We start from the raw sequence: 115,343 nt of genomic DNA on the forward strand, positions 1-115,343 counted from the left end.
TTATGCAGCAATACCATTACACCCGTGAGGTGAATATTCATGTCTACTACATTTATCCTCGAAACTTCCAGTGATTATTTAACTTCTCGTGCTGGACTTATCTTAGTTGGTCAACTGCTAGCCGAAACGCATTTGAATAAACGACTCAACCTAAGTTCGGGTTGGTGGCACCAACGTTCCAACGATTTCTCACGCTGATAACGTCCGTGCCTACCTAGGGCTTCTTTACCAAGGTAAAAGCGATTTTGATCATATCGAGCCTTTCCGTAAAGACGTCTTCTTCTCCAAGGCACTTGGTATTCGGAAGCTAACTTCCAGCCATTGCAGGGCTTTCGCCCCTTGATCAGCCTGAAGTTAATTCGGAGAAGTGGTTCAGGAAGACAACTCTGCGAGCTTAAGCCCTGTCGGACCCAGTTGCTTCACTCCTTTATGGCTCTCGGGTTCGCAGATACAAGAACGTTATAAGAAATCGGTGAAGTACGTAAAGAACCAATATGTAATTTCTTATTAGACGGGGGGAGAAAATCCAAAGTGAGTAGAAGTTTATTTAAGTTTGGTAGTATTATATTTGTTTTGACATTCATCATAATAGCTATTGATTATTCAGGAAAAGTTGCGAAAGAAAAACGATACAAGCAATATGAGAGCGAATCAGTAAGAGTCGAAACTATTCTCGCTTGGCAGTCTTGGAATAAAAGCTTGTTGAGTAAAACTGAATCTATTAATATCTTGTTTCGAAAAGACTGGATTCCAGTAGATATGAATCATGATGTTAACATAAACCAAGTAATTAAAAAGGTTGGAAATACAAATGTAATAATAGAAAAAGCATATCGACAATTAATACAGGGTGATGATGAAGTTGTAATGATGGTAAACCTAGAGCAAGCAACTAAAAAATTACAAGGATCGTTTCTGATAGACAGTATATTTGATAACGGATGGAGTGACCTTCCTGTAAATTTAACGTTCTATCATCTCAATAAACTGATTGAAGTTGAATCTTATTCATATGGAACTGGGGACAGAATTACAGTATCTTTGCCAATTGAAATACTTGAACGCTATGATTATGAGATTGAAGTAGTTTTACAGGGATTAGCACTCTACGAATACAATTATATTGGTACATAGATAGAGATGGATATATTTAAGCAAATCAAGAGATCGCCGTAGTTAGTTCGAGAAGTTAATGACTTCAGCTAACACCATATTCACGATGCGTCTCTCCAACGCTCCTTGGTCAGGACCGAAGCAGAAATGCCGAGGGTAGATTCAGCCGGACAACCACTGCGAGCCAAAGTCTAACGATCCGTTCCCTGTCGGTCACTTAAGGCTCTCGGGTTCATGAATACAAGATCGTTATATGAAATATGACTAAAGCTAATCTAAAGGAGATTTTATATGAGTGAATTTACTTCGGGTAACATTACCTTAAATGATTATAGGAGCGTGGTGGAACAAAGCAACCCCACTTTTATTAAAGAGCTTAATGAAAAGTGGCTTGTTTTCTTCACGAATGAAACCTATGTAAACAATGATTATCCTACAGATATTATTGATCTAACTAATCAGATACCTATTTTGTATTTTTATAATTTTGAAGATCATGGTTGGGGCTATTCAGTCATATTCAAGTCTCACGTTCAAGCAAGCTTTTATTTTTCTTATGAACTAGAACATAATGCTTTATGTGATCTGACTCAAGAAAGATATCCAGATGAAGATCCTATAGAATTTTTATATATGAATTCAGAATCGGACAACTTAAAAGCTGAACTTTTATCAAGCGAAGAATACAAAGAATTATTAAAAAAACAATTTGATAACTGTAATTTTGAATGCCTAAATTTATTTAATATTAACGAAGAACAAATCAGAAAATTAGAATCAAAGATTAATTATGAATCTCTAATGGAGAATCAAAATCCCCATGAACTTGTTGAACTATATAAAGATATTTTAAATCTGAATGAAATGAGCTGGATTCGTTCAGATAGAATTGATAATTTAGAAGACTAATAACTGTTTAGTTCAAGGAGAGGCATACTTCACATAACACCGTATTCATGCTTCGGGCCATGCGGCCCTCGGCCCGGCAGGAGAGATGTGGATTCGGAGATGCAATTGGTAGTAGCAGGGAAGCATATTCAGCCGGACACATCCCACTACCCAACCGCATCGCGGCCAGTCGCTACTCTCCTTTAGGATGGTGGGGCGTCGTGAATACAAGAACGTTAGATGAAATAATTTGCTAGGAGTATAAACCATGAGAATAATTAAAAGATTACTTACTTTAGCGATAGTTCTCTTACCACTAATCTTTGGTAGTTATATTTATTCAATATTTTATGGCAATCCAATAGATAAGTACTTAATTAAGAAAGAAGTAAAGTCTTATTTACAAGATAGGTATCAAGACCAATCCGCAATTAGTGAGGTCTATTATAGCTTTAAGCTGTCTACTTTTGGGGATATGGATTACACTACTTATGCTTATTTCATGACTTATGCAGTTCATTCCAATCGTTGGAAAACGATCAATAGTCATAGAAATGTAAACTAAAACCCGGAAAATCCCTTGACTTTTTGGAATCACCCCGATAATCACGAAGAATACCTTTTCTACTGGGTATACCTTCGAGATAATAGGTGATTTTCGTGAAACAAACCCTTGAAAATCCACGATTTCGTAAGCTTTCACAAGGCGAATGCGCGGGAGCGCCGGTCTTGCGATCACTTTGGGAAAAGTTCGACTTTTCTTTGCTCTTGATGCAAGCTGGGATATTCAAACGAAGCGGAGCTCCTTCATGGATGCTTTGCTTTATGTACATCATCGGATTGATCTCTGGATGCTCATCGGTTGTACAAATGAGCGAACTGGCTGGGAAAGATGCTCTACTTGAACTCATGTTTAAACCCTACAAACTCGCACAATACACGCTCAGCCGGTTCTTCACAGTTCCCCATGCATGGCTGACGTTTGGGAAAAAACGGGTTGCCAGGCTTCAGGAAGAACGGGAAACCGCGCTTCAAGAAGGCGATATTATTAATCTCGACGATACACATAGCGCCCATCCCTATGCAAAGAAACTGCCATTCCTGTGCTGGCTCAGGGACTCTTCATCCAAATCCTATAGCTGGTGCATGAACCTCGTTGTCCTTCAGGCCGTGCTCCGAAACGGACTCGAATATCCGTTGTTCTACCGCGTTTGGCGCAAAATGTCTGACGAGGAAACCGGCTTGACCAAGTTTGATTTAGCCAGACAAATGCTGCTCATGCTTCGCGAGTCGGTCACTTGCCGCCTCTGGGTAGCGATGGACCGATGGTATTTATGCAAAGACTTTTTCGTTTTCTTGCAAGAGCATTCCTTTGACTGGGTAACTAAAGCTAAGCGCAATACTGCACTGCATCGAAAGATTACAGTCCCCGGACGTCGTGATCGGTATGTACCTGTTACGGCGCGACAGCTTATTCAGGATACATACAAGCGCTTATCTACATCCAGCAAGAAGGGAATCTTCGCCATTTCAGTATCTGATATTTATATGAAAATACCTTATCTTGCTGAAGGGCGGAAAGGGCAACTTGTAACGAAACAACGCTTCGTTCCCCTTGCTGCCGTTGTCGCTATGCGGCTTAAAGAAGACGAGGAAAGCGTTGATGTGAAGGAAGATTCACCAGATGAACCGGCAACCTACAAAGGAGCCTACTTGATCATTAGCAACCGACATGATGCGCCAGATAAGGCGCTTGAAGTGTACGGAAAGCGTTGGCGTATAGAGGTGTTTTTCCGCGCGGCCAAACAAGAACTTGGCTTTGAAAAGTGCCACTCTACATCCGAAGCACATCAGCACGCGCACATGGAGTTACTTTTTGCTGCGGAGACGCTACTTGCCTATGCGTTATGGCAAGTAAACAAAGAAAAAACGAGTGATGAGAGCCACACCCACGGCGAAATGGTTCGCGGTCTCTTCCACACTCGTTGCCAGGTTCGCACAAGAAACCACAAGGGTTTAAAGCGAATCTACATCGATTTTGACATAGAGGCACGCCGTTTTGCAAGCCTTATTTCCGCATATTGGCCCAAAAATCTCTCCATGACCATGTGGCCGGTGCATTCAAGCATAGATTCTCACAATTACCGATTAATCTCATGAACTGCATAAGTCATGTTATTTAATTGATTCCCCCAATATTGCCTTCAATGTAAAGAAATCAAAAGTTGATAATAAATATCATGATAATCTAATTAATTCAATTTGGAGTAATGAACTTAAAGAATTGGTAGGCTTAAAAGCACAAAACGTGTTTAATACATTAAATACAATTCGTATTCAAATTAACAAAAACACCTTAAATGATGAATATATACCTCATTCTGAAATCCCTAGTGTATTAAAGCACTTAGATTTATTAAATGGTGAAATAGATATCAACCTAACTATTAACAAGATTTTCAATAATAATGACTATGAAGGAATACTGCAACTCATAAATATATTTAGAAATGAGTTTGAAATTATACCGAATCGACTGACTTTTTGGTTTAAAGAAAAGGCGGATCAACAAAAAACTGGTGAATACATCAAAGACTTTACCTACTTTGACATTTATAAAAAAGATTTTAACCGGATTTCTACTATAATAGACATCGAAGAGTATAAGAGATAATAGACTGATGTAGTTAATGCTTGGAGGCAAACTAAATTACTTCGTCTAACACTGTATTCACGCTGCGTCGCTAACGCTCCTTGATCCGGACCGAAGTGGAGAAGCCTGGAAGTAGATCAGCCAGACAACCCTGCACTGGCTAAGTCCGTCGGACCCGATCGCTATCCCCTCGCTCACTTAAGCCAGTGAGGGTTCGTGAATACAAGAACGTTATCTGAAATAACACAATTACAATTCATAAATTTTATTCCTGAAGGTGAGACCTTGAAGAAGCTGATTGAAGAGATAGTACAAATATATAAACATGAAACAATAGGTCAGTTTCCTTATAAAGACTTTAGACAATTGGAACATGATTTTACAGAAGAATTTAGAAAAAATGCTCCGCATGAACTTATTACTGCAGACTTTAATACATACATGATGTTTATTTATGGATTATCATCCGGTGGGATAGTAATGAAGCTTGAAGATCCATTAGAACGATATAAAACAAAAGAATGGCTATATAAATCGTTTTTTGAATGGTTTCCGAAGTATAGCTTTCTTGAAGCTTACGATTTTTCAAAGTATAAACATCTACAAATGGAATGGAAAGTAATAGAGAAACTAAGGCAAAAGCTTATCGAATTGATTAAATTGAAAGAGATTGATATGAATATTTGAAGATATATCAAAAAGAGATAACACCGTATTCACGCTGCGTCGCGGACGCTCCTTGGTCCGGAAAGAAGTAGAAAGCCTGGAAGTGGAATCAGCCGGACAACCACTGCGAGCTTAAGTCTGGCGACCCGTTCCCTTGCGATCACTTAAGGCTCTCGGGTTCGTGAATACAACACACGTTATGTAAAATCGCACAAGAGGAAGGAAATTAATCATGAGCACATTTCCAATCGTTCATCTTACTCTACAAAAGCTGAAGGAAAGACAAAGTGAAAAGAATTATTTAAGAGTTCAAGTTGATCATGGTGAAGAATTAAATACGGTTTGTACATTTAATGAACCGGCTCGTGATTCAGATTTTAAGCGCTTAATCAAGGAAACCAATTTGATAATACCTCCAGACTATATGGACTTCTTAAAGATACACAATGGTGGTGTTCTCTATTCCTTAGGCGAATATGGTGGGGGAATAGAATTATTTTCTGTTGAAGAGATTATAGAGAACTATGAGTTCTATAAAGATGATCTATTAGAATCGTTTTATCCCATTGGTATCGATAACGGGGAAGAATTACTTTTAATCAAATCAAATAACTGTGATCCTTTACGAAGAGACAAAAACTATTTATTTTGGTCAGACGTCTTGGATTTAGAGGATCCGATAGACCTAAACTGCAATTTTGAAATTTGGTTAGATCGTTTGGTGATGGCTCAAGGAAATAAGTATTGGTACTGGAATATCTATACCGCTGAAACCTATTATAAGACACATAAATGAAACAGAAAGTTGTTCATTGAAGGTGCGACTTTACATAACAACATAATAGTCGAACTGATCATATTCTCTCGTATGAAATACGACCATGAACGAGGAGGGTAATTATGCTGGTTTATAACAAAGATACGATGGAAACCCATACGGAGAAGGTAAGAAAGCCTGAGGAGAATGAGGTGGTATGGATTCGTCTACGCAACCCTGAGCCTGCTGAAACTACTTTTGTGCTGCACGACTTACTGGAAAGCCACCATCTGTTGGTTGAAGATGCCATCAAATTAAATCAACGTCCCAAAATGGACCGCTACAAAAATAATATTTTTATCTCTTTCTTTACAATCGATGAACAATGCAAACCACTTGAAATTGCGATCGTTGTCGGCAGCAATTATGTGGTGACTATTTTTAAAGATGATATTCCTGTTCTGGACAGCTTGTATGATGAACTGCAGCGAGCAGAAGGGAAGATGAAATATCCAGCCCAAATCCTCTATTACATCATGGACCGTTGTGTAGATGACTACGTCCAAATTATCGACCATATTGAAGATACAGTCGAACAGTGGGAAGAAGCGATACACAACGATCCTTATGCCAACATTTCCAGTGAAGTATTTAAATTAAAAAGACTTACGCATGGGCTTCGCCGGACATTTATAGAAGAACGATCCATATTAGGATCAATCAGTCATCAGAACTTCCCTTATTCTTCACCTGAAGCCGATGTTTACTTTGTAGATATCTTTGATCATATCTCACGGGTAGTAGATTCCATCGATAGCTTTCGGGATTCCTTGACTGGATTGCTTGAGATGCAGATTTCCATGAAGGCTGACCGAATGAACGAAACGATGAAGACGCTAACGATATTTAGTACGATCTTTCTACCGCTTTCTTTTGTTGTCGGCCTCTACGGTATGAACTTTAAGATCATACCGGAATTAAGGTGGGATTTTGGCTATGTTTATGTATGGGGTGTTATCCTTTCGCTCGTCATCGGTATGATCCTATTTTTCAAAAAGAAAAAATGGATCTAAACCAATTCGATATGGAGCGGGCCAAAGGTTTGTCTCGTGCCTTCAACAGGTGTATCCCAAATAAGCTCGATAACATCGCCGTGTTTGACCGCACCGACACCTGCTGGTGTTCCGGTATAGATAATATCGCCTGCTCCAAGACCAAATTGCGTACCGATATAGTCAACTAACTGCTCCAGGGAGAAGATCATGTCCTTCGGAGAGCCATTTTGCACGACCTGTCCATTGCGGCGGAGACTGAATTGAAGCTGTTCGAACTGCTCCTTACCTTGGAAGGCAGCGAAGTCCGACAGCACGGCTGCTCCTTTGAAACCTTTGGCGAGCAGCCAAGGATGACGCTTTTCTTTTAACACATTTTGCACGTCTCTAGCCGTCCAATCAATACCAAGCGCGATCCCATCAACAAGCTCTGTTAGTGGCTTACCTTGCTCATATGTGGCTGCGATCCGAACCACCAACTCCAGCTCGTGATGAATTTCTCCGATATCGCCTGGCATCCGCAGCGTTCCTTCAGAAGCATGCAGGGCATGAGTGGGTTTGGAGAAAATCATCGGCTGCTCCGGAACATCATTTCCCATTTCCTTAGCATGTTGGGCATAATTTCTTCCGACACAATAAATGTTGCGTATTTGATCCATATTCGTCATTTCATCATCACCTTTCCCTATTAATATAAACCTTTTTGCACGGTTAATAAATAAAGGGGGGTACATCAAAGTTATATCGATTTTCGTCCATACAAAACAACGAAATTGAAATACTTATATACAACATCTACATCCGAGAAACCGATTTGCTGTAACCAATCCAGTTGTGTATGCAAGGGTGCCATTCGATCGAGTTGTGTGCGTTCATAAGCGGAATCAAGCTCATCTCTGGATAAACCGCTGACTTCCACTTTGTTCCTCCAGTCCTCCTTATAGAGCGATTCAATGAATGGTGTATGACCAAGAACTTGATCAGCATTAATGAATACACCAGTATCCTTCAAATTCGAATACGTATTATTGTATAATTTCAACTTATCGGCATCAGAAAGATGATGAATCGAAAGGGCTGAGATGATAATATCGAATTTCTCAGATGACGTATAATTCGTATAATCATCCACCACATAGGTAATCGTATTAAACCCTTGAAGTCGTAATCTCGTAACCTCCATCATTTTCTCGGAAATATCAATAAGCGTAACCTTCGCACCCGGATATCTCTGTAAGAGAAGGGACGAGAATAAGCCTGTTCCAGCACCTAAGTCTAGGATGGTTGGGGATATCGTGTTTGACTCTGCCATAGAAACACCTGCCTGATAAAAATCATCAAAGCAGGGTATCAGCTTTCTTCGTTGACCATCATACTCCTGCGCAACCTTATCGAAATTTCTGCGAACCTCATCTCGGATTTCCATCCATTCCACCTCCAAAGGGTTGAAGTCTCTGTCTACATACTATTGCACATCTACTTATTCGTAAAATATATAGAAACTATTAACAAAATAGTTTATACCTATATATAAAAGTGACGTCCAAACGATGATAAGTAGTGGAGGTCATTCCTTATGTTCCTCATCTTGTTTAGGCTTTGGAAGGGTCAAAGGGTCAAAGGGTCTAAGAGTCTAAATGGTCTAAGAGTCTAAATGGTCTAAGGGTCTAAATGGTCTAAGGGTCTAAATGGTTTAAGGGTTTAAAGGGTTTAAAGGGTTTAAAGGGTTTAAAGGGTTTAAATGGTTTTTAGTATTGTAGTGTGACAAAGTGCAGCAGCAATCGAGCCGGAAAGTTTACGTGCCGCCTTTAAACTTGTTCAGCAACCGCAATCGTGTAATCAAGCTGAACGAGTTTAACAGTGGCTGGAGGCCGATTGCTGCGGAGTGTGTCACATGCTTTTGTCTTTGCCTTTGCCTTTGCCTTTGCCTTTGCCTTTGCCTTTGCCTTTGCCCTTGCCTTTGCCCTTGCCTTTGCCATTGTATTTGCCCTTGCCCTTGCCCTTGCCCTTGCCTTTGCCTTTGCCTTTGCCTTTGCCTTTGCCTTTATCCCTTGACCGTGAGTGTAGACGTTGACTTCACCTTACCCTCGAAGGAAAAGCGCCCCAATAACCAAAGAACCAACAATCCCATAAACCGCATTCACATTCAGATAATTAACAAGAATGAAATAGCCGGCTGCCAGCAGAAACGGAATAAAGTTAATCACACCAGGCGATGTTTTCAAAGCAAACTTGGCAAAATCATAAGCGAGCATCGCCATCATCACGAAGATGACAGGCTGTATACCCCGAATCATCCCTTTAATAATCGTATTATTCTGCAGTTTAGACATCAAGCCTACGAGTAGGATCATCAATAATGCCGTCGGCAGCACGACAGCAGCTAGCGCAATCGTGGCACCGGGCCATCCAGCAACTTTAAACCCGATATAAGCGGCCAGTTTCGTTGCAATGGGTCCGGGCAGGGAGTTGCCAAACGCAAGTGCATGACCAAAGTCTTCCGTTGTCATCCATTTCATACGGCTGACCACTTCGTTCTCATAGAGAGGGATAATAGAAGGGCCTCCGCCATATCCGAGCATAGTTGCTCTACCGAAAGAAACGAACAGCTTTAGAAGCTCACTCCACATTATTCATCACATTCCTTTTCCTGATTTCTTTTATTGTGCACGCGATGATCCAATCCACTGACGGTTGGCGTCAACGACGGGTAAATCAAAAGGAGTTATGGAGTGGCCATTCGCGTCATCTTGTTTACATATGGTAATCATATTATTCAAATTAACTTCGTTACGAAAGTTATATTAAGAATAATACATCGAAAAGAACAAAAATTCAATAATTATGTAGGAAACCGCCATCTCTGGACAGCTATGACTTCAGACTGGAAAGGGATTAGAAGCTATCCGAAGCCCTACTCGCGATTCTGCGGAAGGGGAGTGAACCAACATTTTTATCCATAAAATTGTTGTTAACTCCATGTTAAATATGTAATCCGATTATGTAAGCTATTTAGCTTCTGAAGATTTCGTCGTATGATAGAAGTAGGGTGTTATTAGTAATGATCCTGGATTGGGTATGCTATCCAGAGGGGACTACATAATCAAAAGGGGAAAAGGCCTTATTATGACTGAACAACCGATTATCCGTTTTGAGCAGGTAACTAAACAATTTAATGGCGATTCAGCCATCTTGAAGGATGTCAGCTTTGAGATCGAGCGCGGGAAGTTCTATACGCTGCTTGGCCCTTCAGGCTGTGGCAAAACGACGATTCTTCGATTAATCGCCGGATTCACAGAGCCCACAAGCGGTAAGATCCATTTCAATGGTAAAGTAATCAATCATATTCCAGCTAATAAGCGGCAGGTTAATACCGTATTTCAGGACTACGCCTTGTTCCCGCATTTGAATGTATTCGAGAATGTGGCTTTTGGCTTGCGCATCAAGAAGCTGAAGAAAGCCGATATTACAGCCAAAGTAATGGAGGCCCTTCGTTTCGTCAATCTAGTGGGCTACGAAGGCCGGGAAATTACGGAGATGTCCGGCGGTCAGCGCCAACGTGTTGCGATCGCGCGGGCAATCGTGAATGAGCCGGAAATTATTTTACTGGACGAGCCGTTATCTGCCCTCGATTTGAAGCTGAGAACCGAAATGCAATATGAGCTGCGTGAGCTTCAGAGACGACTAGGTATTACGTTTATATTCGTCACCCATGATCAGGAAGAAGCGCTAGCGATGTCTGATGAGATCTTCGTGCTTAGCCAAGGGATCATCCAGCAGAGCGGGACACCTACTGATATTTACGATGAGCCGATTAACCGGTTTGTGGCCGACTTCATTGGAGAATCCAACATCGTTCCTGGTAAAATGACGCAGGACTTTCTCGTGGAATTTGCCGGCCGTACGTTCGAATGTGTCGATAGAGGACTCAATCCAAATGAGCTGATCGAGATTGTTATTCGTCCTGAGGATCTAGAGATTACCACGCATGAGCTGGGCCAGCTTCAGGTTCGTGTCGATTCGCAGCTATTCAGGGGCGTACATTACGAGATTATTAGCAGTGACGAGACCGGCAATAAATGGCTTGTCCACTCAACGAAGAAGGTCGTTGTTGGTGAATCGATTGGTCTGACCTTCGAGCCGGAAGCGATTCACGTGATGCGCTTTGGAGAGTCGGAGGAAGACTTCGACAGACGATTGGAAGCTTACGCATGAGGGCGGCTATACAGAGGAATACGGGTACTCGTAATCTTTATCTGATTCCTTATCTCTTATGGATTATTCTATTTGTCATTGCACCGATTGTATTGATCGTTTATTATTCCTTCTTCGATGTCGAGGGGAATTTCACGTTCGGCAATTATAAGGACTTCTTTACACCTGTCTATATGAAAATGACGTTCAGCTCGTTTTGGTATGCGTTCCTGATTACGGCTTTTTCCTTACTTGTCGCGTATCCGACCGCTTATTTGCTAACCAAGACCAAGCATAAGCAGCTGTGGATGCTGCTCATTATCTTGCCTAGTTGGATCAATTTGCTGCTCAAAACCTATGCGTTCATTGGTCTATTCGGCACTTACGGTGCTGCGAATAAAATGCTGGAGCTGTTCGGAATTGGTACGCAGCAAATTTTGTTCACTGATTTTAGCTTTATCTTCGTATCCGTATATATTTTCATTCCGTTCATGGTGCTGCCGATTTTCAATGCGCTTGAGGAGCTTAATCCGTCACTCGTCTACGCCGCGCGTGATCTAGGTGCATCGCCGTGGACGACGTTTCGCCGTGTTATCTTTCCGCTTACGATTAGCGGTGTGAAGTCAGGCTGCCAAGCCGTGTTCATACCGGCGCTTTCGCTGTTTATGATTACGCGCCTCATTGCCGGCAACCGTGTTATTACGCTTGGTACGGCGATTGAGCAGCATTTTCTCGTCACGCAGGATTGGGGGATGGGGGCAACGATTGCCGTCTTCCTCATTATCGCGATGGCGATCATTATGATTCTAACGGGTAACCGTAACCGAAAGTGAGGGCTGCAGGATGAACAAAGGGAAGCTATCGAACATTTATCTAATCATTGTCTTTATCATCTTGTATGCACCAATCTTTTACCTGATGTACTTCTCCTTCAACAGCGGCGGCACGATGCACAAGTTCGAGGGCTTTACATTGGTTTGGTACAAAGAGGTGTTCGCGGATACGCGGTTATTAATCATTGTCTTAAATACCTTCGTCATTGCGCTGCTATCTTCAGCGATCTCGACAATTCTGGGCGTTTTTGGGGCGCTTGCCATCCATCAGGTGAAGAAGTATCAAACGCAGAGTGCGCTGCTCTCACTCAATAACGTGCTGATCGTAAGTCCGGATGTTATTATTGGTGCGTCCTTCTTAATCCTGTTTACCATTATTGGCATTAAACTTGGCTTCACCTCTGTACTGCTGTCACATATCGCCTTCAGCGTGCCGATCGTGGTCATTATGGTGCTGCCCAAGCTGGAGGAAATGAGTCCAACACTAATCGATGCTGCGCGCGATCTTGGAGCTACGAGCATGGATGTTCTCTCCAAGGTTATCCTGCCATTCATCAAGCCAGGGATATTCGCGGGGTTCTTCATGGCGTTAACGTACTCACTGGATGATTTTGCCGTTACATTCTTCGTCACAGGCAATGGCTTCTCTACGTTATCCGTTGAGATTTACTCACGGGCAAGACAGGGCGTTGCACTGTCGATCAATGCGTTATCAACCCTTATCTTTTTACTTACGCTCATTTTGGTTGTTGGGTATTATTTCATCAATCGACGTAATAATCGCTCCCGCACAGATTGGGGGATGCCGAGCAAATGAGACAGCTGATTCAGATGTTTACGGTTGTGGTCGTTATTGCTTTGGCGTTGATGTATGGGGCATCTAGGCTTAACTCCTCTCAGGGCTTTACTGGCGGCAGCACCCTGACCATCTATAACTGGGGAGATTATATTGATCCCGAGCTTATTGCAGAATTTGAAAAGGAAAGCGGCTTGAAGGTCATCTATCAAACCTTTGATTCCAACGAAGCGATGATGACGAAGATCGAACAAGGCGGAACAACCTTCGATATCAGCATTCCTTCCGAATATGCGATTAGCAAAATGAGAGAAGAGAACCTGCTCCTGCCAATCGATCAAAGTAAGCTGCCTAATTTGAAATATATTAATCCGCGCTTCCTGCACTTGTCGTTTGATCCGGATAATGCTTATTCCATCCCATATTTCTGGGGGACGGTAGGTATTATCTATAATTCGGACATGTTGGGCGGGAAGAAGTTCACGAGCTGGAATGATCTATGGGACCCCAGCCTGCATAATCAAATTCTGCTTGTAGACGGTGCGCGTGAAGTGATTGGAATGGGCTTGAATAGCCTTCATTATTCACTCAATGATACGAATGAAGCGCATCTGCAGGAAGCGAAGAACAAGCTCAACAAGCTAACTGGCAATGTAAAAGCAATCGTCGGCGATGAAATCAAGATGCTGCTTGCCAATGAGGAAGCGGCTGTCGGCGTAGTCTGGTCCGGCGATGCTTCAGAGATAATGGGCGAGAATGATAAGCTCGATTATGTCGTGCCGAAGGAAGGCTCTAACCTTTGGTTTGATAATATGGTTATTCCGAAGACGGCACGCAACATTGAAGGGGCGCATGCTTTCATCAACTTCATGCTCGACCCCAAGCATGCTGCACAGAATGCCGAATACGTCGGCTATTCAACACCGAACGAGAAGGCGCTTGAATATTTACCTGCGGAAATCGCACAGGATAAGCGTTTCTATCCAGACCCGGAGCTGACAGAGAAGCTCGAGGTGTATAAGAATCTAGGCAAGCGAATGCTTTCTCACTATAATGAGCTGTTTCTGGAGTTTAAAATGCACCGGAAGTAGCCATAGCCTCGATTTTCCATTTTGTCCCGAACATGATTTAATAGAAGAAGACTTGATAGTCATAAGAAAATACTATTCATAAAGTGAGGCAACCATATATGGGAGCATGGGGAACAAAGACTTTTGATAGCGATGATACGTTGGATTGGATGGGCGAGTTTCTTGAAGCGCCAACCCTTGGTTTTCTCAATGAAACGTTAAGCAGTGCGGTAGAGGATGATTATATAGTGGAGCCATACGGCTCATCCGCCCTTGCTGCGGCAGAGTTTATTGCAGCATTACTAGGGAAGACGAATGGTCCATTGCCGGAGGAATTGACAGAGGCGGTGACTCGGTTTAAACCGAAAAAGGTGAATGAGAATGTAGTTGCATTAGCGAGCAAAGCGGTGAATAAAATTCTCGAAAACTCCGAGTTGAAGGAATTATGGGAAGAGAGCGATGATTACACCGAATGGTCGAGCAATCTTCAGGAGCTCGTAACAAAGCTGGTATAAACGAGTAAGCAACAGCTTCAGGGCAAGTATTCTTATCATCGGAGGTACAGGCAATGCTGAGTTTAAGTGTTCTTGATCAATCACCCATTCCAGAAGGGAGCACGGCTCAGCAGACGCTAATCGAGACCGTGAAGCTGGCTCAATTGTCAGAACGACTCGGCTACAAAAGGTTCTGGGTATCCGAGCACCATAATACAGCTAGCCTTGCTCATTCGAGTCCAGAAGTATTCATTTCACATATTGCCGCTCATACCTCGACCATCCGTGTCGGTACGGGAGGGGTTATGCTGCCCCATTATAGCGCCTACAAGGTTGCGGAGAATTTCCGTCTGCTCGAAGCCCTTTATCCTGGACGTATTGATGTCGGTCTTGGGCGTGCACCAGGCGGTATGCCGATTGTGACGCGGGCCCTGCAGGAAGGGAAAACGGACTACGGCTATGTTGATCAGTACCCGCAGCAAATTGCTGATTTGCTCCATTATTTTAATGATTCGAATACGCCTACACACCGCTTCCCTGGCTTACTGGCATCGCCATCCGTGGCAACCAAACCGGAGGTGTGGCTGCTGGGTTCAAGTGGTGATAGTGCGGCTTTGGCAGCAGAACTCGGCGTATCCTTTGCCTTTGCCCAGTTTATCAATGGGAGTGGAGGGGCTCCGGTCGTTAAGACCTATAAGGATGATTTTGTCCCATCTGGCTATGGAATAGAGCCGCAGTCGATGGTTGCTATTTTCGTCATATGTGCAGATACGGATGAGGAAGCGGAGCATCTCGCAGCTAGCTTTCATTATCAATTTCTGCTGCTTGAGCAAGGACGTTTCAGTGATGGAATTGCAACGCCCGAGAAGGCCCTGGCTTATCCCTATTCACCTATGGACAAGCTGCGCATACAGGAGAATCGTAAACGAATCGTGATTGGCTCCCAGAAGTCCGTGAAGGAGCAGCTGCTTCGTCTTAGTGAACAGTATGAGACGAATGAGATCATGATTGCCACAATGGTTCATGATTTTGAGGCCAAGCGCAAATCATTCAAACTGGTCGCTGAGGCCTTCGGCATTCAGCCTGAAGAATAACAAAAGCCCTGGACAACGCCGATGATGGCGTTGTTCAGGGCTTTTGCATGCGAATGGTTAGCGGCTGGACAGCTCCGAATAAACCCGCTTTCCTTGTACTTCTGTCGATCGTCTGACAGAGGGTTCAAAATAATTCTGTTTCCATAAAATTAGTAGATAGAAGAAGCAATAGCGTTCGCTTTTGTCTTCTTATTTCTACCCCTAAGGGATAGAATCAAGAAATAGGGAGACAGCAGCGACCCTTAAGAATGATCCGGCAGCATAGCGGAATAACAATTGCAGCATCCCCTCTAAGCATGATACGATATCCCCAATTTACCAACCTATATATCGTGGAGGGATGAGCATGTCGGAAACAGTTGAAGCTCGATTAGCGGAGCTTGGCATTGTGCTGCCGGAGGCAAGCGAGCCAGCGGCTAAGTATGCGAACTATGTGATCTCCAATGGCTTACTGTTCATATCTGGGAAGGGCCCTGCTGGGAAACCAAAGGGCAAGCTCGGACAGGAGTATACTACCGAAGAGGGATATCAATTCGCAAGACTGGCCGGAATTGAGGTTCTCGCAGTATTGAAGGAAGCTCTTGGTAGTCTGGACCTCGTGAAGCGTGTCGTCAAAATTCAAGGCTTCGTCAATGCGGTACCAGAATTCGAGGAGCCGCATAAGGTGTTGAATGGATGCTCGGATCTTATACTTGAAGTCTTCGGCGAGCGAGGTCTTCATGCTAGGTCGGTGCTTGGCGCGAGCACATTAAGAGATAATCTCCCCATTGTGATCGATTCCATTTTTGAAATATAGGAGACTAAGCAGCGGAACAATCAGGAGAACCATGCTTCCAAAAAAATATATTGTAATTCCAATCACTTGTCGATATAATAACCAACAACAAACACAATAGCTTTACATTCGTTGACGAGAAAGAGTACGTTATAGCCCTGATCGAACAGAGAGTTGGGATTGCTGAAAACCAACGTTCGGGTCTAAACGGAAAGCCATCTCCGAGAAGCAGGCTGAACCTTGAGTAAGCTCTGCCGCATTTCCAGCGTTACTGGGAACACGTATTGATGGATACGTGAGCGGAGTGTCACGACTTTGTCGTGGAACTAGGGTGGTAACACGGGTATAAACTCGTCCCTTTATAGGGGCGGGTTTTTTTTGTTGTTCACAATAAGGAGGGAAGAGCATGAAACCATTCGATATGCAAGCATTACTCTCACCGAACGTCGTGAAGATTCCGCCTTCTGGCATCCGTAAATTTTTCAGCTTGGCTGAAGGAAACAAGGATATGATCTCACTTGGCGTGGGTGAACCGGATTTTGTAACACCAGAGCATGTAAGGGAAGCCTGTGTGCGTGCCCTAGAGAAGGGAAGAACGACCTATACGCCCAATGCGGGTCTATTAGAGCTAAGAGAAGAGATTGCCCACTATTTAGATACAGGCTTTCAATTGAAATACGAGCCCGAGAACGAAATCATGGTTACGGTTGGAGGGAGTGAAGCAATCGATTTGGCTTTTCGTGCATTGCTTACTCCAGGTGACGAGATCATTGTTCCCACACCAAGCTATATCGCTTACTCTCCACTGACCGCTCTGAATGGCGGGAAGGTTGTTGAGGTCGAAACTTCAGCCGACAATCAGTTCAAGCTAACGGCAGAATCGCTGCTTGAGAAGATAACGCCTCATACCAAGGCATTGATTATTAACTATCCAAGCAATCCAACTGGCGCTACGATGACCTACGAGGATTGGATTCCCATTGCGAAGGTAGTAGAGGAACATAACCTTATCGTCATCTCCGATGAGCTCTATGCTGAGCTTACCTATGATCAGAAGCACGTAAGCTTCGCTTCCCTTCCGGGGATGCTGGATAGGGTGCTGGTCATTGGCGGTTTCTCCAAAGCCTTCGCCATGACGGGGTGGAGAATTGGATATGCCTGCGGTAATCCGGCTTTGATAGCTGCCATGCTGAAGATTCATCAATACACCGTACTTTGTGCACCTATCCTTGGACAGATTGCGGCGATTGAGTCATTGCGTAATGGGCTTGCAGATAAAGATTTCATGAGAGATTCGTTCAATCAACGCAGAAGGATGTTTGTTCGTGGATTACAGGATATCGGTCTATCCTGCCATGAACCGCAGGGCGCGTTCTACGCTTTTCCATCCATCGTTAGCACTGGAATGAGCTCGGAGCAATTTGCAGAGTTTTTGATTAACAAGGCGAAGGTAGCGACCGTTCCGGGCAATGTGTTTGGCTCAGGCGGGGAGGGTTTCATACGCTGCTCTTACGCCGCCTCCATTTCCCAATTGGAAGAGGCGCTGAGCAGAATCGAACGCTGCTTGAAGGAAGCACGCGTGAATTAATTCTCGTTGTTGATTAGATGGCTATCTATTCCTTGCAGATCATGAGGAGATTATTATCCGGATCTTTAATAACGAACCAATGGTCAAACTGGATATCGGTCACTAAAGTAACCTGATTATCCTTTGCAAAACTATAAGAGGCTTGCAGATCAGTTGTGAGAAACATGAATGTGGGGGTCTGGATGCTAGGAGCGCCGCCAGGTTCCTTGCCGCCCCACATTGGCATGGTGTCGAGAATAACACCGGCACCTTCCATAGGAAGCGGACATAGGTGTCCATTCATAATCTCGCAATCTGGCGTTAGTCCAAGAAGCTTGCAGTACCATTCGCGTGCACGCTCAATATCTTTTACGGGGATAAAGACGCTGCCGATCTTGTTCTTGATGGGGCTTTTGACAGTGGTTGATGCTTGATGATCTTGCTCATTCATTGTTAATCCTCCCTTAATCATTTTCAGTGTATTGGGAATTAGTTGCGGCTTATAATTCTCGGATTCTTGTGCGGGTGTTGGGTTATGCTTGCTTGCATGCTGGTCCATAATAGAGCTCCTTTCATGATTTCGTAAGACGTACTGGAATACAGCAGGAAACGCAGGTTGTTCGCTCCAGATCCTCATTTGAACCAGGAATATACTTAGCATGCGCCGCTCTGAGATCGTCATGCTCATAGTCAGCATTCTGATAAAGCCAGCTATATAGTCTATCCATAACCCCAGTCATGGAGCCATATGCTGGAGTTGTCAGGCAGGCGTAGAGACCGCCTTCAATGATCTTATTTGCCTCTAGCAGGAGAGTAGAGCCCGGAAGTGAAATACTAAGTTCATACCAATAATCGTCACTAGTGGGTAGTACCCCGTAATTGGAGCTCATGTACAGCTGGATTTCCTCACTAACATCCATGGATAGCCTTCGATCTTGCAGCCATGCGGTGAGCTGTTCATCGGCCATCGTTTGACTGCGAGGTCCATCACAACGGAAGCTGCGTATGGGAACAGAGGGTATATCTATAATCTCAATCGAAGGCTGCTCCTTGGCCCGCTGAACAGGTAGAAAGAGCTTTAGTCGTGACACTTTTCCTTTGTAATGCATCCATTCTTCTAAAAAAGAGTGCTCACCCAGCGTGAAGGTGCTTTTGGGAAGCCACTCCGCAAGCAAGCGATTCCAAGAAGAAATAATCGTATGTGCGTTATCAGCAGCTGTTAAGCTGACGGCATATAGACCACCTGCGATAATAGCTGTTCGGTAATCGGGATTAAATGGTAGTAACGGTTGATTCAGCTCCGTATAAGTAGCCATAATCTCATATTCATGCTCATCATAAGAGTCAGAGGGCTCCACATTGCGTCCTATAATACGTGCATCAGCTAAAGGGAATCCCGACTCAGTCAGCTGACAATAGAAAGTGTGAAAAGCTTGTTCCTCTAGTCCTTCTCTTAAGGAAGAGCGATACCGATAAGTAAGCACAGGCATCGGCGCCATCCTTATGACCTTCACATCAGCGAATTGCTCGCTTACTTCCTTGAGCTCCGTATAGCTTACTTTCTCTAGCAGATTAACCCGTTCAAAGCTGTAATAAAGGGAGGCATCACGATAGGTGCCAGGCGTTAGCCCGACAAGCTTCTTGAATGATTTGGTAAAAGCTTGGTAGGATTCAAACCCGCATGTAATCGCAATATCTACGATTGGAAGCTTCGTTTGTCTGAGCAAAATAGCAGCCTGACTCGTTCGGCGTTTGCGGATATACTCCTTCAGCGGATGTCCGGTCATCGTATAGAACACACGGTACAACGATGGGACCGACATATAAGCGATGGCTGCAATCTGCTCTAGCTCTACATGCTCGTCAAGATGCTCTTCCATGTAATCAATCGCATTTTGTACCGCTTTAACGGCTTCCATATCCACCCTCTCTTCGGCAAGACTGTTTGAATTGCTTTCATCATACCAAATCGAATGTGGGGATAAGTGTATTATTTTATCAAGATCGACTCCTCTTCAGTTAAATGAATTCGCTGAGGCGAGATCCCGCTCTAGCTTTCTATTTATTACGGAGAGAAAAATGGTAATATATGTTTAGATAAATGAGTTGGGGACTTACTGCAATTCGAGGAGGATGATTACATGCTGGAGACTCCGTACGTTCTCATTAATGAGCAAAAGATGAAACGGAATATTGTCCGTATGGCGGAAGCTGTAAATCACCAGGGTGTTCAATTACGACCGCATGTAAAAACACATAAGATTCCAGACTTCGCGATGCTCCAGTTGGAAGCTGGAGCGGTTGGCATTACGGTAGCCAAGGTCGCAGAAGCGGAAATTATGGCAAGCCATGGCATAACGGATATATTCGTGGCTTATCCGATTGTTGTTCCTAGCAAAATTAAGCGAGTCATCCAATTAGCGAGAACGATAAGAATCATCGTTGGCGTGGATAGCCTTGAAGGCGCTAAGCGTCTTTCTGAAGCAGCAATTGAAAGTGATATTTCGCTAGAAGTACGTTTGGAGATCGATACGGGTCTATATCGTACAGGTATTGCACAGGAGAAAGCGCTGGAGCTTGCCCTACAAATCCAACAATTATCGAATCTTCGATTAACAGGCATTTTCACCTACCGTGGCGCAATGCTGAAGGGACTTCCGACTCTGGATATTCGCCAAGCGGGATTGGAGGAAGGGCTGTTGATGGCGACTTTAGCTAATGAATTAAGGGTAAACGGGATCGAAGTCACAGATGTGAGCGTGGGATCGACCCCAACTGGGCTATCCGCAGCTGAAGTACAGGGTGTAACAGAAGTAAGGCCTGGCACGTATGTATTTCATGACCGCATGCAGACACAGCTGGGCGTTTGCTCATTAGAGGAAGTTGCTGCTGCTGTTATTGCGACCATTGTTAGCATGCCTTCGGAGGATCGATTAATTATCGACGGCGGAAGTAAAACATTTGCGACGGATGTTCAGCCGGGTAACAAACCACTTGATTTAGTTGGCTTCGGGTATATTGTTAATGCTCCGGGCGCGGTGCTAGAGCGAATGAATGAAGAGCATGGCATTATCACAATCGACAAAGGGCATTCCTTTCAAATAGGCGACACGCTAGAAATTATCCCTAATCATATTTGCAGTACAATAAACCTTCATAATCAAGTGTATTTACAAAAGAACGATCACACCATAGAAAAGATAATCGTACTCGGCAGAGGTATGCTGCATTAAGGGAGGTCCCAAAATGTTGGATCTAATTATCAAGAATGGTAGGATTATTGATGGCACTGGAAATCCATGGTATCTAGGTGAGATAGGGGTCAAAGACGGCGTGATCACCCATGTAGGGAGGGCAGATCTCGAGAGTAGGAACATCATTGACGCCAAGCAGCAGGTCATTTCTCCTGGATTTATTGATGGGCATACGCATTCCGATCTATTGATTCTCGAACAACCGTTAAGTGAGATCAAGATGCAGCAAGGCGTTACAACAGAGGTCGTAGGAAACTGTGGACTTGCACCAGCTCCATGGTCCCATCAACATAAACATCTGCTCGAAAGCTATGTGGAGCCAGTCATAGGAAGTGCTTCATTCGCGTGGCCTTGGAAAACGGTTGAGCAGTATATGGAGGTTTTAGCTGGGTCAAAGCCTTCAGAGAATGTCGCAACTTATGTCGCTCATGGCGCTTTGCGCATTGCAGTCATGGGATTTGCCAATAGACCCGCAACCTCTGATGAAATGACACAAATGAAAAGGCTGCTGGAAGAAGGGATGAAGGCTGGGGCAATCGGACTTTCAATTGGTCTGCTCTACGCACCTGGGAGTTATACCTCAAAGGAGGAACTCGCGGGTCTTTGTCGTGTGCTGCAAAAGTATAATGGATTACTAGCCACTCATATTCGCGGGGAAGGCAACAATTTGATTCCTTCTATTCAAGAAGTGATATGGATAGCGGAGAAAAGTGGCATCTCGCTTCATATCTGTCATCTGAAGGCTGCAGGGAAGATCAATTGGGGGAAAATCCAAATTGCGCTTGACCTGATCGAAAGCGCAAGAGCAAGGGGGATGGATGTTACCTGCGATGCCTATCCTTATTCCGCAGGTTCTACCAGCTTAACCACCGTGCTTCCTCCATGGGTGCTTGAAGGCGGTATTACATGCACGTTGGAAAGGCTTAAGGATCCTGCCTTACGCAGCCAAGTGAAACAACAATTGATGGAAGAGCAAGTAGAATGGGATAACCTTGTAGTCTCCACGGGCTGGAACAGTATATTCATTTCAAGTATGAACTTCGTTACTAACCGTGGGCTGGAAGGGAAGCATATTCTGGAGATTAGTGAGATACGCGGCGTTGCTCCGATCGATTGCGCTCTGGATCTGCTTCTGGAGGAGGAAGGCAAAATCTCCATCGTTTACTTCCATATGTCAGAAGAGGATGTCAGCCAAGTGGTAACCTGGGATAAGTCGATCATCATCTCGGATAGCCTCGGTTGTGTGACCGGGAAGCCGCATCCGCGAACCTACGGGTCATTCCCGCGATTATTTGCTAAATATGTGCGGCAGGAAAAGCGGCTTTCGCTAGAACAAGCCGTTCGGAAAATTACATCCTTTCCGGCACAGCGCTTCAAATTAGGCAAAAGAGGGCTGCTCGTTCCTGGCTATCAAGCAGATCTGATCGTGTTTGATCCAGATACGATTACAGATCAAGCGACCTTTGAGGAACCCACTCAGATTCCAACGGGTATTTCCCATGTATGGGTTAACGGGATAAATACATTATCGCATCAGACCCACACGACAGCTAGACCAGGCTGCTTTATTCATGCGCATTTATAATTAAAGTTATAGAGATTGAATGATCATAAGGGAACAATCAAAAAGGAGAGATCAGATATGGCAAGAGTGGAGCAGATTTTAGCGGAAAAAGGAATTATACTAGGTGAGGTGCCAGAAGCAGTAGCGACATACGTTCCAGCCAAACAAGTTGGCAACGTGGTTTATACATCCGGCTGTGATTGCCGCATTAATGGTGTGCTAATGTTCGAAGGCAAGGTCGGATCCGACTTAACTGTGGAGCAGGGTTATGCGGCTGCAAGGCAGGTTGCCATCAATTTACTAGCCGTATTGAAAGCTCATCTTGGTGATCTAGATCGTATCAAACAGGTGGTCAAAATGCTGGCTTTTGTTAATTCGGCCAATGGATTTGTAGAACAACCGTATGTCATTAATGGTGCTTCTGATCTTCTAGAAGAAGTGCTGGGGGAAAAAGGCAGACATGCACGCTCTGCAATTTCTGCAAATGAGCTTCCTTTTAACACGCCGGTAGAAATTGAATTGATTGTTGAAGTGGAGTAATTTAATTCTATAATTTTAATGAAACTTCTTCCTCCTACGTTTAGTAGGGGGATTTTTTTGTTGTACGCTGATTCATATCGTAAGCAACGAAAAACCTCTACGCTCATCAAGCTCGATGCCACTTTTTATAAATATTACAAATAGAAATTTTAAATTAATATAAGGAATTTTTTATTGACTTTCTGGATTATGAAGTTTATATTGTTCATACAAACATTAGTTTTGTATTACAAATATTTTGGAGGTTGGGAAAATGAACAAAGTTTCTTTGGTAACCACGTTAATGCGAGTGGTGCTGGGTATATTATTTATCGCGCATGGTTACAGTAAGTTCCAAATGGGTCTTGGAAACGTGTCGGCGTGGTTTGAAAGTGCAGGAACGCCTGGATTCTTAGCCTATATTGCAGGTCCGCTTGAATTGTTTGGAGGCATCCTACTCGTTATCGGACTATTCACAAGATATGTATCCGCGCTTTTCATCATCATGCTGATCGGAGCTATCGTGACAATGAAGTGGTCATTAGGCTTACTTGGTAGTGGGGGAACGACCGGCTATGAGCTGGACTTGGCTTATTTAATGCTTACCGTATATTTAATGGCAGCAGGTTCGACCCAATTATCGGTTGATCACATTCTGTTTGGCAGAGGGAAACAGTCATGACACCTTTCTACGAGTACGACATTCATTTACCCGCTCAACTTGATCCAAACCGCAAGTATCCGGTGATTTTCACACTGCACGGTAAAGGGTCCAATGAACGTAATATGTATGATCTCGTAGAACCGCTATCGGACGAATTTATTATTATCGGAATTCGAGGAGATCTTACATTGGGAGCAGGATACCAATATTATGAGCTGAAGAGCCTTGGCAATCCGATTCGCGAGACATTCGATAAAGCGATTCACGAGCTTCAATCATTCATTAAGTATGCAACTGACCAATATCCAATTGATAGCTCCAGAAGGTATTTGCTCGGCTTTAGCCAAGGTGCAATCTTATCCCTTACACTTGCTTTGACGATGGGTGTACAATTAAAGGGGATTGCTGCGTTGAATGGATATATTCCTGATTTTGTGAAAACGGAGTACCCGCTGATGATTCTTGAGCAGGTGTCCGTCTTTATCTCCCATGGGGAGTATGATTCTGTGTTTCCGATTCGAATCGGAAACGAGACTGCAGCTTATATGAAACAACGGACGCCATTGTTCTCCTATGTTACCTATTTATCAGATCACGGTGTCTCGGCAGACAATCAACGTGATTTGCTGCAATGGCTTGCCCAGGATGCTGGAATATAGCATTTATTTAACAAATTCGATCATGACAAGAGGGATCAAACATGGATCTTGGACTTGCAAATAAATCGGTTTTTGTAGCTGCAGCAAGTAAAGGCTTAGGCAAGGCCAGCGCCCTTGAATTTGCTAAAGAAGGGGCAATGGTTACAATTGCCAGTCGAAGTATGGATCAGCTTGAACAAGCCCGAGAAGAGATATTTGCTTTGACGGGACGGGAAGTTACGATCGTCCAAATGGATGTGATGAATAAAGATGATATCCGCCACGCCATTCAAATTGCAGCTTCGGCAGGTGGTGGTCTGGATATCTTAGTCACGAATGCAGGAGGCCCTAGGAGCGGGAATTTCGCCGATATGACCGATTCAGATTGGCAGCAGGGGTTTGAGCTTAGTCTATTAAGCACGATTCGGATGATCAACGAAAGCTTACCTTATTTACGCTTAGCAGATGGAGGGCGAATTGTGAATTTGGCATCTACCTCCATCAAGCTGCCAATACCGGGGCTTATTTTGTCCAATGTATTTCGGGCAGGGGTTCAGTCGTTAACCAAGAGTTTAGCTGCGGAGCTGGCGCCAGATGGGATTCTGATTAACACCGTCGCACCAGGCAGAATTGCTACTGATCGCATTACTGAACTCGATAGGAAGCGAGCAAACGACCGCGGCTTCTCAATAGAAGAGATACAGGCCGAGGCAGCTATGCAAATCCCCTTAGGACGTATGGGCACGCCGGAGGAATTCGCTAAAATCGTTGTTTTTTACGGGTCATTTGCAAATTCCTATGTAACGGGGCAGACCTTGATTGTAGACGGTGGGATGATAAAAGCATTGTAATTTCCGCTTCTTGATGCACGCATGGAGTTATTCGGATAACGCTATTTCAATTTTTGAACCGCTCTTATTAAAGGGCGGTTTTTCTTTTGCACGAAAATGGTAGAATAGGTACAAATGACGGTTTGGGTGGTGAGCAAAGCGATGATTAAGCATGAAGGCATACATCATATTAGCCTGATCGTAACCGATCTTGAACGGGCAAAGACGTTCTATGAACAGATACTCGGCTTGTGCGAGATTCTGCGGCCGCCGTTTGATTTTCCCGGTGCTTGGTATGGCATTGGTGAAGATGGTCAGCAGCTGCATCTCATTGTCCACCAGGGAGAAACGAACCGCGTAGGCGGGATTGATACGCGGGACGGTCATTTTGCCCTGCGTGTGAAGGATTACGAAGAAACGATTGGGTGGCTTCAGCAGCATCATATAGCGCACAAGGCCAATCCTAACAGCATTACCGGGTTCGCTCAGATATTCCTGCTTGATCCGGACCATAACGTGATTGAGCTTAATACCGTTAGAGGATGACTTGATCAATCGATATGCAAAGACGCTTGTTCCCCGCTGCTAATTCGGGAAACAAGCGTCTTTTGTTCGATCATATTCTCTTCTCGCCTGCTTAACAGACGCATAATGATCAGTGGCCCATTGCTTGAATAAGCGCAGATGCGGTGTCATGGTTTGGCCAAGTGGTGTTAATGTATAGGTAACGAAGGGAGAGGCCGCCTCATGAACGTCACGGTTCACTAGCCCGTCTCTTTCCAGTTGACGGAGTGTCTGTGTGAGCATCTTCTGAGTGATTCCCGCGATTCGTCTTCTTATCTCTGCATATCGTTTAGTTCCGTCTTCAAGTGCATAGATGACAAGCGCTGTCCATTTGTTTGAAATGATATCGAGGACTTGACGATATGCGCAGGCCTCTATCGAGATGTCCGGATTCAAGATTTTCGCTTTTGCCATCCTAGTGTCCCTCCATTCATATGAAAATTTTGAGGTACTTTAAAGTGCCTACTTACATAATTTTAGTACATATAATATTGTATGTACATAGCCAATTGGAGGAGAGATGTAACATGAGAGCATTCGAAATTCAAAACGGTTTTGGTCTTAGCCATGTCGTAGCGGTAGAGCGACCGAAACCTACTCCCGGACCTGGAGAAGTACTGATAAAGATACACGCAGTGGCATTAAACGCGAGGGATTTGGGTGTCATTAATGGAGTTTATAATCCCAATCTGCAGCATCCGCTAATTCCAACATCGGATGGTGTCGGTGTAGTTGTGGCCTTAGGAGAACAAACATCTCGCTTCAAAATTGGAGATCGTGTAAGCGGGATATTCGTACAAGGCTGGATTACAGGAGACCCTTCGGAGAAAGTGCTGAACCAGTCTTTGGGAAGTCCGTTAGATGGCATGCTCGCGGAATATACGGTTTTGCATGAGGATGGGTTGGTTCATGTGCCCGAGCATTTGACGGATGAAGAGGTAGCTTCGCTCCCTTGCGCAGGGGTTACGGCATGGCATGCCATTGTTACGGAGGGCAAGGTCAAAGCTGGTGATACCGTTGTCGTACAAGGTACAGGCGGTGTTTCCCTGTTCGCTCTTCAGTTCGCAAAGCTCCATGGTGCAGCAGTCATTGTGACCTCCAGCAGTGATGAGAAGCTGAAGCAATCGAAGAAGCTCGGTGCAGATTACGGTATCAATTATCGCGACAACCCTGACTGGGACAAAGAGATATGGGAATGGACGAGTGGCCGCGGGGTAGACCATGTTATAGAGCTCGGAGGTGCCTCTACATTGAATCGTTCCGTTGCCTCCGTTCGGTTCGGTGGACAGGTAAGCTTGATAGGCCTCTTATCCGGGCATACCGTAGATGGCTTTAATATCATGCATGCCTTTCGGAAGAAAGTGAGGCTTCAAGGAATCAATGTCGGCAATCGTGATATGTTTGAAGCTATGAACCGCGCGATCAGTCAGAACAAGCTTCGTCCCGTCATTGACCGTGTATTCCCCTTCGAAGAGTCAGTTGAAGCGCTGCGTTATCTAGCGGAAGGCAGTTATTTCGGGAAGATATGCATTAAATTATAAGAGAATACTCCAAGATAAATGACACCCAAGATAAATGACTATTGACCAGCTTCCAATAAGAGGATATAATTCGTAGCAATAATCATACATGATCGAGCCTATGAAGAGCATCCAACTCGGAGGCGTTCTCGCCAAGAGGGATCAGGATTTGATTCCTTCTAAGTTAACCGGTACCGCCCGTTATCGCGGAACCAAGATGGAGAATGGCTTGTTGCCCAAGCGTTCTCAAATTGGGTGGCATCGCGAGCAACGCTCCTCGTCCCAATCGGATGAGGGCGTTTTTTGTGTTTTTACTCGTATATATGGGAGGAACAGGCGATGTCAAACAGACTTTTTAATTTCAATCCGGGTCCGGCTGCATTACCGCTTGAGGTTCTAATTCAGGCACAAGAGGAATTTGTAGAGTATCAGAACTTGGGCTTATCTCTAATGGAAATGTCCCATCGGAGTGCTGCGGTAGAGCAGCTGAACGAAGACACGCAGAAGCTTTTCCTTCAATTGCTCGGTTTGAAGAAGGGGTATCATGTTCTCTTCATGGGAGGTGGAGCGAGTACGCAGTTCGCCTTGGTGCCCCTGAATTTTCTTCCACCATATGCAGCAGCAGAGTATATTCTGACAGGCAGTTTCTCGGAAAAAGCATATTCGGAGGCTAAATTTATTGGTGCAGCCCGCCTTACAGCAAGTTCGAAGAATGACAAGTGGAGTAAAATTCCAAGCATGAATGAGGTAGAGATTGATCGAGCCTCCGCTTACCTTCACATCACGACGAACAATACAATCGAAGGATCGCGATATAACGAACTGCCGACAACAGGAGATGTCCCTTTGATTGCGGATATGACGAGTGATCTTCTAAGCCGCAAACTTCCGTTCCAGCGCTTTGCTATGATTTATGCCGGTGCTCAAAAGAATCTGGGCCCTGCTGGAGTCACCGCAGTTATCATAAAGGAAGAGATGCTGCAGCGCGCATCCTCCAGCATCCCTCAGATATTACGATATGAGACCTTTGTGAAGCATCAATCTCTCTATAACACACCGCCAGTCCATTCCATTTATATGATGAAATTAGTATTGAATTGGACACAGAAACAAGGTGGTATTGATCAATTGGAGCAGAGAAATACGGAGAAAGCCCGCTTACTGTACGATGTAATTGATGCTAGCGGCGGTTTCTATCAAGGAATCATCAATAAAGAGGATCGGTCGCATATGAACATGACTTGGAGAATGGCGAGTGAGGAAATGGAACAACGCTTTATTGCGGAGTCGGAACAAAATGGTTTTGAAGGATTGGCAGGGCATCGAAGTGTCGGGGGATTACGCGCTTCTTCCTATAATGCAGTCTCCCTTCAGGCTTGTAAAGCTCTGGCAGAATTCATGATTGAGTTCCAGCGGATGAATGGATGAGTAGATTGGAAATTACGGCTGCTATTTAGTAAACTTAAGGGAAGGAGTGGATTAGGACGTGGAAAATAAATTATTTACCGTACATGAGGCTAATGAGCTTCTCCCGCAATTGAAAGAAGATTTGCAAGCCCTAAGAACATTAGCTGATGAAATGGAAGATCAGTATATAGAGCTTCAGAAGCTGAAGGTGAAGCATGAACAGTCAACTGTACCCAAGAATGCTGTCAAAGACCCTTTCTTTGAGGCGGAAGGCAGGCTTGAATTCATGCGAGTTGAAGCCGATCTCTTGATTGAGAACTTCACGCGAAAAGGCGTGCTGCTGAAGATGATTAATCCCGGTCTCATCGACTTTCCAACCATTATAGACGGTAAGGACGTTCTGATCTGCTGGAAGGAAGGGGAGGAACGTATTACCCACTATCACGGCTGGCATGATGGCTTTAACGGTCGCAGGCCGCTGCCCGATGCTGAATAAACTTACTGCTTCGAGCGTTTTCAAAGGTGTTCTTGCACCTTCGAGGGCGCTTTTTTTGTTTGTTCAACAATTCAAAGATGTCAGTGAAGCCTATTGGGCAAAAGATGTGATTGATAGTTTAGCCCAATTAGGAGTCGTTAAAGGCTTTGAGGATCAAACTTATAAGGACGTTTCAACAACAAGATGGTCTTAACCAGCTGTCGAGATGTCACGACAGGAAATGCCAACCCGCATCCCGAGATCGATCCGGAGGAAGCGCTGCCTCATGTACGGGTATATGCCACCGGTCGCAGCGACTATCTCAATCAAATCAACAACGTTCTTGTTTACCTTGGGGTTTTCTGCTCTTCGATGCCTTCCTCACTTGTCCTCTCGCCTTAATTCGCGATGATGACTTCCACGCCTTTGATCTGTTCCAAGAACTCCAGATTCGCGGCTGAGTCCGTAATGATCGTATCGATCTGCGACAAGTTCGCGAACGTAGCCGTCGAACGTTTGCCCAGTTTCGTGTGGTCGACCATTGCGACGACTTTGTTCGCGTTGCTGGCCATTAATTTTTTCAGTTCAGCCTCGTAGACGTCGAAAACGGTCAATCCTTCCGTAATTGTGAAGCCGTGAGCGGAGGTGAAGAAGATGTCCGCATGAATCTGCGACAATAAATCTTTACCCAGCAGCCCCTCCAGATTGCTCGAGCCGGATCGCAATACACCGCCGATCACGATGACGTTAATATGCGGATTGCGGTTAAGCTCTTGCGCCGTGATCAATCCGTTCGTCACGACCGTCAGAGATTCCATGTGCATTAAATTGGACACCAGTTCAAGCCCCGTCGTACTTGCGTCGAGAATAATGCATTGGCCGTTCTGGATTAAATCCGCTGCGGCTTTGCCGATCGCCATCTTCTCCGCGACGTTGATCTCTTGCCGGTTAGGCCGGAATGAGGTGTCGGTGAGCTGCTGCTTCGGAAGGACAGCCCCTCCATGTGTCCTCTCAAGCAAGCCTTCCTCCTCCAACGCCTTCAAGTCGTTCCGCAGCGTACCCTCGGAAACCTTCAAATCCGCCGATAGCTGTTTAATAGAGAGTTGTTTTTGCTTGTTGATGATTTGCACAATCTTATTTCTGCGCTCTAGAGCTAACATAGGACCTCCCGTTGTAAACGTTATATGATCTGATTACTTAAATTGAGTCTACAAAAGTATAAAAAAATAATCAATAAACGTCAATGAAAATAAAATGAAACTCAATCGTTTGCAATATTTCCCGTAAATCCTCTGGAAATTCATTTGTTTTCATTGCTTTACTTTAAGAGTTATTCATAATGATTTTGATTATATAGTATGGTTTTTTCTTTTTTGAGAGCGAAAAATTTTACCAAAAAACAAAGTGAGGCGCTTCTTTTTAATCTTTTTAAAGAAAAACGTCAATAAAACGTAAAATTAATCAATAAAACGATAATTTGTAAGTTAAAAATCACATGTAAATCAACAATACTTTGCAAAACTATTATACAAAACAACAATTTTCCGTTGACAACAAATAAAAACTATAATATGATGATGAAAATCGTGTTGTAAGCGCTTTATATTCTGGGTCTTGATTGTTTCGTTGGGAGGTGATCGCGAGCAGGCTGTCCACAAGAAAAGAATGTACGAAAATTTTTCCGAAATCATCTAAAGGGGAATAGTGAACATGAAACGTAAAGGTTGGATGATATTACTTAGTACGATTGTTGCTGCAACGACGGTATTGTCAGGTTGTTCTTCCAAATCTAACGAGGCAGAAGGCTCCGATTCTTCCGCGGGAGGCAACAAAGAAAAGAAGTATAAAATTGTCATGGTCGCAAAACACGAAGGAATCTCATGGTTTGACGATATGCGCACGGGTGTTGACGAATTCGACAAGGAATACGCAGACGTAGACGCTTCACAGATCGCGCCGGAAGGCGGGGATCCCGCGAAGCAAGTACAAATGGTCGAGGATTTGATCGCCCAAGGAGTAGACGCAATACTGGTTGTGCCTAATGATCCGACCGCGATGGCGCCCGTTCTCAAGAAAGCCAAGGAGAAAGGGATCGTGGTTGTCAGCCATGAGGCGGAAGGATTGGCCGATATCGTAGACTACGACTTGGAAGCGTTTAACAATGACGATTTCGGCGTGGCGATGTTCGAAGCGATGGCTAAGTCGATGAACTATGAAGGGAAGTTTACCGGTTTTGTCGGTGCTCTAACGATGCAAACACATATGCAATGGTATAACGCCGGGTTGAAGTATGTAACCGAGAAGTACCCGAAGATGGAATTTGTATCTAAACAGCCTTACGAAGATCGCAACGACGAGAAAATCGCTTATGAGAAGGCTCAGGAAGTTCTGAAGGCGTATCCCGATATTAAAGGTATTTTCAATACTTCCGTTTCTTCCGGGGCATCGTCCTCGCTCGTGCTGCAAGAGAAGAACAACAAGAACGTTCACGTTACAGGAATCGGGCTGCCGTCCGTGTCCGGCAATTACCTGAAGGAAGGTTTTATGTACCAAGCTCTGTGCTGGAGACCGGCGGATGCGGGTTATGCCGCGGCTTTGGTTGCGTATAAAATCCTCAAGGGCGAGGAAATCAAAAGCGGTATCGATTTGAAGCGTCCTGGGTATGAGAGCGTTACATTGGAAGGAAAAGTTCTTAAAGCAAAAGCGACGTTAATCCTGAACAAAGACAACGTCGACGACTATCCGTTCTGATAATTGAGCTTGAAGGATTAGAGGAACGTCTCAAGGGTGTTCTTCTAATTCTTCTAGCCTTGCAGGATGGAAAGGGTTCGATCGGCACAGGTAGAGAAGGAGGTTAACCTACTATTATGCTTCCTCCCATTATTAGCGCTAAGAATATTACGAAATCCTATATGGGCGTTAAGGCTTTGGATGACGTATCCGTTACGATCAATCTGGGGGAAATTCTCTGTCTGGCGGGCGAGAACGGATCGGGAAAATCGACCTTCGTCAAGACGATCGCGGGCGTCGTTACGCCGGATTCAGGGGAGATTCTGTTTGACGATACGTCATATCGGAAGCTGACTCCCATTCAGGCTATAGACATGGGCGTTCAGGTGATCTATCAAGACTTGTCTCTATTTCCCCATATGTCCGTAGCGGAGAACATCGTCATGAACCGAATGGTCGCCACGCGCAAGCGCCTGGTGAATTGGAAAGAGATAAACCGAATCGCCGAGGAGCAGCTTCAGAGAATCCAGCTGTCCCTGGATCTGAGGGCGAGTGTCGAGTCGTTATCCGTTGCGAACCGTCAATTGGTGGCGATCTGCCGAGCGTTAAGCCAGAACGCTAAGGTGCTGTTCATGGACGAGCCGACGACGGCGTTAACTAAGAAAGAAGTGGATAGGCTCTTATCCATAGTAATGGACTTGAAGGCTAAAGGGTTGTCCGTGGTATTCATCAGCCACAAGTTCGATGAAATCTTCGAGATATCCGACCAGATCACGATATTCAGGGAAGGCAAGAAGACGGGCGACTACGCAGTACAGGATTTGGATCATAAAAGTCTATCTTTTCATATGACGGGGAGGCAGGTTGAATTTCCGCGTTACAAACGGATAGCCAAGGATGATACGCCACTTCTGGAGGTTCGGAACCTGAAGAAGAGCGGCCATTATGAAAATATTAATTTTACCGTACGACGGGGAGATATATTGGGGATTATCGGGCTGCTTGGCTCGGGACGAACCGAACTTGCTCTATCCCTCTTCGGACTTAATCCGATCGATTCGGGCGAAATTCGGATCAAGGGAAAGCCCAGTAAGATTGCTTCGCCGGCAGATGCCGTTGGGCACGGAATCGCGCTGCTTCCGGAGGATCGACATTCCCAAGGGCTCTTCATGAAACAAAGCGTGAAGGAAAATATTTCCTCAACCATCCATGATCAGCTAAAGATGACCGCGGGGTTTATAGATAGAGCGAAGCAAACCGAGGTTGCTGCAAATTATGTGAGCAAGCTAAGAATCCGCACGCACGACGTGGACACGCCGATTCGAAACCTCTCCGGCGGTAATCAACAGAAAGCCGTCATCGCCAAATGGGTCGTTACGAATCCCGAGTTGTTTATCTTGGATACGCCTACGGTAGGCATCGATATCGGCTCCAAAAGTGAAATTTACGAACAAATCCATAGCTTTACGGCAGAAAACATGGGCGTCATTCTGATCTCGGACGAGCTGGACGAGATTATGGCCAATTGTAACAAGCTCCTCATCATGTATGATGGCCGGATTGTAGAAGCCTTATCGGAAGAGGAGCTTGAGAAGTCGGATGCGCGAGAGTATATTCTGCGCGTCATGAGCAGTCCCGGTCAGACAAGCGACCAAGCGAATTCACAGGAAAAGGTGGGGGTCTCTTGAAACGGCTCGCTCTAAACAAGATGGAAATTTATTTGCTAATTATCATATTGGCATATTCCACGGTCGTTACCCTCGTCAATCCCGCATTCCTAAGCTTAGAAACGCTGATGGATATGCTGCGCGCATCTTCCGGGATGATGATCCTTGCCCTTGGAGTGCTTGTCGTTCTCATATCCAGGGGAATCGACGTTTCCTTCACGGCCGTTGCCATCATTGGAGGCTACACGGCGGCGAGGGCAATGCTGGCTACGGGGATCGATAATCTTTTGTTCGCGTTCGCGGTTTCCGGCATCATTGGTCTTCTGCTTGGTACGATTAACGCCTTGATTATCCATTGCTTCAAGCTGCCTGCGCTCATCGTGACCCTGGGTACGTCAAGCGTGTTCTATGGATTAATGACGACGTTCTTGGGAACGAAAAGCATTACTCCTAGCCAAATGCCGGTCTCGCTGATGAAATTCGGCTCGTCACGGCTGCTCGAGTTTACGACTTCCACCAATACCGTATACGGCTTATCGGTATTTATCATTCCTGTTATCGTAGTCATTGTGGCAACGTGGTTTCTTCTCTATAAGACGATGATCGGCAGAGGGATTTTTGCCATGGGCAACTCGGAGGAAGCTGCGGTCCGCGCGGGATTTAACTTGTTCGTCTTGCGACTCGTCATCTATTCGTTCGTGGGCGTGCTCGCGGGCATTATGGGTGTCATTTACGTATCTGAGGTCAAGATGGTGAATCCTGTATCGCTGGTCGGAACCGAGTTATCCATCATTGCTGCGGCCGTAATCGGCGGAGCCAAGCTGACGGGAGGGCAGGGGAAAATCTTCGGGACACTGCTCGGGGTAACCATCATCCAATTGCTCAATTCCACTCTTGTTTTCCTGAAGCTTTCGACCTCATGGAACAGCCTGTTTATCGGTATCGTCTTGGTCACGAGTGTCGCGATTACTTCCTATCAGGAAAGAATCAAAAACGAAAAGAATCTTATTTTTAGTAGCTAGGGGGTCAAGAAGAGTGAATGAGATGGCCAAGCTATTACGCAGGGATCCCCATATGTCCGTCTTATCCGTCATTTCAGTCGTTGTGGCTGCGTTTTTGGTCTTGATGCAGGGTGATCAATTTCTGTCGGTGAACAATCTTCAATCGATGGCATATCAGATTCCCGAGTTCGGGCTGCTGGCCATTGCCATGGCGCTCACGATGCTGACCGGGGGAATCGATCTCTCCTTGATCGCTATCGCGGGTGTGTCGGGAATTGTGGCGGCATACATTTTGTCCGGGTCGTTAATTCCGATGGACAGCGGGATATCCACTCCTTTGCTAGTGGCGATCGCGGTAGTCGCGGCGCTTGTGGTTTCGATGATATGCGGAGCGATTAATGGCTTACTGATCGCCAAACTGTCCGTGCCGCCGATCTTGGCGACGCTCGGTACGATGATTCTCTTTACCGGAATAGGCATGGCCATCACATCGGGCCAAGGGATTGTAGGCTTCCCGGAATCGTTCCTGGATTTCGGGGCGGGAAGCGTGCTGAACGTGCCTTATGTTTTCATTATCTTCGTCATCGTTGCGGTCGTGGCCGCCGTCGTGCTTTCCAGAACGAAGCTCGGCACAAGGGTTTATTTGTACGGGGAAAACCACGTCGCCTTGAAATTCAGTGGCATTCGATCGGAGCGCTTGATCGTGCAGGTGTATATGTTTGCCGGGTTGCTCGCAGGACTGGCAGCCATCATTATCATCTCGAGGGTTAACTCCGCGAAAGTCGGCTATGGAGATACCTATTTGCTGCAAGCGATTCTTGTAGCCGTTCTTGGCGGGGTTAATCCAGATGGCGGGAGGGGCAAGATTACGGGTGTTATTCTCGCTTTGTTTCTTCTGCAATTTCTGCAAAGCGCCTTTACTTTGTTCAGCTTTACACCCTATGCGAAAAAGCTGATCTGGGGCTGTATGCTCCTTCTCGTCATGATCATTAACTATTATATGGAAAAATGGAAGACGGGAGAGGGCAAATTCGGTCTTAAAACGTTGCTCATCCGGAGGTAGGCGATGGATCTCAAACGGCTATCAGGCATTATTTTAACAGAGTTGGCGGAAGTATTCGATAGAGTGGATTCCGATCAGTGGGGTCAAGTCGTTGAACGCGTCAGGAGAAGCCCTCGGATATTTCTGATCGGAGTGGGGCGCGAAGGCCTCGCGACACGAGGATTGGCAATGCGATTGATGCACTTGGGCAAAGAGACTCATTGGGTGTGGGACGACACGACGCCAGCCATCCGCGAAGGCGACCTGCTTATCGCCACGTCCGGATCGGGTGAGATCGGCCATATCCATTACGTGGCTGAGCAAGCGAAAAAGGCGGGTGCTGAGCTTGTCGTCATTACCGGTACTCCAGACAGGATGACGTCCCACATCGCGGATGCGGTGCTTTGGGTGCCAGCCGCGGTATATCGCGGTAAAGGTGATCTCGTCCCTTCCATACAGCCGATGGGAAATTTGTTCGAGCAGTCTATTGCGTTGCTCTTCGATATACTCGTCATGATGCTGCAAAACGGCTTGTCTGTAACCCGACAAGAAATGGAAGCACGACACAGAAACTTTGAATGAGAAGGAGTGCGCAAGCATGGCTAAAGGTTACCTCGTTGGCTGCGATATCGGAACAGGCGGGACCAAGTCCGTCGTCATGGACCTGGACGGCAAGGTATTGGGCACGCATTATGTCGAATATCCGCTGATAGCGTCCCGCCCCGGCTGGGCTGAGCACCATCCCGATACGTATTGGAATGCCGTTGCTCAAACGATCAAGAAGTCGTTGGAAGCATCGAAGATTTCGCCCTCGGACGTTCTCGGAGTTGGGCTGAGTGCCATGTCTCCGGCATGCATCCTCGTTGATCGCGAGCTTAATCCGCTGCAGCTGTCCCACTTCTGGATGGATCGCCGAGGAACCGCGGAATGCGGGCAGATCGCTCGGATTTTGGGCGAGGATGCGGTATTCGAGCGGTCGGGCAATCCGATCGATTCCTATTACGCCACGGTGAAGCTGCTGTGGGAGAAGAACAATCGTCCCGAGCTTTATGACAAGGCGTACAAAATGCTTACCGCCAAAGACTATCCGCTCATGAAGCTGACCGGCAAATGCGTGACGGATTACAGCAATGCAAGCTTGATCGGAATCGCGTTTGATATCGTCAACAAGCGCTGGGACGAACAAATGCTGAAGGAAATTGGGCTGAGCGCCGATAAGCTGCCGGATGCGTATCCTTGCGATGAAGTGGTCGGACATGTGACCCGAGATGCCGCTGCGTTAACTGGTCTTATGGAAGGGACTCCGGTCGTGGCCGGCACCGTCGATTGCAATGCGGCTTGGGTGTCCACGGGAGTGCTGAACAACGGGGACAACAGCATTACCCTTGGTACGGCGGGGGTATGGGGTGCTATTCACGATAAACCGACGTTCGCCAAGAATATGATCACGATCGTACACGCGGCCGATTCCAAAACGAAATATTCAACCGTCGGAGCGTTGGTATGCGCGGGCGCGCTCATCCGTTATTTCCGGGATACGTTCGGACAGGTCGAAGTGGACGCGGCAAACCGTCTGAACATTAGCCCATACGATATTATGAACCTGGAAGCGGAGAAGGTTCCTCCGGGTTCGGACGGAATGCTCGTGCTGCCGTACTTCATGGGCGAACGCACCCCGATGTGGGATCCATTGGCGCGCGGGGTTATATTCGGAGCTTCCTTGTACCACACCCGCGGACATTACATCCGTTCGTTCATGGAAGGCGTTGCTTATGGCATCAAACAGAACGTGGACATCGCGAAGCGGTCGGGAACGCAGGTGAATCCACTCGTGACGATGGTCGAAGGTGGAGCGAACAGCCGTCTATGGCGGCAAATCATGGCGGATGTGCTCGGGGTGCCAACGCAGCATGTGAAAAATTCGCTGGGAGCCCCGGTCGGTGACGCGATCGTCGCGGGTGTCGGAGTAGGCGCTTTCGGCAGCTACGACATCGTGAACGATTGGATATCCGTTTCTGAGCAGCACAAGCCGGATCTCAATAATAGTCAATTGTACGATCGGATGTATGGCTTATTCGCCGGGTTGTATCCGAAACTGAAGGACGATTTTGCCCAATTGGCGGAAATTACGGGTTTCAAATAAATCATATATAGATAAACATCTGGAGGGTAAACTATGAAAAGCCTATGGTCAAATGAAGTAGCGAAATCGATGAATGATATGGAACAGCTAGTTTACGTATCCAACCTGCTAGGTTCTGATACTTCTCTCGTGCAAGGCGGGGGAGGGAACACTTCCGTCAAAAGACTAGAGCAGGATTTCATGGAGAAAGAAGTAAATGTTCTGCGGGTCAAGGCGAGCGGCCATCAGTTGTCAACGATTAAGCAGCAAGGCTTCGCGGGCGTCAAGTTAAACGAAGTGCTGCCTCTCTTCCAGCGGGAGGATATGACCGATGACGAGATGGTCCGCTACATTTCCCATGCGCTTATGTCTCCGGATTCTCCTAGGCCCTCTATTGAAACGCTGCTGCATGGGTTTATTCCGTTCCGTTGGGTGCTGCACTCGCATTCCGACGCTATCTTGAGCATTGCCAACAATGCTCATTCCGAGCAGTTAGTGAGAGAAGCGCTTAGCGAAGACGCGTTGATCGTGCCGTACCATCGCCCCGGCTTTCTTGTCGCCAAGCAGGTCGGCGCGGCGGTCCAGGGCAATTTGGAGGCTCCGGGGCTCGTATTGCTCCATCATGGTTTGGTTACCTGGTCGGATTCCTGTGAAGAAGCCTATGAACGGCATATCGAGCTAGTCGACCGCGCCGAGCAGCGCATTCGCAAAGCGCTCGAAGTGAAAGTGGCCTTCCCGCACAAGAATGGCGTTCCGGAATTGACTCGCGAAGAGCGCAGGGCGATCGCGGCCCAAGCAGCTCCGGCTTTGCGCGGAGCGGTTAGCTCCGTGTTGCCGATGATTCTGACGTTCGAAGATTCCGAGGAGGCGCTTCGCTTCGTTAATGCGGATAACCTTCTGGAGCTGTCGCAGACCGGTCCGGCGACTCCGGAGCACGTACTAAGCACGAAGCCGTCTCCGCTTGTCGTGGAGGTAGAAGACCCTCGGAACGTTGAGTCACTGAAGGAAGCACTCCGTCAAGGAGTGAAGAAATACGAGGAAAATTATTTAAACTATTTCGACAAGTATCACCGGTCGAACTTTACTCCGCACAATCCGGTGCCTCGACTTGTCATTGTGCCTGGTATCGGACTGTGGGGCGTAGGAACGGACGTATTGGATTCGCAAGCGCCGGTTGAAATTTACAAGCATACGGTGCAAATCATGGAGGGCGCGGAAGCGATCGGGAAATTCAAAACGATGCCGGAAGCGGAAGTATTCAATGCGGAGTATTGGCCAATGGAACTATACAAGCTTAGCCTTCGCCCGAAACCGAAGGACCTGAACGGCAAGGTGGCCGTCGTTACAGGAGCGGCGCGCGGCATCGGTTATGCGATTGCGGAGCGGCTGCTTCAGGAAGGGGCTTGCGTTGTCTTGACCGACATCAATCCTGCCGGATTGGCCGAAGCGGAGAAGAAGCTTGCCGTATACAGCAGTCGTGTGAGAACCGCGGTAGTCGACGTGACGAACGAGGAATCCGTTAACCAAGGCATTGCCGAGTGCGTACTAGCCTTCGGGGGAGTAGATATTCTGGTGTCGAATGCTGGAATCGCGATTGTCGGTTCGCTAATTGACATGCCGATCGGGGCGTGGGAGAAAAGCTTTGCCGTCAATTCGACGGGGCACTTCCTATCTTCCCGAGCGGTGGTAAGAGCGTTGTTGGAGCAAGGGAATGGAGGTAGCCTAGTATTCGTGAATACGAAAAACGCGCTCGCTCCGGGTAAGGATTTCGGCGCATATAGCTGCGCCAAAGCGTCCGAAGCGCAATTGTGCCGCATGCTGGCCATCGAGCACGGCAAGGATAAAATCCGTTCCAACATGATTAATCCGGACGGCGTGTTTACCGATCTATGGTCGCCAGAAATGGTGGCTAACCGCGCGAAAGCCTACGGCGTCGATGCAGACCGATACGAGGATTTCCTCCGCGACCGTACGTTGCTTAAAGAATCGATCACTGTGGAAGATGTCGCCGAAGCGGCGTTATTCCTCGCGAGCGACAAGTCGCGGGTGACGACGGGTTGCATTATTTCGGTAGACGGGGGCGCTAGGGAAGCTTTCCCAAGATAACTCGGATGAGGGGGAGAATCTGTGGAAGTCACGAGTCAGCAGCTAAAAATGATTTTGCATACGATCGCCTACAAGATGGATAGCGAAAAAGAGCATTTGTCCGATCTGGACCGCGAGCTGGGAGACGGCGATCACGGGATTACGATGTCCCTCGGCTGGCGGGCGATCAAGGAAGCGCTGGCCGACATGCCGGAAAATACAGATTGCGGCTTGCTATGTAAGACGGCGGGAATGACCTTCCTGAATGCGGTGGGCTCCTCCGTAGGTCCGCTCTATGCCACCGCATTCATGCGGGCGGGAGCGGCGGTCAAGGAGAAAATGGCATTATCAGAGGAGGATCTCCTGTCGTTCTGGACAGCGTTCGTGGAGGGAATCATTGAACGCGGCAAAGCGGCCGTCGGAGACAAAACGATGGTCGACGTGTGGGCACCGGCTCTCGAAAGCTTGCGGGAAGGTTATAGGCATGGGAAGGACGTACACGCGAGCTTCCGCGATGCGGTAAGCGCGGGCAGGGCGGGAATGATCGCCACGGCGGAAATGGTTTCCCGGAAAGGCCGCTCTAGCCGACTTGGCAACCGATCGCTATCCCATCAGGACCCGGGGGCGGTTTCCGCCTATCTCATCTTATCGGTCTTCGCGGATATGCTAGAATCAATCGATTCGAAAGACGGTGGTTCAGAATGAAGCTAGGGATCGGCAGCGATCATCACGGCTATGAGATGAAGGAAGCGATCAAGAATTTGCTGTCTGACTCCGACGTTGAAGTGGAGGACTTTGGCTGCAACGGTTATGCGGACGCCGATTATCCCGACGTCGCTTTTGCCGTTGCTGACCGGATTCGCTCGGGGGAACTGGAACGGGGCATTCTCATCTGCGGTACCGGCATCGGCGTGGCGATTGCCGCGGGCAAAGTGCCCGGCATTCGCGCTGCGTTATGCCATGATACGTACTCGGCGGAGCGGGCGCAGAAAAGCAACAACGCGCAAATTTTGACGATGGGTGCTAAGGTCATCGGAATGGAGGCGGCCAAGAAAGTTGTGAACGCATGGCTGTCTTCCAGCTTCGAAGGCGGTAACTCCGCCCGCAAAATAGACAAAATCATGGAGCAGGAGCAGAAATACTTGGGGAGGGGCGGGCATGAAGAAATTAATCAATCACCCGGATGCGGTAGTTGACGAGATGATCGAAGGGTATGCGGCGGCGTATCCCCAATATGTTTCTGTTCTGTCTGCCAACAAGCGTTCCGTAGTTAGCGTGCGAAAGCACGGTCATGGGAAAGTCGGCGTCGTCATCGGGGGCGGCTCGGGACATGAGCCGGCGTTCATGGGCTTTATCGGCAAAGGAATGGCGGACGGCGTTCCTGTCGGTAATATCTTCGCTTCCCCGCCACCTAATCCGATCCTTGAAGTGACGAAGACGATTGACAGCGGCGCCGGCGTGATCTACATATACGGGAATTATGCCGGAGATTGCATGAACTTCGACATGGCTGTGGAGTTGGCCGACATGGAGGGCATCCGTGTCGAGACAGTATTGGTGACCGACGATATCGCTTCTGCCCCCGCTCACGAAATCGACAAGCGCCGCGGCATTGCCGGTGGATTCCTCGTGTTCAAAACGGCGGGAGCTGCTGCTGAACGCGGATATACCTTGAATGAGGTGGAGCGAGTGACCCGCAAGGCCAACGATCGGTTGAGAACGATGGGTGTTGGTTTGTCTCCTTGCCGGATTCCGCAAACCGGGAAGCCAAGCTTTACGCTGGGCGACGGAGAAATGGAAATCGGCTTGGGCATTCACGGGGAGCCGGGAATCCAGCGGGGCAGTATCGTCTCTGCGGACGAAACGGCCGACATTTTGCTGGACGCCATCAGGCAGGAACTGCGGCTTGAATCGGGCAGTAGGGTCGCGGTACTGGTGAATGGTCTAGGTTCGACGACGAGAATGGAGCTTCTGATCCTATTCCGCAGGGTGGACGCCCGCCTTAGAGAGCTCGGCATCTCGATATCTCGTTCATATGTGGGCGAATACGTCACCTCGTTGGAAATGGGTGGCTGCTCGCTGTCCATCCTGAAGCTGGATGAAGAGCTGGAGCTATTGATCGACGATCCGGCGGATACTCCGATGTTCGTTCAGATGGGTTAGCGTTTTTATGAAAATCATAATTATAGTAAAAGTCCCGATGATGCATCCGCACATCGGGACTTTTGATTGTTTTGGAACTGGGTTTCTTGCTTCTTCCGCGGCTCACCACCTGGAACTACTATCCCCTTAGACATTGTTTTCTTTTTCCATTGATGTAATGTCGCTTCCGATAACCCTGTTTCTCTTGCTATTGCTATTGTATGTACGAACTCGTCCTGGGGTGGCATCATTCTGCTTATGTTAACCCGGGGGGATAGCCACCCTAGAGGACAAGGGATACTTCAGTCCATTTCGCAGCACAGCGTGAAGCACAACCAAGTTTATTTATACATAATTCAGGATTTACTGGGTGATTTATGTAATAATTGAATTACGCCTTATTAGGAATTATTCACAAATGTAAAGCGATTCGGAAAGTCATTCCATCTCATAAGGGTCATACCTTAGTAGTGGAGGATGTTCGGTCATTCCTATTGGCACTTCAAGGAGGTGAATTCGATATGGAAACGTTATACCTTGTTTTATTTCTAATAGGACTCGTATTTGCCATCGTAACTTTATTCGTTGGAGACATTTTTCATTTACATTTTGATGCAAGCGGCGGGCATCTTCCGTTCTTTTCTCCGACAACCATCGCTTCCTTTATTACTGTCTTTGGCGGGTTAGGTTATTTTCTTATGAAGAATACGGAGCTCTCACAATTCTTGATTGCTGTAATCGCGATTGCAGCTGCGTTAGCCGCTTCAACGGGTATGTTCTTGCTGGTTGTCGTTCCCTTACAGGCTGCGAACCACTCGACCGCGAAGTCAAGTAAAGAGCTGATCGGGGGAAGAGCAGAAGTGATTACATCAATCGTTAGTACATCTAGAGGCGAGATCATCTATGAGCAGGGCGGAACAAGATTAAGTGCCCCAGCCAAGTCGCGGCATGGGGAAACGATTTTACAAGGTGAATATGTAAGGGTCGTCGAAGAACTGGGCGGTACATTCGTGGTAGAAAAACTATAATATACGGAGGTTTTAATAATGAGCTTAAACTGGACATTGATCATTCCCATTGGCGTAGTCGTGGTATTGTTCCTACTGGGAATCGTGTTTGCTTCACGTTATCGAACGGTAAAAGCAGATGAAGCGATGATCATTACTGGTGCGATGACTGGTGATGGGCCGAAGGTTGTAAAAGCCGGCGGTACGTTTGTTTGGCCTATTTTACAAAATGCCTCATTCCTATCCTTACAGCTGTACACGCTCCACATTAAGACCCCAGAGGTATACACATCCAAGGGTGTAGCCGTTATGGTCGATGGGGTCGCTCAAATTAAGATTAAAGGTGATATTGAATCGATTACGACTGCAGCCGAGCAATTCCTAGGCAAACCGGATGAGGAATTGCAAAACATCTGTACACAAACGCTGGAAGGCCATCTTCGTGCCATACTGGGTACGATGACTGTAGAGGATGTCTACAAGAATCGGGAAGACTTTGCTAAGAATGTACAGGAGATTGCAGCAACGGATTTGAATAAGATGGGTTTCCAGATCGTCAGCTTTACGATCAGTGACGTACGTGACCGTAATGGGTTCCTTGAGTCTCTGGGGCAAGCGGAAATTGCTAGAGTAAAGAAAGATGCCGAGGTCGCCAAAGCTGAGAATCAAAGAGAAGAATTAATCAAAAAGTCACAAGCTATTCAAGAGGGTAAGATTGCTGAATTCGAAGCAAACACGAAGATAGCTGAAGCCGAGAAAATCATGGAGATCCGTAAAGCAGAGTTTAAGAAGGAGCAGGACCTGAAGAAAGCGGAGGCAGATGTTGCCTATAAGCTTCAAGAGGCCAAATCGATGCAAGCTGTTACTTCTGAGCAGATGAATATCAAAGTTATTGAGAAGGAAAAGCAAATTGAGTTGGATACCAAGGAGATCGAGCGTAAACAAAAGGAGCTCGAAGCAACGGTCATGAAGCAAGCCGATGCGGATCGTTATGCAGCTGAGCAGAAGGCTACCGCTGACCGGTTTACAATCGAACAGAAAGCAGCTGCCGATGCAGAAGCGATCAAAGTGGAAGGTCTAGCCGAAGCTGAGGTTGTTAGAGCCAAGGGTCTTGCTCATGCGGAAGCGAAGGGGAAATTGGCTGAAGCTATGGCCAAATATGGAGAAGCTGCAATGCTCGAAATGCTCTACAACGTCTTACCTGACATCGCTCGTGCAGTTGCAGAGCCATTAAGCAAAACAGAGAAAATTGTCATCGTAGACTCAGGGAACGGGCAAGGCGGAGGAGGGGCAAGTAAAATAACCGGGTACATAACGGATATAATGGCTACACTTCCAGAGGCTGTGCAAGCATTAGCTGGTGCTGATCTTACACAGATTCTGCGAAATGTGTCACTCCCTAAACTGCAGGCTGAATCGGTTATACCGCAAGAAAAGCTTCCAGAAACAGGGCCTATTTGATAAGCCATGATGATAATTTTATGTTTGCGATTGAAACGCTCAATGGTGAAATGCAACGGTAAAAATGTTACAGAAGGGCTGCCAACAACCATTGGCAGCCTTTTGTTGAACCAACCGATAATGAAACTAACCTTATAGTGAGCAATCTTTTACAGGTGAGAGTAACTGGCATACTAATTGAATCGGGATGGTCTTTACCGATTTGTTCTTTAACTTAAATCTTACTAATGCAATTATGAGGAAGTACTGCATGAACGCCTTTAACTCCATTTACAATCTGAGTGATTCTTAAATCCACGACTAAACTTGCGATTGTCAATGCTTCCTTACGCTCTAATTTATGCAGCTCTTCTAACAAATCAATCATGCCCTCTAATGCGATCATTGTTGCTTCGTTTAAATCCTCGTAAAACCCAAATGTAATCCAACCTGATGGTGTATGGGCTCTGGGCATTTTAATTTTCATATCCGGGTGTAAAATAAAGGTAAGATCTACTATTTCCATAGGACACTCAAAGGCTGGTAAGTTATTTTCCCTTCTTTAACAGGCATTTACTTTCACTTTAATAAATTGCCTAAATCCTGTAAAGTGTAGACAGGACATATTAGGAGGCGATGACTATGAAAAGTAGCTATTTAACAGTCGGGTATATCGAATTGAAGGGTCAGCGCATCATTTAACCCTATAAACTGCGTTGGTGCCCTTTAACTATGAAAAGGGGTAACGACTTGAATAACACTATTATTCGTTCTGAGCATAGAAACGATTTTCAGGATATAGCAGCTGTACATGCGGTAACGTTTATTTATAGTTTTGGAATGGGTGAGGTTTCTTTAGTCAGCGTTCTAAGAAATCGTAAGACATTCGACCCGGAGTTGTCATTAGTAGCGGAACAGGATGGCAAAGTCATTGGACATATGCTTTTTACACCACAGCAAATGTATGTAAAGGGTATGATTTTAAAGGGGCTAATACTTGGTCCTATCGCCGTTTATACGGAGTTTCAGAACCAAGGCGTGGGCTCGCAATTAATTGAAGAAGGGCACAAACGAGCAAAGCAAAAAGGGTACCACCTGTCCCTTCTTATTGGACATCCGACTTATTATCCCAGGTTTGGCTATCATGCTAACATGTGGGGTCAAGCTCAAATTAACATTCAGCTTAAGGATATTCCTTCTCCGCTTCGGCTTGTTGAAGAAAGAAGAATTGAACTGTCCGATATGGAAGCATTCATTGAGATGTGGGAATATTGGTACAAGGATGCCGAGCTAGCGATCAGGCCGAGTACTTCTATAACCGATTGGATTAGTCCTGGCAGCGGCATACAAGCTTCAGCTGTTATAATTGATCAGCAGTTGGCTGGCTATATGAGATACGATAAGAATAATCCGCTGAGAATCATCAGCATACTTGCCAGAAATGCCGAAGCATTGACGGACCTATGCGGATATCTCAAGGGTAAAGTGGCGAACAAAGAATTTCTATCCTTACCTATCCCACCACAATCTCCTGGGTTGGAGCGATTCAACCTTGCTTTTACGAGTGAAATGTTCACAGGTCCTGAGAAGATGGTCAAGCAGCTAGATGAGCAGAATAAGAGCGTGACCGATTATTTGGACCAAGTGAAGGAAGGTAAAAGCAGCCCAGGTCTTTTTATTTGGCCTGTTGAATTTGATGTTTGTTGAATGGTGAAACTTTAACTGATATACAAAGCAATAAGGCGCGTCCCTTTGATAGGGATGCGCCTTATTGCTTAAAAGAAACAGATAGCAGCAGCGGAGAGAGCAGAATCGTTCTGGAGAAACGATAGTGTTCGCCTTTGCAGCTGGATTCTAACCCTAATAGGGTTATTACAATCAAAGAATCGGGCTGCAACAGCGATCGGAGGAATGATCTGCTCGCGCAGCGAAAGTCGCGTAGTCAACTATCCAGTTCAATATTTAGAAGAAATTTGTCTCATTATTAGAGGACGGTGTCAATGTTTCTTCTTAGGTTTGAACTAATAGAAGGATGATCGACGATAAACACAGACAGGTGCTGATTAAATAAAGAACCATGACCACTTGCTTATGATTGAGGCCTGCGCGCAGTAAGCGGTAGTGCGCTTGACTGGCATCTGCCTGATAGATGGATTTGCCCTGCAAGAATCGCTTAACCACGACGAACAGATTATCGAAGATCGGCACGCCAAGCGCTAGGATCGGTATGAATAGAGACAGCACTGTTGCTTGCTTGAATGCACCGTCGAGGGCGATAACAGCCAGAATGAAACCGATAAAGGTAGCTCCAGCATCCCCCATGAATATCCGCGCAGGCGGTTTGTTATACCTCAGGTAAGCCACTGTAACCCCAACAACAATAATGGCCATCATAGCAGAAGTTGATTGACCCATAGCTAATGCGACAACAAACAACGTAATCGCGGATATGGCAGAGAGTCCACCGGCAAGTCCATCCATGCCATCAGAGAAGTTAATAACCGTGGTGACTCCAAAAATCCACAGGATCGTTAGAACGAATTGAAGGATAGCTGGAAGAACGACATATTCACCTGAGAAAGGGTTATAGAACCCTGTAAAAGCAATGCCAGCTGCATAGACCACTATTGCAGCTGAGATCTGTACGATAAATTTCGGGAGTGCTGGAAAGTCTTTGCCTTTTGTCTTATACCAGTCATCAACCGTACCAATGACGAGTAACAATACCCCGCCTACAAAGATCGCAACGGTTTGTATGTCAAAGTCTCTTGTCATAAGCAAATAGGTGATGAAGAACCCGATGAAGATTACATAGCTTGCCGTGAGTGGGATCGGTTCTCGATGCAGCTTACGTTCCGTGTCCTTTTGGGGCTTGTCCACAAAATCCAATCGAAAGGCCAATTTCCCAAACGGGGGTATTAACAGATAGACGATAAGAAATGATACAACAAACGCAACTGCGTATATAATAACCTTCACCACCATTATTTATTTTCTTCTAAGAGTATACAATTTAATGCATGTCTTGTCGATTAAGGGCATGCAGCTTAAGGGTTTACAGGGTAATATTAACAGTAGTATAGTAAAGGAAGTTTTTTTGGAAGGGGAATTCATATACGATGCCAGCATACTTGTAGAGGTTAGATGAAATTGCACAAAAATTCCAACTAGAAACAAGGGATTTCTGTGCCGTTTTGACCCTTTACAAGTACTTTTGCGGGCTTTCACTATAGCTGCGGAGTGCCTATTTGGGGCACTCCGTTTTTTTTATTTCATTAACGATTCATCCCCATAACTTTTAGATCTGAAGGAGTGTCCAATAAATGAGACAACAATTAGGTTTTGAGACGGAATCTTTGATCCTGCGAGAATTCACGCTGGAGGATGCAGGAGAGCTATACAAATTAACGAGGCAAAAGCAAATTACCGACATCCTGCCTGATTGGAATATGACAGTAAAACAAACGAAGGACTTTCTTGAATTTGTCGTCTCGTCCTATGCAAGTTTTGATCCTGATGATATTCGAATCATGCTGGCTATTACAGACAAGCGGAATGAGGAGTTGATCGGCTGGTGCGGGGTATTTCCCAATGACAAGCTGGACCCGGCAGATCGAGAGATTGCTTATGCCATATCGGAGCATTATCGTAATCAGGGGCTAACAACGGAGGCTGCAAGAGGTATGCTGCGCTATATCTTCCAGCAATCCTCACTGCAGCAGATCGTAGCTATCGTCAAGCCTTTCAATATTGCCTCGAGAAGGGTGATTGAGAAGGTGGGCTTTCAGCATAGACAGCTGGTTCAACTATCGGACGGTGCAGATTACGACTATTTCACCGTTGAACGAGGGCCATTCCTAATTAGACCCATCAGTGAAACCGAGATTGAGCCTTTCTTAGATATTTTGGCAGAGCTCGAGCATGTTAATCTGGATCGCAGTAATCCGAATCACGAGCAGTGGCTGAGACGAAAGATTGGATCATTGTTCAGCAGAGGGACGATGTTTTTTGTCTATCAGGATCCTCTCGATGAGCAACTATACGGAATTATTTCTGTTCTGCATGAAGAGGCTCCTGAGGGGATTTCTGCGTTAGGTGCTAGAGCGGAAGTGATGCAGATGGGTGTAAGCAAAGACAGTAGAAGAAGAGGAATTGGATCTCTCCTTCTCCAACATGTAGAGAAGGTATCGAGGGGCAGAGGCGTCTATTGTTTGTTAATGATGACTTATGCAGAGGACTATGATGTTATCGCCTTCTATGGCAAAAATGGGTTTATTCCAGTAGCTAATCTTCCTGATGTTTATGGACCAAATTTGGAAGGGAATGTTTTCCTTCGCAAGGTTCTGCGATAAAATGTATAAGGTGGGCTCGACCGGGCCTGCCTTATTACTCTGGTATCAAGCAAGCAGTCTTTGAGGGGAAAAGGAGGTTTCATATGAATAGCAATCTGAATATCATCTTCACAGCACGAGAAGTAGCGATAGCAGCGGCTTTGGAAGCGGGAAGACTGGCACGCAGCCGATTCGATACGCTGGGTCATTATGAAGAGAAGGATGAGCATGGTGACATTGTTACTGAAGTGGATCATCTGGCGGAAGCTATTATTATGAAGAAAATCCAAACGGTCTTTCCAACGCATCACATAAGGTCGGAGGAATTTGGAGATAACCAAGTAAAGAATGATTGGATGTGGCTGATAGATCCACTTGATGGTACCAATAATTATGCGGTGGGGCTTCCCCTATTTGCCATTTCAATTACACTTGTATACCAACTTGAAACAGTAATGGCGGTCATTTATGAACCGATGACAGATCGATTATATGTATCCACTGTGAATCAGGGTACAAGTTGTAATTCTCAGCCGATTACGATGAGCCGAGCTAGAGAGTTTAACCGAGCTACTGTGGGCTGGATTCAAGGACATGGGGTACAAAATCAAGCGCGGGCCGTGAAGCTGAGGCAGCACATAGATGTACATACGAAAAGAATGATGAGATTATGGGCGCCGACACTGCAATGGTGCATGCTGGCACGAGGGGATTTGAACGGAATTATTCTTTATGATTCGGAGGGCTTGGATCTATATTCCGGCTTGCTTATGGTGCAGGAAGCTGGCGGTGTTATTGTTGATTTTGAAGGGAATAAGTTTCAGGGCATGAATGCTGAGCCTTATCTAATTGCATGCGCGCCTAAACATGTGGATTATTTTGTGGCGATGGTCCGAGAAGGTTTAGAAGAAGCTCACGTTCATTCAGCTCTAGGAAATGGTAATACTTAAGGGGAACGCTTGTCATAAATCCATAAGGGAAGTGCAGCTATGAGAATAACAACTGTATTGGTACAAGGAAACGGCATCTTGAACGAGGATGCTCTAATCAGGAATGAAGCCATTCAGCTTTATGGGGTGATCGATGGTGCCACCTCCCTCGTTCCCTACAAGAATGCAAATGGAGAGACGGGCGGTTATCTCGCTGCCCATCTTATTGCGACTTGTTTGAATGAGCTTAAGGAGCAGGACCGAACAGGAGGAGCAGAAGGTTTAGTCGATAGGTTGGCAGAGGTTAACCTTTTACTCCGTACGCGAATGATTGAGGCTGGAATTCGACCTGAGCAAAAGGAAGAGCTGTGGAGCGCCTGTGCTGCAGTGGTGCAAATACAGCCAGAGTGGATTGAGTTTGCACAGGCAGGCGATTGTATGATTGCTGTCTTCTATACGGATGGTCGCATTCGAGTGATTACGCATGATCAGCTTGCCCATGTCGACGATAGGACCAAAGAAGTATGGTCGCAAGGTATTGCCTCAGGCTTGTCTTCAAAAGCCGAGCTGTGGGAGTATGTGAAGCCCCAGATCATCCGAGGGAGGGCGTTAGCTAACGCTCCGGGCGGCTATGCGGTGTTGAACGGGGAGTCGAAGTTCGCTGACTATGCCGAGTATGGCCGAATCAGTCGGACGAATGTCCAAGCCTTGCTGCTATTCTCGGATGGATTGTATATTCCCAAGCCCGCAGGCGTATCGGACAAGGATGGTGCGTCGGAAGTCGCCGCGCTTGTGCAGGAAAAGGGTCTGTCCTCTTACATCGAGTGGTTGGCCGCCTTAGAGATGTCTGACCCGGACTGCAGGCAATTCCCAAGAATGAAGACCTCTGATGATAAGTCCGCGATCTGGATTGACTTGCCTTTGGTGACCAGCCATGACTAAGCATTCGATGGGCATGGAGGTGACTGGCTGATGTGGTTACTTGTTCTACTGGTTGCAATCGCAGGGTTTGAAGGATTGTCTATCCTTGTAAGTCGGAATCAATTAAAGCAGTTTGATGCATCGATTATTGATGTCGTTCAAGGCTGGGAAAGTCCGACGCTGACTAAGGCAGCGAAGCTGCTCTCTGCGGTAGGTTCTTCGTCCGTGACCATTCCACTTATTATCGTAGTGGCTGTCGTCTTGTTTATTGTTCTCAAACATCGCAAAGAGCTTATCCTTCTCATCGGCGGGATGTTGGGGTCTACGCTGCTAAATGAGCTGTTGAAGCGGTTGTATCATCGTGCTAGGCCTGATATTCATCGGATCATCGAACAGGAGGGATTTAGCTTCCCGAGCGGTCATTCCATGGCAGCCTTCACGTTCTATGGGCTGATGACTTTCTTGCTCTGGCGGCATTTGCCTTCACAGCGCTGGAGAATCGCCTTGCTGGTTTTCAGTGGCTGCATGATTCTCAGTATTGGACTTAGCCGCATTTATCTAGGCGTTCATTATCCTTCTGATGTCATTGGCGGTTATTGGATAAGTGCATGCTGGATAGCGGTTTGTATACGTTTATTCCGGAGATCTGCTCGTGTGAGAGAATCAAACTGAAGAATGGCTTCGTCTAATCACTTCCAAGTGGTTAGGCGATGTCTTTTTTTGATGTTTCAATCTTTCCCACCTCAGGTTGAGAGAAGGAATGCTAGGAATATATTTGTAAGATTATTAGAGTTGGGATAAAATACTAGAGAAGCTCACAACAAAAGAAACGAAATGAGGGACATCATGAAACGTGTGTTGATTATGGCAATGACCGCAATTCTTCTACTAATTATGTCAGTGGGCTCAGTATCGGCAGCAAGTGCTGCCAAGCAGATTCACGTAGATTTGAATGGTAAGGAGGTCGTATTCCCAGCTCCTCCTGTCGTGCTAAGCGGTAAAACTTTTGTCGAATTTCGCACCTTATTCACAGCATTAGGGTACAAGATCGACTACGTGGCAGCAACGAAGAAAATTAAAGCGACTTCATCCGAGCGTACAATCGAGATGGGGACAACAGGTTCTACTGCATTAGTAAATGGCAGCCCCGTACCGGTAAATGGAGAAATGATAATTATCAATGGCCGTACCCTAGTAGGTGTGCGGTTTATCGCGACCTTATCGGACAAAAACGTAGAATGGAATGCAGCGAAGCAGACGGTATTCATTACAGATAAGAGGCCAACCAAAGCTCAGACAGCTGCCATCTTTGATGTTCTTGATAAATTAGCTGCGGCCGAGGCTGCAAACGATGCTGCAGGATACGCGTCCTTGTTCTATTCTCAATATCATGATCGCGATGAGATCAAAGCTAATATGGAAGCACAGTTCGCAATTTCGCAAATTAAAACGACTTACATCGATAAAACAATCGATACTTATTCGAATAGCGAAGCTGTCGTTGTTACAACAGAACAAATTAAAAAGATTAGCGGTTCCGGATTTTATCCGAATAATGAAAGCGAATATGTGTATACCCTGCGTAAAGAAAAGACAGGGGAATGGCGTATTCTCTCCATCGACCAGCAGTCATTTACGGTAACGGATGTAGATAGCTTATGGAAGCAGGAAGTCCAAGCGCCGGACGCTGATAAAACAGCGATTAATGCTCTTTTGAATGATCAAATCAAAGCCATTAATTCAAGTAATATCGATGCCTACCGGGCAACGCTGAATCCAAGCGCGGATGGTTTGGAAGATGATATTGTGGATATGAAAAGTGCATTCGACGCGATTACTCTGACAATGACTCTGGAGAAAAGTGCGATTGTGGAGCTGAACGACAATTCAGCGGTTTTACTTACACAAATGACTATTAATCAAAAGGATGATCAAGACAGCTTCACGTATCGTACCATTACAGAAATGTATTTGACTAAAAAGGATGGCAAATGGGTATTTGAGTTAAGTCCAACCGACTTATATGCCGAAGACCTATAATCATCGGAGATGACGTTGGTTGTTGACGGAGTCGCGGTTTGAACCTGGTATCACGATATGCATACGGAATTGATTTAAATCCAAAGCCCCTGTAATGTTCTGAATAAGAACGTTGGCAGGGGCTTTTGTTATGATTCTATTGAGATATCAGGGGGAAGTGCTATGAAAGTCGTGATTGCGCCAGATTCCTTTAAGGGATCTTTAACGGCGTCTGAGTTATGTGCCGCAATTGCCAATGGAGTCAGATCTGTATTTCCGAAGGCAGACCTTATCTGCAAGCCTCTTGCAGATGGTGGGGAGGGGATGGTGAATCATCTAGTTGATGCTACTGGCGGGTCATTGGTGAGTGCTGCTGCATGCGACCCGCTAGGTCGTGTCCGGCAAGCCACCTATGGCGTTCTGGGAGATGGACGAACGGCAGTCATTGAGATGGCGGCAGCCTCAGGACTTCCCTTATTAAAGGATGATGAACGGCAGCCTTTAATAACGACTACGCGCGGTACGGGCCAGCTCATTCTTCATGCTCTTGATCAAGGCTTTAGAAGCTTTATCATCGGCCTAGGCGGCAGTGCGACCAATGATGGCGCAACTGGCATGCTCCGAGCACTGGGACTTCAATTGATGAATGCAGAGGGTCAGCAGCTTCCGGATGGAGGAGGTGCCCTTCGTGATTTGTATCGAATCGATCTCACACAGCTGGATGAGAGACTAGCCGAGTGTCATTTTACCATTGCTTGTGATGTGACGAATGAACTTTGCGGCCCCTCAGGGGCGTCCGCTGTCTTTGGTCCTCAGAAAGGGGCGACACCAGAGATGGTCGTCTTGCTCGATGAGGGTCTGCGCCGATTGGCTGAATGCATTGAAGAGACGCGGGGCATTGATGTCTTATATCTGGCAGGTGGTGGAGCAGCGGGTGGTATGGGAGCTGGCATGATGGGTTTCTTGAATGCGGAGATTTTCTCAGGCATTGAAGTCGTTATGGAAGCAAGCCATTTTGAGAAAGCGCTGCAGGATGCTGATTATGTCATTACTGGCGAAGGCAGACTGGATGAACAAACGTTGTCAGGGAAGGTCGTCGCAGGTGTTTGTGCAGCGGCGAGTCGCTCAAGGATTCCGGTTATCGTGCTCTGCGGCACCAACCAATTATCTACACATGAGCTGGATGAGCTTGGTGAAGTGAGCGCCTTCTCCATCGTTCCTGGCCCGTGTACGCTGGAGGAGGCGATGCGCCATACACCAGACTGGGTGGAAGCCATGGTCATACAGATATTCAAAGTCATTCGCAGCTCGTGTGGGAAAACCATTTTCACATGATTTTCATAATGAACGGTTAGACTTTAATTAAGCATAAAGTCGATCGTTATGAAGCGAGGAGGAACGAAGCATGAAGCCGTGGGCCGAATTCGAAGATGTCATTACACCGCATCTGAATCATGTGCGGGCATATTGTTACTATTTGACGGCATCCAAATGGGAATCCGAGGATTTGCTTCAGGACACGCTCCTAAGAGCCTTCAATCACTATCGAAAAAATGGTGAGCTTCTTCATCCTCGCTCCTTGCTCTATAAAATTGCTAAAAATCTGCATATTGATGCTCACCGTAGGCGTCGAGCTACCCTTGTACCCATTGATGAAGCACTCCAGCAGCCTTATTATGATCCGAGCTATGTATCCATTCGTGGATTGCTAGAATGGGTTACCGAGCATTTGTCCGAACGAGAGGGTGAGATGCTGCTCCTTGCAGAGGTCTTTCATTACTCCTATCAAGATATTGCCGACGAATTACAATGTACCGTTCCAGCGGTCAAAATGGTGCTTCACCGCTCCAAATCCACACTGCGCAAAGGTGGAGGGGAGCAAGGAAGCATGCAGTCTCCGACAAATGCTGCTGCTCGGACGCGCAAGCCGCTGATGCTCAAGCCAAGAAGAGAGCATATTGTCGAGCGATGGACACAAGCCTTGATGACTTATGAATGGGTATTATCCGAATAAATGGTTAAAAAACGATGAAAATTAGATATTTTGAACGATTTGCAAATGATTTTCTGGGACAATTGTCTATCCTTCATGGTAAAGTAGTGAAAAGAATAAATTTTCCATTCGTTCACAATAGACAATTATGATTCGGCGGAGGCATTATGAGACAATATTTGGGGAAAAGGCTGCGAAATGATGTAGTAAATGCATTCGGCGTTACCGTCTTACCTGCGCGAACGGTGCTGCTGGAAGAACATTTGATCGTGCTTGAGAATCACAAAATTGATAGTATCTCTGTTATTCTTGATGTTGTTGTCGAGGAGAAAGAACAGAAGAGCACCACGCCGCGTGGACTCGTGAATCAGGTGGTTACACAAGCCAAACTGTTGTATGATACCATTCATGAATCAGGTACGGTTCCCGTCAATGAATTGCAGGAGCAAGTTATCCCGGCTGTACAGCAGGTGGCGAATCACCCGAATATATTCGAATTGTTTGAAGCCGTGAAGGCACAGGATGATTACACGTATCAGCATAATATTGGCGTAGGTGTTATTTCCACACTTATTGGCAAATGGCTGGAGTTAAGTGACGAAGATTTAACAGCGCTTACATTCGCAGGCACACTGCATGATGTGGGCAAGCTGAAGATACCGAGTGAAGTGCTGAATAAACCGGGTAAATTGACCGAAGAAGAGTTTGATTTGGTCAAAAAGCATGCCATCTATGGGTACGAGATATTGAAGAATACAGAAGGCATTAGCTATCGTACGGCTCTTGTTGCGCTTCAGCATCATGAACGCGAGGATGGCGGAGGATATCCGCTCGGACTTATGTCAGACAAGATCGATCTGTTCAGCAAAATAGTGGCGATTGCAGATATCTTCCATGCGATGTCCTCTAAACGGCCGTATCACGATGCGCTGCCATTCTATCAGGTTGTTCGTCAGATGAAAGAAGGTTACTTCGGAAAGCTTGACCCACATATTGTTTCTGTTTTTCTTGAGAACATCATGACAAAGATGGTCGGACAGAAAGTCGTCCTAACGGATGATCGGATCGGCGAAATCGTCTTTATTAACCCGCATGAGGAAGAGGCGCCGCTGATCAAGGTGGACGAACAATTCATTGATCTATCCTCCCATCGCACCGTTCAGATTAAACAAATCATCGGCTTATAGACCGTAAACGACAAAAACCATCTTCCTTAGCCATTTCTTCTGGCATGGGTGTGATGGTTTTTTAAATAATATCAGTAAGTATAAAATTCTTAGGTCCATTTAGCTGCCCACAGCTTCATTTCCTTGAACATCTCATGGAGATCTTCACCCTTAGGCGTTAAGGTGTATTCGACAGTAACGGGTACTGTTGGGAATACATGCCGCTCCAGAACACCCTGCTCCTCCAGATGACGAAGTGTACTGGTGAGCGCTCGTGGGCTAACGGCTGGAATAAGCCGCTGCAGCTCGCCGAATCGCCTTGTTCCGCAGAACAGCTCGCGAAGGACAAGAAAGGCCCATTTTCCGCCGATTACATTCAATGTCTTCTCAATATTACAGTCAATAATAACGGGTTCCTTAGGGACGTAATTACTTGTAGACATATAAACGTACTCCTTCTTCTAACCTAGTAACTTTAAGTATAGTATATATAGATATTATAATAAAGTGATATGTTTTTCACTACTTTAATAAGTATATGAATATGCGTACAATGACATTGAGATTGAATAATGAGAGATAACAACCTAGAGCCTATGCTTCCGAAGTCGTTTTTACTCGCAGGAAGTAAATGGGGATGTTTCGTAAAAAACTTGTAGGAGGTTACCTATGAATTATCGTAGACTTGGTGGCAGCGGCTTGAAAGTAAGTGAGATTAGTTTAGGCAGCTGGTTAACTTATGGAGGCTATGTAGAACGCGAGAATGCCGTTAAGGCGATTCAGACTGCATATGGACTTGGTATTAATTTCTTTGATTCGGCTAACGTATATGAGCAAGGCGCTGCAGAAATTCTGCTTGGGGAAACGATTAGAGCTTTTCCGCGTGAATCTTATGTCTTAGCTACGAAAGCCTTTTGGCCCATGGGTGATGGTCCCAATGACCGTGGCCTTTCACGGAAACATGTTATTGAACAGTGTCATGCAAGCTTGAAGCGCTTAGGCACGGATTATGTAGATATTTTCTATTGTCATCGGCATGATCCGGAGACGCCGCTCTATGAAACGCTTCGTGCAATTGATGATCTGATCCGTCAGGGCAAGGTGCTTTATGTGGGCGTAAGCGAATGGACAGCAGCGCAAATGGCGGAGGGCTTAGCGGTTGCTGATCGTTACTTGCTTGATCGTATCGTCGTCAATCAGCCGGTATATAATATGTTCAACCGCTATATCGAGAAGGAAGTTATTCCGTTTGGTGAGAAGAATGGCGTTGGGCAAGTTGTGTTCTCGCCTCTTGCTCAAGGGCTGTTGACGGGCAAATATAACTCCGTGACGGAATTGCCAGAAGGAAGCCGTGCTTCCAAGCTGGAGTGGGTACGCAACGGGATTACAGAAGAGAAGATTAACCAAGTGGTTGAGCTGTCTGCGATTGCTGCTGAGCTTCAGATTACGACGGGACAATTAGCACTCGCCTGGATTCTTCGTCAGCCGAATGTGGCAAGCGCACTCGTTGGTGCTAGTCGTCCGGAGCAGGTCGAGGAGAATGTAAAAGCATCTGGAATAGAGCTGTCCGCTGATATTCAGGAGCAGATCGAGAAGATTCTGAAGGAGGCTTGACTTATCTGCCGAATATTATCAAAAAGATACAAATTGGAGGTAGAATATGCAGGCAGTTATTGTAGACAAGCCATCAATGAAATTAATCGGCTTAGCCACCAACGTTACACTTTATGATGTGCAGCAGAACAAGACGACAATTAAGCTAGCATCCAATTTTTTGGAAAGAAGAGCAGAAGTAATAAATGGTATAAATGAAAAAGAAGTTTTTGGGGTTTCAACGGATCCTGAGAATTATAATCCCGAAACAGACCCCTTTGAGTTCTTCATTGGAATTGAAGTTTCCGCTAACGAGAACATTCCAGATGGTATGGTATACAGAGAGATTCCAGTAAATACGTATGCCTTATTTACATTCAAAGGTCCAGCTGAAAATGCTGGTGCTGTGCATGACTACTTATACTCTACGTGGTTAAAACAAAGCGGATACGAGCTTTCGGGTCTTTATAATATAGAAATCTATGATGAACGAAATCAGGGTCCCGACTCCGAGGAATCGATTACGGATATTTGTTTTCCTGTTCGAAAGAAATAACTGTCATGGGGCAGCCGTTAATCAAGCTCCATTCCCACAGCAGGGAAAGCCCGATCACATAGCTAGTATGGTCGGGCTTCCCTGCTTGAATCAAAGGCTTTTATGTCGTGACGTTAATGGGAGTATCTTTCGCTCTGCGGCGCTGCTTGCTTTGCCCTTTAAGGACCCGTATGGATAAGAAAATACCTGTCAATGTCATGAAAATCAAGCTTATGGCGGTTAGATCAACAAAGATTTTGTAGCTATTGCCATAGATCATGCCTTCATGGAGCTTCTTGGCGAAGCCAACGATTCCACCCTGACTGTCTCCTCCGCCTCCAGCTCCGCCCGGAGGGAAGCCTTGTCCGCCTTGTTTTTGCTGCTGGCCTTGGTCCACTGCAGAACTAGAGTCACTGTTGGAGGCAGCCTGTGTATTCGTATTGGTGCTTGTCCCAGTACTTACAGCTGTCCCCCCAGTCCCCCCATTCATACTGCCGCTTATTTGCATTTGAGGCATGTCACCTCGAGACGAACCACCCACTAGCCATGGCTCAGAGATCACTAGCCCTGTGACGGATTGAATGAGTATAAACAGAGAGGAGATCAGACCAATCCATAAATGCAGCTTTCTTGTTTTCTTCATTGTTATTTACCTCCTTCATGAGTATCATCCTTACAAACATACAATAAGGATCGAAACTTAATAATCGATGAAGGCGGGCTGAAAGTTTGCTGAATGCTCGTTAGAACTATTTATCAATCGAAGAGGATTATCATTCAGATTGCCCTTTTTTTGAGCCGCTGATGAAGGCTAGTATGTGCCGCAACGGCTGGGGAGCTACAAGATCTAACAGATCCCCCTCTTGGGCGAGTCGAGCTTCAATATTAAGGAGATTAAAGTCTGTAATGGCGACGTTGCGTCGAACCTCTTCCCAGTAAAGCGGCGTAGACACCGTTGCTCGATTGCGGGCCCGTGGAGAATAGGGTGCAATAATCGTTTTGCCCTGATAATGCTGAAGATAGTCAATATAAATAAGATCCCCGCGCAGCTTCTTCAAGCGTTCGATTGTAAACAGACGGGGGTACTTGTTCGATAAGAAGGTACCGACGAATTCGCCGATCCGACGGAGCTCATCGAAGGTGAGGTCTGGTATAAGGGGGACAATGATTTGAATACCTGTCGCCCCTGATGTCTTGGGAGTAGATGCGATTCCAAGCGATTCGAGAAGCTCACCCACCAAGGATGCTGCTTCCATGATACGCGGCTCCTCCTCTAACGAAGGATCGATATCAAGCACCCACTCAGTAGGGTGGTCTCGATCACTGATGCGATCAAAGGAAGCATGAAATTCCAGACATGCCAAGTTACCGAGCCAGAGGAGTACAGGCAGCGACTGCAGCTTTACGTAATGAATCCCCTCACGTTCATCGGTTTGCACGAATGCAGGCGTAGGTGCGGGGCAGTTTTTTTGATAAAAGGATTTGCCGGTTACACCGTCAGGATAACGAATGGTCGTCAAATAACGATCCTGACAATGCTTAAGCAGCCAAGGCGAAAGAGCGGTAAGTCGCTGCAGGTACATCGCCTTCGTAATACCCATCTCGGGAAATAGGAGCTTGGTTGGGTTACTGATCGTTAGTTCCTGTCCCTCAATCATTACTTTGCCTTTCATTGTACGGTTCATGTTAACGGCTCTTTCGGTAAGAAGGTGACTAGCTTCGGATGACGAAGCTGTCCAGCCGATGTACGTTCCAGGCCGCTTACTCTGCATTTGAATGAAAGCGGCAGCCACTGTATATGCTCACGCTTCAGCTCCTCCGGTATTGTGTTGAACGGGCAAGGAACGATCTCTTTACGTGATTGTTCCGTGACAAAGGTAGTTGCCAGAACCCGGCGCAAAGCATCATTTAGTCCCAGTGAGACACTACCTAGATAGTCCCCGTCATACTCCATAACGAGACTAGCGATAATCCCATTGCGCCATTTCAACCCAACAATGTCGATATCAAGCACCAAATTCGTTTTCTTCTTGAGCCAATCGCGATGCTTCTTGCCTTCCTTATAAGTGCTCGACAGCTTCTTACTGACGATTCCCTCCCAATGATTCGCTTCCACCCAATCCCATAATGCTTGGCCATCATCGAATAAATCGGTTACGAACAAACGTGTATTGTCTGATGGACATAAAGCAGTAAGCCTGCGATATCGTTCTTGGTAAGGAAGATTACGAATATCACCTGTATGATCGGCAAGCAGATCAAATAACACATAGACAAGTCCTCCGCTTGGACCTATCGGAGCTTCCATCTGCTGTTGGTGCTGCTGGCTCAATGACTGCCTAGACAATCCTCTTGAACGTTCTCTCTTCAAAACCTGCTGGAAATTCACCCGAATCCCATCCCACCAAACGACCTCACCATCAAGCAAGCAGCTGCCAAGGGAGGGCGCATTCTCTTCTAGAAGGGAGGTAATCTCGGAATAAATGGTATTCTTCAAATATAATCGGCGTGAATAAAGCTCCACTTTTCCATGCGCATGAATACGAGCAAGAATCCGCACACCGTCCCACTTTAGCTGGTAGCCCCAGTCTTTACCGATAGGGACATTATTATCTGATATCGGTGCCATTGGCTCCTCAGGAAGTAAAGGAATGGTAGAGACAGGATCGGCCCATTCCATTGCGGCTTCGATATTGACGTCCAAAGCAGGAAAGACGAGGGGATCGCCCTCGCCGCTTCCTGCTTCTATATGGTTTTGTTGAGCTTGAAAAGGTTGTTTCATCCTAAGGCACCGCCCTGCTTCGCTGATCCGGAGCTGCCCCTCGGCTTGCGAGGTTTTGGTACCTTCGCAGCTGATGTGTCACTTGCTCCTACTCCTGCCTGAGTACCGTCCTGAGCAGCAGCTTCAGACGAAGCTGTCCGCACTGTATCAGCTTCTGTTGTACCGCTGCCCGTATGAGCTGCATGGGTTGCGCCAGTATCTAGACTGCCCTTTGCATCAGGTGGGAGCTTCACGGCCTCGAGGCTTGCCTGCAGTGCAGCCATGAGGTCAAGCACATTCGTGCGCTGCTGCTCCGGCGCCACTCGCACCTCTTCGCCGGCAATTTTATGTTGAATCATATCCATCAGACGGCTGCGGTAATCATCATTGTATTTGGCAGGCTCAAAAGGTGTAGAGAGCTGTTCGATGAGCATACGAGCCATCATCAGCTCCTTCTCATTGACATCAACATGCTCTGGAAGTCCAGGGACCTGATCTACCGAACGGATCTCATCCGGGAAGAAAATGGTCTCCATAGCCAAGCAATCCCCGATAATGCGAATGGCGGCTAGTGAGCTTTTTGAACGAATGGATACTTTAGCAATACCGATTCGCCCGGATTGTCTCATCGCTTCAAGCAGTAAATTATAGGCATTGCCACCTGCTTGATCAGGTGAGAGGTAGTAGGTTTTCTGAAAATAAATCGGATCAATTTCTTCTAACGCTACAAAATCCAAAATTTTAATCGTTTTTGTCACATCATCAGACAGCTGCTCGAGCTCATCCTTCTCGAACAAGACATAGTGACCCTTTTCATACTCATATCCTTTTACAATTGCATCCCAGTCCACTTCAACCTCACAGGTTGGACATTTGCGAATATAAGAGATATTGCTTCCGCATTCTCGGTGAATCAGCTTCATGGAGATATCCTTATCCTCCGTAGCCGAGAACATTTTTACTGGTACATGCACGAGACCAAAGCTGATGGCCCCTTTCCAAACCGTATGCATATCGTTTCCCCCTATCTTAATTACGAAAAGCATCATGTTAACAGGCTATGATTACAGTGTTCCCAGAATGCATGAAACGCAATCTAATCGGGTATATTTTCGTAAAGGAAGGCCATCTGAGAACGTAAGGAGGGATTTGCGTGACTGAAGCAGGTAATTCCCCGACTGGGACGAATAACGACTTGAAGCATGAGGGCCGTGAAAATTATTTCCTGGATATCGACCGGATGGTGAATGAAGGACTCGGCGGTGGACAAGTAACGCTGCACAACGGATTAGTAGCGGAATCGACAACAGATACGATGGAAATGAAGCAGGAGCAGGAACTGGAGCAGGAGCAGGAGCAGGAGTTGGAAAGCGGGGAATAGTAAGGCGAGATTTATTCGAAAGGAGCGGCAATAACAGATGAAGACGGAGCGCGCCCAACAAATCTATCAGTCCAAGGACACCTTCTCGGTACGTTTGGAGGGCAAGGCGGTGTGGATTGAGAATGTCGATGAAGCCAATGGAATGGCAACTGTGCAAATCGAATCCAACCCTCTTAACACAATGACAGTTTCTGTAGATCGATTGGACGAAAAGGACTAGCTTGATGAAATAAGAAAAGCTCTCAATCACACGGGAAATCGTGGGATGGGGAGCTTTTTGTTTGATGGAAGAAGAGGCGGTTAAATAGAAGGTTAACAAAAGGGAAATAAGGGAGATGGTCTTAGCTCGATTCGTATTTTCGATGTTCTAATGGTGATGATCGTGAGAATAAGAATAAGTATCTTTCCTATAAGTTATGGACTCTTGCCCAAGCGGGAAAAGCTTGGGCTATTTTGGTGCGTTTACGTGTATAATAAGGGAAGTTAGGTTAATTTAAAAGAGTGTTGCTATAAAGAAGATAGTGACTTTATCGTACTGCATTACTAAAATCTATCATTGAAAACAGACGATAAATACATGTAATAACTAATAAATGAAGATAAACTATCCTTATTCTTTAAATTCGGGCTAAAATGAGGTATAATGGTTGTAGAAGCGGGAATTTAGTCTAAGCTTCATGGGGGTAGATATGGCGAAACAGCACTATAAGTTAACAAAGCTTGAGCTGCTGCTGCGGATCTTATTTATTACGATCGGTGCGGCGCTCGTATCCGTTGCTCTTGAGATTTTCCTCGTACCAAACAACATTATTGATGGTGGAGTCGTCGGGATATCGATTATTATTGCGCATCTGACGGGCTTGCCGCTAGGGTTGTTTCTATTCATACTTAACATTCCTTTTCTTATTATCGGTTACAAGCAGATTGGTAAGACGTTTGCTTTATCAACGTTGTATGGTGTTACCGTTATGTCGATCGGAACGCAGCTGCTGCATCCAGTCCAAGCAATAACAAACAGTAATTTTCTGGCACCTGTTGTTGGTGGCGTTATTCTTGGTATAGGTGTTGGTCTTGTTATCCGGTTCGGAGGATCCCTTGACGGAACCGAAATCATTGCTATCTTATTCAGTAAAAAGCTGCCGTTCTCGGTAGGAGAAGTAGTCATGTTCTTCAATCTCTTCATACTTGGCAGTGCAGGCTTTGTCTTTTCTTGGGATAGTGCGATGTACTCGCTGATCGCTTACTACATAGCGTTCAAGGTTATTGATATGGTACTTGAAGGGTTCGATGAATCCAAAGCGGTATGGATCATTAGCGAAGATGCCAAGGAAGTTGGCGATGCGATTATGAGCCGGCTTGGTCGGGGTGTAACGTATCTTCATGGTGAAGGTGGCTTTACAGGCGGAACGAAACGTGTCATCTTCTGTGTAATCACACGTCTCGAGGAAGCCAAAATGAAGTCGATCGTTCAGGAGCATGACCCTGCAGCGTTTCTGGCTGTTGGCAACATCCATGATGTCAAAGGCGGACGTTTCAAGAAACGTGACATTCACTAGGGAGTGGAGTTTGGAGCCGCATTAGAGTATGGAGCGATACGGGCAAGACCGCACATTTCCTGTGCAGTCTTGCCCGTTTTGTTGCGGGGTGGAACAGTGACCGATATAATGAAAATAAAACCGCTGATTGGTTTGCGTGACCGGTAGGTTATGCAGCATTCAGCGGGCAAGATTGGTTTGCGTGACCGGTAGGTCACGCAGCATTCAGCGGAGAATAAAGATATAGGGTCCTAGGAGGCGGTTGGTCTGGACGAATTCGAGAGCATCCGCCTTTGGACGGACAGCCGGCAAAGTACGGAGCGTTTAAGGGAGCAAGGCGTCGTGGTTGGAATCGGTGATGATACCGCCGTGGTGGAAGTGCCGCCTGGAGAGAGCGGCGCTTTGCAGTGGCTGCTGGCCGTCGACACGATGGTGGAGACGGTCCACTTCAATGCAGCGACGATGGCGGAAGCCGATGTCGGCTGGAAGTCGCTTGCCGCGAACGTGAGTGATATCGCGGCAATGGGTGGTGTGCCGCGGCACGCGCTCGTCTCTGTGAGCGTGCCGCAGGCTTGGGAGCCGGCTAGGATGCGCCGGCTCTATGATGGGTTGTACGCATGCGCCGAGCATTACGGCGTTGCGATTGTTGGCGGTGATACGACATCGTCGCCGCTGCACTTGGTTGTGGCCGTGACGGTGATGGGTACCGTCGAGGCTGGCAAGGCCATACGCCGGGCGGGCGCGCAGCCCGGCGATGCCGTATTCGTGACCGGCCCGCTCGGCATGGCCGCGGCCGGTCTGCACTGGCTGCTCGCCGCCGCGGCCAATGGGTCAGCGGCGGCATCGCCGCAGCAAGCTGGCGGCGCGGCAAGCTCGCCGCCGCCATGCGTGCCGCTAGCCGCGGCGGAGGCCGCCGGAACGGCGGCGCTGGTGCAGGCGCACCGCCGCCCGGCACCCTCCGTGCGCGCGGCGCGGATGCTTGCCGCGCGCGGCACAGTTACGTCGCTGAATGACGTCAGCGACGGCCTCGCAAGCGAGGCATGGGAGATCGCCGAAGCATCTGGCGTCTCCCTCGCGCTGCGCGAATCGCAGCTTCCGCGCAGCGGCAGCCTAGCCGCCTACGCGCACCGCGTCCAAGTGGAGCCGCTCGAGTGGATGCTCTACGGCGGCGAAGACTACGTCCTGCTAGGCACGATCACGCCTAGCGACGCACTAGCTGCCAAAGCGGAGCTAGCCGCTGCTGGTCTGCCGATGTTCATCATCGGCGAAGTCAGCGCTGGCCCCGCAGGGGTTACACTTATCCGCGACGCGGAGCCTCAGAAGAGGCGCGTCGGCGTAGGTCAGTTCACTACTGAACATCCGCGCGAGCCGATCGCTAAGCGTGGTTATAACCATTTTGCACAATAACGCAATGAGAAGTGGTGGAAGTTTATGAGTATGACAAGCCAAACCGTATGGACGGTAAAAAGTGAGCAGGACACGATACATTTAGCAGAATTACTGGCTGCCTGGGCGATGCCAGGTACGATACTTGCTCTTGATGGTGACTTGGGAGCGGGGAAGACAAGATTCTCGCAAGCCTTTGCCAAAGGAATTGGTGTGAGCGGAATCGTCAATAGTCCAACGTTTACGATTATTAAAGAATATAACGGCGAGCGTTTGCCGCTTTATCATATGGATGTGTATCGTCTGTCGGAGCAGGAAGCGGATGAGCTGGGACTAGATGATTATTTTTATGGAGATGGCGTGACGATTGTGGAGTGGGCCAGTCTCATAGAAGCCTTGCTTCCACCGGAGCGGCTGCAGCTGTATATCGAGCATATGGGCGGTGAGGCTCGCCGGATCTCGATAACAGGTATGGGCGAACGCTATGCGGGATGGTGCGAACAACTAAAGGCGATGGGAGCAGGTTAACGGATGAACGAACTACAATCACAAAATAAGGTATGGACCGGACCACTCGGACCTCTAGTACTGGCGCTTGATACTTCTACGGCCTCTTTGGCTGCGGCACTCGTGCAAGGCGGGGAAACGATTGGTGAGGTGCAATCCTTGGCTGAACGCAATCACTCCGTTCATACGGTATCCATCGTCAAGGCATTGCTTGCGGATAATGGAGTCACTCCCGAGCAGCTGGACGGGATTGCGATTGGCTGCGGACCAGGCTCCTATACGGGCATGCGGATTGCCGTATCCGTTGGGAAGACGCTTGCTTGGGCATGGGACAAGCCCCTTGTCGGCGTTTCGAGCTTGGAATCACTGGCCTACGGTGCCTGGCAGGCGGAGAACCCAGAGCCATCTCATCTTCCTTCCTTGGATGCGGCTCCTCGTCAACACTGGTTCGTACCGATTATGGATGCTCGGCGTGGGCAGGTATACACGGCTTTGTTTGCTGCATCAGCGGATGGAAGCTGGAGTCGATTGGCTAAGGATGGCATACGCCTCATGCATGATTGGGTGGACGAGCTTGCTTTGCTTACCGCTCAAGTTGATCCGGATGCAGCTCCTGCTGCCATTTGGATTGTAGGGGATTTATCTCTTCATGAGGCGGAGGCTGATCGTTTATGGACAATCTGTTCTCGTGACCAACAACAGGACTTAGAGCTGCCGTTCGTTGATGTGCGGCAGGTTTCTTTTATCATGGAAGGACGTTCGGTCGCTGCGCTTGGGATCAAACGGTTTAAGGCTGGAGAGAGCGACGATGTGCATACTTTTATTCCAAACTATACCCAGCTGACCGAAGCGGAAGTGAACCTGCGGCAGCGAACAAGCAAGGAGCTTGAAGGGAATAAGGAAGGAGCGGGCAAATAGTGACCGAAATGAATGTGGAAAAGCTGGTCTTCCGCTCCATGACCTTGTCAGACGTGCCGGAGATCGTGAACATTGAGCTTGAAGCCTTCACCTGTCCTTGGACAGAGGAGGCATTTGTGAATGAGCTGACAAACAACCATTTTGCCCGCTATATGGTAATGGATTACGATGGTATCGTTATTGGTTATGGCGGAATGTGGACAATTATGGACGAAGCGCATGTGACCAACATAGCGGTTCGTGAGAATTATCGCGGCCGTGGTCTCGGTGAAAAAATGCTCATTGAGCTTCAGAAGCTGGCTGTCTTCTGCGGATCAGCGCGTATGACCTTAGAGGTTCGTGTCAGCAATCTGATCGCGCAGCGTCTTTATCGCAAGCTCGGCTTCGAGCCAGCGGGTGTAAGGCCCGCTTATTATTCGGATAATCTTGAGGATGCCCTCATTATGTGGGCTGAGCTTTCCTTAGCAGACGGAGTGGAGCAAGAGCATGATATCAAATGAACTTATACTAGCGATTGAGACTAGCTGTGATGAAACCGCGGTCGCGGTCATTCGCGGTGGCAAAGAAATCGTAACGAACATCATCTCAAGCCAAATCGAGACGCATGAAAGATACGGCGGTGTCGTGCCAGAGATCGCATCGCGTCAGCATGTGGAATCCATTACCCTTATTATGGAGCAGGCGATAAGAGAAGCAGGAATCAATTTCCGAGATCTGTCTGCTATTGCGGTTACGCAAGGCCCAGGCTTGGTCGGATCGCTGCTGGTAGGTATCGTAGCTGCCAAAAGTCTTGCCATGGCACTCGATCTACCCCTGATCGGAACGCATCATATCGCAGGACATATCTATGCCAATCAGCTTGTTCATGAGCTGGTATATCCTTGTATTGCACTTGTAGCTTCCGGGGGACATACCGAGCTTGTCGTGCTGGAGAGCGAGGGTGTATTTCGAATTATCGGGCGCACGCGCGATGATGCAGTTGGGGAAGCCTACGACAAAGTAGCGCGGACGCTTAATTTCCCTTACCCTGGCGGGCCTCATATTGATAAGCTGGCGCAGAGCTCTGAGGAAGAGATCGTAATGCCTCGTGCTTGGCTCGATGCCAATTCCTATGATTTCAGTTTTAGCGGTTTGAAGTCGGCTGTCCTAGCGGCGATTAATTCTGCCAAAATGAAAGGTGAAACGCCAAGGCAAGCCGCTTTGGCTCGCGGTTTTCAAGCTTCGGTCATTGACGTGCTGGTGACAAAAGCGCTCCGCGCCGTTCGAGCAGAAGGCGCCAAGCAGCTGCTGCTATGCGGAGGCGTTGCGGCAAACGGCGGACTTCGCGCGGCACTGACGGATCGCTGCGCAGCAGAAGGTGTGCCGCTGCTTATCCCTCCGCTAGTGCTCTGCACAGATAATGCCGCAATGATCGGCGCAGCCGCGCACTTGAAGTATAAGCGAGGCGAGTTTACATCGCTTGATATGAAAGCTGAACCGGGATTATCGCTTGAAGAGTGGTCGGTTCGAAGCTAGCTTTCCAACACATACGGGGCTATCCAAAAAGTCGGAAACGACTTGAAGGAATGCCCCTTTTCCTTTTCTAACTGGCTGTACAGCTTAATCAACGCCACATTTCCAAATGCATCCGCGACAAACTGCCTAATTCAAAGCACGGCAGCTGGAGGCGAATCCAAAGTTTGATAAAATGGCTAAAGACCGGTTAAGCTTTTTTCAACTCCTACATTTTTTGTATATCTAATTTCTTGCAAGATTACATTCTATTACTGGCTCTAAATCATAATGAGTTCTTGCCATCACGAAGTACCCAGCGAAGCGGACGGAATCGTTCTGAAGAAGCGAAAGCGTTCGCCTTTGTCTCCTTATTTCTACCCCTAAGGGATAGAATCAAGAAATAGGGAGACAACAGCGACCCTTAAGAACGATCCGTCCGTGTAGCGGCCTTCTAGGCGCCATGCTTCGCATTTATCAAGCACTAATTTTAGTATTGAGCACTAATTATATTGTATTAAAATAATTTACATGTTAAAATAACTGACGAACGTTCGGAAGGTGGATTCACATGACATCTAATCGTATAAGAGAGGTTTCTCTCGCAATTTTCGCCAAAAACGGATATGAAGGTTCATCATTGGCGGATATTTCCAGTGAAGTAGGGATCAAGAAACAATCGATTTATACTCACTTCAAAGGAAAAGACGAGCTTTTTCTTGCTGTGTTGCATGATGTGTTTTTGAACGAATTAAAGTTCGTTACTAGCTACATAGAAAGTCATGCTCATCATACAGCAGAAAAAGCTCTCTTCGGTTTTTTAATGGCATATAAAGATCGATATGAAGAGAACGACAACACAAAATTTTGGTTAAGGATGTCATTTTTTCCTCCGTCACATCTATACGAGCAAGTGATGAAATACGTCTACGATAACTTGGACAAAATGGAATCTTTATTTGCTCCTATTATGGAGAAAGCGGCTTCTGAAGGAAGCATCAGTCCTTCCGTCGGTGCTGAGCGTGCTACTGTCGCTTTCATGGGAATACTCGATGGAGTCTTTGTTGAGATGCTCTATGGAGGTCCTGGTCGTCTGATGAAAAGGATAGATGCTTCTTGGTATCTATATTGGCGGGGAGTATCAAAAGAATAGCAGTGTTGTATAAGGGAGAAATAAAATGAACCGAAATTGGATATTTGTATGTATCGCAGGACTATTTGAAATAGTATGGGTAACTGGGTTGAAAAACGCCAGTAATCTGATTTCTTGGATGGGAACATTTATAGCGATTTGTATATCATTTGATATGTTGATTCGTTCGACCAAAAGATTGCCAGTTGGTACTGTTTATGCTGTTTTTACTGGTATTGGCACAGTGGGAACAGTTGGAGTTGAAATGATTATTTTCGATGAACCTTTCAGTTGGATTAAAGTATTGCTAATTCTCTTACTAATATCCGGTGTGCTCGGACTGAAAATGGTTACGAAAGAAGATTCAGATGAGAAAGGGGTTGCAACATAGTGGGCTGGGCTTTTCTCACTCTGGCTGGTATGTTTGAAGTGGTTGGAGTAATAGGAATGAACAAAGTTAGTAAGCATAGAAACTTACAATCATTCATCATTTTGTTCGGTGGGATGATAATGAGTTTTGGATTTTTAAGTCAAGCAATGAAAACACTTCCGATGGGTACAGCCTACGCAATCTGGACTGGAATAGGTACCGTAGGAGGTACACTCGTAGGCATATTCTTTTACGGAGAATCCAATGACTGGAAGCGGATTTTATTTATAAGTATGGTTTTAGCGGCAGCCATTGGTTTGAAACTGATATCATAATATTATAGTACCCTTGTTAAACAACCGGGGGCGTTAGTTCAGAACAGGAACTAGAAGAAAATTCAAATTCTGAATTGACAGACAGTTAAAGATGAGCATATAATAAGCAACAACACACGATTTGTTGCTGCAGCTGATGTCTCAGCTGGCAGATATACCTTCTAAACGCGACGAACAGGAGTAGTAAGGCAGGGCCGGGATTAGAGAGCTGCGGGTTGGTGCAACGCAGTCGATGGCAGCCAGAAACTCGCCTGGGAGCGGTATTACGGAAACGATCAATGGTCGGCCGAAGGCCAAGGCTATCATCAGGATCGCGTACGTTGTAACGGATAACCTCCGTGATCGGGTGCGTACCTACGATTTCTAGAGTCGTTGGCACGCTAAAGGTGGGCGTTCATTGCTCTCGCATGCGAGGGGAACGTCAACAAGGGTGGTACCGCGCGGACCTTACAGTCTGTCGTCTCTTGAATTAGAGACGACAGGCTTTTTTTGTTTTCCGAAGCGGTGATAAATCAAGGTGTTCAAGTGAAGATAACATACCAAGTCGAATCTAAGCTTTTTGAAATAAAGCAAAAGCAAATATAAACGAAACGCAATGAACAGGAGCATTAGGACTCAAATCCGGGAACAAGCGTTAACCGCTGATCAAGTGGTGAAACGTCAGAGAGCTGCGGCTAGGTGCGACGCAGACGATGGATGTCCGAACTCGCCTGGAAGCGGAACGGGGGAAGTCCTCCTTAACTTTAGCCTTATCAGGCAAAGAAGTTAAAGCAGGATGGTACTCCGATACGGCTGACCTCCGTCATCGGGTGCAACCAGAGCTAGCAAATTCACGCCTCGCATGAATGTTGTCGCCAAGGACGTATAGTATCTCATCAGCTTGATGGGAGGTTATCCCCATTGGAATCGGACTTCATATCATGCAGCGTTGAATAAGCGCTCAGGTTGCATAAGCGGGTTCGGACCATCAGGTTCGGGCAACTAGAGTGGTACCGCGGCAAGCCTACAAAGCCTGTCGTCTCTTGTATAACAAGAGACGACGGGCTTTTTCTATTGTCCGAAGCTGTTCGAAGCGCTCCAAATCTCCGTCCAATGCTATACCCAGTTACGAGTTGGCTCCCATTGTGGACCTAAGCATCCATAACGAACCCAGATAGACCAAATCCAAACTATTTCAGGAGGTTAATTCTTATGACCATTAATCAATCCCAAACTAACCCTTCAGTGAACGCCATTAACAATTCCGATGCCCTGCAGCGTATTCGTATCTTTGATACGACACTACGTGATGGTGAACAATCACCGGGGGCAACACTTGCGCCTGAACAGAAAATAATCCTTGCCCGCCAGCTGGCTAAGCTTGGCGTAGATATTATTGAGCCGGGCTTCCCGATCTCGAGTCCAGGCGACTTTGCGGCGGTACAGCAAATTTCCCGCGAGCTTCATAATGTGGAGATCGTCGGCTTTGCACGGGCAATGAAAGTCGACATCGATGCTGCTGTTCGTGCAACGGCAGATGCGGCTAGACGCCGTCTGCATCTGTTTATTTCATCCTCTGACATTCATTTGGACTTTCAGCTGAAGAAAACACGGGAGCAGGTTATGCAGATTGCCCGTGAAATGGTCGCTTACGGCAAACAGTTCGTGGATGAGATTGAATTCTCACCTATGGATGCGAGTCGTTCTGGACGTGAGTTTGTCATTGAAATGGTGGAGGCGGTAATCGCCGAGGGAGCGACTGTCATCAATCTGCCGGACACACTTGGCTATGCAATGCCAGAGGAATACGAAGAAATGTTCCGTTCAGTGCGGCGCCAAGCGCGTGGCGGGGATAAAGTGGTCTTCAGCGCTCACTGCCATAATGACCTTGGTCTGGCGGTAGCCAATAGTCTGGCAGCCATTCGCGGTGGCGCGACGCAGGTTGAAGTAACCGTTAATGGTATCGGTGAACGTGCTGGCAACTGCTCGCTTGAGGAGCTGGTCATGGCCATTGAAACGAGAAAATCAGCTATTGGTGTACAGACGGGAATCGTAACAAGTGAGATCTATGAGACTTCACGCATGGTAAGCAGAGCGATGAATTTCCCCATCGCTTACAACAAGCCGATCGTTGGACGCAATGCCTTCCAGCATGAATCTGGCATTCATCAGGATGGTCTGCTGAAGAACCGCAATACCTTCGAGATTATGGATCCAGAAGCAATGGGTATTCCACGTAGTATGATCGTGCTTGGCAAGCACTCCGGTCGTCATGCGATCAAGCATCGTCTGAATGAATTTGGCATCACCCTTAATGAGGAACAGCTTGTTGATGTCTACAACCGATTCATTGCAAAAGCTGACGAGCTGAAGCTGGTGCCGGATAATGAGCTTATCCGTCTAGCGAGTGAATCAACAGATATGCAGCATGATCCGTATTCGTTGGTTCATCTTCAGGTGATGGCCGGTACGAACGAATCTCGGATTGCATCAGTTACAATCCGTGAACGTGATTCTCAAGAAGATAGCAATTTCACCGGTACAGGTAAAGGCCCGCTGGAAGCTGTTATTCACTGCATTCAACAGGCGATCCCGGAAGCGGGCGAGTTCGAGGATTTGGAGCTTCATTCCCTATCCACAGGCGAGGATGCGCGCGGTGAAGCAATCGTCAGCATTGTGCATAACAATGTGCGTTATCGCGGTACTGCCATTCACAACGATATTATTCTGGCTGCTGCTCAGGCATATGTGGCTGCGTGTAATCAGCAGCTGCTGAGCGGGCAAACATCGGACGCGAAGCAAGGGGCGTAAGCAGAGGGGGGAAAGCTGGTTTACACCCTTAATAAATTAATTAATTAATCTGCTCCCAATATAGTCGATTCTGCACCAAAATGAAGCGTTACTGGATCCTATCGTGAAGGTAACGCTTTGGTGCTCAATCTCATACTCGGAATGGAAGTGGAGTAAGGTGAACGACCCATCTTCTGGGGTCCCACCATTCTAGCGAGTTGGCCGGCTGCTCATCGAGCTGCTGATGAGGAGGTCCTTCTGTTATGCTCGCGAATTCAGTCCTTCTTAAGCTGTACCCCTCCCGAAATGACTTCCTAGTACTTTAGAAAAGAGGTCTTATCCATGAAACCTGAGGTTAACAATCATGTTGTAGATTATTACACAAGCTTTGGAGAGCGTGAATGGAGTCGGTTAGACCGAGAGCCATTAGAGTTTACCGTGAACTGGCATTATATGAAGAAGTATTTACCTTCTTCGGGGTGTATTTTGGATAATGGGGCTGGACCGGGGAAGTATGCGATGGAGCTTGCGAGATGTGGCTACCAAATTACTTTAACCGATCTAACGCCTCATTCAGTCGAGCTTGCCGAGATAAAGGCAGCGGAATTAGGACTAGAGCAGCACTTCGCGGGGTTCCATATTCAGAATGCAACTCATTTGGATGCCTTATCGAATGTGAGTTTCGATGCATCACTCATGCTCGGACCTTTATACCATCTGCAGAAGGCGGATGAGAGATCTATGGCAGTAAAGGAGTTATACCGTGTTACCAAACCTGGTGGAGTCGTGTTTGTCGCTTTTCGAAATCGAACGAATCATGTCCTTACCTCCCTCTTAAGGCCGGATCATTGGAAGCCTAATGATAATGTGGATACCATTGAAGCATTCTATGAATCGGGTATATTTAATCATCAGGATGAGGGTAGATATACGGGCGCGTATTACTATCCGGTTGAAGAGATTAATCCCTTTATGGAGGAGCATGGCTTCGAAGGCGTTGAGCTTATTGGTTCGACTAACCTTGGAACGCTGCTGAGTCAAGAGCATTGGAACATGTGGATAAACAAAGGGGAGACTGAGCACAAGAAGCTGATCAGCTTTCTCATAAAGATGGCCCGAGAACCCTCAATTCTGGGGATATCTTCTCATTTGTTGTATATTGGAAGGAAGAAATAAAGCTTTCTGAGCAAAACCCTCGAATGGTCAATCTCTAAAGTCATTAATAGGCAGGATAGATAGCACCTTCAAGTTAGTTTTTAAGATTACAAGAAAGGCAAGAGCAGGGATAACTCTCTGCTTTTTTTCTTTGTAATAGGATATTGGCAGAGTTATCCACGGACTTATCCACAAACCTTGCATGAAATGTGTGTAACTTGCTCAAACCCACAGAATTCGGGCATTTACAATGTGTACAAAAATGGGATAAGTTTTTCACAGCCCCTTTGTGGATAATGTGGATAATGGGAATAAAGGAGTGGCTTGACTGTCCACATCTTAGCAAAGTATTAATAAATGGTTAATTTATTAGCGTTTCAAGTAGTCAGTAGTGTTTGAATTGCCTTACAATTCACTCTATCCTGTGGATAAAACTGTGGAAAGAGGGGATAGAACATGTTTGACCCTAACTAATCAAAGTCAGAACGATTTGTTTGAGAGATTAAGGAAGAAGTAAATGACCGACCGTTAAAGAGGCTTTCTTTCAGTCGAAGAATTGATTAATGTCGTTATCTTTATTTTTATACTAAAGCTGCGTAAACTTCACAAAGTTATTTCGGCTCTAAACCATAACGAGTGCTTGCCATCGAGAAACAAAAGCGAAGCGGACGGAATCGTTCTGAAGAAGCGATAGCGTTCGCCTTTGTCTCCGGATTTCTACCTCTGAGGGATAGAATCAAGAAATAGGGAGACAACAGCGATCGTAAGAATGATCCGTCCGCGTTGCGGTCTTCTACACACCATGCTTCGTATTTATCTAGCACTTATTTTAGTGTTGAGCCGTTATTTCTTTTGAATTGTGGATAAAAGGATCGATTAGTACGTTCTTGTACGTTTCTTTGATAGATGGGAGCAAAGCGGCTGCTATCAACTGAAGTAATCGTTGCAGCTAATCACAGTGAAAAAAGACGATTGATAAGAAGTTAACCTAGTTGAGTCTTATGACAAGATGAGTGATGCTGTCGAAGGAGTTCGTCATTTTGTTATATTGATCTGTCATCTGCGGACACAAAAAAACCGGGCAGCACTTGTGTCTAGTGCTGTCCGGATTAGATGAAATTCGCTTTTTAGCAGATACCTACTATATAAGTTGAACTTAAGAATCGAACAATGAGCCGCTGCACAGAGGGAATGTTCTTCCGGTCTCAAAGGCGAACGCTGACGCTTCTACAGAATCATCTATCTGCTCCACTCACTTGTTATATCTCTAGTTCAACTTATATAGCACGGAGGGGCATCTACGCTAAAAGTTCCTCCCAAGCCTCGTAAACCGCCTGAAGCTGCGCTTTTTTTGCATCGGTATCGGATTGAATCGTTTGTACGCGGATGTAGTCATTATAGATTTCAGGATCGGTAAGCTGTCTCTCCAGCTCTTCGATTTCACCTTCAAGACGCGCAATATCCTGTTCGAACTGCTCCTGCTTACGCTGGCGGCTGCGTTCCTCACGTTTGGCTTGCTTATCTGCTTCATAAGAATTCGGAGAGAGCGGCTCTGTCGAAGTAGAGGCCTTCCCTTGTTTTCCTTGTGAAAGTGACAGCGTTTCCATCAGCAGTTCTTCGTTTTCACGTTTTTTCTGGATCATTTCGTCATAATTTCCCAGGAAATGATGGGTTCCTTGCGGATGAAGTTCGACAATACGTTCTGCCATTTTGTTCAGGAAGTATCGATCATGCGAAATAAAGAGCAATGTGCCGTCATAGTCGAGTAGTGCCGATTCAAGCACTTCCTTGCTGTAAAGGTCAAGATGGTTAGTAGGCTCATCAAGAATGAGCATATTGGCGCGGGCAAGCATGAGTTTAGACAGGGATACCCTTGCACGTTCTCCGCCACTAAGCGCACTGATTCGCTTCTTTACATCATCTCCGCTGAACAGAAAATTACCAAGCACCGTTCGAATTCGTGCTTCTTCAATGCCTGGATAGCTATTCCATAGCTCTTCCAAGACTGTATTAGAGGGATTCAAGCCCGTATGTTCTTGGTCATAATACCCGATCGTCACATTCGTTCCCCATTTAATCGTGCCGTGGGCAACATCAGGTTTATCGCTTAACATGGCCTTCAACAGCGTCGATTTGCCAATTCCATTAGGTCCTATTAGCGCCACATTCTCACCGCGTTCAAGGCGGAAGGTCACATGACGAAACAATGGTTCTGTCTTCTCGACGAACTTTATAGATAAATCATTAATAGCAAGGACATCATTCCCGCTCTGGCGGTCAATTTCAAACGAAAAATGTGCTTTTTTTAAATCACCTAACGGCTTATCAAGACGATCCATCTTCTCAAGCGTTTTGCGCCTGCTTTGAGCACGCTTAGTTGTTGATGCCCGTACAAGGTTGCGTTGAACGAAATCCTCCAGCTTGGCAATCTCGTCTTGCTGCTTGTCGAATTGTTTCATCTGAGCTTCGAATTCGGCTGCTTTAATATCAATAAAACGGCTGTAGTTGCCTGTATAACGCCTAGCTGTATGACGTTCGATCTCCACAATCGTCTGCACGACTGCATCGAGGAAGTAACGGTCATGGGAAACAACCAGTATGCCACCTTCATAGCCGCGCAAGTAATCTTCAAGCCATGTTAGAGTCTCAATATCAAGGTAGTTGGTCGGCTCATCAAGCATAAGCAGGTCAGGTGATTGCAGTAGAATACGAGCAAGCGCCAATCGAGTTTTCTGCCCGCCGCTTAAAGTTGATATGATCGTATCTGGTGAGAATTGCGCGAAGCCCATCCCATGAAGGATGCTTCGAATACGTGTTTCCATCTCGAAGCCGCCCTTTTCACGAAACCAGTCTGAAAGACGGGCATATCGCTCCAAAGTTGCTTCATATTGCTTAGTATCCGCATGTAGTAACGGATCCGCAATTTGCTGCTCAAGGGAACGAAGCTCCTGTTCGGCCTCGGTTAAATGAGCAAATACTGCGCGCATTTCTGCATCAATAGAGTTATCTGATTGAAGTCCACTCGATTGAGCCAGATAACCGATTGTCGTTTCTTTAGCCTTATAGATGGTGCCGGAGTCCGCTGACATTTCGCCTGCGACAATACGGAGCAGCGTCGATTTACCTGCACCGTTGACACCGACTAACCCAACACGTTCGCGGGGCTGTACTTGAAAAGTTATCGAAGAGAGCACGCTGCTTACCCCGTAGCTTTTGGATATATCGGATACTTGAAGTAGCATAATGGAATAACCTCCAAACTAGAAAGCTTTGTCAGCCGATTCCGCTGTGGACGGGCGACTGCTTTTTCTCCCTAGTTTACATGAAAATGCGGCGAAACGCGACAGAATAAGCCGTTCCTTCTGCATTGGCGAAATTTGGTCAAGAGTGGTAAACTAAATAACAACTATGATTAGAAACGGCAAGGAAGGTTAAGATGGATCAAAGCAGGGCTATAAACGAGTTTCCAGAATGGAAAAAGGAAGCACGTGCAGCTGCAAGCAATAATCGGGACGGCTTGCCTCAGCAGCTTCAAGCGGAGTGGTCTGCAGCGACCTGCCGAGTTCTAGTCGACTGGCTGGAGCATCAACAGCGGGACGCAAGATACAGCTTCATGACGTATGTTCCTTTTCGTTCAGAGCTGGATACGAAGCCGCTCCTCGAGTGGGGCTGGCGTTCTAATCATTTGGTCATCGTTCCACGCTGTGTCAGAGCTGATCGTTCCATGGAACTCTATATCATTAGCAGCTGGGATGAGTTAATCTCAGGTGCCTATGGCATATTAGAGCCTGATCCAACAAGGGCCAAACGCTGCGAGGCTTCCTTTGTACCGGAGCTTGTGATCGTACCTGGACTTGCCTTTGATCTTGCGGGCGGACGGTTAGGCTACGGCGGAGGCTATTACGATCGCTTTAATGAGCGTCTTCATCAGCTAACAGAGGAAGGCAAGAGACCATTTCCACTTTGGCTTGGTGTTGGCTATGACACGCAATGGATGGAAGAAGTGCCTATGGATCATCATGATGCTAGGATGGATGCAGTCGTGACGGAGCAAGGCTTTCAGTGGATGTCTACTTCTGCTTCCAAGAAGCTGAAAGGAGCAAAGGATGGATCTGACACATTTTAACGAACAGGGTCGAGCTCGCATGGTTGATGTCTCAGATAAAGAGGTCACTACTCGCATCGCAATTGCGCGGACGACCGTCACCATGGCTAATGACACACTATTGCGAATTAAAGCAGGTACAATTGGCAAGGGTGATGTGCTTGCTGTTGCACAGATTGCAGGAATTATGGCTGCGAAGAAGACGTCGGACTGGATTCCGATGTGTCATCCGCTGCCGCTTACAGGGGTAAATATTACATTTGCCGATAATGGGGCAGATGCTTTATATATAGAAGGAACAGTGAAAACAACCGGCAAAACAGGTGTTGAGATGGAGGCGCTGACTGCAGTTTCTGCTGTAGCACTCACGGTATACGACATGTGTAAGGCATTGCAAAAAGATATGGTCATCGGACCGACGTATCTGGTATCCAAGAGCGGCGGTAAAAGCGGCGATTACGTCCAAAAGTAACGATCGTTATTCGTTTTTCGGATGGGGGGAGAAGTTCATGCGTTGGAAAGTGGCGTTGTTAACGGCAAGCGATAAAGGCTCACGCGGAGAACGGGAAGATACAAGTGCCCAGGTTATCAGGGAATTGGTTGAAGAAGAATTGAGCGGAGAGATTGTCGATTATCGCATTGTGCCTGATGAACAGGACGAAATTATGGCCGCACTTATTGAAATGACGGATTATTTTCAAGCGGATCTCGTGATTACAACTGGCGGCACTGGACTCGCTCCCCGCGATTTGACTCCAGAGGCGACAATGAAGGTCATAGACCGAATCGTTCCCGGCCTTGCTGAGGCAATGCGTATCGGAGCGCTTCAACGGACAAGAAGTGCGATGCTCTCACGGGGCGTGTGCGGTATTCGAGGGCGTTCATTAATTATTAATTTGCCGGGCAGTCCGAAGGGTGTTCATGAGAATTTAATGGCCATTATGGATCAGCTTCCCCATGCGCTTAGCATTCTATCTGGTAGAATGGGAGATCATAACGAATGAGCGAGCCACAATCTGGTACTTCTCTCAAGGAAGTACCCGTAAAGGAAGCGATTGGTCTTCGGCTGGCACATGACTTAACCCAAATCATTCCGGGGCAGTTCAAAGGCCGTTTATTTAAAAAAGGGCATATTGTCACGGAAGCTGACATTCCGAGGCTCCTTGATATCGGTAAGGAGCATATCTATATTATGCAGCTGGGCGAAGGCGATCTCCATGAGGATGAAGCTGCCATGCGAATGGCTGCTGCGCTTCAGGGCCAAGGTACGAAGATGACCGATCCGCATGAAGGTAAGGTTGCTATTAAGTCTGATCTGAATGTTCCAGGGCTAGCGGTCATTGATGCCTCACTTGTTCATGCCATTAATCATTTAGGTGAGATCGCATTAGCGACGCTTCGGACTCACTCCGTCGTTATGCCAGGTGGACAACTCGCAGCGACAAGAGTTGTTCCATTGTTCGTTCCAGAGGAAAAAGTAGCGGCTGTCGAGGAGCTAGTAGACAACTATCGCTTACTTCATGAAGGCCGCTCCCCAGTAAGGGTTAGGCCGCTTCGCTCATTCCGGATCGGACTGCTTACTACTGGGGGAGAAGTGTTCTCCGGCCGTATTCAAGATAAGTTCGGACCAGCCGTCCGTCGTATAGTGGAAGCTCTCGGTTCAGAAATTGCAGAACAACGATTTTCTCCTGATGATAGACAAATTATTGTCAAGGAAATACACTATTTGCTTTCACAACAATATGATATGATAGTTGTAACTGGTGGGATGTCCGTTGATCCGGATGACCGTACACCGGCAGCTATTAAAGAAGCGGGTGCGAGTATTGTAAGCTATGGTACACCTATGCTTCCTGGCTCCATGCTGCTTATTGGATATTTAGAAGGTAAACCTATTATGGGATTACCTGGTTGTGTCATGCATGATCCTTATACTTCATTTGATGCGTTATTGCCCCGAATTTTGGCAGGAGATGTTATCACTAGAGAAGATATTGTACAGATGGGCTACGGAGGCTTGCACGGCTGCTGAGTCAGATTGATTAATGAAACTATTAGGAGGTTGTGACTATGTTTAACGGTATTGGCGTAACTGGCTTTATTCTACTTGCCCTTATTGCATTGCTGCTGTTCGGACCTAACAAATTGCCTGAGCTTGGCCGAGCGTTTGGCCGCACATTGAAGGAATTCAAAGCAGGCGCAAGAGATATGATGGATGACAACGATGACCGCAAGGAAGTAAGTCGGACTGAAGTGATCCGTAAAACCGACGCAGAGGCGGACAACAAGCGGCTCCCGGAATAACGGGGCCCGCTTTTTTTATGACCTTTATGAATGGAACATAAACAAGTTAGCACCTGAACGAGAAAGAGAGGTGAGTAGTCGGTGACCAAATCTAAGGCTCCGGGTGCTTCTCATGATGAATTGCAATTAATGTCATTGTTCGAGCATCTTGGCGAATTTCGCCGCAGGCTAATTTATGTGCTTATTGTTCTAATCATAGGCATGATCATTGGACTATTCATGGCGGATCCTGCTTATAACTATTTGATGAGTCAAGAGCCTGTGAATGGCATGTCGCTGCATGCGTTCTCCCTATGGGACGGAATTGGCATGTATATGAAATTTGCGCTTGTTATTGCGCTTATCCTAGTGCTGCCGTTTGCCGCTTTTCAATTATGGGGATTCGTGAAGCCAGCACTTCGGGTCAAGGAGCAGCGGGCCACTTTAATCTATGTGCCTTTTGTACTCATCATGTTCTTGATTGGACTTGCTTTCTCTTACTTTGTCGTGTTTCCGATGGCGTTTAATTTCACGACTAAGGTTGCTAGACATTTGAATCTAGAAGAGACCTATGGCGTTATGCAATATTTCTCGTTTATGTTCAATATTCTGATTCCAATCTCCTTGCTCTTTGAGCTTCCGATTGTCATCATGTTCTTGACCAAGCTTCGTATTCTGACGCCAAAGCGTCTTCGCAAAATGAGACGTCTCGCGTATTTCGTTCTTATCTTCATCGGCGTTGTCGTAACACCTCCAGATTTTATCTCGGACTCCTTGGTTGCGGTTCCGCTGATTATCCTTTACGAAATAAGTGTTCTACTATCTAGCGTTGTCTATCGTAAGCAGCTGGCAGCAGATAAAGCTTGGGAAGAAGAATACGGAAATTAATCGAAGTCGGCCGCTGGCCGGCTTTTTTTGCGCTCGTATGGGTCCATCATGCTGAAGGAAAACTACATAACTATTAAAATCATGCAAATTTAGTGGGAAGGACTTGAAATTTGGATTCAAAATCGGTATTATTAAAAATGGTTGTTAGCACTTAACAGTTGCGAGTGCTAATAAGAATATAGAGCAACATAAATTAGAAGGAGGCTATTTTCATGATCAGACCTTTGGGTGAACGCGTATTGATTGAGCCAATCGCGAAAGAAGAAACAACTGCAAGCGGCATTTTGCTGCCGGACAATGCGAAAGAAAAGCCGCAAGAAGGCAAAGTTATCGCAGTAGGTAGCGGCACGTTGAAAGACGGCGTTCGCATTGCACTTGAAGTTAAAGAAGGCGACCGCGTATTGTTCTCCAAATATGCAGGCACTGAAGTTAAATATGAAGGCAAAGAGCTTTTGATTATGAAAGAGAGCGACATCCACGCAATTTTGGGATAAGCGAAGCGCTTTGACCCCGACATACATGGTAAATCTTACTTAACGCATCACCAAAATCAAATTTATTTCAGGAGGTAATTGACAATGGCTAAAGAAATTAAATTTGGCGAAGACGCTCGTCGCGCAATGCTGCGCGGAGTTGACGCTCTTGCGAATGCAGTTAAAGTTACATTGGGTCCTAAAGGCCGCAACGTGGTACTTGAGAAAAAATTTGGTAGCCCGTTGATTACAAATGATGGTGTATCCATTGCAAAAGAAATCGAGCTGGAAGATGCATTCGAGAACATGGGTGCTCAACTAGTTAAAGAAGTAGCTACAAAAACAAATGATGTTGCCGGTGACGGAACAACAACAGCAACTGTTCTTGCACAAGCTATGATTCGTGAAGGCTTGAAAAACGTTACTGCAGGCGCTAACCCAATGGTTATCCGTAAAGGTATCGAGAAAGCAGTTCGCGCAGCTCTTGAAGAGCTTAAAGTGATTGCTAAACCAATCGAAGGCAAACATTCGATCGCACAAGTTGCTTCCATCTCCTCTGGCGATGATGAAGTGGGTCAATTGATCGCTGAAGCTATGGAGAAAGTTGGAAACGACGGCGTTATTACTGTTGAAGAATCCAAAGGCTTCGTAACAGAGCTTGAAGTGGTTGAAGGTATGCAGTTCGACCGCGGATACCTTTCCCCATACATGATCACAGATACGGATAAAATGGAAGCTGTCCTTGATAACCCATACATCCTGATCACTGACAAAAAAATCTCCAACATTCAAGAGATCCTTCCGGTTCTTGAGAAAGTTGTTCAATCCGGCAAGCAATTGCTAATCATCGCTGAAGACGTTGAAGGCGAAGCTCTTGCTACGCTTCTAGTTAACCGTCTTCGCGGTACATTCACTTGTGTGGCTGTTAAAGCTCCAGGCTTTGGCGACCGTCGCAAATCGATGCTTGGCGATATCGCTGCTCTTACAGGCGGTCAAGTTATCACAGAAGAGCTTGGTCTTGAGCTTAAAGCAACAACAGTTGAACAGCTTGGTTCCGCGCGTCAAATCCGCGTAACAAAAGAAAACACAATCGTTGTTGACGGTGCTGGCGACAAGAAAGATATCGACGTTCGCATCAACCAAATCCGTGCGCAGCTGGAAGAAACAACTTCCGACTTCGACCGTGAGAAGCTTCAAGAGCGTCTTGCTAAACTTGCTGGCGGCGTAGCTGTTATCAAAGTTGGCGCAGCGACTGAAACAGAATTGAAAGAGCGCAAATTGCGCATCGAAGATGCCCTGAACTCAACTCGCGCAGCAGTTGAAGAAGGCGTAGTTTCCGGTGGCGGTACTGCACTCGTGAATGTATACAAAGCAGTTGCAGCTGTTAACGCAGTGGGCGACGAGAAAACAGGCGTTAACATCGTGCTTCGCGCTCTTGAAGAGCCAGTTCGCACAATCGCAGCTAACGCAGGCCAAGAAGGCTCCGTTATCGTTGAGCGTCTGAAACACGAAGAGATCGGCGTAGGCTACAACGCAGCTACTGGCGAGTGGGTAAATATGTTCGCAGCTGGTATCGTTGACCCTGCGAAAGTAACACGCTCCGCTCTTCAAAACGCAGCATCCGTTGCAGCTATGTTCCTGACAACTGAAGCAGTTGTTGCTGACAAACCAGAAAAAGACAAACCAGGCATGCCTGACATGGGCGGCATGGGTGGTATGGGCGGAATGGGCGGCATGATGTAAGAAAGACCCGAGAACCCTTATGTAGTAAGGGTTTCGAGTCCTTCGCAGCATCATTTGGTCACGCGCGGTAAAGAGGCTTCGCATCAGTTCTCCGAACTTTTGCGAAGCCTCTTTTTTGCGTTCTTTGGTCACATTCAGGTAAACGAGTCTGGTTTCTTGTCGTCTTTGTGAGCTAGACGATCTATAATTTCATCGAGAGCAACGTTAGTCTCAGTTAACTCTGTTCTAGTTCTGGTGAAGGCGTGAATGTGTTTTTGACCCTTCTAGATACTAGAAAGTAAGGAATCCAAATAATTGAGTAAATAATACTTTTAATGAGATCAGTATATAGCTCACCTTCAGAAAACAATTCAGAGGTGTAGTCCTGCTGTATCTTCGATAATACAAGTAGTAAAATGACTTGGAAAACCAGGGAAAACACGATGTATGTTATCGAGATAGTCTTAAATTTAGGACTTTTTTTAATACAAAAGAAAGCGATTAGTAAAGCTAAAGCAACTAATGATGCTTGACCGAGCATTTCAAACCAGATTGTTGGTTTCCACAGAGAGTTATAATTTTCACTGCTGACTTGAGTCAAATTTAAAAAATCATCCGAAGTTGCAAATTCATAATTATCAATTAAAAGTTTAAAATTACCTAAAAATTGAAAGGCTATTCCTATTGAAAATAAGATTAACCATCCACCAAAACCATATAAGTAAGGTTTATTAGTTTTGGGAATTTCTATACTTTCAATATTCTTTACTGGTGTTTTTTCTAAATCATCACTTAAAGACACACTATTCCCCCCATTAATTTACGAGTGTGCCCGGAGGACAAAATCAATGATAGTGATATCCGGTACATAAGCCTTTTTTCTTGGATTTCTCTGAGCATTTATGGCCGCCGTGTTTGTCTGTTCGGCCAGAATGCGCAGATGCCACGCTTGCCATTGACATAACTAGGGTTAATGCCAACAATAGGGCAATGATTTTTTTCATCTCTGGTTTTCTCCCCCTCTAATAATATCAATCTCCTCAAATATTACCATATATAAACAAATAGTCATATATCAGTAACCTAGTTAACACAATCATTATAAACATGAAACCATAATAAGCTTCATAGCAGAAATCTTCCTCGTCCTCTAAGCTCTAGAGAGCGCTAATAAAGGCTCCTGTAAACCGGCAATGATACCGGCTCCAAGGAAATTCGACATGCATGTCGAATGGAATACATTGGAGATCTAGATAAGGGGACGACGGAATGACGCGCAATAAAGCAGTGATTGCATTAATGATTTTGGGTGTGATGCTTTTTCTTAGTATAACGTACTGGCATGTGACAAGCCGGTCGGTCGAAGGAAGACCAGAAGCGGTCAACGGGGAACTGGATTTAACGCAGCGGGATTTTGCTGCTGATGGCATCGTGCCCCTCGATGGGGAGTGGGAATTTTACTCTGGTCGCCTCCTTACTCCGGCCGACTTCGATTTGGACAAACAGGACGGCAACAGGCCGGAAATGACGCGTTACGTTCATGTGCCGGACAATTGGGAGCATTATGTGGACAAGCAATCCAAGAGCTCGCCTTACGGATATGGAACGTTTCGCTTGCGTGTGAAGCTTCCGGAAGAGGCCGGGCGGATTTACGGAATCAGGCAGACGAATATTAAAACGGCCCACAAGCTGTTCGTAAATGGCCGGGAGATCGGCGCTCGCGGCATTCCTGAGAAGAACAAGTCGGAGACGGTGTCTGTCAATGCGCCTTACGTTCGTTATTTTTCGGCGGACGGCAATCGTGCCGACATTATTATTCAGGTCGCGAATTATCGCTATTTTCAGGGGGGAATCACCAGTTCTGTCGTCCTCGGCTACCAGCAAGACATTCAGTCTGCTCGGGAGACAGCGATAGCGAAGGATTTATTGACGACGTCCGCATTTTTGATTATGGGGATCTTTTTCATTATGCTGTTTTGGATGCGTGGCCTGGAGCGCTCTTGGCTTTATTTCGGCCTGTTTAGCGTATCTTTTTGCCTATATACGGTGACGCACGGAGAGAAAATCATGTCTTTGTTGTTGCCGAACATTCCATACGAATTATTTGCGAAGCTGCAAGATTTGTCCGGTGCTTGTACGCAATTATTTTTGCTGCTGTACGCGCGGCATTCCTTTCCCATTTTGTTCAACAAGCCCGTAATGAGAGTGTTTGGGATCATCGCGGCTGGGCAGATGCTGTTCATTCTTGCGACTCCGGCTGTGGTCTTTTCGCATATGAGCGTCTTCAGCTTCGGCTTGGCGTTTATTGGAAACCTTTATGTCGTATACATCATGTCCGTCGGCGCGATGCGAGAGAAGGACGTTCCATTCTACATGTTGATCGGCGCGCTGTCATTGCTGTTCTTCGCCGCCGCGGCCAGCCTCGAATTTATCGGTATCGGCCAATTCTCTTATGTTGCACTTGCCGCATGGATGTGCTTTGCATTTACGCAAGGGTTGCTGTTGTCCAAAAGGTTTGTGTATGCGTTCGGGGAGGTTCATATGCTTTCGGATAGGCTGCGTTCCATGGACCGTTTGAAGGACGAATTTCTAGCCAATACATCGCATGAAATGAGAACGCCACTGCACGGAATTATTAATATCGCCCAATCGTTGCTTGAGGGCGCAGCCGGTCGAATGTCGTCGAAGCAAGAGGAAAATATGGCCATGATCGTAAGTACCGGCAAAAGAATGTCCAATCTGGTAGGAGATCTTCTTGATTTCGCCAAATTGAAAAACGGAGAGCTTGTTTTGAAGCGGCAGCCGGTTGCTTTAAAACAAGTCGTGAGCGTCGTATTCGAAATGTTCCGCCATCTAGCCGGAGTCAAGCCGGTGCGATACATAGAAATTCTGAGCGATCGACACGTCGCTTATGCAGACGAAGACAGGCTGATGCAAATTTTAAACAATCTGATCGGGAATGCGCTTAAGTTCACCGCGGAAGGCGAAATTAGGGTTGCGGCTCGGGAGGAAAACGGTTGGCTGGTGATTTCCGTTTCGGATACCGGCATCGGGATTCCGCAGGATAAGCTGGAGGCTGTATTTGAATCATTTGAGCAAGTACAAGGTTCGATTGAGAGAGGCTACGGCGGAACGGGGCTTGGACTCAGCATTGCCAGGCGATTGGTGGAATTGCACGGCGGAATCATTTGGGCGGAGTCGGAGCTTGGGAAAGGCGCGGTATTCACGTTTACGCTGCCCCTAGCAAGCGAGGCAGTGCAGAAACCGGCTGCAACAGGAGAGAAAATGTCGCTCGCCTTGCTGGAAACGGCCGCATCAGCTGCATCCTCGTCAGAGACGATCAGGCTTGACGGCGATGGAACGGTTACCGTTCTCGTTGTGGACGACGATGCCACGAATCGGCAGGTGCTGCTGAACCTATTGTCCCTGGAGAACTATACAGTTATTGCCGTCTCAAGCGGAATGGAAGCGATGCACCAGCTTGAGCACAATAGACGCATCGACTTGGCGGTTGTCGATCTTATGATGCCTGGCATGTCTGGCTACGAGATATGCAGAACGATCCGCAAGCGATACTCGCTGTCGGAGCTCCCGGTGCTGTTGCTTACGGCAAGATCGCGGCCCGAGGAAATGTTGGCGGCGTTCGACGCGGGAGTGAACGACTTTCTCAGTAAGCCGGTCGATGCGGGAGAAATGAAAGCGCGCATACGGACACTGCTGAAAATGAAAATGTCCGTCAGCGAATCCATCATCGCCGAGATGGCGTTCTTGCAGGCACAAATCAAGCCTCACTTTCTATACAACGCGCTAAATACGATCTCGGCTTTCTCACTGGATGATGCGCAGGCTGCGCGGGACTTGCTGGCCAAGCTCAGCCAATATTTGCGGGGCAGCTTTGATTTTCGAAATATGGACAGGCTCGTGCCGCTGCGCAAAGAGATGGAGCTTGTGGAGGCCTATCTGTCGATCGAGAAAGCCCGTTTCGGCGAGAGGTTGCGCGTCATCTACGATGTTAACGGCGATATGAATTGCTTGCTGCCGCCGCTCGTCATTCAGCCGCTCGTCGAAAATGCGGTACATCACGGCCTAGCCCATAGGAAACAGGGAGGCACGATTACCATTTCTGTTCACACTGTTCAGGATGAGGTCATGATAACGGTCGAAGATGATGGCGCAGGACTTACGCCGCCAATGAAAGATCAGCCGTTCGGCGACCGCGAGGCAGCAAGCGGCGTCGCTCTGCGAAATATCAAACAGCGCTTGAACCGTATGTACGGCCGCGGTTTCACGATGGAAAGCAAGGCGAGCGGTGGTACGATCGTGGCAATTCGTATTCCAAGGGGGGAACTTGCAGATGATCAATATAATGGCGGTCGATGATGAACTTCCGGCTTTGAGAATGGCCGAAAGCGTGCTGCGGTCGTTCGACGATGTGCACATTTGCGGACTTTTTCACGACGCGGAGCAATTGCTGGAGCGGATGCTCACGACGGAGACCGATATCGTATTCATCGATATGAAGATGCCGGGTATGCACGGGCTGGAGCTGGCCGGACGAATTCAAGAGAACAGGCCCGACGTCGCCATTGTTTTCATAACCGCCTATGACGATTATGCGGTATATGCCTTCGAGACGGAAGCACTCGATTATGTCATGAAGCCGATGACGGCGGAACGGATACGCAAGACGTTGGATCGTTTTTCCAAGAGGCGAGGGATAGAGCGGTCATATGCGCAGCCAAAACGCTTGACTGTTCAAAGCTTCGGGCGATTTTCCCTGGAAACCGGGAAGGGGGATAATCTGAAGTTTCGTAGAGCAAAGACGGAGGAGCTGCTCGCGTTTCTGCTGCACCACCGGGGTCAGCCGATCGCCAAAGCTAACATCATGGAAGCGCTGTGGGGGGACCGCGACGCAGAACGGGCGCAATCGATGCTATATACGACGGTGTATCAGCTCCGAAAAGAGCTGGAAACGTTCGGTCTGTTCGACGTGATCGAGCAAACTCGCGCCGGAGGGGGGCTCTGCCGGCTTCTATGGTCTCCTGAACAGTGGGATTACGAAGAGTTTGAACAAGCCTATCGGCGATGCATGGACGGCAATGATGTTGCTGAAGCGAAGAGAGCGGTGGAGTTGTATCGGGACGGATATTTGGCGGAGAACGACTACCTATGGGCTGAGGAACGGCGGGGCGAGCTGGAGCTGAAGTTTATCGATCTGCTGGAGCATATTGCCGATTACGAGGTGAGGCAGTATAGGTTCGAGTTTGCTTTGCCGTATTTGCAAAAGTGGGTGGAGCTGCAGCCCTACACAAAGCGCGTTCATGCCAAAATCATCGCGCTGCATCTCATGATGAGCAATGGGGAAGCGGCTGCGGCGCATGAGAGGATTGTCGGCAACTTGTTTGCCGTCGATCTTGGCGTGATGCCGCTTATCGATATGAAGACATTGTCGCTCGATCCGCGATCCGCATTTTAAATGGTAATCATGAGTGGCTCTCCCGTCTACAGGACGGCGAGGGCCTGGAGCCGTCGGTCAAAGAAGGAGACGTTGTAACCGTCGCCTATTCGGGCGATCTGACGAGCGAAGGCGCGTTGCGGATCAAGCTTTTCAGCGGGAAAGCGGCGAATCCGGGCAAGCACAAGGCGTTTGTGAGGCTTTTAAGCTCACGTTCTTTGGGGCTTATTGGGATTATGAAATGATAACCCGTACACGGTGCAGACAGAATGGGTTCGGATATTTATGTTTCCAGGCATTGGCACGCATCATCTTGTAATGCTATAGTAAATCAAACGATTACGAATAAATGAGCGTACCGATCAATACACTGGTTATGCTCTTTTTTGTTTTACCGATGTGCAGGATGCGGCCTTCAAACTGATGAACAGGTTATGGTAGAGTCATAGTGTTAAGGGGGATATATGATGTCTATGAAATTAAATCGGCGAAATTGGTGGTTTTCCATTTTTACAAAGCTGCTAGTTATGTTCTTCGTCGTGATACTTCCTGTTTATATATTGGCGATCGAGATGAATGATTTGGGATCTCGGATTGTCAGAAATGAAATATCAAAATCAATGCAAGCCCAGATCCATTTTTACAACAATTCGTTGAATAAGGAAATCGATCGTATGGTTCGGTTACAGCGGGAATACGTTAACGATAACGATTTGCTCTCCTTAAGTGTGATAGCAGAAGGCTTATCTTATTACGATCGATCAACTATGGTGAAACAATTTCAGCAAAAGCTGGAGATGATGAAGAGCGCGGGGATTTATGTTACTAAGGCTAATGTCTACATTCCTCCAATTCAACGAATTGTCTCGACTGAGGAACTGTCGAAAACGCTCTCCCCAGAAGTATTGGAATCACTAAGAAGTTCACGGGACGAACCGCATAAATCGCCTTTCTTTTATAAGAAAGGCAGCTTGTTTCTTCGTGAATTTTATCCATCTGTACCTACTTCGCCCCAACGTGACCCGTTATTCGTCTTGGAAACCGAAGTATCGGTCCCTCAATTGCAGCAGTTCTTACAGCAAATCGCCAATTATGAACAAGGCGGTGCCGCAATTGTGAGTTCGGAATGGATGATTGCAAGCGATACGAACCAACAAGAGATGGAGCCAATGACGAGAATAGTTCGTGAATGGGTGAAGAGCAATAGTAATGCTCGACAAGGGATTAAAACGATCCAACTGAACAAGCAAAATTATATTACAGCCTACGAGTATTCTCCTGATACGGATACGACGCTGCTGGTTTATGTGCCGGAGTCGGAAGTGTTGGGGCCGTTAAAAAAATACAAAGGCTTCATTATCATCATGTCTATTGTTACAGCAGCAATTATTGTGTTGGTCTCTTATTGGGTTTATCAAGTGATTCACAAACCTATGACGAAGATGGTGCGCGCTCTTCGTAATGTTGAAACTGGCAATTTGTCCATCTCGCTGCACCATAAAAGTAGAGATGAATTCAGTTATTTATATCAACAATTTAACGGAATGACAGCCAAGCTGAAAACGCTTATCTACGAGGTTTACGAGCAGAAGCTGCTCATGCAGCAGGCCGAGTTGAACCAACTGCAGTCTCAGATCAACCCTCACTTTTTGTACAACAGCTTATATTTACTATACCGGATAACCAAGGCTCAGGATTATGAAAATAGTTTGAAATTTACAAAATATCTAGGCGATTACTTCCGCTACATTACAAAGAAAACAGGAGATGATGTTCCGCTCGAGCAGGAGTGGCATCACGTACGCACGTATATGGAAATTCAAAACATCCGTTTTTCCAATCGCGTTAAAGTGATGATAAGCGATTTGCCTGAAGGATTACACTCATTGATGGTACCGCGCCTTATCTTGCAGCCGCTGGTGGAGAATGCTTATAATTACGGACTTGAAAATACGATAGCAGATGGTATTCTGTCCGTTTCACTTGAAGAAGACGAGGATGAAATTCGCATCGTGGTTGAAGACAATGGGGCGGGCATGTCAGAAACGGATCTCGCTCATTGGAATAGCAGATTTTTATCCGAAAATGTAAATGTCGAAGTCAGCGGCATGAACAATGTAAATCGCCGACTGCAGTTGAAATTCGGTGGAGAATCAGGCATTAGCTTACGTTCGAGGTTGGGCGGAGGACTTAAGGTGACAATGAAAATTCAGATGATGAAGGGTCAGGGGGAACAATATGCTGCACTTGATGCTGGTTGATGATGAGCCGCTAGCTGTCGATTATTTGACGGATGCACTGCACGAATGGGATCGTTACGAGTTGACGATTTCCAAAGCGTATACGGGTATTCAAGCGTTGGATAAAATGCGCGGGATGCGTTTAGATATATTACTTACCGACATAAGGATGCCGGGGATGAGCGGACTCGAGCTGGCGGATCGAGTACGGGAACAATGGCCGCGCTGCAAAATTATTTTTTTGTCCGGTTACAACGATTTTGATTATATTCAAACAGCCATTCGAAAAGGGGGAATGGACTATGTTCTGAAAACGGAAGGCGATGAATTGATTTTCCGCGCCATTGAGAAGGCTGTGGAAGAGATCAAGTTGGAATTGCAGGAGGGCAGCATTCTCAATAATGCCCGCAATCAGCTGCAGCAAGCGCTCCCTACTTTACGTAGAGATTATTTGTTTGACCTACTTGCTGGAGAAGGAGATTCAGTCGTAGGCCTAAAAAGACGATTTCCAGAGCTCGGCATCGAATTAGATCCGGATCAACCCGTATATATCGCACTTGGACGGGTGGATGACTGGGGGACATACGTGTCGATGTCGGACAAAGCGCTCATGCTCTATTCCATACAGAATATCGCTGAAGACTATTTGGCTGCAAAATCTCGGTTCCTCTTCATACCCTACGACCGATTCCGCTTCGTCTGGCTCGTTCAGCCAGGCCTTACTGAAGATCGGCGCGACTATGATTTGACAGATGAATGGGAAAGGCTTCATCAATTTGTCAAAGGAACTTCGGAATCGGTTCAGGCCACGTGCGGTAAGCTGTTGAAGCTGCCGATCTCTCTAATTTTGAGCTCGCGCCCATGCCTTTGGGAAGAAGCTGCCCGACAATTCGATTCACTCAAGCTGATGCTCAGCAACGGCTTGATTCGAAGCAAAGAAATGCTCGTAACAGAAACTGAACCTGCAGCGGGAGCTGGGGAACGATCCAACCGAGCCTTCTTTGCTGAGACTGCGTTCCGCAATCATATGCGGAAGCTGGATCTTCTGGAATCACATCTGGACAACGGAGATAAATCGCAATTTTTACTGATGTTCGAGGAGTTTACACGTTTTGACGAGACAGAATTGCCCGAGACGAAGATAACTTATTTAACACTGGAAATGTTCGCTAATTTATCAGCATTTTTTCTATCGTATGTGAACCGTCGTAATCTTGTTTCTAATATTGGCACAAAGCTGCAACTGGATAAATACACCCAAATGGAAAATCATAGTTCTTGGCAGGCTGCACTTGCCTATTTTTGTAGGCTGGGTGAGGCGCTTGCTGATTATAACGGCAACATGCAGCAAGAAAGGACCCATGATATGATACGGCGTATACATCAATATGTTAACGATTTCATCCGGGAGGATCTATCGCTTACACGATTGTCCGAAGTTGTCTACCTCAGTCCACCCTATTTATCGCGCCTTTACAAGCAGCTTACAGGAACTAATTTGCTCGATTACATTACGGAGGTTCGGATTGTACGCGCCAAACATTTATTGAAAAGTACAAGCTTAAAAATACATGAAGTCGCTGCGGAAGTCGGGTTCGACTCCGCTCCTTATTTCACACGCTTGTTTAAGAAAGTTACCAACAGTACGCCGCTTGAATATCGGGAATTGACCTAGAAACTGGTCAAGAAAGATTCGATGCATGCACGCGTTATCTAGGCAGGTTGCTTTGCGAGAGTGGCTGCCTTTGACGCTGAATGCTTCCAATCGTGAGTTGTACGCTTGAGACGTATACTGAAAGCCTTGATCCGAATGGAGCACGGCTTCTGTGACGTCTCTTTTTCTTGTCCACTGATCCCCTCCAAGTTCACTCGTTTCTTCATGATAACATGAAGATTTTTTTGAGTCTCTACTTAAAGGATGAAATTCCATAAACAGGGAACTAGCTGGATTTTTATTGAGATTCGTATCTTATCTCATTTTTTCTAATTCGCTAACAGGACAAAATAAGATAACGATGTTAATAAAGTCTCGTATTTTTAGGAGTTCGCTCGTTCTATAATCAAGATGCGAGAAAAAATATAAGGGGGAATTTGCATGAGTAAATCAAAAACAAAACGCAGCTCAATGATTGTAGCGTCAGTGGTCTCATCAATCTTGTTGATTAGTGCTTGTTCTACAAAAGAGGCTGAACCGAAAACTTCGGCTACGGCCGTAGCAACCGGAGACAGCAAGGAGGCTGAGCCGAAAGTATCGGCTGCGACCGAAGACAGCAAGGAAGGTGATCCGTTCGGGAAATATAGCCCAGCCATTGAATTGTCAACGATACGCAGTATTGATGCGAGCTACAAATTTGCCGAAGGAGAATCGCTCGACAAGAACATCTGGACGCCAATTATGGAAAATGATTTGGGCATTAAAGTTAAAAACTTATGGGTCGTCGATTCTGCGCAATTCCAGCAAAAGTTGAATGTGACACTTGCTTCAGGAGAACTTCCTGATTTTATGGCAGTTGATCGTACCGTGATGCAGCGTCTGATCGATTCCGATTTAGTAGAGGATATTTCCGCCGCTTATGATAAATACGCTTCGGAGTTCACCAAAGAGGCCATGCTCAAAGACGGAGGAGCGGCAATGAAGTCTGTAACATATAACGGCAAGCTGATGGCCATTCCGCAAACGCTTCCGAATAATGGCGTCGCTTCTGCAAGTATGGTTTGGATTCGAACGGATTGGATGCAAAAACTGAAGCTCGCGGAGCCGAAGACAATGGATGACGTCTATGCAATCGCTACTGCGTTCGCCAAGAACGACCCGGACGGAAACGGAAAAGCGGATACCATTGGATTAGGCATCAATAAAGATTTGATTCAAGTCGTACCGTCTTCCCTTACCGGATTCTTTAACGCTTATCACGCATACCCAACATTCTGGGTGAAGGACGCTTCTGGCAAGCTCGTGTTCGGTTCGGTACAGCCAGAGATGAAGCCGGCCTTGGAAAAGCTGCAGCGGCTGTACAAAGACGGTATTATCGACAAAGAGTTTGCAGTGAAGCCTTGGAATAAAGTGATGGAGGACGCAGCAGCAGGCAGGCTCGGCTTGGCGTTCGGTAATGTAGGCGATGCCACTGGGTTCTACAAGGACAATCGTAAAAACGATCCTAAAGCCGATTGGCGGGCTTTTCCAATTGTTTCAGCTGACAGCGAACCAGCTTTGCCACAGGTCGCTGATGCGGCAACTTCCTTCTTTGTAGTGAAGAAAGGGATTAAAAACCCCGAAGCGGTTGTCAAATTATTGAATCTTTATAACAAATATTATTATCAAACGGATTACAGCGGCACTAAAAATCCGTTTATCACCGATACGGCTACGGGCATCTTTCCAGGAAAATATTTTCCGGTCCTGATTGATCCTGCGGATGTAAATATCAATGCACATTTGAAGGTTGTTGAAGAACTGAAAAACAAAGGCGACGGAAGTAAGCTGGGCTTTCCGGCATCGGTACATTTCGGTCGGATCACGAATTTCCGTGCGGGTGACGATAGTATGTGGTTCTCAGAACGGACCTTCGGACCGGAGGGTGCGTTTGCAGTCATTGCCACTTATTTTAATAATAAAACGTATCAATTCAACGCCTTTACCGGTGCCCCGACGGCTACGATGGTGGAGAAGAATTCTACGCTCGAGAAGATGCAGATCGAAATGATGACTAAAATCATTATGGGTGAAGCGCCTGTCAGCGAATTTGATAAATTCGTAAGTGAATGGAAGAGCATAGGTGGCGATGCGATTGCCAATGAAGTTAATGATTATTACAACAAGAACAAATAATTAAGGGCGAGGAGGTCTGGGGAGTGAACTCTTCAGGCCTCTCCTTTTCAATACAGAAACGCAGAGGGAGATGAAACATAATGAACAATAAATGGAGGCTACAGCTTCCGCTGCACTTGATGATTATTCCAGGTTTATTGCTTGTGCTCATCTTCAGCTATGGACCTATGCTGGGCATCATCATTGCCTTTCAGAAGTTTACACCGACCAAGGGCATTTTTGGTTCTCCTTTGATCGGCTTCGATAATTTTATTTATGTATTTAAACTTCCTAGCTTTTACCGGGTCATATGGAACACGATTTTTATTGCTTGTATGAAGATCATAGCGGGGTTGGTCGTTCCGCTCACTGTGGCCATACTGCTCAATGAAATCCGTAAAGAGTTTTTCAAACGTGCTGTGCAGACATTGGTTTATTTACCTCATTTTTTATCTTGGGTTATTTTAAGTGGAGTCTTAATGGACATTTTGTCCCCTTCTACTGGGATTGTCAACCAAGGATTGCAATGGTTAGGGATCAAACAGATTTTTTTTATGGCAGATAACCATTGGTTTCCTTTTACACTGGTGCTTTCAAACGAATGGAAGGAATTTGGCTTCGGCTCCATTATATATCTTGCTGCCATCACAAGTATCAATCCATCGCTTTATGAAGCGTCTGTGATTGATGGCGCTAACCGTTGGAAACAAACGTGGCATGTGACATTGCCGGGCATGACCCCGATTATTGTGCTAATGGTCACTTTAAGCATAGGAAACGTCTTGAATGCAGGGTTTGAGCAAGTGTTTAATCTATACAGCCCTGTGGTTTACCAGAGCGGCGATATTATTGACACCTTTGTTTACCGCATTGGCATCGTCGATGCGCAATACGGTGTTGCAACGGCAATCGGGTTGTTTAAATCGGTTGTTTCCTTCCTTTTGCTTTCTTCGTCCTACCTACTAGCATATCGCTTTGCAAATTACAGAGTTTTCTAAAAGAACGGAGGGAAGTGAAATGGTTGAACACCCATCGATGTCCAGAAAACTATTTATTGCACTCAATTATACCGGTTTACTCGGACTCGCGATCTTGTGCATTTTGCCGCTTGCGAACGTATTGGCGGTATCGCTTAGCTCCAGCTCCGCTGCTGCTGCTGGCTTAGTCAAGCTATGGCCGGTAGATTTCACGTGGAAGGCATACGAATTTATTATTCAGAAACCGGAGTTTGTACGTTCGCTCGGAGTAACCTTGCAGCGTGTAGTGTTGGGTGTTTCCTTGAATATGTTGCTTGTGCTTCTGGTCGCTTATCCGTTGTCCAAGGATCCTTCAGCGTTAAAAGGCAGAACGATTTATGCTTGGATCTTTGTGTTCACGATGCTGTTCAGCGGCGGGCTGATTCCCTTGTATATGACGATCAAAGCATTGGGCTTGCTTGATTCGATTTGGGCTCTTGTTCTGCATCATGCTTTGCCGGTATTCAATATTCTCATCTTGCTCAACTTTTTTCGCGGCTTGCCCAAAGAATTAGAAGAAGCTTCGCAAATCGATGGGGCAGGGCATTGGACTGTGTTGTGGCGCATTTATGTCCCATTATCAATGCCATCGTTAGCAACGTTGACGCTATTTTCGATTGTTGGGCAGTGGAACGCCTGGTTTGACGGCATTATCTTTATGAATTCGCCAGACAATTATCCTTTACAAAGTTATCTCTATACCGTAATTACTGCTGTAGATACACTTTTGGCTGGCAGCGCCGACCTGGAATTGCTGGCAGAGGTATCGGATCGGACGGCAAAGTCGGCACAAATTTTTTTAGGGGCGCTGCCAATTCTGCTCGTCTATCCATTCATACAGCGCTTTTTTATGAAAGGGATAGTGCTAGGAAGCGTAAAAGAATAAAGGAACTTATATCTTCTTTCAAAGGATGGGACCATACATGGCAGAAAAGCCTCTAATAGTGGATTCCGATGTGCACAATGGAATGAAAAGTAGGAGTGAACTGTTGCCTTTTCTTCCCCGAGTATGGCATGAGCAATGGTTAGAAATGGGTATTGGCGCGGAAAGACTTTATTATTCCGCAGTCGGAGGCGCAATGAAGGATGCCTTTCCAGAGAACGGTGGGGGGCCAGGGACCGATCCGGAGTTTATGCTCAAGCATTTGCTCGAGCAGTATCATATTGACTATGCCATCTTGAATTCGGGTATTGAAATATCGTTGTACCCCGATCCGGATTATGCCAACATTGTCGCGTCAGCTTGGAATGATTGGATGGCTGAGGTATGGCTCAAGGCTTCACCGAAATTCAGAGGTTCGATTCTGATCAACAATACGGACCCTCATGCGGCCGCGCGGGAGATTGATCGTATGGCTTCGAACAAGCATATGGTACAGGTCATTATGACGAGTGCATCGAATCAGTTGTTCGGTCAACGATTTTTTCATCCCATATACGAAGCGGCCGAACGAAATGGGCTCCCTGTTGCCGTACACCCAGGTGGGGAAGGTCGCGGAATTTCACCTGCACCTACCCATTCAGGGTATCCCACACGTTATCTTGAATGGCATAACATTTTGCCTACAGGTTATATGGCACATGTGAATAGCCTTGTTTGCGAGGGTGCGTTCGAGAAATATCCGGGTTTAAAATTTATCGCTATTGAGGGCGGCATATCATGGATGCCTCACTTGATGTGGCGGATGGATAAAAATTATAAGGCGCTTCGTTCAACGGTTCCGTGGTTAAGACGGCGACCTTCAGAATACATTCGCGAGCATGTCTATTTAACTAGCCAGCCGATCGAAGAACCTGATAATCCGCAGCACTTACTGCAAATTTTCGAAATGATTGGAGCGGACAAACGGCTCATGTTTTCAACTGATTATCCGCATTGGGATTTCGATAACCCGATGATGGCTTTGCCGCCAATGCCCAAAGAAATGAAACGGCGTATCATGGGAGAAAATGCACAGGAATTATATCGTCTTCCGGGTCGAGTGGCTGGTCTAGGGGTGTGCGAACCGTGAACAAGCATTTTGCGGCAACAGAGGAAGAAATAAAAATAGCAGGTAAGAAGATCGTCACTGTAAAAAGTATGGAAATCGGAATTTTCTACGTTGGAGGCAGATTCTACGCCTGGCGAAATGTATGCCCCCATGCAGGAGCGCCAGTTTGTAAAGGGCTTATCAATGGGACGACGCTGCCGACGGATGTATATGAATACGAATTTGGCTGTGAAGGTCAGATCCTGCGCTGCCCCTGGCACGGCTGGGAATTTGATTTGACCGATGGGCATCATCTGGCGGCTGATTCCAAGTTCAAACTGCGTGGTTACCCGATTGCGGTGGAAGAAGGAAATGTTTATTTAATACTATAATATCTGTTCAGGGCATTGTGACGGAGGGGCAGTAGATGAAGAAAACAGCATCGCTTTATAGAGCTACACTGGAGACAAGCCTAAAGCCTTTCAAAAGTATGGAGCCGGTTCATGTGGAGGAAGTATGCAAAGAAATGCTCCGACAATGGCAGCCGTTAATCAGCATGGCAGAGCATTGCTCGATACTCTTATGGACAGCAGATGGCAGCGAAATTTTGATGTGGAACGGCGACTACGATTCGGAAATCGAATGGGCACGTTATATTGGCTTAGCTAATGAAGAATGCTTCGGTATAACGGATCCGGACGATCCAATGAGGGCGCGCGAGTACTCAGAGAACCCAGTGCGCATCACTTACCGGGATTTGCAGCGAATTGTGGCAACCTTCAAACGTTTGGCTGTTGAACAGGGATTGCAGATGCAAGTGGGAGCGACGTTTGATCCGGGTCCAGAATTTGTTTACTCCGATTTCAAATACAAGCTGCATCCTGAGGTCAACGAAGCTGCATTGGGCGGGAATTTTGTTTCTCTTCGACCAGATTATAAGGTTATTTGCAGTTGGTCCAAGTTAAAGGAGGATCATGTCCCCTATACAGGTTTCCCCAACGGTATTCCTGAGGGGACCTCGTTCGGTCGGTTCCTAGGCCGACAATCCCAACATTTCTTTACGGACTTTGGGTTTGATTACATTTGGTTCTCTAACGGTTTTGGCTTTTCTTATTTTCCTTGGACTTTTCTTGGCAGTAACTTTGATGGTCATCAGTTTAATCAAGTTGATTTTCAGGAAATGTCAGGGAATGTAATGTCGTTTTGGGACGATTTCAAAAAGGAGTGTCCCGATTTTCGGACAGAGGTAAGGGGCACTAATTTTAGCACGGGTATTGATTTGGCCAAAGACTTTGTCCCACTGCAGGAGTTATACGCGAAAAAGTATTTGGAGTTCCCGCCGCCAAATTCGCCATGGGGTGCGCTGAATCGTGATTTCGGCTTGGAGATGGTCGGATTAATGTCCCGTATTGCCGAATTGCCAGGAAAGACGTTTCCGTTTCGATTTTATGCCAACGACCCCTGGTTTTGGCAAAATCCCTGGTGGGATGCCTACGACAGAGAAGCTTACGACATCTATTGTCCGCTTTCTATTGGGCGGATGAACGCAGAGGGTAGCATTGAAAATCCCGGAATTGTGGAGATTCTTACGATTGATACGGAAAAAGGGGAATTGGTAGAGGAATGCCCGATGGAAGTGATTCCCCATATAGCTAGGGCAATCAAAGACTTTCCGGATCAACCCGGTGTCTTGACATGGCTTTACCCTTTTAAGGAGTATTTCGCAGAGGTTGCCGAATCGCAGGAGCGGGCGAGTCTCGTTTTTTTTGACGAATGGTTTGTCCGGAATGCGATTAACCAAGGACTGACTCTCAACACGGTAGTAAGTACAGACAGCTTTACGCAAATTGTAAATCGTAACATTCCTTGCCTTCAGGAAACCGTCCTGTTTGCTTCCGCATCGTTGATGACAGGAGAACGAACAAAGCAGCTTGCGCTGTTTGTGCGGCAGGGCGGGAAGGTGCTGCTCTATGGTCCGCTATCGGATCCCACTTTACTGGGATTGCTCAACCTGCAGCAGACGGTGGGGATATATGGAGAATTGGAGTTACAGACGATAATGGAGGAAGACGTGTTAAAGCATCCGCGAAGCTCGCTGCTGAAACACGATCCGCTTATATCCGGGGGTCCGATTTGCGAGATCGTCGCTCAGTCAACGGATGAATACACGCAGATAAGAGCTGTTGTCAGCCAGCAAGCGCAAACAAGGGTTTACGCGCTGTCAAGGAACTTGCCGGAGTGGAATGGCGGCAGCATTGCTTGGCTGCGGGGGACGTTGGCATTCGAAACCGGGTCCAACTCCCATTTGCCCATCAGGCATGGTATGGAATATGTGGACACTTCCGTTTTGACCAGGTATTTGCTTGCGGATTTGGGGTACGTCTTTCTGCAAACAAGATATGATGACACGACAACATTTTACCCCGGTACGAGATATCAGGAGCATGCTAAGCCAATCTATTGCTTTGTTTCCCGCCATGACAATGCCTATCACTTCAGTGGATACAAGCAGGATACGACAGCGACCATCCAATTTCAGTTTCCATATGGAGCGCCGTTATTAATTGGACAGTCCGCTCTCATCGAAAATAGTCGTGTCACCTACTCTTTAGACTGCGCCTTCCACAAGGAATGCAGGGTGTTCGTCAAGCAAACGCAGTCGGGTATCGTAGCATGTAAGGAAGGGCACCCGATCCGTACACGCAATAAAGCGACAAATCGCAGTATTGTCGTAACAGGTTTGCAGGCTGCGGAAGTGACCATTCTTCCTCCTTTAGAAATATTGCGTTCGGGAACAGTGGAAGTCAATAACGAGGGTCGTTACATTGAATTTGCCGATCATAGTGCTGAGGGCTTCATTCGTTTGGAAGATATAAGCGGCACAATCGAGATTACTTGGTAGATAGCCATATAGGTTAAAAAAAGATAACGATCACAAAAATGTCTCGTATCCAGAGGGGGAGACCAGTTCTACAATAGATAAAAAGCAGGCAATCGATGCCTGCTTTTTATTATCAGTCGAGGGGGAGTACGATGAAAAGAAGGAAGCGCAACGATATTTTGGAGAAAGAAAAAGGAGGAGTGATTGTATGAAAAAGATAGTTGTAAGCTTTTTAGGGGGGTTATTGTTCGTATTCCTTTTCCCTGTCATCGCGTATCTTCAAAGTTTCCAGTATTCGGACATTACTTTAAGTAATCCCGGATTTGAAACAACTCTTGTGCAGGGAGGAAAGCTGGTTCCTAAAGATTGGGTTTCGTCGCTTTGGAGCAGGACGGCACCGGCTAATACAGGCGTAACGAGTACGGAGGCGGGTAGCGGTGCGAATTCGTTGTTTATGGGCAGCGTGGATCTGGGTGCCGCAGGCTGGACATCCCCCTTGCTTGCTTTATCCGACGATGTTCAGGAAGTTCGCGCAACCTTCAAGGTGAAGAAATCGGCGGACTATGCCGGGAATATTCCGTGGGTGTTCTTGAGCTATTGGAAAGACGGCACTTTTCTCGGTACATCAGCTGCGCCAGTGTCTGTCAATTCCAGTTCATGGACGAACAATACATTTAGCGTAAACAGCAGCCAATTCCCTGCAGGAACCAATCAGGTGCGAATCAACTTGGCGACATCCCGTGTAAGCCAAACTGGTAATTATCTAGGAATGCTTTATTACGACGATGTCAAAATGGAGGTAGGGAAGCTGTCCAATACCATCGAGGTGGCGAATCCTGGATTTGAGGAAACGACGGCCAATCAAGGCAAGTTGAATCCGAATAATTGGACTTCCTCTTTATGGAGCAGGACTATTCCGATCGATACCGGTGTGACGAATACGGAGGCGGCAAGCGGTTCGAACTCGCTTTATATCACGACCGCAGATTCAGGGTCTGCCGGCTGGTCGTCTCAGCCCATCTCTCTTTCTGGTGGATTTCAATCCATTCAAATGAAGTACAAAATCAAAGAATCGTCGGACTATGCGGGCAATACTCCGTGGGTGTTCGTCAGTTTTTGGCAGGATGGGAGTTTCATTGGAACGGCAAATGTGCCAGTGTCGGCTCCTTCTGTATCCTGGTCGGAGCAAACATTTACGCTCAAGAGTAACCAGTTTCCCGTAGGTACAAATAAAATACGCTTGAATCTGGCGACAACTCGTGGAAGCGCTTCCGGAAGTCTGCGAGGAAAACTTTTTTTTGATGATGTTCATATGGAATTCGTGGACGATATTTCGTTGAAGTCGAATGCGTTTGCGAACTGGTGGGAGCTGGGGCAGGATGTTGTTTTTCGCACGGAGAACGGTGCTCTGCCCGCATCGGTTCAGTCGGTGAGAGGTACTGTTTATGACGAAGACAACCAATTGGTTACGCAATTATCCGTTAGTCGCCAGCAATTGTTGGATAATGGGTGGAACTGGAGACCGGTTTCCGAAGGATATTATGAAGTTGTTTTTGACTATTTCAAGCAAGGTGTCAGTCAACCAATGACGATCACAGATACTTACACCGTGACGTCAACTAAAGGCACTACTAAGGAATTTACCCGCAATCGGTATTCCGTTGCTGTCGTCGGCAGCCAACCGAAAAGCCGTGAGGAACGCAGCCCTATGTTCGGCTTTAGCTATCAGTTGGAAGGTGAAAGTTCCATGAAGCTTGCGGATAAGATAGGGTTCAGCTTTGCCCGAATCCATTCGGTTCCTTGGGGAACGCAGTTTACGAATACATCGTGGGCGCTTGAGCCGCAGCGCGGCGTTTATAACTGGGCTCCATTCGATCAACAGATCAATTTGCTGAAAAATTACGGTTTCGATCTGGTTGGCAATATATTATATACGCCACAATGGGCATCCTCGCACCCGGAAGATACCAAAATTTATACAGCTGTCCCTGGTTATGCCACCTACGCCCCTGCGAATATGGGTGATTTTTCCGACTTCCTCCGTGTTTTGGTCGCGCGTTACGGGGATCAAATCAAGAAGTGGGAAATTTGGAACGAGCCTCATCTACCGGGTGGCAGCATTTTTTGGCAGGATACGCCTGAGAAGTTTGTTGAGCTTTTGAAAACCGGATATGAAACGATTAAGAGTGCTCAGCCTGACTCTGAGATTTGGATTGGTGGGTTGGGCGGCAGACGGTATCTGCCGTTCTATAAGGAATTGTTGAGTTTGGGCGGTGCGAACTATTTCGATAAGCTGGCCCTACACGGTGCGTTTCCGAATCCCGATTACTTCGCGGAGTTGGATCAGTTGTATCAAGTCCCTTCCAAAGCGTGGGTCACTTCAGAAAGCCATGCGGGATTGGTAGGTACTTCCGATTTTAACGGCATGCCGGTGGAATTGGATGTAGTGAAGAAGATGATGCTTGATTACTTGTATCAGATCAAGCATCAAGTTGAGCAGATCGCTTACTTCGAGATGACGAACCTGACGGAAACCGAGACACTGACATTTGCACAATCGGAAGGCTGGCAGGCGCACGCATCTGGGCTTTTCCGCAAAAAACCTTCTATCGAGCCCAGAATGGGTGCGGTCGCCATGCATCGACTTATGGAAACGATCGGAAAGCAAGTGACTTATCGCGGCGAGTATTCATTAGGGAATGGTCAAAAAGCGGTTTATTTCGATAACAATGGCAGCCCGCTTCTTATCGTTTGGCTGGATGGCTCGAATGAATCTACGATCGATCCGAAAATTTCCGCAGCCTTTTCAAGTGAAACCACCATTCGTGATTGGATGGGGAAACAGAACAGCGCTTCAAGCTCGTTTCAACTGAAACCCGGAAAAATGTATTACATTGAGCATGTTAATACGGCCCTTCTTGCCGCTCTTACTCCGACGGATGACGTCTTGTTATCTAGTTTCGAAATAGTGAAGCGTAGCACAGGAACTCCGACAAGCTATGGGAAGCAGGGGGAATTGTTCGATCATGCGACTGGGGTCTTGAACGATAGCAATATACTTTGGACTCCGCAGAAGTGGGTCTATGAAGGACTCTCTGGAGAACCGATCCCTGCTGGTTTCGATGCCAAATCAGCCGTTGGTTATTCGGAGACAGGAATAGATATCGTTGTCGATGTCACCGATCATAAGTTTGTCCAGAATGAGTCTGCTGGCAACTATTGGCGAGGAGACAGCGTTCAATTTGGGTTCGATCCCACCGGAGCGGGAATGCCGACGGAAGGGCAGGTAGAATTTCAAACGGCGTTAACCGCGAACGGTCCGGTTTTATGGAAAGAAATCACTCCATATATCGGTGGGAATTTACCGTCGAACTGGACGCCAAAACAAAATTTTGTGCAATACGGAAAAGTTTTCATTGATCGCACAGGAGATAAAATCACTTATAAAATCCATCTGGACTGGTCGGAGCTTTATCCCTATGTGTTGAACAGGAACGAGCCGCTTTATATGTCCTTTCTCGTTAATGCAAACGATGGCAGCGGGCGGATGGGTTGGCTGGAATGGGGAAGCGGCATCGGAAAAGTGAAAGACTCTGGCTTATATGGCAAAATCATTCTTGATTCGCAAGCCCCTGTTACTTCCGTCGAAATAGACGGCTTGGCTGGAGCGGATGTTTTCAACAATCAGGATGTCACGCTTCGTTTCCATGCCGATGACGGTCTCGCTGGGTCCGGGGTGGAACGGACGGAATATCGGGTAAACGGAGGCGCTTGGACGACGGTGATCGGCGACGTCTATCTTCATGAGGAAGGCGCTTACGCAATCGAATATTATTCCGTTGACCGTGCTGGCAATTCCGAGATTTCCAAGAATCTTAGCCTTAACATTGACAAAACATCCCCTGTTACAACAGCGACCGTGTCGCCTGAACAGCCAGATGGACTAAATGGCATGTACGTACATCCTGTTACGGTAACATTGGAAAGTACCGATAACTTGTCGGGTGTGGCGACAACCGAGTACAGTCTGGATAACGCGAGTACATGGCAGCTTTACACGTCAGCTGTTACGTTTAATAAGCAAGGTTCGTACACCATGATCTATAAGTCAACGGATCAAGCGGGGAATGTTGAGCCTCCTCAGAATCTTGGCTTTACGATTGCTGCGACAGCTGTAAAGGTTCAACTCAAAGACAGCAATGGAATTCCATTGAGCGGCGGCGTAGTTAAATACTATGACGGCGGATGGAAGGATTTTGGCATAACCGATACCTCCGGAACGGTAAGTAAATCTTTACCCAATAAAAGTTACACCTTCGCGATGACTTATGAGGGAACCTACAAAGAGAAGGTGCAAAACACAGGAACGGACGCAGTGGTCGAATTCCAGACAGTTAACGTCAAGATTCAACTGAAGGATAGCCAAGGGAATCCGTTGGACAGCGGTACTGTAAAATATTATGCAGGAAGCTGGCGAACCATCGGTAATACAATTGGAGGCGAGACCAGCAAGGAATTATTGTCCGGCTCCTATACGTTTGGCATGACTTATGAAGGAACCTACAAAGAGAAGGTGCAAAACATAGGAACGGACGCAGTGGTCGAGTTCCAGACAGTTAACGTCAAGGTTCAACTGAAGGATAGCCAAGGGAATCCGTTGGACAGCGGTACTGTAATATATTATGCGGGAAGCTGGCGGACCATGGGCAATACAATTGGAGGCGAGACCAGCAAGGAACTATTATCTGGCTCCTACACCTTCGGCATGGCTTATGAGGGAACATATAAGGAGATGGTACAAAACATAGGAACGGACGCAGTGGTCGAATTCCAAACGGTCAACGTCAAGCTACAGCTGAAGGACAGTTTGGGAAATCCATTGGATAGCGGTATTGTAAGCTATTACGCGGGAAGCTGGCGGACCATCGGTAATACAACTGGAGGTGAGATGAGCAAGGAATTATTGTCTGGCTCCTATACGTTTGGCATGACTTATGAAGGAACCTACAAAGAGAAAGTGCAAAACATAGGAACGGATGCAGTGGTCGAATTCCAAATGTAAATGTATGTTTGTCATTAGTTCTTATGTTGCTGTAGTTAAGCAAGCTCTCACGATTACGAAATAGTAGTTACGTTCCAATCTGATAAGAAGCTTCTCATGAGTTCTCCTGAACTTCTGAGAGGCTTCTTTTTTCATTGTTTTAGTAACATGCAAATAAACCAACTTAATAACTTCATCGTCTGTGTGGCCCAATCAGCTTCTACAGCAATAAACAATGTGAGTGACGAAGCGAGTGAGGATTCGTTGATGGAGTTAAAATAGTGAAACTATTTCCTTAATAATTTTATATTTAATGTTTTCCGCCTCATTTATAGTGATCTTGTTCAGCAAGATGTTTACAACTTTTCTTGTTGATCGGCATCTGGCTTGCAATGGATTTTGCTATGAAATCTAAGGGGGAAAAGTAATGTTGAAAAAAGTTGGAATCGCTTACTTGGTGGCAATTTTGATGTTCACCATGGTAACACTGTCTTTTGGAACGGGTACAAGCAAGGTATGGGCAAACGAACTTGATAGCCCGAAGGTCATGCATTGGTCATTTCTTCGAAGCGGTGGTGTGAATAGTAGCTATATGATCGATCCGAATGTCTATCATCGAGGGGGGCATGCTTTACAGTTGACCAATGCCTCACCATTATCACCAAACGTGTACTTTACGGTTTCTCAAGCGGTTTCAGTCGAGCCGAATACCGAATACGAGATTTCTGTGTGGGTCAAAGGAAACAACGTCAACAACACATGGTTCGGCGGAGCTCCGGGCTGGATGCTGCAGCAAGCTGTTCCTACAGGAAGTTATGACTGGCAACAAGTTACGACGACGTACACGACTGGTAATAATGAACATACCTTCGACTTTCGCATTCTTACGGAGAATATGACGGACGAAGTTTGGTTTGATGATTTGTCCATGGTAAAAATGGGGTCGGGCACCAATTTACTGAAGAACGCCGGGTTTGAAAAACAACTGCAAGCTGAGCTCATAAACGGTTTTGACAATTTGACGGAGTGGACCGGAGATAGCTCGGCGGCAGGTCATACAACGGTAGAACAGGAGGGCGATATACAAACGGAAGGTACTAAAGCGGCCCGAGTAACGTATGACATCAATTCTGCAGCGGATGGCTATATTAATTTTTTTTGGAGCCCTGTGCCGAAGCTAAATCTTTCGAAGGCAGCAAAACTAGTATTCGATGTTTTCCCGACTTCCCAAACGATCGGAGAAGCAGAACCGCTTAAATTGAAAATTTCAGGGGGTTCCGGGATCGTTTATGAAAGGGCACTCGAACGGTTGACGGCCAATCAATGGAATACGGTGGAAATCGACTTGGCTTCGATTCCGATTTCAAGGGATCAGATCGGATTTATAAATTTTTATATATACACCAAGGCCGACCTTGAGGGGCGTACAAGTGTTACCTATACATTCGACAATATGCGAATCTTGAGACCGATGCAAGTTAAACAGGTGATGGCTGACACGACCGGAGAAGTGTTGATCAACACACCGGTTCAACTAACTTCTGAGACTATCGATTCAACGATTTATTATACGGTTGACGGCTCCGATCCGAGAGTTTCAGGGACTAAGGCAGCGTACAGCCAGCCGATCGTTCTTGAAAAAGCTATGATGATCCGGGCATTTGCCACTGCAACGGACTTGGAGGATAGCCCGGTTTCTGATTTTGTGTACAATTTAGGAACGGGTGCGACTGGAGAGACATTCTTAAGCTTAAATCAATTCAAAAGCATGCTTGGTTACGGAAAATATGCACCAATATTTAAATCGACTGATGGAATTGAAGTAAATGGGATACTGAACGAATGGGACAGTTTTACCGGTATTTCGCTGCCTTCGGACAACACTCGGCAAGTCATACTCGACGGCTGGGGCGGCAATGACGATTTGTCCACCCATGCACGGTTTGCTTATGACGATGACGCCTTTTATTTGGGCATCCAAGTGAAGGATAACAGTCACGAAGCTGTCGGCGGCGATGGGATTTGGATGGGGGATAGTGTACAAATTGCGTTTAGTCAGGATGGCAATACGTATGGTCCAGAATACGGATTCGCCCTTGTGAACGGTCAGTCTGACATTTGGCGGTGGAATAGTGGGACGGCATCGCTCGGCAAGGAAGCGGTGGCATTCCATTCTACGCAAAATTTGAATGTGACGACCTATGAAGCAAAAATTCCTTGGAAAGCGATTTTTTCTACTGGAAAGCCAGACCATCGATTCCGATTTGAGCTGCTTACTAATGATAACGATGGCAATGGACGGAGAGGGTGGATCGAGTGGGCGGGCGGTATTGGCAACGGCAAAGATCCGAGTAGGTTCGCGGTTCTCGATCTGGTTCAGCAAACGGATGACTGGGGTACTTGGTTCGATGGGAAAACAGTGCTTTCCAAAGGGGAATCATCGACTTATACGCTTCAAATCCCGAACTACAGCAATCACGATATCACGTTGAACCTTACCTCACCTGAGCTTAGTCTGGATCGCAACATTACGATTCCGGCACAAACGGTGTTGAAGAAAAATATAGATATTATGCGTTCGGTGCCAGGTATTTACCCCATTACCGTTACGGTCCATGAAGCAGCGACCGGTAAAAGTAAGGCGGAGACACTGACACTTAAAGTTGACTCTGCACAGTTCGATGAGCTTGCGGGCAAAATGCCGGCGTTGGAGAATTTGCTGCTTGCTGCGAAGGCGCAGCATATCAATGCAGATTATGAAGAAGTCAACGCAACGGTTATCCGCAACTTTATCGAATATGGAAAAGAGGATGCAGCGAATGGCATGTTGGAACGTTCCTTTTACGTTATTCAGAAATTAGAGGCGCTTTACAACGAGGCTGTCGATAATTTGCAAGGATATTTAAACGGAAGCAAGGAATCGCGGAATGTACCACGGTATAAAACGGGGCTGCTGCGACCGGCGATTCAAGATTATTCCTTTATTGCGGATACGTATGATTCCGTCAATAACAAAACAGAGCAAAGACCCGTCTTCTTTACAGGTTATGGACATTTCGAGCAAGTTCGGCAGGATATTCCCCAGTTTGAGGGTTACGGAACAAACATCATCCAGGTGGAAATCGGGCCGGACAGTGTTATTCGAGCGGCTGATTCGTTATTTGGCTGGACGGTCAATGCAACCAATGGCGTTCAGGCGAAAGCGAATGTTGATTGGAGTGTGCATCATTCAGGTAAGGCATCACTCCTTATTACGAACAGTACCCCGCTCAGCCCAAATAAATATATAAATGTGATGCAGAACATCGCTGTGAAACCGAACACGACTTACGAGTTCAAGGCATGGGTCAAAGGCGAGAATGTGAAGGACGTTTGGTTCCCTGGAGGTAAGAACTGGGATTATCGAAAGATGTTCCCTACGGGAACCTATGATTGGACAGAGATTACCTATGAATACACGACCGGAGCAAACGAAACTTCATTCCCGTTTCTCATTTTGTCGGAGAATGCAATCGGTAAAGTATGGACAGACGATGTCAGTATGACCGTACAGGGAAGCACGGTCAATTTATTGACGGATCCGGGGTTTGAAAACAATGTTCCATCCACAGGAGGAGAAGAATACCTCATATCCACTTCAGCGATCAAAAATGATATTCAAAAGGTGCTGCAAAATGCGAGCGATCATAATATTGCCGTGAATTTGCTGCTTTCGCCGCATTATTTCCCTGCTTGGGCGCTGGAAAAGTGGCCTGAACTAAAGAGCAACAGCCAAGGTTGGATTCACTTTAACATCGATGCGCCAAAAGCCAGAGAAATCATCGAAGCCTACTTGCGGACGATCATACCGCTTGTTAAAGATTACCCGTCACTGCACAGCATTACGATATCCAACGAACCGGCCTATTTTTCAGCGGTTGATCCGATAAATTTGCCGAAATGGCATACTTATTTATCGGGAATTTATGATGGAAATATCGGTGATTTGAACCAAGTATACGGAACGAATTATCATTCCTTTGATGAAGTGGGTATGCCCCCACATTCCAAAGCCGTGCCGCTCCACTGGGAAGCGACACCGCAATTTTATGATTGGGTTATTTTCAACAATAAACTGTTTTCCGATTGGCATAGCTGGATGGCGGGAATCATCCACGAGATCGATCCGAGCCTACCGGTTCATTCGAAAGTCATGGATAGCTCAGTGGATTCGACAGCTCAATTAACATGGGGAACCGATCCAGAGCAGTTCAGCGAGCTAAGCCAAATCAATGGGAATGACAATTCCAATTATTTGGGTCAAGGAAAAGATGGCTTCATGAGTGAACTGAAATTTTATGACATGCAAACTTCATTTAAAAAAGCGCCGGTGTTCAACTCCGAGAACCATGTCATCCGGGACGGCGACAACGTATATACACCGGAGCAGGCGGATCATGTCCGTTCCGTACTGTGGCAGGATGCCATTCATGGACAATCGGCTACTACGATATGGTCATGGGAACGAAGTAATAATACGACGAGCGATTTCTACGGAAGCATCTTGCATCGTCCGGATGTAGTGGCTGCCGTTGGTAAGACGAATTTAGACTTGAACCGTCTTGCTTACGAGGTTACTGCTTTCCAGGAAGACCAAGCGGAAGTAGCTATTTTGTACTCGATCCCATCGTCCGTATTCGCACCGAAATACTTCTCTGCGGTAACAAACGCTTATGAAGCAACGAGTTTAAGCGGACTAAAGGTAGGTTTTATCTCCGAGAAGCAGCTGAAGGAAGGTCATTCGCAGGCTTTCAAATATTTGATTATACCTGATGCGACACATGTGAATGAAGAGACGTTAACAGCGGTTCGCAGTTATGCAGAGCAGGGTGGTAAGGTGGTTATAATCGGCAATAACGCTTTGAAATATAATGAGCATAATCAACCTTTACCGAGTGTCGTCCGCAATGCAGTGATGACCAATAGCAACACGCTGCTCATTCCGTCGGATACTTCGGCAGTAGGTATCCGAGAAGTGATGCTGCCGTACTTTACAGCCTCCGGAATGATTGAAGTTCTGCTCATGGATGCAGAAACAAATGAACCGATTCAAGGTGTTGAATGGCGCAGTGTCAAGCACAATGGCAAGCTGCTTATCAATATCAATAACTATACAGCGTTGTCGAAGCAAGCATACGTTAAGGTTCATGGGCAAAAGTCGATTCATTGGACTGATTTGATTAGCGGTACGAATGTGACTGCGGATCCGATGGCATTGAAACCGTTAACTCCTTATCTACTTTCTTTGGACCTTCCGACGACAATGACAGGTATTGAATTGGACTCGACAAGCTATGAATTGGAAGTAGGAAAGACCCATCAGACGGTCGTTTCTGCAGTCTATTCCGACGGAAGCCGTTCCGTTGTCACACCATCCGCAACATATAACACGATGAATAGCGGGCTTGCATCGATAAATGCTAGTGGAATCGTAACGGCTGTCCACGGGTACTACGACGATCAATGTCAGCTATGAAGGTAAGACGGCGTCGGCTATCGTGACTGTCGTTCCACTCCATAACCCTGGGGGCGGTGGCAGCGGCGGCACAAATAACGGGGATAACGGAAATGGCAATAACGGTAAAGGAACCATCGCCGCAGGCGATTCCGCTATTGTTAAATTATCCGATCGTGTCAGTGTGAAAGTTCCCAAGGGTGCCACCAATCAGCAAATGACCGTTACTATCACGCAAGTGGAGGATCTAGCGGGTCTGCTTCCGAGCGGACTAAGGACCGCCAGCCCGGTATATGAAATTTTGAAAAATGTGCCTGGCAATTTCGCCAAGCCAGTAACGATCAGCATTACGTTTGACCCTTCTAAAATCGGAAGTGAAAAACCTTCCATCTACTATTATGATGAAAATTTGAAAAAATGGATTGAGCTTGGCGGTACGGTACAAGGCAGCACAATTTCCGTTGAAGTCGATCATTTCACCAAATTCGCCGTATTTGCCTTGGACAATAGCGTTGTGACAGAACCCGAACCTGAGAAGGTGAGCTTCACGGATCTTCAAGGCCACTGGGCTAAGGGGCAAATCACGAAAGCGTTAGAGCTTGGCTTTGTCCAAGGTTATTCGGATCGGACCTATCGGCCAAACAACAACGTAACACGTGTTGAATTTGTTGCGATGTTAGATCGCGTACTAAAGCTTGAAGGAGACGCACCCCGTGTAGCTTTTGCAGATAGCGGGCAAATTCCGGCATGGGCTGCTAGCAGTGTAGCGAAAGCAGTGGAAGCGGGGTTGATTCAAGGTTATGGGGATCATACATTCCGCCCTGACCAGCAGATCAGTCGCGCAGAAATGGCTGTTATTGCAGCACGAGTCATGAAGCTTCAGATCGATGAAGAAGCTGTGTTGACTTTTATTGATGTTTTGGATATCCCGGTTTGGGCGCAAGGGGGAATGAAAGCAGCCGTCAGTGAAGGTTTGTTTCAGGGGAAAGAAGGTAATCGACTAGCTCCGAATGACAAGGCTACAAGAGCTGAAGCGATCGTTTTACTCATGCGTATGCTAGAAAAGAAACAATAGAATGTCAAACCCGGACTTGTTTACCACGATTGGTAAACCGTCCGGGTTTTAACGTATTCATGCCGAAAAGCATAAAAAGAGGAAAGCTGCGGCTAACACAGTAACGCAGTTTGAAAATAGCTGGACAACAGAAACAAATTATGACAAGGTAGGTGAAACCTTCATTTACCAGGGGAAAAAGAACTAGAATAGTAGAGAATATTTGTCGTAAAAGGAGAGATTCTGTTGTTCAATAAATGGCGATCCATTGTGAACCCGTGGAGATGGATCCAGAATAGTTTTAAGGCTAAGCTGATCCTCTCCTTCTTTGGAGTTGCCTATTTGGCCATATTTATTACAGGTATGATCTATTACCACCAGATGTCTGAGAGTGTGGAGAGAAATACACTGACCAATGTAGAAAAGCTGGCAGATCAGACGGTAGAGCGGCTCGAATTGCAAATGGGCAACATCCAGAACGAGGTCTGGGGATTTTTTACAGATTCCGTGCTGCAGCAATTTCTCGAAAGGATGTCGGAGGACACTACGAAAAGGACGCTCTATCAATCTAAGATCCATATGACGAGGCTAAGAAATGCTCAAATTTCTATAATCGCGATTTATGATAAGCTCGGCAATCAATTGAATAGTGGAGAGAGAAATGCCATTGATTATAGCGGAATACGAAATAACGTTGATTATGAGAGTTTGATTGAACAGGAAAAGGCGGCCGTATTTCATCTGGCGAGTCAGGACGATAGTACCCCGCAGTGGCGTGTGGCACGATCGGTACCGGAAGACTTACTTGAGCCGGAATACACGCTTAGTTACATTCAGCCGCTTAAAAAATTGAATACTTACAGCCAGAAGCTGGTCGGTGTGATGCGTGTTGATTTGCGTGGGAAGGTGTTGAAAAAGGCGCTCTCTGATATGAATCCGACAGGTATGCATAATTTCAACATCGTAGACGGCAAGAGAAATATCATCGTAAGCGAAGACGAACGAAGGATCGGACAAAATATTCTGAAGGACCCTATGTTCTTGCAAACTGTTTTTCAAGGAATGAAGGGATACAGTAAAACTACCATTAATGGCCAGCAATACGTGACGGTATACCGAAAATTTAGTAACCACGAGATGATGCTTGTTGGTAAAATACCGCTCAACACGATATTGGCGGAAGTGAAACAAGTACGCAATTATGCAGTTACGATCGGTTTGATAAGCTTATTTGTTGCCATGTTAGCAGCCTATTTTATTTCAAACAAAATGACAAAGCCGATTCATAAACTCCGCCAGCATATGAAACAGGTGGAAATGGGTAATTTCAACGTTTCAGTACCGATCCAATCCTATGATGAAATCGGTTTTCTCGGTGTCAGCTTCAATCGGATGATAAGGGAAATCGACAGTTTGGTAGAGAAAAATTATGAAGCCGAGCTGCTCAAAAAGGATGCCGAATGGATTGCTTTGCAGGCCCAAATTAACCCCCATTTTTTGTACAATGCGCTCGGTACGATCGATGCGATCGCTGCGATCGATGGTAATGAACAAATCAGTTTTATTAGTCAGTCGCTCGGGGGGATGTTCCGCTACAATATTAGCGGTGGACAATACGCCACTCTGCGGGAAGAGGTTCATCAGGTACGGCTTTATTTGTCAATCCAGCAAATCCGTTATGAAGATCGTTTCACGTATACATTTGATATTGAACCGGACTTGGAGCAAATCAAACTTCCTAAGCTTATTTTACAACCCATTATCGAAAACACATTCAAACACGGTATAGAACAATTACGACGAGGAGGAATGATTACCATTATGGCCAAATCGTTGGACAGAGAATGGGTGTTTATTCAAATCAGTGACAATGGGGCTGGAATCGAGAGGGAGCATTTGCAAACGATCAAGGATATGATGCGAAATGAGTACAAAAACGAACAGAAGCAGCAGATGAACAGAGATCGCGTATCCATCGGCTTGAATAATGTAAATCAGAGATTAAGACTGTTCTGCAATGAAAAATCCGGATTAACGATACATAGTGAGCCCGGAGTCGGAACCTCCGTCTCTTTCATTGTGCCGATAAAATTGCAGAGAGGTGAAGAAGATGTTGAAAGTGCTCATCGTTGACGACGAACCATTGATGAGAAAAGGGATTTTCTCCAAAATCAATTGGCAAGCCATGCAGTTGGAGTTCATCGGGGACGCGGTGGACGGAGAGGATGCATTGGAACAAATCCAAACGGGAAGACCGAACATCGTGTTGACCGATATTCGCATGCCCGTGATCGACGGTTTAACTTTGATCGAAAGGACAAAGCAAATCGATCCTAATATCCAATTCGTTGTCATTAGCGGATATGACGACTTTCAATATGCGCGTAAAGCCATGCAATTCGGTGTGGTTCATTATTTGTTGAAGCCAGTAAATGCAAATGAATTACAGCAAGTATTGGAGAAAATGAAAGAGCATTTCCTGGCCAAAGATGGTGAGCAGGATTATCGCAGCTTGCTGCTCAGGCACTACGAAGCGAACAAGACGTCGGAGAAAGAGCGAATGTTAACGTGGCGAATCCAGGAAGAGGCGCATGAACTGCATCATCACGAAGATCTAGTGCAAATCGATCGATTGCAAGCATCGGGCTGTGCAGTATTTGTTTTCCGCATCCGACCGTTTTCATTTCCGCATAAAGGCTTCCAAGCAGAGGATGAACAATTGATATGGTTCGGCGTTAAAAATATTGTAGAGCAATTGCTCACTCAGTCTGGCAATAGCAGCATTGTATTCAGACATGCCTATCATTCTGACGAGATAATAGCAATTGTGCCAATCGGGGCAAGTGTGAAATGGACGAGCTATCAGCGTTTAGCTAATGATGCGCTTGACAGTTTACGCCAGTATTTGCAAATGGAAGCTGCGGTTGGCATCAGCAAGCCAAACGCCTCCGGTACAGGTTTGAAATATGCATACGAACAAGCCTGGATGGCGGTACGAGGTGAAGTTTTGCATGGGACCGGGAAAGTATACGAATACGCGGCCCTTCATTTCTCAGATCCTAA

106 protein-coding genes and 1 other annotated feature (1 of these 107 only partly in view) are annotated in these 115,343 nt (G+C 46.5%); of the genes, 89 read left to right on the forward strand and 17 right to left on the reverse strand.

What is annotated here, in order from left to right:
• Window positions 1-531: 531 nt before the first annotated feature.
• The 8 genes from EKN16_RS28795 to corA all read left to right on the forward strand — a co-directional run bounded on the left by EKN16_RS28795 (window position 532) and on the right by corA (window position 7,150).
• Window positions 532-1,134, forward strand: a complete 603-nt coding sequence (locus tag EKN16_RS28795; protein WP_125664669.1) for a hypothetical protein — start codon at window positions 532-534, stop codon at window positions 1,132-1,134.
• Between the two features lie 270 nt (window positions 1,135-1,404).
• A complete protein-coding gene (locus EKN16_RS28800; protein ID WP_125664671.1) occupies window positions 1,405-2,022 on the forward strand; it encodes a hypothetical protein in 618 nt (205 codons plus the stop codon).
• Window positions 2,023-2,269: 247 nt separating this feature from the next.
• Window positions 2,270-2,566, forward strand: coding sequence for a YfjL-like protein (locus EKN16_RS28805; RefSeq protein WP_125664673.1), 297 nt, complete (start codon window positions 2,270-2,272; stop codon window positions 2,564-2,566).
• A gap of 95 nt (window positions 2,567-2,661) precedes the next feature.
• Window positions 2,662-4,161 (forward strand): transposase, encoded by a 1,500-nt coding sequence (locus tag EKN16_RS33850; RefSeq protein ID WP_375782107.1) that lies wholly within the window; start codon window positions 2,662-2,664, stop codon window positions 4,159-4,161.
• 148 nt (window positions 4,162-4,309) lie between these two features.
• Window positions 4,310-4,675, forward strand: coding sequence for a hypothetical protein (locus EKN16_RS28815; protein ID WP_125664675.1), 366 nt, complete (start codon window positions 4,310-4,312; stop codon window positions 4,673-4,675).
• A gap of 195 nt (window positions 4,676-4,870) precedes the next feature.
• A complete protein-coding gene (locus EKN16_RS28820; protein WP_125664677.1) occupies window positions 4,871-5,341 on the forward strand; it encodes a YxiJ family protein in 471 nt (156 codons plus the stop codon).
• A gap of 211 nt (window positions 5,342-5,552) precedes the next feature.
• Window positions 5,553-6,116, forward strand: coding sequence for an SMI1/KNR4 family protein (locus EKN16_RS28825; RefSeq protein WP_125664679.1), 564 nt, complete (start codon window positions 5,553-5,555; stop codon window positions 6,114-6,116).
• 104 nt (window positions 6,117-6,220) lie between these two features.
• Window positions 6,221-7,150 carry a magnesium/cobalt transporter CorA gene (gene corA, locus EKN16_RS28830; RefSeq protein WP_125664681.1) on the forward strand — a complete coding sequence of 310 codons (930 nt, stop codon included), beginning with the start codon at window positions 6,221-6,223 and terminating at the stop codon, window positions 7,148-7,150.
• Here corA and EKN16_RS28835 read toward each other — a convergent pair.
• Window positions 7,147-7,788, reverse strand: a complete 642-nt coding sequence (locus EKN16_RS28835) for a fumarylacetoacetate hydrolase family protein (protein WP_179955649.1) — start codon at window positions 7,786-7,788, stop codon at window positions 7,147-7,149. The genes corA and EKN16_RS28835 overlap by 4 nt on opposite strands.
• An 80-nt stretch (window positions 7,789-7,868) precedes the next feature.
• Window positions 7,869-8,555, reverse strand: coding sequence for a class I SAM-dependent methyltransferase (locus EKN16_RS28840; RefSeq protein WP_179955570.1), 687 nt, complete (start codon window positions 8,553-8,555; stop codon window positions 7,869-7,871).
• 461 nt (window positions 8,556-9,016) lie between these two features.
• On the opposite strand from EKN16_RS28840, the gene EKN16_RS28845 reads away from it, so the two are divergent.
• Entirely contained in the window at window positions 9,017-9,184 is a 168-nt protein-coding gene (locus EKN16_RS28845; RefSeq protein WP_232016067.1) for a hypothetical protein, read from the forward strand.
• Between the two features lie 26 nt (window positions 9,185-9,210).
• On the opposite strand, the gene EKN16_RS28850 is transcribed toward EKN16_RS28845, so the two are convergent.
• The gene (locus tag EKN16_RS28850; RefSeq protein ID WP_125664687.1) at window positions 9,211-9,759 is read right to left on the reverse strand and encodes a chromate transporter; all 549 of its coding nucleotides are present in this window, start codon (window positions 9,757-9,759) and stop codon (window positions 9,211-9,213) included.
• Between the two features lie 496 nt (window positions 9,760-10,255).
• Between EKN16_RS28850 and EKN16_RS28855 the strand changes: the two genes are divergently transcribed.
• The 8 genes from EKN16_RS28855 to EKN16_RS28890 all read left to right on the forward strand — a co-directional run bounded on the left by EKN16_RS28855 (window position 10,256) and on the right by EKN16_RS28890 (window position 17,973).
• Window positions 10,256-11,344: an ABC transporter ATP-binding protein gene (locus EKN16_RS28855; RefSeq protein WP_125664688.1), complete on the forward strand. Its 1,089-nt coding sequence runs from the start codon at window positions 10,256-10,258 to the stop codon at window positions 11,342-11,344.
• Window positions 11,341-12,156, forward strand: a complete 816-nt coding sequence (locus EKN16_RS28860) for an ABC transporter permease (RefSeq protein ID WP_125664690.1) — start codon at window positions 11,341-11,343, stop codon at window positions 12,154-12,156. The genes EKN16_RS28855 and EKN16_RS28860 overlap by 4 nt, the downstream gene beginning before the upstream one ends.
• A gap of 10 nt (window positions 12,157-12,166) precedes the next feature.
• Complete coding sequence (locus EKN16_RS28865; protein WP_125664692.1) at window positions 12,167-12,973, forward strand: ABC transporter permease; 807 nt, start codon at window positions 12,167-12,169, stop codon at window positions 12,971-12,973.
• Complete coding sequence (locus EKN16_RS28870; RefSeq protein ID WP_125664694.1) at window positions 12,970-14,043, forward strand: ABC transporter substrate-binding protein; 1,074 nt, start codon at window positions 12,970-12,972, stop codon at window positions 14,041-14,043. Before EKN16_RS28865 ends, EKN16_RS28870 begins: the two co-directional genes overlap by 4 nt.
• Before the next feature lie 98 nt (window positions 14,044-14,141).
• On the forward strand, window positions 14,142-14,537 hold the full coding sequence (locus EKN16_RS28875; protein WP_125664696.1) for a DUF4259 domain-containing protein: 396 nt from the start codon (window positions 14,142-14,144) through the stop codon (window positions 14,535-14,537).
• A gap of 53 nt (window positions 14,538-14,590) precedes the next feature.
• Window positions 14,591-15,610, forward strand: coding sequence for an LLM class flavin-dependent oxidoreductase (locus tag EKN16_RS28880; protein ID WP_125664698.1), 1,020 nt, complete (start codon window positions 14,591-14,593; stop codon window positions 15,608-15,610).
• A gap of 346 nt (window positions 15,611-15,956) precedes the next feature.
• Window positions 15,957-16,406 carry a RidA family protein gene (locus EKN16_RS28885; protein ID WP_125664700.1) on the forward strand — a complete coding sequence of 150 codons (450 nt, stop codon included), beginning with the start codon at window positions 15,957-15,959 and terminating at the stop codon, window positions 16,404-16,406.
• A 102-nt stretch (window positions 16,407-16,508) separates the two neighbouring features.
• Window positions 16,509-16,747, forward strand: a binding site (T-box leader).
• Window positions 16,748-16,791: 44 nt separating this feature from the next.
• Entirely contained in the window at window positions 16,792-17,973 is a 1,182-nt protein-coding gene (locus EKN16_RS28890) for an aminotransferase class I/II-fold pyridoxal phosphate-dependent enzyme (RefSeq protein WP_125664702.1), read from the forward strand.
• 25 nt (window positions 17,974-17,998) lie between these two features.
• On the opposite strand, the gene EKN16_RS28895 is transcribed toward EKN16_RS28890, so the two are convergent.
• A complete protein-coding gene (locus EKN16_RS28895; RefSeq protein WP_125664704.1) occupies window positions 17,999-18,403 on the reverse strand; it encodes a VOC family protein in 405 nt (134 codons plus the stop codon).
• A gap of 121 nt (window positions 18,404-18,524) precedes the next feature.
• Window positions 18,525-19,871, reverse strand: coding sequence for a helix-turn-helix domain-containing protein (locus EKN16_RS28900; protein ID WP_125664706.1), 1,347 nt, complete (start codon window positions 19,869-19,871; stop codon window positions 18,525-18,527).
• A 222-nt stretch (window positions 19,872-20,093) separates the two neighbouring features.
• Between EKN16_RS28900 and EKN16_RS28905 the strand changes: the two genes are divergently transcribed.
• From EKN16_RS28905 to EKN16_RS28935, 7 genes are all read left to right on the forward strand, one after another.
• Window positions 20,094-21,185, forward strand: coding sequence for an alanine racemase (locus EKN16_RS28905; RefSeq protein ID WP_125664708.1), 1,092 nt, complete (start codon window positions 20,094-20,096; stop codon window positions 21,183-21,185).
• A 13-nt stretch (window positions 21,186-21,198) separates the two neighbouring features.
• A complete protein-coding gene (locus tag EKN16_RS28910) occupies window positions 21,199-22,791 on the forward strand; it encodes an N-acyl-D-amino-acid deacylase family protein (RefSeq protein ID WP_125664710.1) in 1,593 nt (530 codons plus the stop codon).
• A 57-nt stretch (window positions 22,792-22,848) separates the two neighbouring features.
• Entirely contained in the window at window positions 22,849-23,310 is a 462-nt protein-coding gene (locus EKN16_RS28915; RefSeq protein WP_125664712.1) for a RidA family protein, read from the forward strand.
• A 253-nt stretch (window positions 23,311-23,563) separates the two neighbouring features.
• Window positions 23,564-23,971: a DoxX family protein gene (locus tag EKN16_RS28920; RefSeq protein WP_125664714.1), complete on the forward strand. Its 408-nt coding sequence runs from the start codon at window positions 23,564-23,566 to the stop codon at window positions 23,969-23,971.
• Entirely contained in the window at window positions 23,968-24,612 is a 645-nt protein-coding gene (locus EKN16_RS28925) for an alpha/beta hydrolase (protein WP_125664716.1), read from the forward strand. Before EKN16_RS28920 ends, EKN16_RS28925 begins: the two co-directional genes overlap by 4 nt.
• A 41-nt stretch (window positions 24,613-24,653) precedes the next feature.
• Entirely contained in the window at window positions 24,654-25,442 is a 789-nt protein-coding gene (locus EKN16_RS28930) for an SDR family oxidoreductase (protein ID WP_125664718.1), read from the forward strand.
• A gap of 141 nt (window positions 25,443-25,583) precedes the next feature.
• The gene (locus tag EKN16_RS28935; RefSeq protein ID WP_125666765.1) at window positions 25,584-25,967 is read left to right on the forward strand and encodes a VOC family protein; all 384 of its coding nucleotides are present in this window, start codon (window positions 25,584-25,586) and stop codon (window positions 25,965-25,967) included.
• Between the two features lie 39 nt (window positions 25,968-26,006).
• On the opposite strand, the gene EKN16_RS28940 is transcribed toward EKN16_RS28935, so the two are convergent.
• Window positions 26,007-26,399 carry a winged helix-turn-helix transcriptional regulator gene (locus tag EKN16_RS28940; protein ID WP_125664720.1) on the reverse strand — a complete coding sequence of 131 codons (393 nt, stop codon included), beginning with the start codon at window positions 26,397-26,399 and terminating at the stop codon, window positions 26,007-26,009.
• 113 nt (window positions 26,400-26,512) lie between these two features.
• Here EKN16_RS28940 and EKN16_RS28945 point away from each other — a divergent pair, with 113 nt between their 5' ends.
• The 5 genes from EKN16_RS28945 to EKN16_RS28965 all read left to right on the forward strand — a co-directional run bounded on the left by EKN16_RS28945 (window position 26,513) and on the right by EKN16_RS28965 (window position 29,789).
• Entirely contained in the window at window positions 26,513-27,526 is a 1,014-nt protein-coding gene (locus EKN16_RS28945; protein ID WP_125664722.1) for a zinc-dependent alcohol dehydrogenase family protein, read from the forward strand.
• Window positions 27,527-27,844: 318 nt separating this feature from the next.
• Window positions 27,845-28,933: a 3-phosphoserine/phosphohydroxythreonine transaminase gene (serC, locus tag EKN16_RS28950; RefSeq protein WP_125664724.1), complete on the forward strand. Its 1,089-nt coding sequence runs from the start codon at window positions 27,845-27,847 to the stop codon at window positions 28,931-28,933.
• 58 nt (window positions 28,934-28,991) lie between these two features.
• Entirely contained in the window at window positions 28,992-29,408 is a 417-nt protein-coding gene (locus EKN16_RS28955) for a DUF2203 domain-containing protein (RefSeq protein WP_125664726.1), read from the forward strand.
• Entirely contained in the window at window positions 29,398-29,601 is a 204-nt protein-coding gene (locus tag EKN16_RS28960; protein ID WP_164523037.1) for an S-layer homology domain-containing protein, read from the forward strand. The genes EKN16_RS28955 and EKN16_RS28960 overlap by 11 nt, the downstream gene beginning before the upstream one ends.
• Complete coding sequence (locus tag EKN16_RS28965) at window positions 29,592-29,789, forward strand: hypothetical protein (protein ID WP_125664730.1); 198 nt, start codon at window positions 29,592-29,594, stop codon at window positions 29,787-29,789. The genes EKN16_RS28960 and EKN16_RS28965 overlap by 10 nt, the downstream gene beginning before the upstream one ends.
• On the opposite strand, the gene EKN16_RS28970 is transcribed toward EKN16_RS28965, so the two are convergent.
• Complete coding sequence (locus tag EKN16_RS28970) at window positions 29,786-30,547, reverse strand: DeoR/GlpR family DNA-binding transcription regulator (RefSeq protein WP_125664732.1); 762 nt, start codon at window positions 30,545-30,547, stop codon at window positions 29,786-29,788. The genes EKN16_RS28965 and EKN16_RS28970 overlap by 4 nt on opposite strands.
• A 550-nt stretch (window positions 30,548-31,097) precedes the next feature.
• Here EKN16_RS28970 and EKN16_RS28975 point away from each other — a divergent pair.
• The 12 genes from EKN16_RS28975 (at window position 31,098) to EKN16_RS29030 (ending at window position 44,644) form a co-directional block, all read left to right on the forward strand.
• The gene (locus tag EKN16_RS28975; protein WP_197719115.1) at window positions 31,098-32,138 is read left to right on the forward strand and encodes an autoinducer 2 ABC transporter substrate-binding protein; all 1,041 of its coding nucleotides are present in this window, start codon (window positions 31,098-31,100) and stop codon (window positions 32,136-32,138) included.
• Between the two features lie 116 nt (window positions 32,139-32,254).
• Window positions 32,255-33,805, forward strand: a complete 1,551-nt coding sequence (locus EKN16_RS28980) for a sugar ABC transporter ATP-binding protein (protein ID WP_125664734.1) — start codon at window positions 32,255-32,257, stop codon at window positions 33,803-33,805.
• Window positions 33,802-34,806, forward strand: a complete 1,005-nt coding sequence (locus tag EKN16_RS28985; RefSeq protein WP_125664736.1) for an ABC transporter permease — start codon at window positions 33,802-33,804, stop codon at window positions 34,804-34,806. The genes EKN16_RS28980 and EKN16_RS28985 overlap by 4 nt, the downstream gene beginning before the upstream one ends.
• A 22-nt stretch (window positions 34,807-34,828) precedes the next feature.
• Window positions 34,829-35,848, forward strand: a complete 1,020-nt coding sequence (locus tag EKN16_RS28990) for an ABC transporter permease (protein ID WP_232016606.1) — start codon at window positions 34,829-34,831, stop codon at window positions 35,846-35,848.
• A 3-nt stretch (window positions 35,849-35,851) separates the two neighbouring features.
• The gene (hxlB, locus tag EKN16_RS28995) at window positions 35,852-36,409 is read left to right on the forward strand and encodes a 6-phospho-3-hexuloisomerase (RefSeq protein ID WP_125664740.1); all 558 of its coding nucleotides are present in this window, start codon (window positions 35,852-35,854) and stop codon (window positions 36,407-36,409) included.
• Window positions 36,410-36,425: 16 nt separating this feature from the next.
• Complete coding sequence (locus EKN16_RS29000; RefSeq protein ID WP_125664742.1) at window positions 36,426-37,970, forward strand: FGGY-family carbohydrate kinase; 1,545 nt, start codon at window positions 36,426-36,428, stop codon at window positions 37,968-37,970.
• A 33-nt stretch (window positions 37,971-38,003) separates the two neighbouring features.
• A complete protein-coding gene (rhaD, locus tag EKN16_RS29005; RefSeq protein WP_125664744.1) occupies window positions 38,004-40,055 on the forward strand; it encodes a bifunctional rhamnulose-1-phosphate aldolase/short-chain dehydrogenase in 2,052 nt (683 codons plus the stop codon).
• A gap of 21 nt (window positions 40,056-40,076) precedes the next feature.
• Window positions 40,077-40,739, forward strand: coding sequence for a dihydroxyacetone kinase subunit DhaL (dhaL, locus tag EKN16_RS29010; protein ID WP_232016069.1), 663 nt, complete (start codon window positions 40,077-40,079; stop codon window positions 40,737-40,739).
• Window positions 40,736-41,230, forward strand: coding sequence for a ribose 5-phosphate isomerase B (gene rpiB, locus EKN16_RS29015; RefSeq protein WP_125664746.1), 495 nt, complete (start codon window positions 40,736-40,738; stop codon window positions 41,228-41,230). Before dhaL ends, rpiB begins: the two co-directional genes overlap by 4 nt.
• On the forward strand, window positions 41,193-42,197 hold the full coding sequence (locus EKN16_RS29020; RefSeq protein WP_125664748.1) for a dihydroxyacetone kinase subunit DhaK: 1,005 nt from the start codon (window positions 41,193-41,195) through the stop codon (window positions 42,195-42,197). The genes rpiB and EKN16_RS29020 overlap by 38 nt, the downstream gene beginning before the upstream one ends.
• 500 nt (window positions 42,198-42,697) lie before the next feature.
• Window positions 42,698-43,204, forward strand: coding sequence for an NfeD family membrane protein (locus EKN16_RS29025; protein ID WP_125664750.1), 507 nt, complete (start codon window positions 42,698-42,700; stop codon window positions 43,202-43,204).
• Between the two features lie 18 nt (window positions 43,205-43,222).
• Window positions 43,223-44,644 (forward strand): flotillin family protein, encoded by a 1,422-nt coding sequence (locus EKN16_RS29030; RefSeq protein WP_125664752.1) that lies wholly within the window; start codon window positions 43,223-43,225, stop codon window positions 44,642-44,644.
• A gap of 214 nt (window positions 44,645-44,858) precedes the next feature.
• Here the strand turns inward: EKN16_RS29030 and EKN16_RS29035 are convergent, their stop codons facing one another.
• Complete coding sequence (locus tag EKN16_RS29035; RefSeq protein WP_125664754.1) at window positions 44,859-45,149, reverse strand: acetamidase/formamidase family protein; 291 nt, start codon at window positions 45,147-45,149, stop codon at window positions 44,859-44,861.
• 224 nt (window positions 45,150-45,373) lie between these two features.
• On the opposite strand from EKN16_RS29035, the gene EKN16_RS29040 reads away from it, so the two are divergent.
• The gene (locus EKN16_RS29040) at window positions 45,374-46,330 is read left to right on the forward strand and encodes a GNAT family N-acetyltransferase (protein WP_164523038.1); all 957 of its coding nucleotides are present in this window, start codon (window positions 45,374-45,376) and stop codon (window positions 46,328-46,330) included.
• A gap of 303 nt (window positions 46,331-46,633) precedes the next feature.
• Here the strand turns inward: EKN16_RS29040 and EKN16_RS29045 are convergent, their stop codons facing one another.
• On the reverse strand, window positions 46,634-47,608 hold the full coding sequence (locus EKN16_RS29045; RefSeq protein ID WP_125664756.1) for an MraY family glycosyltransferase: 975 nt from the start codon (window positions 47,606-47,608) through the stop codon (window positions 46,634-46,636).
• Between the two features lie 338 nt (window positions 47,609-47,946).
• Here EKN16_RS29045 and EKN16_RS29050 point away from each other — a divergent pair, with 338 nt between their 5' ends.
• The 8 genes from EKN16_RS29050 (at window position 47,947) to EKN16_RS29085 (ending at window position 56,003) form a co-directional block, all read left to right on the forward strand.
• Window positions 47,947-48,975: a GNAT family N-acetyltransferase gene (locus tag EKN16_RS29050; protein WP_125664758.1), complete on the forward strand. Its 1,029-nt coding sequence runs from the start codon at window positions 47,947-47,949 to the stop codon at window positions 48,973-48,975.
• Window positions 48,976-49,058: 83 nt separating this feature from the next.
• Entirely contained in the window at window positions 49,059-49,904 is an 846-nt protein-coding gene (locus tag EKN16_RS29055) for an inositol monophosphatase family protein (protein WP_125664760.1), read from the forward strand.
• A 39-nt stretch (window positions 49,905-49,943) separates the two neighbouring features.
• Entirely contained in the window at window positions 49,944-50,825 is an 882-nt protein-coding gene (locus tag EKN16_RS29060) for a protein phosphatase 2C domain-containing protein (RefSeq protein WP_125664762.1), read from the forward strand.
• A gap of 30 nt (window positions 50,826-50,855) precedes the next feature.
• Complete coding sequence (locus EKN16_RS29065; protein WP_125664764.1) at window positions 50,856-51,476, forward strand: phosphatase PAP2 family protein; 621 nt, start codon at window positions 50,856-50,858, stop codon at window positions 51,474-51,476.
• Window positions 51,477-51,650: 174 nt separating this feature from the next.
• Window positions 51,651-52,844 carry a copper amine oxidase N-terminal domain-containing protein gene (locus EKN16_RS29070; RefSeq protein WP_164523039.1) on the forward strand — a complete coding sequence of 398 codons (1,194 nt, stop codon included), beginning with the start codon at window positions 51,651-51,653 and terminating at the stop codon, window positions 52,842-52,844.
• A gap of 162 nt (window positions 52,845-53,006) precedes the next feature.
• Window positions 53,007-54,158, forward strand: coding sequence for a glycerate kinase (locus tag EKN16_RS29075; protein ID WP_125664767.1), 1,152 nt, complete (start codon window positions 53,007-53,009; stop codon window positions 54,156-54,158).
• A 70-nt stretch (window positions 54,159-54,228) separates the two neighbouring features.
• Window positions 54,229-54,837, forward strand: coding sequence for an RNA polymerase sigma factor (locus tag EKN16_RS29080; protein WP_125664769.1), 609 nt, complete (start codon window positions 54,229-54,231; stop codon window positions 54,835-54,837).
• A gap of 146 nt (window positions 54,838-54,983) precedes the next feature.
• A complete protein-coding gene (locus EKN16_RS29085) occupies window positions 54,984-56,003 on the forward strand; it encodes an HD-GYP domain-containing protein (protein WP_125664771.1) in 1,020 nt (339 codons plus the stop codon).
• 89 nt (window positions 56,004-56,092) lie between these two features.
• Here EKN16_RS29085 and EKN16_RS29090 read toward each other — a convergent pair whose 3' ends face one another.
• On the reverse strand, window positions 56,093-56,425 hold the full coding sequence (locus tag EKN16_RS29090; protein ID WP_125664773.1) for a winged helix-turn-helix transcriptional regulator: 333 nt from the start codon (window positions 56,423-56,425) through the stop codon (window positions 56,093-56,095).
• A 226-nt stretch (window positions 56,426-56,651) separates the two neighbouring features.
• On the opposite strand from EKN16_RS29090, the gene EKN16_RS29095 reads away from it, so the two are divergent.
• Together EKN16_RS29095 and EKN16_RS29100 are read left to right on the forward strand one after the other, a co-directional pair.
• Window positions 56,652-57,596, forward strand: a complete 945-nt coding sequence (locus EKN16_RS29095; RefSeq protein ID WP_125664775.1) for an aldo/keto reductase family protein — start codon at window positions 56,652-56,654, stop codon at window positions 57,594-57,596.
• 46 nt (window positions 57,597-57,642) lie between these two features.
• Window positions 57,643-58,131, forward strand: coding sequence for a GyrI-like domain-containing protein (locus EKN16_RS29100; RefSeq protein ID WP_125664777.1), 489 nt, complete (start codon window positions 57,643-57,645; stop codon window positions 58,129-58,131).
• Window positions 58,132-58,231: 100 nt separating this feature from the next.
• Here EKN16_RS29100 and EKN16_RS29105 read toward each other — a convergent pair whose 3' ends face one another.
• The 4 genes from EKN16_RS29105 to ku form a co-directional block, all read right to left on the reverse strand.
• Complete coding sequence (locus EKN16_RS29105) at window positions 58,232-58,753, reverse strand: PepSY-associated TM helix domain-containing protein (RefSeq protein ID WP_125664779.1); 522 nt, start codon at window positions 58,751-58,753, stop codon at window positions 58,232-58,234.
• Window positions 58,754-58,883: 130 nt separating this feature from the next.
• A complete protein-coding gene (gene ligD, locus EKN16_RS29110; protein ID WP_125664781.1) occupies window positions 58,884-59,795 on the reverse strand; it encodes a non-homologous end-joining DNA ligase in 912 nt (303 codons plus the stop codon).
• The gene (locus EKN16_RS29115; protein WP_125664783.1) at window positions 59,792-60,892 is read right to left on the reverse strand and encodes an ATP-dependent DNA ligase; all 1,101 of its coding nucleotides are present in this window, start codon (window positions 60,890-60,892) and stop codon (window positions 59,792-59,794) included. The genes ligD and EKN16_RS29115 overlap by 4 nt, the downstream gene beginning before the upstream one ends.
• Window positions 60,889-61,884, reverse strand: a complete 996-nt coding sequence (gene ku, locus EKN16_RS29120) for a non-homologous end joining protein Ku (RefSeq protein WP_125664785.1) — start codon at window positions 61,882-61,884, stop codon at window positions 60,889-60,891. Before ku ends, EKN16_RS29115 begins: the two co-directional genes overlap by 4 nt.
• 140 nt (window positions 61,885-62,024) lie before the next feature.
• On the opposite strand from ku, the gene EKN16_RS29125 reads away from it, so the two are divergent.
• From EKN16_RS29125 to EKN16_RS29185, 14 genes are all read left to right on the forward strand, one after another.
• The gene (locus tag EKN16_RS29125; RefSeq protein WP_125664787.1) at window positions 62,025-62,252 is read left to right on the forward strand and encodes a hypothetical protein; all 228 of its coding nucleotides are present in this window, start codon (window positions 62,025-62,027) and stop codon (window positions 62,250-62,252) included.
• Window positions 62,253-62,289: 37 nt separating this feature from the next.
• Entirely contained in the window at window positions 62,290-62,472 is a 183-nt protein-coding gene (locus EKN16_RS29130) for an H-type small acid-soluble spore protein (protein ID WP_125664789.1), read from the forward strand.
• A 469-nt stretch (window positions 62,473-62,941) separates the two neighbouring features.
• Window positions 62,942-63,808, forward strand: coding sequence for a YitT family protein (locus tag EKN16_RS29135; protein WP_375782081.1), 867 nt, complete (start codon window positions 62,942-62,944; stop codon window positions 63,806-63,808).
• Window positions 63,809-64,072: 264 nt separating this feature from the next.
• On the forward strand, window positions 64,073-65,194 hold the full coding sequence (thiL, locus tag EKN16_RS29140; protein WP_269462737.1) for a thiamine-phosphate kinase: 1,122 nt from the start codon (window positions 64,073-64,075) through the stop codon (window positions 65,192-65,194).
• 24 nt (window positions 65,195-65,218) lie between these two features.
• Complete coding sequence (gene tsaE, locus EKN16_RS29145) at window positions 65,219-65,701, forward strand: tRNA (adenosine(37)-N6)-threonylcarbamoyltransferase complex ATPase subunit type 1 TsaE (protein ID WP_125664795.1); 483 nt, start codon at window positions 65,219-65,221, stop codon at window positions 65,699-65,701.
• A gap of 3 nt (window positions 65,702-65,704) precedes the next feature.
• Entirely contained in the window at window positions 65,705-66,598 is an 894-nt protein-coding gene (tsaB, locus tag EKN16_RS29150) for a tRNA (adenosine(37)-N6)-threonylcarbamoyltransferase complex dimerization subunit type 1 TsaB (RefSeq protein ID WP_125664797.1), read from the forward strand.
• 8 nt (window positions 66,599-66,606) lie between these two features.
• Complete coding sequence (gene rimI / locus EKN16_RS29155) at window positions 66,607-67,098, forward strand: ribosomal protein S18-alanine N-acetyltransferase (protein ID WP_125666771.1); 492 nt, start codon at window positions 66,607-66,609, stop codon at window positions 67,096-67,098.
• Window positions 67,085-68,113 carry a tRNA (adenosine(37)-N6)-threonylcarbamoyltransferase complex transferase subunit TsaD gene (gene tsaD / locus EKN16_RS29160; protein ID WP_125664799.1) on the forward strand — a complete coding sequence of 343 codons (1,029 nt, stop codon included), beginning with the start codon at window positions 67,085-67,087 and terminating at the stop codon, window positions 68,111-68,113. The genes rimI and tsaD overlap by 14 nt, the downstream gene beginning before the upstream one ends.
• A 547-nt stretch (window positions 68,114-68,660) precedes the next feature.
• A complete protein-coding gene (locus EKN16_RS29165; protein ID WP_125664801.1) occupies window positions 68,661-69,242 on the forward strand; it encodes a TetR/AcrR family transcriptional regulator in 582 nt (193 codons plus the stop codon).
• A gap of 25 nt (window positions 69,243-69,267) precedes the next feature.
• Window positions 69,268-69,612, forward strand: a complete 345-nt coding sequence (locus EKN16_RS29170) for a DMT family transporter (protein WP_125664803.1) — start codon at window positions 69,268-69,270, stop codon at window positions 69,610-69,612.
• The gene (locus EKN16_RS29175) at window positions 69,612-69,926 is read left to right on the forward strand and encodes a DMT family transporter (protein WP_125664805.1); all 315 of its coding nucleotides are present in this window, start codon (window positions 69,612-69,614) and stop codon (window positions 69,924-69,926) included. The genes EKN16_RS29170 and EKN16_RS29175 overlap by 1 nt, the downstream gene beginning before the upstream one ends.
• A gap of 232 nt (window positions 69,927-70,158) precedes the next feature.
• Window positions 70,159-70,293, forward strand: a complete 135-nt coding sequence (locus tag EKN16_RS33590; RefSeq protein ID WP_260182911.1) for a hypothetical protein — start codon at window positions 70,159-70,161, stop codon at window positions 70,291-70,293.
• A gap of 824 nt (window positions 70,294-71,117) precedes the next feature.
• Window positions 71,118-72,716 (forward strand): 2-isopropylmalate synthase, encoded by a 1,599-nt coding sequence (locus EKN16_RS29180; protein WP_179955571.1) that lies wholly within the window; start codon window positions 71,118-71,120, stop codon window positions 72,714-72,716.
• Window positions 72,717-73,037: 321 nt separating this feature from the next.
• Entirely contained in the window at window positions 73,038-73,871 is an 834-nt protein-coding gene (locus tag EKN16_RS29185; protein WP_125664807.1) for a class I SAM-dependent methyltransferase, read from the forward strand.
• A gap of 1,277 nt (window positions 73,872-75,148) precedes the next feature.
• Here the strand turns inward: EKN16_RS29185 and EKN16_RS29190 are convergent.
• The gene (locus EKN16_RS29190) at window positions 75,149-77,092 is read right to left on the reverse strand and encodes an ABC-F family ATP-binding cassette domain-containing protein (RefSeq protein WP_125664809.1); all 1,944 of its coding nucleotides are present in this window, start codon (window positions 77,090-77,092) and stop codon (window positions 75,149-75,151) included.
• 194 nt (window positions 77,093-77,286) lie between these two features.
• Between EKN16_RS29190 and EKN16_RS29195 the strand changes: the two genes are divergently transcribed.
• From EKN16_RS29195 to groL, 8 genes are all read left to right on the forward strand, one after another.
• Window positions 77,287-77,976, forward strand: coding sequence for a 5-formyltetrahydrofolate cyclo-ligase (locus EKN16_RS29195; RefSeq protein ID WP_125664811.1), 690 nt, complete (start codon window positions 77,287-77,289; stop codon window positions 77,974-77,976).
• Window positions 77,957-78,427, forward strand: coding sequence for a cyclic pyranopterin monophosphate synthase MoaC (moaC, locus tag EKN16_RS29200; protein WP_125664813.1), 471 nt, complete (start codon window positions 77,957-77,959; stop codon window positions 78,425-78,427). Before EKN16_RS29195 ends, moaC begins: the two co-directional genes overlap by 20 nt.
• 37 nt (window positions 78,428-78,464) lie before the next feature.
• Window positions 78,465-78,959 (forward strand): MogA/MoaB family molybdenum cofactor biosynthesis protein, encoded by a 495-nt coding sequence (locus tag EKN16_RS29205; RefSeq protein WP_125664815.1) that lies wholly within the window; start codon window positions 78,465-78,467, stop codon window positions 78,957-78,959.
• Entirely contained in the window at window positions 78,956-79,987 is a 1,032-nt protein-coding gene (locus EKN16_RS29210) for a molybdopterin-binding protein (protein WP_125664817.1), read from the forward strand. The genes EKN16_RS29205 and EKN16_RS29210 overlap by 4 nt, the downstream gene beginning before the upstream one ends.
• A 38-nt stretch (window positions 79,988-80,025) precedes the next feature.
• Window positions 80,026-80,259 (forward strand): twin-arginine translocase TatA/TatE family subunit, encoded by a 234-nt coding sequence (tatA, locus tag EKN16_RS29215; protein ID WP_125664819.1) that lies wholly within the window; start codon window positions 80,026-80,028, stop codon window positions 80,257-80,259.
• A 129-nt stretch (window positions 80,260-80,388) separates the two neighbouring features.
• Complete coding sequence (tatC, locus tag EKN16_RS29220) at window positions 80,389-81,126, forward strand: twin-arginine translocase subunit TatC (RefSeq protein WP_125666775.1); 738 nt, start codon at window positions 80,389-80,391, stop codon at window positions 81,124-81,126.
• Window positions 81,127-81,338: 212 nt separating this feature from the next.
• Window positions 81,339-81,620: a co-chaperone GroES gene (groES, locus tag EKN16_RS29225; RefSeq protein ID WP_125664821.1), complete on the forward strand. Its 282-nt coding sequence runs from the start codon at window positions 81,339-81,341 to the stop codon at window positions 81,618-81,620.
• Between the two features lie 84 nt (window positions 81,621-81,704).
• The gene (gene groL, locus EKN16_RS29230) at window positions 81,705-83,342 is read left to right on the forward strand and encodes a chaperonin GroEL (RefSeq protein WP_125664823.1); all 1,638 of its coding nucleotides are present in this window, start codon (window positions 81,705-81,707) and stop codon (window positions 83,340-83,342) included.
• 214 nt (window positions 83,343-83,556) lie between these two features.
• On the opposite strand, the gene EKN16_RS29240 is transcribed toward groL, so the two are convergent.
• The gene (locus EKN16_RS29240; protein WP_164523041.1) at window positions 83,557-84,123 is read right to left on the reverse strand and encodes a DUF2569 domain-containing protein; all 567 of its coding nucleotides are present in this window, start codon (window positions 84,121-84,123) and stop codon (window positions 83,557-83,559) included.
• A 43-nt stretch (window positions 84,124-84,166) separates the two neighbouring features.
• Window positions 84,167-84,325, reverse strand: coding sequence for a YHYH domain-containing protein (locus EKN16_RS29245; RefSeq protein WP_125664827.1), 159 nt, complete (start codon window positions 84,323-84,325; stop codon window positions 84,167-84,169).
• Between the two features lie 265 nt (window positions 84,326-84,590).
• Here EKN16_RS29245 and EKN16_RS29250 point away from each other — a divergent pair, with 265 nt between their 5' ends.
• The 15 genes from EKN16_RS29250 to EKN16_RS29325 all read left to right on the forward strand — a co-directional run.
• Window positions 84,591-87,701, forward strand: coding sequence for an ATP-binding protein (locus tag EKN16_RS29250; protein ID WP_125664829.1), 3,111 nt, complete (start codon window positions 84,591-84,593; stop codon window positions 87,699-87,701).
• Entirely contained in the window at window positions 87,676-88,797 is a 1,122-nt protein-coding gene (locus EKN16_RS29255; protein WP_125664831.1) for a response regulator, read from the forward strand. The genes EKN16_RS29250 and EKN16_RS29255 overlap by 26 nt, the downstream gene beginning before the upstream one ends.
• Window positions 88,798-89,249: 452 nt before the next feature.
• Window positions 89,250-91,037, forward strand: a complete 1,788-nt coding sequence (locus EKN16_RS29260) for a sensor histidine kinase (protein ID WP_164523042.1) — start codon at window positions 89,250-89,252, stop codon at window positions 91,035-91,037.
• Entirely contained in the window at window positions 91,015-92,691 is a 1,677-nt protein-coding gene (locus tag EKN16_RS29265) for a response regulator (protein ID WP_125664835.1), read from the forward strand. The genes EKN16_RS29260 and EKN16_RS29265 overlap by 23 nt, the downstream gene beginning before the upstream one ends.
• Before the next feature lie 420 nt (window positions 92,692-93,111).
• Window positions 93,112-94,845, forward strand: coding sequence for an extracellular solute-binding protein (locus tag EKN16_RS29270; RefSeq protein ID WP_125664837.1), 1,734 nt, complete (start codon window positions 93,112-93,114; stop codon window positions 94,843-94,845).
• A gap of 80 nt (window positions 94,846-94,925) precedes the next feature.
• On the forward strand, window positions 94,926-95,822 hold the full coding sequence (locus tag EKN16_RS29275; protein WP_125664839.1) for an ABC transporter permease: 897 nt from the start codon (window positions 94,926-94,928) through the stop codon (window positions 95,820-95,822).
• A gap of 19 nt (window positions 95,823-95,841) precedes the next feature.
• Window positions 95,842-96,726 (forward strand): carbohydrate ABC transporter permease, encoded by an 885-nt coding sequence (locus tag EKN16_RS29280; RefSeq protein WP_125664841.1) that lies wholly within the window; start codon window positions 95,842-95,844, stop codon window positions 96,724-96,726.
• Between the two features lie 37 nt (window positions 96,727-96,763).
• Entirely contained in the window at window positions 96,764-97,852 is a 1,089-nt protein-coding gene (locus EKN16_RS29285) for an amidohydrolase family protein (protein ID WP_232016071.1), read from the forward strand.
• Complete coding sequence (locus EKN16_RS29290; RefSeq protein WP_125664845.1) at window positions 97,849-98,202, forward strand: Rieske (2Fe-2S) protein; 354 nt, start codon at window positions 97,849-97,851, stop codon at window positions 98,200-98,202. Before EKN16_RS29285 ends, EKN16_RS29290 begins: the two co-directional genes overlap by 4 nt.
• Window positions 98,203-98,237: 35 nt before the next feature.
• Window positions 98,238-100,712, forward strand: a complete 2,475-nt coding sequence (locus EKN16_RS29295; protein WP_125664847.1) for a hypothetical protein — start codon at window positions 98,238-98,240, stop codon at window positions 100,710-100,712.
• A 187-nt stretch (window positions 100,713-100,899) separates the two neighbouring features.
• On the forward strand, window positions 100,900-105,753 hold the full coding sequence (locus tag EKN16_RS29300) for an OmpL47-type beta-barrel domain-containing protein (protein ID WP_125664849.1): 4,854 nt from the start codon (window positions 100,900-100,902) through the stop codon (window positions 105,751-105,753).
• 406 nt (window positions 105,754-106,159) lie between these two features.
• Window positions 106,160-111,247, forward strand: a complete 5,088-nt coding sequence (locus EKN16_RS29310) for a sugar-binding protein (RefSeq protein ID WP_125664851.1) — start codon at window positions 106,160-106,162, stop codon at window positions 111,245-111,247.
• Window positions 111,248-111,269: 22 nt separating this feature from the next.
• A complete protein-coding gene (locus EKN16_RS29315) occupies window positions 111,270-112,301 on the forward strand; it encodes an S-layer homology domain-containing protein (protein WP_125664853.1) in 1,032 nt (343 codons plus the stop codon).
• Window positions 112,302-112,526: 225 nt separating this feature from the next.
• Complete coding sequence (locus EKN16_RS29320) at window positions 112,527-114,413, forward strand: sensor histidine kinase (RefSeq protein WP_125664855.1); 1,887 nt, start codon at window positions 112,527-112,529, stop codon at window positions 114,411-114,413.
• On the forward strand, window positions 114,391-115,343 hold the 5' portion of the coding sequence (locus tag EKN16_RS29325; RefSeq protein WP_125664857.1) for a response regulator. It continues 685 nt past the right edge of the window; the window shows 953 of its 1,638 coding nt (coding positions 1-953); it begins with the start codon at window positions 114,391-114,393; the stop codon falls past the right edge of the window. Before EKN16_RS29320 ends, EKN16_RS29325 begins: the two co-directional genes overlap by 23 nt.

Origin of the sequence: Paenibacillus baekrokdamisoli (assembly GCF_003945345.1) — a bacterium.
GTDB lineage: Bacteria > Bacillota > Bacilli > Paenibacillales > Paenibacillaceae > Paenibacillus_Z > Paenibacillus_Z baekrokdamisoli.

What these genes read in the sequence shown, in the direction of transcription:
- EKN16_RS28800 (WP_125664671.1), top strand. Translation starts at nt 1,405, where the DNA reads ATGAGTGAATTTACTTCGGGTAACATTACCTTAAATGATTATAGGAGC.
- EKN16_RS28805 (WP_125664673.1), top strand. Translation starts at nt 2,270, where the DNA reads ATGAGAATAATTAAAAGATTACTTACTTTAGCGATAGTTCTCTTACCA.
- EKN16_RS28825 (WP_125664679.1), top strand. Translation starts at nt 5,553, where the DNA reads ATGAGCACATTTCCAATCGTTCATCTTACTCTACAAAAGCTGAAGGAA.
- corA (WP_125664681.1), top strand. Translation starts at nt 6,221, where the DNA reads ATGCTGGTTTATAACAAAGATACGATGGAAACCCATACGGAGAAGGTA.
- EKN16_RS28835 (WP_179955649.1), bottom strand. Translation starts at nt 7,788, where the DNA reads ATGGATCAAATACGCAACATTTATTGTGTCGGAAGAAATTATGCCCAA.
- EKN16_RS28840 (WP_179955570.1), bottom strand. Translation starts at nt 8,555, where the DNA reads ATGGAAATCCGAGATGAGGTTCGCAGAAATTTCGATAAGGTTGCGCAG.
- EKN16_RS28850 (WP_125664687.1), bottom strand. Translation starts at nt 9,759, where the DNA reads ATGTGGAGTGAGCTTCTAAAGCTGTTCGTTTCTTTCGGTAGAGCAACT.
- EKN16_RS28855 (WP_125664688.1), top strand. Translation starts at nt 10,256, where the DNA reads ATGACTGAACAACCGATTATCCGTTTTGAGCAGGTAACTAAACAATTT.
- EKN16_RS28860 (WP_125664690.1), top strand. Translation starts at nt 11,341, where the DNA reads ATGAGGGCGGCTATACAGAGGAATACGGGTACTCGTAATCTTTATCTG.
- EKN16_RS28865 (WP_125664692.1), top strand. Translation starts at nt 12,167, where the DNA reads ATGAACAAAGGGAAGCTATCGAACATTTATCTAATCATTGTCTTTATC.
- EKN16_RS28870 (WP_125664694.1), top strand. Translation starts at nt 12,970, where the DNA reads ATGAGACAGCTGATTCAGATGTTTACGGTTGTGGTCGTTATTGCTTTG.
- EKN16_RS28875 (WP_125664696.1), top strand. Translation starts at nt 14,142, where the DNA reads ATGGGAGCATGGGGAACAAAGACTTTTGATAGCGATGATACGTTGGAT.
- EKN16_RS28880 (WP_125664698.1), top strand. Translation starts at nt 14,591, where the DNA reads ATGCTGAGTTTAAGTGTTCTTGATCAATCACCCATTCCAGAAGGGAGC.
- EKN16_RS28885 (WP_125664700.1), top strand. Translation starts at nt 15,957, where the DNA reads ATGTCGGAAACAGTTGAAGCTCGATTAGCGGAGCTTGGCATTGTGCTG.
- EKN16_RS28890 (WP_125664702.1), top strand. Translation starts at nt 16,792, where the DNA reads ATGAAACCATTCGATATGCAAGCATTACTCTCACCGAACGTCGTGAAG.
- EKN16_RS28895 (WP_125664704.1), bottom strand. Translation starts at nt 18,403, where the DNA reads ATGAATGAGCAAGATCATCAAGCATCAACCACTGTCAAAAGCCCCATC.
- EKN16_RS28900 (WP_125664706.1), bottom strand. Translation starts at nt 19,871, where the DNA reads ATGGAAGCCGTTAAAGCGGTACAAAATGCGATTGATTACATGGAAGAG.
- EKN16_RS28905 (WP_125664708.1), top strand. Translation starts at nt 20,094, where the DNA reads ATGCTGGAGACTCCGTACGTTCTCATTAATGAGCAAAAGATGAAACGG.
- EKN16_RS28910 (WP_125664710.1), top strand. Translation starts at nt 21,199, where the DNA reads ATGTTGGATCTAATTATCAAGAATGGTAGGATTATTGATGGCACTGGA.
- EKN16_RS28915 (WP_125664712.1), top strand. Translation starts at nt 22,849, where the DNA reads ATGGCAAGAGTGGAGCAGATTTTAGCGGAAAAAGGAATTATACTAGGT.
- EKN16_RS28920 (WP_125664714.1), top strand. Translation starts at nt 23,564, where the DNA reads ATGAACAAAGTTTCTTTGGTAACCACGTTAATGCGAGTGGTGCTGGGT.
- EKN16_RS28925 (WP_125664716.1), top strand. Translation starts at nt 23,968, where the DNA reads ATGACACCTTTCTACGAGTACGACATTCATTTACCCGCTCAACTTGAT.
- EKN16_RS28930 (WP_125664718.1), top strand. Translation starts at nt 24,654, where the DNA reads ATGGATCTTGGACTTGCAAATAAATCGGTTTTTGTAGCTGCAGCAAGT.
- EKN16_RS28935 (WP_125666765.1), top strand. Translation starts at nt 25,584, where the DNA reads ATGATTAAGCATGAAGGCATACATCATATTAGCCTGATCGTAACCGAT.
- EKN16_RS28940 (WP_125664720.1), bottom strand. Translation starts at nt 26,399, where the DNA reads ATGGCAAAAGCGAAAATCTTGAATCCGGACATCTCGATAGAGGCCTGC.
- EKN16_RS28945 (WP_125664722.1), top strand. Translation starts at nt 26,513, where the DNA reads ATGAGAGCATTCGAAATTCAAAACGGTTTTGGTCTTAGCCATGTCGTA.
- serC (WP_125664724.1), top strand. Translation starts at nt 27,845, where the DNA reads ATGTCAAACAGACTTTTTAATTTCAATCCGGGTCCGGCTGCATTACCG.
- EKN16_RS28960 (WP_164523037.1), top strand. Translation starts at nt 29,398, where the DNA reads ATGCTGAATAAACTTACTGCTTCGAGCGTTTTCAAAGGTGTTCTTGCA.
- EKN16_RS28965 (WP_125664730.1), top strand. Translation starts at nt 29,592, where the DNA reads ATGGTCTTAACCAGCTGTCGAGATGTCACGACAGGAAATGCCAACCCG.
- EKN16_RS28970 (WP_125664732.1), bottom strand. Translation starts at nt 30,547, where the DNA reads ATGTTAGCTCTAGAGCGCAGAAATAAGATTGTGCAAATCATCAACAAG.
- EKN16_RS28975 (WP_197719115.1), top strand. Translation starts at nt 31,098, where the DNA reads ATGAAACGTAAAGGTTGGATGATATTACTTAGTACGATTGTTGCTGCA.
- EKN16_RS28980 (WP_125664734.1), top strand. Translation starts at nt 32,255, where the DNA reads ATGCTTCCTCCCATTATTAGCGCTAAGAATATTACGAAATCCTATATG.
- EKN16_RS28990 (WP_232016606.1), top strand. Translation starts at nt 34,829, where the DNA reads ATGGCCAAGCTATTACGCAGGGATCCCCATATGTCCGTCTTATCCGTC.
- hxlB (WP_125664740.1), top strand. Translation starts at nt 35,852, where the DNA reads ATGGATCTCAAACGGCTATCAGGCATTATTTTAACAGAGTTGGCGGAA.
- EKN16_RS29000 (WP_125664742.1), top strand. Translation starts at nt 36,426, where the DNA reads ATGGCTAAAGGTTACCTCGTTGGCTGCGATATCGGAACAGGCGGGACC.
- rhaD (WP_125664744.1), top strand. Translation starts at nt 38,004, where the DNA reads ATGAAAAGCCTATGGTCAAATGAAGTAGCGAAATCGATGAATGATATG.
- rpiB (WP_125664746.1), top strand. Translation starts at nt 40,736, where the DNA reads ATGAAGCTAGGGATCGGCAGCGATCATCACGGCTATGAGATGAAGGAA.
- EKN16_RS29020 (WP_125664748.1), top strand. Translation starts at nt 41,193, where the DNA reads ATGAAGAAATTAATCAATCACCCGGATGCGGTAGTTGACGAGATGATC.
- EKN16_RS29025 (WP_125664750.1), top strand. Translation starts at nt 42,698, where the DNA reads ATGGAAACGTTATACCTTGTTTTATTTCTAATAGGACTCGTATTTGCC.
- EKN16_RS29030 (WP_125664752.1), top strand. Translation starts at nt 43,223, where the DNA reads ATGAGCTTAAACTGGACATTGATCATTCCCATTGGCGTAGTCGTGGTA.
- EKN16_RS29035 (WP_125664754.1), bottom strand. Translation starts at nt 45,149, where the DNA reads ATGGAAATAGTAGATCTTACCTTTATTTTACACCCGGATATGAAAATT.
- EKN16_RS29045 (WP_125664756.1), bottom strand. Translation starts at nt 47,608, where the DNA reads ATGGTGGTGAAGGTTATTATATACGCAGTTGCGTTTGTTGTATCATTT.
- EKN16_RS29050 (WP_125664758.1), top strand. Translation starts at nt 47,947, where the DNA reads ATGAGACAACAATTAGGTTTTGAGACGGAATCTTTGATCCTGCGAGAA.
- EKN16_RS29055 (WP_125664760.1), top strand. Translation starts at nt 49,059, where the DNA reads ATGAATAGCAATCTGAATATCATCTTCACAGCACGAGAAGTAGCGATA.
- EKN16_RS29060 (WP_125664762.1), top strand. Translation starts at nt 49,944, where the DNA reads ATGAGAATAACAACTGTATTGGTACAAGGAAACGGCATCTTGAACGAG.
- EKN16_RS29065 (WP_125664764.1), top strand. Translation starts at nt 50,856, where the DNA reads ATGTGGTTACTTGTTCTACTGGTTGCAATCGCAGGGTTTGAAGGATTG.
- EKN16_RS29070 (WP_164523039.1), top strand. Translation starts at nt 51,651, where the DNA reads ATGAAACGTGTGTTGATTATGGCAATGACCGCAATTCTTCTACTAATT.
- EKN16_RS29075 (WP_125664767.1), top strand. Translation starts at nt 53,007, where the DNA reads ATGAAAGTCGTGATTGCGCCAGATTCCTTTAAGGGATCTTTAACGGCG.
- EKN16_RS29080 (WP_125664769.1), top strand. Translation starts at nt 54,229, where the DNA reads ATGAAGCCGTGGGCCGAATTCGAAGATGTCATTACACCGCATCTGAAT.
- EKN16_RS29085 (WP_125664771.1), top strand. Translation starts at nt 54,984, where the DNA reads ATGAGACAATATTTGGGGAAAAGGCTGCGAAATGATGTAGTAAATGCA.
- EKN16_RS29090 (WP_125664773.1), bottom strand. Translation starts at nt 56,425, where the DNA reads ATGTCTACAAGTAATTACGTCCCTAAGGAACCCGTTATTATTGACTGT.
- EKN16_RS29095 (WP_125664775.1), top strand. Translation starts at nt 56,652, where the DNA reads ATGAATTATCGTAGACTTGGTGGCAGCGGCTTGAAAGTAAGTGAGATT.
- EKN16_RS29100 (WP_125664777.1), top strand. Translation starts at nt 57,643, where the DNA reads ATGCAGGCAGTTATTGTAGACAAGCCATCAATGAAATTAATCGGCTTA.
- EKN16_RS29105 (WP_125664779.1), bottom strand. Translation starts at nt 58,753, where the DNA reads ATGAAGAAAACAAGAAAGCTGCATTTATGGATTGGTCTGATCTCCTCT.
- ligD (WP_125664781.1), bottom strand. Translation starts at nt 59,795, where the DNA reads ATGAACCGTACAATGAAAGGCAAAGTAATGATTGAGGGACAGGAACTA.
- EKN16_RS29115 (WP_125664783.1), bottom strand. Translation starts at nt 60,892, where the DNA reads ATGAAACAACCTTTTCAAGCTCAACAAAACCATATAGAAGCAGGAAGC.
- ku (WP_125664785.1), bottom strand. Translation starts at nt 61,884, where the DNA reads ATGCATACGGTTTGGAAAGGGGCCATCAGCTTTGGTCTCGTGCATGTA.
- EKN16_RS29130 (WP_125664789.1), top strand. Translation starts at nt 62,290, where the DNA reads ATGAAGACGGAGCGCGCCCAACAAATCTATCAGTCCAAGGACACCTTC.
- EKN16_RS29135 (WP_375782081.1), top strand. Translation starts at nt 62,942, where the DNA reads ATGGCGAAACAGCACTATAAGTTAACAAAGCTTGAGCTGCTGCTGCGG.
- tsaE (WP_125664795.1), top strand. Translation starts at nt 65,219, where the DNA reads ATGAGTATGACAAGCCAAACCGTATGGACGGTAAAAAGTGAGCAGGAC.
- tsaB (WP_125664797.1), top strand. Translation starts at nt 65,705, where the DNA reads ATGAACGAACTACAATCACAAAATAAGGTATGGACCGGACCACTCGGA.
- rimI (WP_125666771.1), top strand. Translation starts at nt 66,607, where the DNA reads ATGAATGTGGAAAAGCTGGTCTTCCGCTCCATGACCTTGTCAGACGTG.
- tsaD (WP_125664799.1), top strand. Translation starts at nt 67,085, where the DNA reads ATGATATCAAATGAACTTATACTAGCGATTGAGACTAGCTGTGATGAA.
- EKN16_RS29165 (WP_125664801.1), top strand. Translation starts at nt 68,661, where the DNA reads ATGACATCTAATCGTATAAGAGAGGTTTCTCTCGCAATTTTCGCCAAA.
- EKN16_RS29170 (WP_125664803.1), top strand. Translation starts at nt 69,268, where the DNA reads ATGAACCGAAATTGGATATTTGTATGTATCGCAGGACTATTTGAAATA.
- EKN16_RS33590 (WP_260182911.1), top strand. Translation starts at nt 70,159, where the DNA reads ATGGCAGCCAGAAACTCGCCTGGGAGCGGTATTACGGAAACGATCAAT.
- EKN16_RS29180 (WP_179955571.1), top strand. Translation starts at nt 71,118, where the DNA reads ATGACCATTAATCAATCCCAAACTAACCCTTCAGTGAACGCCATTAAC.
- EKN16_RS29185 (WP_125664807.1), top strand. Translation starts at nt 73,038, where the DNA reads ATGAAACCTGAGGTTAACAATCATGTTGTAGATTATTACACAAGCTTT.
- EKN16_RS29190 (WP_125664809.1), bottom strand. Translation starts at nt 77,092, where the DNA reads ATGCTACTTCAAGTATCCGATATATCCAAAAGCTACGGGGTAAGCAGC.
- EKN16_RS29195 (WP_125664811.1), top strand. Translation starts at nt 77,287, where the DNA reads ATGGATCAAAGCAGGGCTATAAACGAGTTTCCAGAATGGAAAAAGGAA.
- moaC (WP_125664813.1), top strand. Translation starts at nt 77,957, where the DNA reads ATGGATCTGACACATTTTAACGAACAGGGTCGAGCTCGCATGGTTGAT.
- EKN16_RS29205 (WP_125664815.1), top strand. Translation starts at nt 78,465, where the DNA reads ATGCGTTGGAAAGTGGCGTTGTTAACGGCAAGCGATAAAGGCTCACGC.
- EKN16_RS29210 (WP_125664817.1), top strand. Translation starts at nt 78,956, where the DNA reads ATGAGCGAGCCACAATCTGGTACTTCTCTCAAGGAAGTACCCGTAAAG.
- tatA (WP_125664819.1), top strand. Translation starts at nt 80,026, where the DNA reads ATGTTTAACGGTATTGGCGTAACTGGCTTTATTCTACTTGCCCTTATT.
- tatC (WP_125666775.1), top strand. Translation starts at nt 80,389, where the DNA reads ATGTCATTGTTCGAGCATCTTGGCGAATTTCGCCGCAGGCTAATTTAT.
- groES (WP_125664821.1), top strand. Translation starts at nt 81,339, where the DNA reads ATGATCAGACCTTTGGGTGAACGCGTATTGATTGAGCCAATCGCGAAA.
- groL (WP_125664823.1), top strand. Translation starts at nt 81,705, where the DNA reads ATGGCTAAAGAAATTAAATTTGGCGAAGACGCTCGTCGCGCAATGCTG.
- EKN16_RS29245 (WP_125664827.1), bottom strand. Translation starts at nt 84,325, where the DNA reads ATGAAAAAAATCATTGCCCTATTGTTGGCATTAACCCTAGTTATGTCA.
- EKN16_RS29250 (WP_125664829.1), top strand. Translation starts at nt 84,591, where the DNA reads ATGACGCGCAATAAAGCAGTGATTGCATTAATGATTTTGGGTGTGATG.
- EKN16_RS29255 (WP_125664831.1), top strand. Translation starts at nt 87,676, where the DNA reads ATGATCAATATAATGGCGGTCGATGATGAACTTCCGGCTTTGAGAATG.
- EKN16_RS29260 (WP_164523042.1), top strand. Translation starts at nt 89,250, where the DNA reads ATGAAATTAAATCGGCGAAATTGGTGGTTTTCCATTTTTACAAAGCTG.
- EKN16_RS29265 (WP_125664835.1), top strand. Translation starts at nt 91,015, where the DNA reads ATGCTGCACTTGATGCTGGTTGATGATGAGCCGCTAGCTGTCGATTAT.
- EKN16_RS29270 (WP_125664837.1), top strand. Translation starts at nt 93,112, where the DNA reads ATGAGTAAATCAAAAACAAAACGCAGCTCAATGATTGTAGCGTCAGTG.
- EKN16_RS29275 (WP_125664839.1), top strand. Translation starts at nt 94,926, where the DNA reads ATGAACAATAAATGGAGGCTACAGCTTCCGCTGCACTTGATGATTATT.
- EKN16_RS29280 (WP_125664841.1), top strand. Translation starts at nt 95,842, where the DNA reads ATGGTTGAACACCCATCGATGTCCAGAAAACTATTTATTGCACTCAAT.
- EKN16_RS29285 (WP_232016071.1), top strand. Translation starts at nt 96,764, where the DNA reads ATGGCAGAAAAGCCTCTAATAGTGGATTCCGATGTGCACAATGGAATG.
- EKN16_RS29295 (WP_125664847.1), top strand. Translation starts at nt 98,238, where the DNA reads ATGAAGAAAACAGCATCGCTTTATAGAGCTACACTGGAGACAAGCCTA.
- EKN16_RS29300 (WP_125664849.1), top strand. Translation starts at nt 100,900, where the DNA reads ATGAAAAAGATAGTTGTAAGCTTTTTAGGGGGGTTATTGTTCGTATTC.
- EKN16_RS29310 (WP_125664851.1), top strand. Translation starts at nt 106,160, where the DNA reads ATGTTGAAAAAAGTTGGAATCGCTTACTTGGTGGCAATTTTGATGTTC.